Below are 115343 nucleotides of genomic sequence, written 5' to 3'. Positions count from 1 at the left end.
CCGCCCCGCGTGTCTGCGCGGCGGCGCTCGGGTTGTTGGCGGCTGAGGGCCTTTCCGCCGGCTGCGTCGGCGCCAGAGAAGAAAAGCGGGTGGAAGAGAGATTGCTGGGAACGGTCATGATGAGCCTCGCGTGGCGCTAGGTTTCGATTTCACGCCGCCTGCCGTGGGCCCAAGGCGTTAGGCTGTTTTCAGCATGCGGCGCAACGTACTGCACGACGAATCATCTCGCCGTCCACGCAGCGCCGATGCATGAAGGAAAGCGCGCTTTCCGGCGGTTCTTACGAGCCGTTGCGCGCCGTTGCGGCCGCTTTCAAATACGCGCAAATTCTTTCCCGGAGGAGGGCTGGCGGCGCGAAACGAGTGGCGGCGCTGCGGCACAGGAGGACGGATCCGGCGCCGCTGAACTATGCCGTGAGCCTTGCGTGGCGGGCCAGACAAGGGAGCCGCCCAGTGCGGCGCGGCGTGACGTAAGCATTGGTAAGAAAAGAGTCGGACGCGCGCCGCACGCGCCAGTCTAAAATTTCGCCATGAATCCACAGGTCCTTATCGTCGACGACGATCCGGTCGTACGCGATCTGCTTTGCAAGTTTCTGCAATCGAACGGCTTCGACGCGTCCGTGCTGCACGACGGCACTCATCTCCAGCGCCGGCTCGAACGTGAACGGCCGTCGGTCGTCGTGCTCGACATCATGATGCCGAACACCGACGGCCTGCGCGCGCTCACCGCGCTGCGCGCCGCCGGCGACGATATTCCGGTGATCTTCGTGACGGCGCGCGGCACGGTGGCCGACCGCATCGTCGGGCTTTCGCTCGGCGCGGACGACTACCTGACCAAGCCGTTCGATCCACGCGAATTGCTCGCGCGCATCCACACGGTGCTGCGCCGGCGCGGGCCGTCCACCACGAGCGCGCCGGAAGCCCGCAAGCCGTATCGCTTCGGCCCGTTCGAACTCGACTTCGCGACCCGGTCGCTATGCCGGGACGATTCGAAGCTGCCGCTGCGCGACAGCGAATTCGCGCTCCTGAAGATCTTCGTCAACAATCCGTACAAGGTGCTTTCGCGCGTGCTGATTCACGATCTCGTGCATCGCGACAATCTCGCTTTCCGCGACCGCAGTCTCGACGTGCCGATCTGGCGCCTGCGCCGCGTGATCGAGGACGATCCGTCGAATCCCTGCTACGTGCAGACGGTGCGCGGCAAGGGGTATGTGTTCGTGCCCGACGCCGACGGCACGCCCTTCGCCGACGAGGCCGCTTCAAGCGCATGAAGAACCCGCTGAACACGCTGTTCGGCAGGATGGCATTACTCTCCGCAGCGGTATTGTTCGCGATTCAGGCCGGCTGGTTCGTGCTGGTCGTGATGCAGCCGCCGCGCCACGAAATGGACGGCTTCGCGCGCGGCATTCTGCTGGTGCTGCAGGCCGTCAACGGCGAACCGATGAAAGGCGCCGCGCTCGCACCCGCCATGCGCGTGCATCTGGTGCCCACCTGGAACATGCCGGCGAGCGTGCATCTGCGCGAGCCCACCAATCATCCGCTGGTCGAACTGAGCCGGCATCTGCGCGAGAACCTGCCGCCAGGCACGCGAATCGCCGTGGACGACCTGCACCCGCCGCAGTTATGGGTGCTCTTTCCCGGCAAGTCCAACTGGGTCGTCGTGCCGGTCGACGTGCCGCCGCGCCCGCGTTTTCTCGTCGAATCGATCTCGATGCTGCTCGCCGCGCTGATCCTCTCCGTGTTCGTCGCCTGGCAGATGCAACGGCCGCTCTCGCGCGTCGCCGACGCCGCGCGAGCGTTCGGCTCGGGCGGCCGTCCCCAACCCGTGACGGTGCAAGGCCCGCGCGAACTGCGCGATCTGATCGGCTCGTTCAACGACATGATGCGACGCCTGAACGAAGCCGGCGACGACCAGGCGGTGATGCTGGCCGGCGTCGCGCACGATCTGAAAGCGCCGCTCACACGGCTCAAGCTGCGCGCGAGCGTCCTGGTGGCGGAAAGCGAGCGCGCCGGCTTGATCCGCGATGTCGATTCGCTGACCAACATCGTCCAGCAGTTTCTCGAATTCGCGGGCCAGTCCGCCGAAGCCGGGCCGCCAGTCGAAGTCGACGACTTCCTGCGGGAACAATTCTCCGCCGGCGACAGCACCGACACGCCGCTCTTCACGCTCGATCTGCGCGCCGGTGCCTCGTTCACGCTACCACGCACGCTGCTCGACCGGCTGGTCACGAACCTGGTCGATAACGCGCTCGAACACGGCGCGCCACCCGTCGATATCGGCACCGGTCGCCATGACGGCCATTGGGTAATCAGCGTGCGCGACCACGGCCCCGGCATTCCCGACGACCGCATCGCCGCCGCCATGAAACCCTTCGTGCGGCTCGACGCCGCGCGCGGCGGCGAGGGCCATTGCGGCCTCGGCCTCGCGATTGTCGCGCGGCTCGCGCACGATCGCGGCGGGCGGTGTCATGTGCGCAATCACGCGCAGAGCGGTCTGGAAGTGCGGATCGAATTTCCCATGGCGGCGGCGCTGACCTGAGCGCGGTTGAACGGCATCGGGCACGCGCGCTTACGCGCCCTTACTGAATGGGCTTCTACAGGCGCGGCGGCTTTATAGTCGCTCCCGGCAACCTCGATGCCGCCCTTCTCTGTCCGCCCTGTCATTTGGGGCGGATTTTTTTTGCCCGTAGTGAACTGAGCACACGGCCCTTATGGTTCAGACCACGAGGCGGCTATGCAAGGTGTTGATCGTCGCCTGCGAGATACCGAGGCCTTGCGTCAGATAGCTCGCCATCGTTCCGTAGCTCGCCTTCACCTGATCGAACCCGGCCTGCAGATAATTTTCCTGAACACTCAACAACGGCGCGTGGACCGAAGCGGCCGCGTCGCCGCCCTGCTGGCGCAACGTATCGGTTTGCGCCTTGATCCACAGCGCCAGATAGACGTTGCTCAACAGGTAGTCCTGCATGATGACGTCGAGCGGCACGTTCGCAATGCTGAGCAGGAGCGCCGCGATCCAGCCCGCGCGATCCTTGCCCGCGCTGGAGTGAAACAGTTGCGCGCCGGGACCGTCGGCCAGACTCGTCAGTAACGCACCGTAAGCGGCGCGCTGGGCGGCGCCGGTCACGTACCCGCGCGCCTGCGTCTCCATGAACGCGACCGCGGCTGCCGCCGTGTCGACAGCCGGCACGACGAAGTCGGCCGTGCCCAGTACGTTGAGCGTCCGGGTCGTCGCGCCGCCCGGCAGGCTATCGGCGGTGCGCGCGCTTTCCTCCGGCGTGCGCAGATCGTAGACCGATGCAATCCCCAACCGGTCGATCGCGGCGTGGTCGGCGGTGTCGAGCGTCAACGCGTTCGCGCGATAAAACACGCCACGGCGCATCTGTCTGCCGTCGACGGTCGGATACGGCGCCGCTCCCGCGACGTCGCGGAAATTGTCGACCGACGCAAGGCGCGGCGTTGCTGGCGAATCATCACTGAGGTTGCCGCCGCCGCACGCGGACAGCAGCGAGCCGCCCATGCCGGAGATCAGCAGGACGCCGGCGGAGCGCTTCAGAAAGCTTCGGCGCGATGCCGCGGCCTTCCCGGCCGGTAGCTGGCTTGTCCGCGCAAACGTGCTCGCGGAGCGACGGGACGGCGAGCAGATTTTTGCGGTAGCGGGCATTAGGCGTGGCTGGCGCGGAGGTAAGGGGGGCGGAGAAGGCAAGTCGCAGGATGGACGTTGCGGACGCAGTTTAACCATGCTCGATATTTTTTTGGTTACACGGTAGTAGTTGGTAAGGAATGGGAGCCATTTTTGACCGCAGCTGGCCCCACGATGCCGCAGCCCCGTAGAATACGAGTACCCCACCCTCGACCCCACGGCTGGCCGACAAGTCCCGGAGACCACAACAAAAATGCCTTCTCTCCAATGGTTCACCGAACTGACCCAGCGCGAACGCCGCACCCTGTATGCCGGCTTCGGCGGCTACGCAGTCGATGCCTTCGACTTCATGATTTACTCCTTCCTCATTCCGACGCTGATCGCGACCTGGGGCATGACCAAGAGCGAAGCCGGCATGATCGCCACCAGTTCGCTGATCTCGTCGGCAGTGGGCGGCTGGCTCGCCGGCATTCTCGCCGATCGCTACGGCCGCATCCGCGTGCTGCAATGGACCATCGCCACCTTTGCGCTCTTCACCTTTCTGTCCGGCTTTACCCATTCGTTCTGGCAACTGCTCGCCACGCGCACGCTGCAGGGCATCGGCTTCGGTGGAGAATGGTCGGTCGTGACGATCATGATGGCCGAAACCATTCGCTCGCCTCAGCATCGCGCGAAAGCCGTGGGCACCGTGCAGAGCAGCTGGTCGGTCGGCTGGGCGGCCGCCGCAATCATTTACTGGGCGTTTTTCGCACTGCTGCCGGAGCAGTACGCATGGCGCGCCTGCTTCTGGATCGGCCTGCTGCCCGCGGCGTGGATCATCTACATTCGCCGCAACGTGAGCGATCCGGATATCTTTCTCGAAACACGCCGGGCCCGCGAGCGTGGTTTCGACAGCTCGCATTTCCTGCAGATCTTCTCGGCTGTTCACCTCAAAACCACCCTGCTCGGCAGCGCGCTGTGCACCGGCATGCTCGGCGGCTATTACGCGATCACCACCTGGCTGCCAACGTATTTGAAGACCGTGCGCCATCTGTCGGTGTTCAACACGAGCGGCTATCTGATCGTGCTGATCGTCGGTTCGTTCACCGGGTACATCGTCGGCGCGATTCTGTGCGACAGGATTGGCCGGCGCGCGTCGTTCGTGCTGTTCGCCATCGGCTCGTTCGTGCTCGGCATGGTCTATACCATGCTGCCGATCACCGACGGCATGATGCTCGCGCTCGGCTTTCCGCTCGGCATCGTGGTGCAAGGGATTTTCGCGGGTGTGGGCGCCTATCTGTCGGAGCTTTATCCGAACGCGATACGCGGTTCGGGACAAGGCTTCTGCTACAACCTCGGGCGCGGACTCGGCTCGTTCTTTCCGATTCTGGTCGGGACACTGTCGCAGACCATGACGCTGGTGAAGGCGATGGGCATCGTGGCGGGCTCGGGCTATCTGCTCGTGATCGTCGCCGCGCTGTGTCTGCCTGAGACCAAGGGCAAGGTGCTCGGGGCCGCCCGCCCTGCCGCCTGAACTCGCCGTCCACACACATGAAAACGATTGTTCTGGGCGGCGGCGTGATCGGCGTCGCCACCGCTTTTTACCTGCGCCAGCAGGGCTGCGAAGTGACCGTGATCGAGCGCGAGCCGGATGTCGCGCTGTCCACCAGTTTCGGTAACGCGGGCGTGATCGCGCCGGGCTACGTGACGCCCTGGGCCGCGCCCGGTATGCCCATGAAGATCCTCAAGTACCTGTTCAAGCCGGCCTCGCCGCTGATCTTCCGCCCGAGCTTCGATCCGGCCCAGTGGCGCTGGATCGCCCGCTGGCTGCATGAATGCGACCTCGAACGGTTTCGCGTCAACAAGCAGCGCATGCAGCGCATTGCTTACTACAGCCGTGAGTGTCTGCACGAATTCCGCAGCCGCCATCCGTTCGACTACGGCCGCAGCCAGGGCTATCTGCAGTTGTTCCGTAGCGAGTACGACGTCGAGCTCGCGCAGCCGGCGCTCGCCGTGCTGCGCGATGCCGGTATCGCGCATCGGGAAGTCAGTGCGGCGCAGTGCGTCGAGATCGAGCCGGGCTTGCGGTGGGCGCGTCAGGCGCCGCTCGCGGGCCTCTATCTGCCCGACGACGAAGCCGGCGATTGCGCCCGCTTCACCCGCGAACTGCGCGCGATCTGCGAACGCCACGACGTGCGCTTCCGTTTCGACACGCGCGTCACGTCGCTCGATGTACAAGGCGGTGCCGTGCGCGCGGTGCGTATCGAAAGCGAGCGCGGCGCGGAGATGTTGCATGCGGATGCCGTGGTGGTGGCGCTGGGCGTCGACAGCGCCGCGCTGCTCGCGCGGCTCGGCGTGACGGTGCCGCTCTATCCGGTGAAAGGCTATTCGGCGACGCTCCCCGTCACCGATGAAGAGAAAGCGCCGCGCGCCGCGTTGATGGACGAATCGCTGAAAACGGCGATCACGCGCTTCGGCAATAACCTGCGGGTGGCCGGCACCGCCGAACTCGGCAATCGCCGGACCACCTTGCGCGAACAGGCCCTGCAAACACTGATGAAAGTGCTCAGCGACTGGTTCCCGCACGCCGCCACTCCCACGTCCGCGCATTTCTGGGTAGGCCGCCGTCCGATGACGCCCGATGGCGCGCCGCTGCTCGGTCCGTCCGGCGTGGAGAAACTGTGGCTGAACCTCGGGCACGGTTCGACAGGCTGGGCGATGTCGATGGGTTCGGGGCGGGTGGTCGCGGATCTGATCACGCACCGCAGGCCGGAGATCGATCTGGATGGACTGACGTTGGCGCGATATGGCAAGTCACGCGCGTAGCGCCGCCGCACGCCGAAATGAAAAAGCCGGGTCACCCTCTCAGGTGCCCGGCTTTGTTTTTCACCGCTCGTTGCGCCGCTGACGCGGCACATTGTCGTCTCCACCTCTTCCTGCAAGCAGTGGTCGGCCTTCGCGCCAAAGCGCCAAAACCGACCGGAGACGTTTAGCGCGGCAGTTCCGAATGCCCCATCAGGAACGCGTCGACAGAACGCGCGCACTGGCGGCCTTCGCGAATCGCCCACACCACCAGCGACTGACCGCGACGCATGTCGCCCGCGGTGAACACCTTGTCCACCGACGTGTAATACGCCTTATCGCCCTCGGTCGACGAACGCACATTGCCACGCGCATCCTTGTCGACGCCGAACGCTTCGAGCACCGGCGACACCGGTTGCGTGAAGCCCATTGCGAGCAGCACCAGATCGGCCTTCATTTCGAATTCGGAACCCGGCACTTCCTGCATCTTGCCGTCCTTCCATTCGACGCGCGCGGCAATCAGCTTCTCGACCTTGCCGTTCTTTCCTTCGAGGCGCTTGGTCGCGACCGCCCAATCACGCGAGCAGCCTTCATCATGCGACGATGACGTGCGCAGCTTGATCGGCCAGTACGGCCACACGAGCGGCTTGTTCTCTTCTTCCGGCGGTTGCGGCAGCAGTTCGAATTGCGTGACGCTCTTCGCGCCATGACGATTCGACGTGCCCACGCAGTCCGAACCCGTATCGCCGCCGCCGATCACGACCACATGCTTGCCCTTCGCGAGCAACTGGTTCGCGACCTTGTCGCCGGCATTGACCTTGTTCTGTTGCGGCAGGAATTCCATCGCGTAGTGGATGCCTTCCAGCTCGCGGCCCGGCACCGGCAGATCGCGCGGCGTTTCCGAACCGCCCGCGATCACCACCGCGTCGAACTCTTCCTTCAACTGATCCGGCGTGATGGTTTCCTTCGCCGTGTTGCCGATATGCGCCGGCAGCGAATCCGGTTTGCCGATGAATACGTTGGCGCGGAACGTCACGCCTTCGGCTTCCATCTGGCGCATGCGGCGATCGATCAGCCACTTCTCCAACTTGAAGTCGGGAATGCCGTAACGCAGCAAGCCGCCGATGCGATCGTTCTTCTCGAACACAGTGACATCGTGCCCCGCGCGCGCGAGTTGCTGCGCGACAGCCAAACCGGCGGGGCCGGATCCGACCACGGCGACCTTCTTGCCGGTCTTGTGCTTCGGCGGCAGCGGCGCGACCCAGCCTTCGGTCCATGCCTTGTCGATGATCGCGTGTTCGATCGACTTGATGCCGACCGGGTCGTTGTTGATGCCGAGCGTGCACGCCGCTTCGCACGGTGCCGGGCAGATGCGGCCCGTGAACTCGGGGAAGTTGTTCGTGGAGTGCAGCACTTCAATCGCGTTCTTCCAGTCCTGATGGAACACCAGGTCGTTGAAGTCCGGGATGATGTTGTTCACCGGGCAGCCGTTGTTGCAGAACGGAATGCCGCAGTCCATGCAACGTGCGCCTTGAATCTTCGCTTCGTCGTCGGTCAGTGCGGCGACGAATTCCTTGTAGTGCTTCACACGCGTGAGCGGAGCTTCGTACGCCTCGTGGCGGCGTTCGAACTCGAGAAAACCGGTTGCCTTGCCCATGTGGTTCTCTTCTCTATCTGTATCTAGGGGTGATCTGGACCCGCCGCGCGGCACCGTGGATCGGTCGCACGCGGCGGGTACGGCTAAAGGTGACGTCCTGCTGATGAATGGCGTTGCGGATCAGGCGGCGAGCACTTCCTTGTTCGCCTTCTTCGCAGCCATTTCGCCCAGCGCGCGCTTGTATTCGGTCGGGAACACCTTCACGAACTGACGGCGCGACGCGTCCCAGTTTTCGAGCAGCGCCTTGGCCCGCGGCGAACCCGTGAACTGGAAGTGACGCTCGATGAGTCCCTTGAGCAGCGCTTCGTCGGTCGTGCCGGTGTGCCACAGGCCCTTGTCGACCGTGCGCTCCTGTTCGGCCTGTTGCAAGACCGGATCGAGCGCGACCATCGACTTATTGCACTTGCCTGCGAACGTGTTGTCCGGATCGAACACGTAAGCGACGCCGCCCGACATGCCGGCCGCGAAATTACGGCCCGTTTCACCGAGCACGACCACCGTGCCGCCCGTCATGTATTCGCAACCGTGATCGCCCGTGCCTTCGACAACCGCCGTCGCGCCGGAGTTACGCACGCAGAAACGCTCGCCTGCCACGCCGCGGAAGAACGACTCGCCTTCGATCGCGCCGTACATCACCGTATTGCCGCAGATGATGTTCTCTTCCGACTTGCCGCGGAAATCGTTGGTCGGACGGATGATGATGCGCCCGCCCGACAGACCCTTGCCGACGTAGTCGTTGCCGTCGCCGACCAGATCCAGCGTGATGCCCTTCGCGAGGAACGCGCCGAAGCTCTGACCCGCGGTGCCCTTCAACTGGATGTGAATCGTGTCGTCGGGCAGGCCGTCGTGGCCGTACTTCTTCGCGATCGTGCCGGACAGCATCGCGCCGACCGTACGGTTCACGTTACGCACCGGCTGGATGAACGAGACGTGCTCGCCCTTCTCGATCGCCGCCTTCGCCTTTTCGATCAGCGTGTGGTCGAGTGCCTTGTCCAGACCATGGTCCTGCACGTCGACATGCTTGCGCGCCACTTCCGCCGAGACTTGCGGCTGATAGAACACGCGCGAAAAGTCGAGACCCTTCGCCTTCCAGTGTTCGATGCCCTTCTTCGTATCGAGCAGTTCGGCGTGGCCGACCAGGTCTTCGAACTTGCGAATGCCCAGTTGCGCCATGATTTCGCGCGCTTCTTCTGCAACGAAGAAGAAGAAGTTCACGACGTGTTCCGGCTGGCCCTGGAACTTCGCACGCAGCACCGGATCTTGCGTCGCGACGCCGACCGGGCAGGTGTTCAGATGGCACTTGCGCATCATGATGCAGCCTTCGACGACGAGCGGCGCCGTCGCGAAACCGAACTCGTCCGCGCCGAGCAGCGCGCCGATCACGACGTCGCGGCCGGTCTTCATCTGACCGTCGGCCTGCACGCGGATACGGCCGCGCAACTGGTTCAGCACCAGCGTTTGCTGCGTTTCGGCCAGGCCCAGTTCCCACGGCGTGCCGGCGTGCTTCACCGACGACAGCGGCGACGCGCCCGTGCCGCCATCATGACCGGCGATCACGACGTGATCGGCCTTGGCCTTGGCCACACCTGCGGCAACCGTGCCGACGCCCGATTCGGACACCAGCTTCACCGAGACGCTGGCCGCCGAGTTGGCGTTCTTCAGATCGTGAATCAGCTGCGCCAGATCTTCGATCGAGTAGATGTCGTGGTGCGGGGGCGGCGAAATCAGGCCGACGCCCGGCACCGAGTAACGCAGCTTGCCGATGTATTCCGACACCTTGTGGCCCGGCAGCTGACCGCCTTCGCCCGGCTTCGCGCCCTGCGCCATCTTGATCTGGATCTGATCAGCGGACGCGAGGTATTCCGCCGTCACGCCGAAACGGCCCGACGCCACCTGCTTGATCTTCGAGCGCAGCGAATCGCCCGCCTTCAGCGGAATGTCCACGATCACTTCGTCGCCGATCACGGACTTCATCGTGTCGCCGTTCTTGATCGGAATGCCGCGCAATTCGTTGCGGTAGCGGTTCACGTCCTCGCCGCCTTCGCCCGTGTTCGACTTGCCGCCGATACGGTTCATGGCGATTGCCAGCGTGGCGTGAGCTTCCGTGCTGATCGAGCCCAGCGACATTGCACCGGTGGCGAAACGCTTGACGATTTCCTTCGCCGGTTCGACTTCGTCGAGCGGGATGGCCTTGGTCGGATCGAACTTGAATTCGAACAGGCCGCGGAACGTCATGTGGCGCTTGGTCTGATCGTTGATCAGATGCGCGTATTCCTTGTACGTCTGGTACGAGTTGCTGCGCGCCGAGTGTTGCAGCTTGGCGATCGCGTCCGGCGTCCACATGTGTTCTTCGCCGCGCACGCGGTATGCGTATTCGCCGCCTGCGTCGAGCATGTTGGCGAGAATCGGGTTGTCGCCGAACGCTTCGCGGTGCAGACGGATCGCTTCTTCCGCCACGTCGAACAGACCGATGCCGCCCACCTTCGACGAAGTGCCCTTGAAGTATTTCACCACCAGGTCTTCAGCCAGACCGACCGCTTCGAAAATCTGCGCGCCGGTGTACGACATGTAGGTCGAAATGCCCATCTTCGACATGACCTTCATCAGGCCCTTGCCCACAGCCTTGGTGAAGTTGTAGACCGCCTTTTCCGGCGACAGGTCGCCCTTCAGGCCGGCGGCGAGCTGGCCGAGCGTTTCCATTGCGAGGTACGGGTGCACGGCTTCCGCGCCGTAGCCCGCGAGCAGCGCGAAGTGGTGCGTTTCACGCGCCGAGCCGGTTTCGACGACCAGACCCGTGCTCGTGCGCAGACCTTGCTGCACGAGGTGCGTATGGATCGCAGCGGTGGCCAGCAGCGCCGGAATCGCCACGTTGTCGCGGTCGGTCTTGCGGTCCGACACGATCAGCATGTTGTAGCCGGACTTGACCGCATCGACGGCTTCCGCGCACAGCGAAGCGAGGCGCGCTTCGATACCTTCCTTGCCCCACGCCACCGGATAGCAGATGTTCAGTTCATAGGAGCTGAACTTGCCGCCCGTGTACTGATCGATTTCGCGGATCTTCGCGATGTCCTTGAAGTCGAGCACCGGCTGCGACACTTCGAGACGCATCGGCGGGTTGATGTTGTTCGTGTCCAGCAGGTTCGGCTTCGGACCGACGAACGACACCAGCGACATCACCATGTTTTCGCGGATCGGATCGATCGGCGGGTTCGTCACTTGCGCGAACAGCTGCTTGAAGTAGTGGTAGAGCGTCTTGTTCTTGTTGGACATGACGGCCAGCGGCGAGTCGTTGCCCATCGAGCCGACTGCTTCTTCGCCGGCTTGCGCCATCGGCGCCATCAGGAACTTGAGGTCTTCCTGCGTATAGCCGAACGCCTGCTGACGATCCAGCAGCGCGGCGGCCTCGCGGCGTTCCGTGGCGACGTCTTCGGCCTTCGCCTCGATTTCGTCGAGCTTGATGCGCACGGCGTCGATCCAGCTCTTGTACGGCTTGGCGTTCGCGAGGTTGTCCTTCAGTTCCTTGTCGTCGATGATGCGGCCGTGTTCCATGTCGATCAGGAACATCTTGCCCGGCTGCAGACGCCATTTCTTGACGATCTTCGACTCAGGGATAGGCAGCGTGCCGGCTTCCGACGCCATGATGACGAGGTCGTCGTCCGTGACGATGTAGCGCGCCGGACGCAGGCCGTTACGGTCGAGCGTCGCGCCGATCTGCCGGCCGTCGGTGAAGGCGATTGCAGCGGGGCCGTCCCACGGCTCCATCATCGCGGCGTGGTATTCGTAAAACGCGCGGCGGTTGTCGTCCATCAGCGTGTGCTGTTCCCAGGCTTCCGGGATCATCATCATCATTGCGTGGACGAGGGGGTAGCCGGCCATCACCAGCAGTTCGAGACAGTTGTCGAACGAGGCGGTGTCCGATTGGCCCGGATAGATCAGCGGCCAGAGCTTGGGCAGATCGTCGCCGAGCACGTGGCTCGCGATCGCGCCGGTACGGGCGTTGAGCCAGTTGACGTTGCCCTTGACCGTGTTGATTTCGCCGTTGTGGGCGATCATGCGGTACGGGTGAGCCAGTTCCCACGCCGGAAACGTGTTGGTCGAGAAGCGTTGATGCACCAGCGCGAGGGCCGATACCGTGCGCTCGTCCTGCAGGTCGCGGTAGTACACGCCGACCTGGCCGGCCAGCAGCAGGCCTTTGTAGACGATCGTGCGCGCCGACATGGACGGCACGAAGTATTCCTTGCCGTGCTTGAGCTTGAGCGCCTGGATGCGGTGGCTTGCGGTCTTGCGGATCACGTACAGCTTCCGCTCGAGCGCGTCGGTCACCATGATGTCCTTGCCGCGGCCGATGAAGATCTGGCGGATCAGCGGCTCGCTCGCCTTGACGGTGGGCGAAATCGGCATGGTGTGGTCGACCGGCACGTCGCGCCAGCCCAGCACGACCTGGCCTTCGGCCTTCACCGTGCGCTCCAGCTCCTGTTCACAGGCGAGACGCGATGCGTGTTCCTTCGGCAGGAAGACCATGCCGACGCCGTATTCGCCGTGCGGCGGCAGCACCACGCCCTGCTTCGCCATTTCCTCGCGATAGAAGCCGTCCGGGATCTGGATCAGGATGCCCGCGCCGTCGCCCATCAGCGGATCGGCGCCGACGGCGCCCCGGTGATCGAGGTTCTCGAGAATCTTCAGGCCCTGCTCGATGATCTCGTGGCTTTTCTTGCCCTTGATGTGAGCGACAAAGCCGACGCCGCAGGCGTCATGCTCGTTTTGCGGGTCGTACAGACCTTGCGCGGCGGGAACCGGGTGGAGCGGTTGCTGGTGGTCGTTCATGGGGACACCGTCTGTGAGGGGCCGGACAGGCCGTTAAACCGTTTTTCTATTGCCGCAGTGCGATTTACAACCGCGTTCGCGACCGCGACGGCGCGCTCAACGCTCGATGCTACGCGTGTCAAAAAGCGCCGGAATTCGGAATATACGCGACGAATCAATGGAATAGCAAATAAAACGTGATGATTGAACCCCAATTATCAAGTTGGTGCATTGCAGCCAGTTTTTATTGGTGCCATATCAAAACCGTGCAAAAGAAAACGGCATGCGAAGATGCCGTTTCGATGCAGCCCTTTGATGCGAAACGTTTTATTGCTGCTGCGGCGTTTCGCGCACCTTGCGCGGGCGCCCCCGCGGCAGCGGCGAGACACGCCGGTTGGCGGCCCGCGCCGCCCATTCGCGGTACGTGTCGCTGCCCAGAACCCAGCCTTTCAGGGTGGCTTGCTGAAGCTGGCTGGCTTCGCGTTCGTCGAGCGGCTGCTCGCATAGTTCCCGGTACGCGCGCTGCCGTTCGAACGGCGTATTGCCGAGCGACCAGTACAGCGGGTGATCGGTGATCAGGCTGTCGAGCGTGAGGCCGATGTGATGGCGGTAGCTCGACCAGCGGTAATCTTCCGGCGCGCCCACGAGGCCGGCGCGCACCGGACACATCTCGACGACGCGGCTCGCCAGCAGGAAGTAGCGCTCGCCTTCGATCACTGTCGCCCTGTAGCGCCCCTCCCACAACGTGCCTCGGCGCGCGTAGCGCCTGTTAAAGTGCGCCACGTAGCGGCGACCGACCGCCTGCATCGCCTTCGGCAGACTCGACTCCTCGGTCGGCGTGACGAGTAGTTGCACCGCGCCGGGCATCAACGCATACGCGTGGATGGACAGGTGATGGTCGCGTGAAGCCGCTTTCAGACAATCGATGAAAAGCTCGTAGTCCTGGTCGTCGACGAATGCGGGCTGCTGATCGAGCCCGCGGAGGATGACGTGCTGCGGCTGGTCAGGGACATAGAGACGTGCAAGCCGTGCCATGCTGGAGTATCCAATAGTCGCGTTGGTACATACCCGAAGGTCCGAAGAACCGCATCCGCGCAAGGTTCGGCGCGGCGCGGCAGAGCCAGAAACCGCGCGGAGCTTAGGGAGAAAGCTCTAACCGCCGCGTATGGTTTGTTTCAAACGTTCTCGTCATAATGAGCGGGCCTTTTTTGGAGGAGCACATATGAAATTAAAACAGGCCGTAACGGGGATCGCGGCGCTAGCCTGCATGACAACGGCAGCTCACGCGCAATCGGCCGGAAGCTTTTACGTCACAACGGGCTGGTTCCATCTTGCACCTCAATCGAATAGCGAACCGTTGAAGGTGACGAGCATTGGCGGCAGCCCGACCAATATCACAGAAGCCAACACGGGCGCATCGCTCAGTTCCGCCGACACCATCGGCATCACTGCCGGCTACTTCGTTACTGACCACATTGCGGCCGAACTCGTGGTCGGTTACCCGCCTTCATTCGACCTCGAGGGCTCGGGCAGCCTCGCACAATTCGGCAAGCTGGGCCAGGCGAAACAGTGGAGCCCGACTCTGCTGTTCAAGTACTACTTCAATGCGCCGACCGCCGCTTTCCGCCCGTATCTCGGCATCGGCGTGAGCCGCATCTGGTTCACCGACGAAAAGATCACCAACAGCGCCTTCCAGGCAAACGTTCTGCATGGTCCGACCAGCGTCACTACGGATAGTTCGTGGGAGCCGGTGTTTAATGCCGGCTTCACTTACGCCTTCGACCAGCACTGGTTCGCGGGCTTTTCAGTCTCGTACCTGCCGCTCAGCACCACCGCGAAGCTGAGCACTGCCGCGAACACGCCGGTCGGCACGCTGAACGTGCAATCAGAAACGAAGATCAAACTGAACCCGATCGTTACCTACGTCAACATCGGTTACCGTTTCTAACGCTTCGGAAAATTAGGGCCGTTGAGTTAGGGTAGTCGAATTTTCGTGGCTTGGACAACGCCGTCATGTATTCAATGGCGGCGTTTTTATTTTCAGGCACGCGTAACGGCGTTCGTCGGCACGTTTGCCGTGAAGCGACGACATGGATGCACGCGTTGTAAATTTGACCCGCAAATGCGCCAGCCGGTGCAATATCTGCTGACGAATGAGCGCCTGCGGCAAGGCCCCGCAGGGCCTGTCGGGTTTGGCACCAAAGTTGCGTTCTCGGGATGTTTCCCGCGTCTGATCGTGTATCTGCTCTTTGCGGCAACGCGCGGGGACCCTTTTACTTCATCGACGGAGCGACCATGACTGCACTTCCGAATACGCGAGACGCCCTCGGCGAATCCTGGACCAGTACTAGCCGCCGTGCGCGGCGTATCGCTCGCCATAGCCGCCACGCGGCCGAAGATATCGCAGGCGAACTGCGCACGCTAATGTCGGAACTTGAATCCACGCTGGCCGACGGCACCCAGGCCGATGCGGTGGCGCTGCGCGGCAAGCTTCGCAAGCAGCTCGAAGTCGCGCGCGCGCGTTTGAACGACACGCGCGATGCCGTGCGCGAACGCGCCGAAGTCGCGATCTCCGATGCCGACGACTACGTGCATGAAAATCCTTGGCAGACGATTGCGATTGTCGGCGGCGTGGCATTAATCGCGGGCGCGTTGTTCGCTTCGCGGTTGCGCTAGAGCTGCGCAAGAAGCGCTGACGGGGCTGTCTCGAGCGGGGCGTCCCGAAGGTGTGCCGGCGGCTGCAAGGCTGAGCGGGCCGGCGGGCGTGCATTCGTGAATTGCGGTTACGCGTTGGCGGCTCGCGCTTGCGCGGTCTGGGCTCGTGCTTGCGCATGGTTGCCCGCGGTTACGCGGCGGCAGCTCGTGCTTGCGCGTTGACTCCTTCCGGGTGCACGTTGGCTCCCGTTGGCTCCCGTTGGCTCCTCGTCGTCGGGCGTCAGCGCCTCGTGGTTATGCGTCAGCGATTCAGAGGTTACGCGCCAACTGCTCGTGGCAACGCGTAAGCCGTTCGCCGGCGTCCGCTAGCTTGTTGCGATCGCTTGTTGCGATCGCGCGTCAAGTCAAACGCAACGGCGGGACGCGATTCGCCCCGCCGTCGCGCTCCTCAGTTGTCGTCGATCACGAACAGCCGCTGATACTCCTTGACCGCATAGCGATCCGTCATGCCCGCGATGTAATGGGCAATCAGGCGCGGTTGCCGGGATGCGTCCGACGACTGGTAGCTCGGCGGCAACAGCCGCGGATCGTCCGTGAACGCGTCGAACAGACCCGCGACGACCCGACGCGCCTTGTTGGCCATGCGCATCACGCGGTAATGGCGATACAGGTTCTTGAACAGAAAGCGCTTGAGCGCGGCCGCCTGCGCGGCAATGGCTTCGCTGTGCGCGACGAGCGCCGGCGACGAACGCACTGCATCCAACGACGCCGGCGCATGCCGTTCCAGATTCAGCTGGGTCGTATCGATCAGATCGACGATCAGCGTATTGATGATGCGGCGCACCGTTTCATGAATGAGCCGACGCCCTTCGATCTGAGGAAAGTCGCTGCGCGCCGCCTCGAAGTGCGCCTGCCATAACTCCACCTCGGCGAGCTGTTCCACGGTGAGCAGGCCGGAGCGCAAGCCGTCGTCGACGTCGTGATTGTTGTACGCGATCTCGTCGGCAACATTGGCGATCTGCGCTTCGACGGACGGCTGCCGCCCTTCGAGAAAGCGCTCGCCCAGTTCACCGAGCCGCCGCGCGTTCTCGCGCGAACAATGCTTGAGAATCCCCTCACGCGTTTCAAAGCACAGGTTCAGGCCGTTGAATGCGCCGTAGTGCTCCTCCAGATCATCCACCACCGCGAGACTCTGCAGATTGTGCTCGAAGCCGCCGTGTTCGCGCATGCATTCGTTGAGCGCGTCCTGCCCCGCGTGGCCGAAAGGCGTGTGGCCCAGGTCATGGGCGAGTGAAATGGCCTCGACGAGATCCTCGTTCACACGCAGGTTGCGCGCTACCGAGCGTGCAATCTGCGCGACTTCCAGGCTGTGAGTCAGGCGCGTGCGAAACAGGTCGCCCTCGTGATTCACAAACACCTGAGTTTTGTACTCGAGCCGGCGGAATGCCGTCGAATGGACGATACGGTCGCGGTCCCGCTGGAACTCGGTGCGCGCACTGGGGGCGGCTTCCGGATAGCGGCGGCCGCGCGATTGCGCGGAGTGCGCCGCGTACGGTGCGAGGTGGGCTTCGAGTGCTTCCTGCGTCGGCACGCCGAACGTCGCCGTGCCTGCCGCGGGGTCCTGCTTTACAACGTCGCTGCGCCTGTCAGTCACCGGGTTCTCCGAAACATGGGCGGCGCCTCGCGACGCTGGTGCGTGATGCGTTGCTGGATGCCTCGCGGGATCAGACGGCGGCGGCCAGCGTGGCGTGCACCTCGGCATCGGGCGCCTGGGTGATCAGCGTCTCACCGAAACGCTTCAGCAGAATGAATTTGATCGCGCCGGCTTCCGCCTTCTTGTCGACCCGCATGAGTTCGACGTAGCGCGAGTCGCCGAGCGCGGGCGCCCGGATCGGCAAATGCGCGGCGACGATCACGTCGACCAGACGCTTGCGCGCGGCTTCGTCGAGATAGCCCATGCGCACGGACAGATCCGCCGCCATGACCATTCCGCAGCCGACCGCCTCGCCATGCAGCCACTCGCCGTAACCGAGCCCGGCTTCGATCGCATGGCCGAACGTATGGCCAAAATTGAGGATGGCGCGAAGCCCGCCTTCGCGCTCGTCCTGCGCGACCACCGACGCCTTGATTTCGCACGACCGCTTGACTGCCTCGGCCAGCGCCGCGGGTTCGCAGCGATTCAATGCTTCGATGTTGGCTTCGATCCAGCTGAAGAAACCCGCATCGGCGATCGCGCCGGTCTTGATGACTTCAGCGACGCCTGCCGCCAATTCGCGCGCGGGCAGGGTACGCAGCGCGCCGATGTCGGCGATCACGGCCTGCGGCTGGTAGAACGCGCCGATCATGTTTTTGCCGAGCGGATGATTGATGCCCGTCTTGCCGCCCACCGACGAATCCACCTGCGACAGCAACGTGGTCGGCACCTGAATGAAAGGCACGCCACGCATGTAGCAGGCGGCCGCGAAACCCGTCATGTCGCCGATCACGCCGCCGCCCAATGCGATCAACGTGGTCTTGCGATCGGCTCGGGCGCCGAGCAGCGCGTCGAAAATCAGGTTCAGGGTTTCGAGGTTCTTGTACGCCTCGCCGTCCGGCAGCACGACCGTGGAGACCTGCTTGCCGAGCGGCGCCAGCGCGGCGCGCAACGTGTCGCCGTACAGCGGATCGACAGTGGTATTGGTGACGATGGTGACCGAACTGCCGGCGATATGCGGCGCGAACAGTGCGGTCTGGCCGATCAGATCGGCACCGATATGGATGGGGTAGGCGCGCTCGCCCAGTTCGACGTTGACGGTAATCATACGGTCCATTATGACGCAGGAAGTTTGGCGACGCCGGCCAGTTCGAGCTGCATCAGAACCATGTTGACGAGTCCGTTGACCGAAGGCCGGCCGGTTTCGATCACGAAATGCGCGCATTCCCGGTATAACGGGTCGCGCACTTCGTAGAGGGCTTCGAGACGCGCTTTGGGGTCTTCGGTCTGCAAGAGCGGGCGATTCTTGTCGCGCCGGGTGCGCAGCCACAGGTCGTGCGGATTGGCGCGCAAATAGATCACCAGCCCGCGACTTCGCAGCGCCTCGCGGTTTTCAGGCCGCAGCACCGCGCCGCCGCCGGTCGCGAGCACGATATTGTCGCGGGCGGTGAGGTCGGAAATCACGCTCGCTTCGCGTTCACGAAAGCCCGCTTCGCCCTCCAGCTCGAAGATCACCGGGATGCGCGCCCCCGTGCGTGCCTCGATTTCATGGTCGGAATCGAAGAAGGGGCGATCGAGACGGCGCGCAATGGCCCGGCCCACGGTGGTTTTTCCTGCCCCCATGAGCCCTACAAAAAATACATTGGCGTGTGCGTCCCGCGCTTGCAACGGTGTCCTCTGGCTAATCCGGTATGGTTCGTGCCGCAGCTTACTGGCAAAGCGGCTGCCTTGTCGAGCCTGCGCGCCGCCCGGAAGCGCCCGCAGCCCTATCGCTTCGCGCCCGGCGCCCAAATGGGAATTCCCGCGTGGAGGCCTTGTAACGCAAAAAAATCAGGGCGGCCCCGCGCTTTCCCGGTATTGGCGCGAGCGCGCCCTAATTTATCTGGACGACCCGCGGCGTGATGAAAACAGCCAGCTCGCTGCGGCGGTCGCGGTGAGCCCGTTGGCGAAAAAGCGCACCTAAAACAGGTATTTTGCCCAGGACCGGCACCCGAGTCACATCGTCGCGGTCGTCGGTCGCGTAGATGCCGCCGATCGACACCGTACCACCATCCTCGACTTCGACGCGCGTTTGCACGTGTTTGGTGTTGATCGCGGGCCCGGCGTCGGTCTGTTCGCCGACGCTGTCTTTGGCGACGTCGAGGTCCAGCACCACGCGGCCGTCCGGCATGATTTGCGGCTCGACCTCCAGTTTGAGGGTTGCGCGGCGAAACTGCACGCCCGACACGCCCTGCCCCACTTTCGCCTGATACGGCAGTTCGGTGCCCTGCTCGACCACCGCCTTCATCCGGTCGGCCGTGACCACGCGGGGGCTCGAGACGATTTCGCCACGCCCCTGCGCTTCGAGCGCACTGAGTTCGATGTTCAGCAGCCGCGTCGCGCCGGCGGCAAACAACGTCAGACCGGCGGTCGCCGCGTCGAAGCCCGCGATCGGTCGAGCCGACAAATCGTAGCCGGCGTCGGTGAAACCTCTCGCGCTGCCGTCGGCGTTACTGGCCGCCATGGAAAGTTTCACGCCGAGATTGCGCGAAAAACCATGTTCGCCCTCGACGATACGCGCTTCGATCAGCACCTGACGCGTCGGCCTGTCGACCGAGGCGAGCAACGCCGCAATCTGCGCGAGGCGCGCTTCGAGATCGGTCACGAACAGCAGATTGGTGCGCGGATCGGCAGTCGCGGCACCGCGTTTGGACAATACGCGTTGCGCGCCGGACCCCGTCAGCAGACGCCTGACGTCCTCGGCGTGCGCGTAGTGGAGCTCGAACGTGCGGCTCGCGAGCGGCTCGAGATCGGCGGCCCGCGCGTGCGCTTCGAAACGCTGCCGCTCGCGCGCTGCGAGATCCGCGATCGGTGCGACCCAGATGACGTTGCCGTGGCGTTCCATCGCGAGGCCGTTGACGTCGAGCAAGGTATCGAACGCAGTGCGCCACGGCACCTTGTCGAGCCGTAGTGAGACGGCGCCGCGCACCTTGTCGCTCGCGACGATGTTCAGCCCGGTCAACCTTGCAAATGCATTGAGGACTGCGCCGAGTTCGGCACGCTGAAAATTCAGCGAGACCGGTTTGTCGTCGGGGGCGAGGCCGTCGTCGGCGGCACTGCGCGGCGCGCCGCTCAGACGCGCGAGCGGCGGCAGCGGCACCGGCGGACCTTCGAGCGCGGCGGCGCCGGCGGCACTGTCGCGAGCCGCAGCGGTGGATTGCTTTCGTGGCGGCACGGAGCCGTCTGCGTCGACGGCGTCGGTTGCAGGCTCGTTCGTACGGGCGTCGGTGGCCGTCGTACTCACGGTCGACGCGTCCGAATCATCCGCGGAATCCTGGCGAAACGGATTGGGCACTTCGGACGAAATGTCGGGTGGCAAAGACGCTTCGCCGTACGAAGCGCCGGGCGGCGTCGCCGCGCCGTCGAACGGCATCTCGGCAGGCAGCGGTGGCAACGGCGGCTGCGCCTGCGTCGACGCACGCGCAGCGCCGACAGCCAGCGCCGTGCTGACACACAGACCGAGACACAGTTTCAGGCCACGCGGCACACGCGTGTCGGTGCACGAACACATAACAGGAAAAGGCTTCGCCAGTCTCATCACGAAGTCTCCGTCAGTGCCAGCGTGCGTGTCGCGCCGCCTTTCGCGAGCGTGATGCCGAACGCGTCCACCCTCACGACCCGTTCAGTGCCGATCTGCTCGCCGGACTCGACGGCTGTCACGCCGTCCGGCGTATCGAGCAAGGCCAGTCCACGTGTGCGATCGCGCAGCAAGCCCACCAGCCGCAGCTGCGAAACATCGGGGAGCTCGCCGGCGGCCTGCATCTGCGGCTGCGAAAACGGATCGAAGAAGACGACGTTTTCTTCGTCATCCGAATCGAGGCTGTCTTCGGCGAACGTATCCGCGGAGGTGGCCAAAGGCGCCGGCCTCAGCGCATCGAACACCCGCAACGTGGCGCTAATCGACAGTGCGGAGACATCGCGCTTGACGGTCACATCGACAGGCACGATCAGCACCGGCAGATCCGACAGCCCGCGTAGAAACGCCATCAGATGGACGAAATCCGTGTGCGCTGTCAGCCGTAGCGGACGCATATGCTCTGCGCCCGCGCCGCCCGGTGCGCCGGGCTCGACCGTGAGTAACGCCACACTGTTCTGCGCGGCCAGTTCGGAGACGATCCGCACGTCGTCGGCGGAACTCCACGGCGCCGACGAACGCGCGACCGAAGCGGCAAGCGGACCGGCGGCGGCTTCACGACGCAACGCCGGCAATTGCGCGAGCGCGCGCCTCGCACTCGCGAGACGCATGCTGCCGGCTTCCAACGCCACCCGGCTCGCTTCGACACCGCCAAGGTCCGCGACGATCCAGCCGTGCGCGCCAAGGGCGAACACCAGCACGGCAATCAGCAAAGCGACCACCCAGCGGCGGCGCAGGCTCCACGCATCGAGAGGCAAACGCACGCGCTTGATCCAATGAGAGAGTGAAAACCGCGTGCTGAGCACGCCGCCAAATTCGACAAAGGTCGTACTCATTTCGCACCTCCTGATTGTTCAGACTTCACAGCGCGCTGCGCCACAGGCGCGGCCACGCGGGCCGCTTTCTGCGCCGGCTCGTTCCACCGCAGACGCGCGCCGAATTCGATCGGACCGGTCACGCTTGCCTGCACAGCCGCACCGCCGCGTGAAGCCGAGCTATGCAGTTCGCTCACCTCCGCTCCTTTCACGCCATGGATCGCGCTCAACCGTTTGAGCCATCCGGCTGAAGCAAGATGGCCGCGCGAACTCGCCAGCAACTCGGTCTCATCTTCACGGTGGCGCAACTGCTGCAACACCACGCCGTCGCCCGGCTCGAAACTCAGCGCGTCGAGCAGATCGCGTAAATGCGTGAGCGGGCCGGACAGGCTGCTGGCGCGCGCCGCGTTCTGGCGTTGTTCGTCGCGCGCCCGCAGCAATGCCGCGTGTTCCGCGAGCGGTGCTGACAATTGCGCAAGCGATCGCTCGATCGACACACGCTGCGCATCGAGCCGCCCCCTTTCGACTGTCTGCCAGCCGGCCAATACGAAGACAGCCGCGCAACCGGCGAGGACAGCTGCAATCCATTCGAGCAGGCGCCGCCGACGCGCGAGCCGCGCGTCGCGTTGCCGGTAAGGCAGCAGATTGAAACCGCCCAGCCGCCATCGTGTGAAACGCGCGCCGCGTAACGGCGTGCCTGAGCTCGAGACCCTCGCCTGCAACACGCCGCCCGTCATTCGAGCACCCCGCGCAACGCAAGCCCGAACGCGACAGCGCCGGACGGCTCGTGCAACAACGGATCGCTCAACGGACGCTCGAGCCCGCCCAGCACCGCGCATTCGAACGGCAACACCGTGCAGCCCAACACGTCCGCGATATCCGCGGACGTGAAACACACGCCGTCGAGCAGCTCGACCTCCCCGCTCAGCAACGCGCAATCGAGTTCCGGGCCGCGCGCGAGGTCGCGCAGCGCATCGGCGAGATCGGGGTGTTCCGGTGCCGGGTAGCGCATTTCGCCGGCAATGTTGTCGTCGACGATGCGCCAGCCATACACGCCGTCCGTGCCGATCCACAACGCGACATAGGGCTCGTGCGGATCGAGCTCGTAACCCGCCGCGTAGCGCATGGCGCGTAACGCCGCATGGGGCTCACCGTCGATGGCGGTGAGTGAGATACCGGCGATCGCCGCGCATTCGATTCGCGCTTCGAGATGTTGCCGCGCGGTGGCGGCAATGGTCACGGAGCGCACTGGCGAAGGCGCTTCGTCGACATACCAGTCGACCGCGAGCGCATGCCGTTCGAGGCCGGCAATGCGCTCGACTTCACTCATCACCGCCGGCTCCAGTTCGGCCAGTTGATGTCCGCCGTCTTCCGCGCAGCCGCTTTGCGCGGCAAGTTGCGCGAGCGGCACTGTGGCGGTCATGGTGGCCGATGCGGGCAACGCCATCGCGCATCGCAACGCGCGCGTCGCGCATGCGTGCGGCAGTCCGGCGAACGCATCGCGCAGCGCGCGCGCCACTGCATGCCGGTCGGCGATCTCGGTGCCGGCCATTGCACCGGCGACAAGCGGGACGGTGCTCACGTATTCGATATGCAGCGCGGCAGGCGGGCGCGCTCGCTGACTGAGCACGACCAGACGCACCTCCTGCGAACCGACATCGATCCCTGCGGCAAAACGCTGCGCACCGGGTTGCACTGCCTGAAGCCAAGATCTTTTCAACGCCATGACGCCCTCCCTCTGACTCACGCGACGAACCATTCGAACGCGAGTGATGAGGAAGAATTGTGCGTAGCCGCGCCGCCGCGCGACACTCGGCCAAATGGCTAACGTTGGGCAACGCGCGTCCTGTAGGCCATCAAAGCGACTACAGTGAAGGCATTCCCGCGCGGCGCGCAGACTTGTGAAGAAGTGTCAGTAAGCATGCCGAAAGCTGAAAAGCCTGGCGGCTATAATCGCGGGACTGTTTTTTGGTGCCCATATGCAATCCACGTCTCCTACGTCTCCGCCGCCCGCGCCGCAAAAGCGCAAACGCCCGCTGTGGCTGAAGCTCATCATCGGCTTCGTGGGTCTGATCGTCGCCGGCATTCTGTGCGTGCTGCTGGTGCTCGGCTATGCGCTCGTCGTCGCCACGCCCAATCTGCCGGCGCTCGATGCGCTGACCGATTACCGGCCCAAGGTGCCGTTGCGCATCTACACGGCCGACCACGTGCTGATCGGCGAGTTCGGCGAGGAACGGCGCGACATCGTCCATATCCAGGACGTGCCCGACAGTCTGAAGAAGGCGATCCTCGCCATTGAAGACGCGCGCTTCTACGACCACGGCGGCGTCGACCTGACCGGCATTGCGCGCGCGGGCATCGTCGCGCTGACCAATGGCCACGCCACGCAGGGCGCAAGCACGATCACCATGCAGGTGGCGCGCAACTTCTTCCTCTCCAGCGAAAAGACCTACACGCGCAAGATCTACGAGATGCTGCTCGCCTACAAGATCGAGTCGAAGCTGTCCAAAGATCAGATTCTCGAGGTGTACATGAATCAGATCTATCTCGGTCAGCGCGCCTACGGCTTCGCGAGCGCGGCGCGCGTGTACTTCGGCAAAGACCTGAAGGATCTGACGCTGGCCGAATCCGCCATGCTGGCCGGGCTGCCCAAGGCGCCGTCCGCCTATAACCCGGTGGTCAACCCGAAGCGCGCAAAGGTGCGGCAGGAGTACATCCTGCAGCGCATGTACGAGCTGCGCTACATCACCCAGGAACAATACGATGAAGCGAGCCGGCAGCCGCTCGTGGTCAAGGGCGCGGGCAAGGAATTCAGCGTGCACGCGGAATACGTCGCGGAAATGGTGCGTCAGATGATGTACGCGCAGTATCGCGAGGAAGCCTATACGCGCGGACTGAATGTCGTGACCACGATTGATTCGGCCGATCAGGACGTCGCTTACCGGGCGCTGCGCAAAGGTCTGATGGACTACGAACGACGCCACGGTTATCGCGGTCCGGAGGCGTTCATCGAGTTGCCGTCCGACGCCGACGACCGCGAACAGGCCATCGACGACGCGCTGCTCGAACACCCGGACAACGGCGAGATCATCGCCGCCGTGGTCACCGCCGCGAGCCCGAAGCAGGTGCAGGCCACGTTTATCGACGGTAATGTCGCGACAATTCAAGGTGACGGCCTGCGCTTTGCGCAGTTCGCGCTCGGTCCGCGCGCGCAGCCGAATCAACGTGTGCGCCCGGGCGCGATCATCCGGCTCATCAAGAACGACGACGGCGACTGGTCGATCACGCAACTGCCGCAGGTGGAAGGCGCGTTCGTTTCGGTGATCCCGCAGGATGGCGCGATCCGCGCGCTGGTCGGCGGGTTCGACTTCAACAAGAACAAGTTCAATCACGTCACGCAGGCGTGGCGTCAGCCGGGTTCGAGCTTCAAGCCGTTCATCTATTCGGCGTCGCTGGAAAAGGGACTGGGGCCGGCAACCGTGATCAACGACGCGCCGCTCTTCTTCAGCGCGGCTGAAACCGGCGGCCAGGCGTGGGAGCCGAAAAACTACGGCGGCGGCTTCGACGGCCCGATGACCATGCGCACCGCGTTGCAGCGGTCGAGAAACCTAGTGTCGATCCGCATTCTGAACCAGATCGGTACGAAGTACGCGCAGCAGTACATCACGCGCTTCGGCTTCGACGCGGATCGTCATCCGGCTTATCTGCCAATGGCGCTGGGCGCGGGTCTCGTCACGCCGCTGCAGATGGCGGGCGCGTACTCGGTGTTCGCCAACGGCGGCTATCGGATCAACCCGTATCTGATCGCCGAAGTCACCGATCAGCGAGGCATCGTGGTCGCGCATGCGCAACCGCTGGTGGCCGCTCAAAGCGCGCCGCACGCAATCGAACCGCGTAATGCGTACGTGATGAACAGCCTGCTGCAAAGCGTCGCGCAACGCGGCACGGGCGCCAAGACCAATGCGTTGAAGCGCACCGATCTCGCCGGCAAGACGGGTACGACCAACGATTCGCGCGACGCGTGGTTCGCCGGCTATCAGCACACGCTCACGGCCATCGCGTGGATGGGCTACGACAACCCGCGCAGCCTCGGAGACAAGGAAACCGGCGGCGGCCTCGCGTTGCCTGTGTGGGTCGAATACATGGGGCGCGCGCTCAAGGGCGTGCCGGAGTACAAGATGCCGATGCCCGACGGTCTGACTGAACTCGGCTCGGAGTTGTATTTCGACGACTTCACGCCGGGGCGTGGTTTCGTCGCCACTGTCGGCGTCAGTCAGGCGGCGCTGGATGCGCAGGCAAGCGGCGCGGCGGCGGCTCCCGAGCAGGTTGGCGAGCAGGAGAAGCAGGACATCATGAATCTGTTCCGCGGACACTGACGCATTCGTCCGACGTGTCTTGGAAAGCAGAACGGCCGCGCATGTAGCGCGGCCGTTCTGCTTGTGCGGACTGCGCGATCGGAGCCGCCGCGTCCCGGCGCTCCTCCGGACAGCGCGGCTTACGCTTCGAAGTGAACCGGCTCGCCGGCCTGCTGCGTCGCGTACTCCGACAGCGCGGCGAAGAACTCCGTGCCGCTGCGCGTATCGCGCCACTCGCCGTCGACGAAGCGGAAGTGGAAACCGCCCGCTTTCGCGGCGATCCAGATCTCGCTCATGGGCGGCTGAAGGTTGACGATAATCTTCGAGCGGTTCTCGAATTCGAGGGTCAGGACATTGCCGCTGCGCTCGAGTTCGATGTCCGCATCCGTGTCGTCGAGCGCGCGTTCGATGGCGGCTAGCGCGGCTTCCGCGCGGGTCAGGTATTCACTATCGGACATGCTAAACTCCATCGATTATTTATTCAGGGACAGTCATGCGAGTCGTATCTCGGATGCGCGCGGCGGCGCCCGGCCGCGCGATTGTAGCGGTTTTAGCCATTCTCGCAGGTTGTGCACTCGCAGGCTGCGGACAACGCGGTTCGCTCTATCTGCCCACCGTGCCGCCGCTGCCGGCCAAGCCGGTCGATCGCACGCAAACGCCGCCGGACGTCGCGCCATCGGCGCCGTCCACCCCCAGCATCGGCACCGTCCCGGACACCTCCGGCACACCGCTTTCGTTGGCGCCGGAAAACGAACTCGCCACGCCGCCCACCTCCGCCGCACCCGCTAAGGCGGCGCCGTTGCCCGCTTCCGCCGTCACACCCGTTCAATAAGACTTTCGCATGACTCGATCCGCATTTGACTACGTCGACGGCGTGCTGCACGCCGAAGGCGTATCCGCCGTCTCTCTCGCCGAGCAGTTCGGCACGCCGCTCTACGTGTACTCGCGTGCCGCGCTCACCGCCGCCTGGAACGCTTACGCGGGCGCGTGCGCCGGCCGCCGTGCGAGCGTGCACGTCGCCGTCAAGGCCAATAGCAACCTCGCGGTGCTGAACGTGTTCGCGCGCCTCGGCGCCGGCTTCGACATCGTGTCCGGCGGCGAACTGGCACGCGTGCTGGCCGCCGGCGGCAAAGCGGAAAACACCGTGTTTTCCGGCGTCGGCAAGAACGCGGAAGAAATGCGTGACGCGCTCGTGGCCGGCGTGAAATGCTTCAACGTCGAATCGATTCCCGAGCTCGACCGCCTGAATGCGGTCGCCGCGGAAATGGGCAAGAAGGCGCCTGTCTCGCTACGCGTGAATCCCGACGTCGACGCGAAGACGCATCCGTATATTTCCACCGGCCTGAAGTCAAACAAGTTCGGCGTCGCATTCGAAGACGCGCGCGCCACGTATCAGGCGGCCGCGGCCATGGCGAATCTCGAGGTGGTCGGCATCGACTGTCATATCGGCTCGCAGATCACCGAAGTCGCACCGTACCTGGACGCGGTCGACAAGGTTCTGGAACTGGTCGAACAGATCGAGCAGGACGGGCTGAAGATTCGCCACATCGACGTGGGTGGCGGTCTCGGCATCACGTACGACGACGAAACGCCGCCTGAAATCGGCGAGTTCGTGCGCACCGTGCTGGATCGTATCGAAGCGCGTGGCCACGGCCACCGTGAAGTGTATTTCGAGCCGGGCCGCTCGCTGGTCGGCAATGCGGGCGTGCTGCTCACGCGCGTCGAGTTTCTGAAGCCGGGCGCGGAAAAGAATTTCGCCATCGTCGACGCGGCCATGACCGATCTCGCGCGCCCCGCCATGTATGAGGCGTATCACGCAATCGACCCGGTCGTGAAGCGCGACGTGCCGGCCCACGTGTACGACGTAGTCGGTCCGGTTTGCGAAAGCGGCGACTGGCTCGGCCGCGAACGCCTGCTGGCGGTCGAACCGGGCGATCTGCTCGCGATCCGCTCGGCCGGCGCATACGGCTTCGTGATGAGCTCCAACTACAACACCCGACCGCGTGCGGCCGAGGTGATGGTTGATGGTACACAGGTGCATGTGGTTCGCGCGCGCGAAGAGGTGCAGCAGCTGTTTGCGGGCGAAATAATCCTGCCGGCGTAAACGTCATATTGCACGTCAAACCTTGCGCAGTGAAAAAAGAGGCGATGCCGTTGCGGCATCGCCTTTTTTTTTTGCATCACCGATCGCCGCGTCCTCTGCGCGTGCGCCGCTCAACGCACCTTTGACATCCTGTCACGCAACCAGACGATCAAACGCCAACCGAGCAACGCCAACATGATTGCACCGTAAATCTTCGGCAAGATCAGATCATGCTTGCCCGCCTTCATCCACCAGAAGTGCAGGATCGCGAGCGCGCCGATCGCATAGATGAAGCGATGCAGCATCTGCCAGCGGCGCCCGAGCTTGCGCACCATCGCGCGCGGCGACGTCATGGCCAATGCGATCAACAACACGAATGCCGCGAAGCCCACCGTAATGAACGGCCGCTTGCCGATGTCCTTGACGATCTCGGCGACGTCGAACCACTTGTCGAACCACAGGTAGGTGGTGAAATGCAGCGTCGCGTAAAAGAACGCGTAGAGCCCGAGCATGCGGCGAAAGCGCACCAACGCGGCGACGCCGGTGAGCCGGCGCAGCGGCGTCACGGCCAGCGTGATGCAGAGAAAGACGAGTGTCCACAGACCCGTCGAGCGTGTAATGAATTCGATCGGATTCGCGCCGAGCCGGTCGGTCAAGCCGAACAGCACGAGACGCGCGAGCGGATACCATGCCGCGATAAACACCGCGATTTTGGCCGGCACGATCCAGCGCGCGCCCGCTGCGGGCCGCTTCGCGTCCCCCGAGGACGCACGCGACTGCACGCGCGGTGATGTGCGCGCGGTCTGAGTCGCGGGCCGAGCGGCGGTCTGGGCAGCAGGTTGCGGATCGGAAGCCATGATTGCGCCGTTCAGAAATTCTTCTTCAGGTCCATGCCCTGATACAGCGACGCGACCTGATCGCCGTAACCGTTGAACATCAGCGTCTTGCGCTTGGGTGTGAAGAAACCGTCTTCACCGATCCGGCGCTCAGTCGCCTGACTCCAGCGCGGATGATCCACGTTCGGATTCACGTTGGAATAAAACCCGTACTCGTTCGACGCGTACGTGTTCCAACTGGTCGGCGGCTGCTTGTCGAGGAAGCGGATTTTCACCAGCGACTTCGCGCTCTTGAAGCCATATTTCCACGGCACCACGACGCGCACCGGCGCGCCGTTCTGATTGGGTAACACCTGTCCGTAGAGCCCCATGGTCAGCAAGGTCAGGGGATGCATCGCTTCATCCATGCGCAGACCTTCGGAGTACGGCCAATCGAGCACGGGCGTCGACAGCCCCGGCATTTGCGACGGATCGGCGACCGTGATGAATTGCACATACTTGGCGTTGCCCGTCGGCTGCACGCGCTTGATCAATTCCGAGAGCGGCACCCCGAGCCATGGAATCACCATCGACCAGCCTTCCACGCAGCGCAACCTGTACACGCGCTCCTCGAGCGGCGCGAGCTTGAGCAATTCGTCGATGTCGTAGACCTTGGGATTCTTGATCTCGCCCTCGACACTCACCTTCCACGGATGCGCCCGCAGCGTCCCGGCGTTGTGCGCGGGATCGGCCTTGTCGGTGCCGAATTCGTAGTAGTTGTTATACGTGGTGATGTCTTTGTACGGCGTGATCTTGTCGAGCGCAACGAAACGGGTATTGGTCTTCGCCGCCAGCTTTTGCGCCTTCGGATCCGGCGACGTGTAAGCCGCGAGCGCCTCGCCGTTCACACCGATCAGGCTGCCGAGCGCCGCGGCGCCCGCCGCCTGCAATATGCGCCGGCGGTTCTGAAACACACGCTGCGGCGTGATTTCGCTGCGCGCAATGTCGTCGCCGTTGAGTTGAATTCTGTCGCTACGCTTGATCCACATCGTGGTGCTCCTTGCCGGCCCGTCGGTTGACGCATCTTACGGGGCCATATTGATGATCGCCGGTCCGGGCGTCCATCCAGTCATCCATAGGTACTCTCAGGACGAACACCCTGGATGCAGCAAATATTCCATCAGCCAGAAAAAAACCGCCGGTGCTAAGCACACGGCGGTTTCGAGTCGGTTGGGAGCGGCAGATCTTACAGCTTGCCGTAGCTATGCAGGCCCGACAGGAACATGTTGACGCCGAGGAAGGCGAAGGTCGTCACCAGCAGGCCGGTCAACGCCCACCATGCCGCGACCGCGCCGCGCAGCCCCTTCATCAGACGCATGTGCAACCACGCCGCATAGTTCAGCCAGACGATCAGCGCCCACGTTTCCTTCGGATCCCAACTCCAGTAGCCGCCCCAGGCTTCAGCGGCCCACAGCGCGCCGAGAATCGTCGCGATCGTGAAGAACGCAAAACCGACGGCGATCGACTTGTACATCACGTCGTCGAGCACCTCGAGCGCCGGCAGGCGGTCGGCCAGCACGCCGCGCTCTTTCGCCAGATATGCGACGCCCACCATGGCCGACAGCGCGAAGCTGCCATACCCGATGAAGTTGGCCGGCACGTGAATCTTCATCCACCAGCTTTGCAGGGCCGGCACCAGCGGCTGAATCTGCTGCGCGTCACGTGCCACCGAGTACCACATCAGGAAGCCGACTGCGGCGCTGATCACCAGCAGCACGAACGCGCCGAGCGCCCGGGTGTTGTAGTGCTGTTCGTAGTACAGGTAGAAGAGCGCGGTGATCAGGCTGAACAGCACGAACACTTCGTACAGGTTCGAGATGGGAATATGGCCGACGTCCGCGCCGATCAGATACGACTCGTACCAGCGCACCATCAGGCCGACAAAGCCCATCAGCACGGCGGCCCATGTCATCTTCGAGCCGATCGCCGCGCCGGTCGGCGAACGCGACAGCAGGCCGATCCAGTAGAACACGGTGGCGAATACGAAGAGCGCGCTCATCCATAGAATCGCGGACTGGCTCGACAGGAAATACTTCAGGAAGAACGCGTTGTCCGCGCGGCTGAGATCGCCGTGGTAGATCTGGATGGCGAGCAGCGACAACGCCGCGATCCCGACCATCAGCGGACGCACCGGTTTCCAGCGCCAGCCGAGCACCATGAACACCGGCACGGCGCACACCAGCACCAGCTTGTCGTAGTAATTCATGAACGGGTGATAGCGCGACAGCGCAAACCCGGCGCCCGCGACCATCGCGAGGGCAAACAGCCAGTCGACAATGCCGAGCCGTTTCAAAAACGGCCGCTCGTCGTACTGGGCGAGGTTGGGCGCTTCACTCGCGGGGGCCTTCTTGGGCCGCGAGGGTGAAGAGGAGGAGGAAACCTGAGTCAAGTCCATGATCTTACCGGGTCGAATCGTGTGAGCTTGCGGACGGCGCGCCAGCGTTGCCCGATGCGGCGGAGGCGCCAGCGGCGTCGGATGCTTCAGAGAGTTTGGCGCCCAGCGCGGCGCCCACGGCGTCGCGCGTCTGGACGAACTCTTTCTCGAAGTCGAGCGTCTTGCGCGCGCTCGACATCGCCATGACCACGTTCGTGCCGTGGTCGGAGTCTTTGAGCCAGAACCAGAGGCGCCGTTCGCGGACGTAGAACATCGAGAAGATGCCCAAAACGAGGAGCAGGCTGCCAAGATACACGACTTTTTTGCCCGGCGCGCGCGTTAGCTGAAATACCGAAGCTTGCACCTGCTTGAAGGAGTCAAGCTGCAAGTAGACCGGCGATCCATACAGAAAACTGTCGGATATCGCGTTGATCGAGCTCTGGATGAAGCGGCTGGCGTCCGCATTGGCCGCCGCCTCGGGCTCGCCGAGCTGCTGGCGGGACAGTTGGTACAAATCCCATGTGGAACCTTCGAGCATGCGCAGCAGGAGCCCGGCCGCCTTTTCCTGCTCGCCCTTCGGCACAGAATGGTCGATGAAACCGGCAATCGCCTGGAAGCCGCCGATCATCTGGCCGTTCGGCATCTTGATGCTGTTATCCGCGCCCGCAAAAAGGGTCAGCACGCGCAGCGCGCTTTCTTCCAGATGCTGTTGCAGTTCGACATTCGAACCGGGCACCGAGCGCAGCGCGAAACGGTGAGCGGCCGAGGCGCGCATGGCCGGATCTTCGAGCGTGGCGCGCAAGTTCATCCATTCCTTGACCGTGCCGCCGCTGTCGGCGGGAATGCGCAGGTAGCGGAACGGATCGTCCGGATTCACGCGCATGCCGGCGAGGAACATCTTTTCGCCCGACACGTCGACCGGCAGCATGTAGTTGTTGTATTCGCGCGCCTGACCGTCCTTGTCGCGCACCTTGTATTGCACCGACGGGCCGACGTTGTGCAGATCGAGCGGCTTCGAGGTCTTCGCGCCGGAGCCGAGGCGTTCGTCGAACGCTTCTTTCAGCGTGCGGTGCGCCGCGACGCCGCGGGCGTCGGTCTGGCCGCTGCCGTTCTGGATATTTTCGACATTGATTGCGCGGAAATCGGTGAATTCGACTGTCTGGCCGTCGGCAAGCGGCGTAGCCGTACTCAACGGCGCATTGCCGCCGATCGTGCCGCCGAACGGCGCGCTCTTCGCGCTGGCGCCGCTCATCGGATAGGCCGTCATCTGCATTTGCGAGCCGCCGTCCTGAAAGCTCGATTGGTAGATGGACACGCCGTCGTAGGTGAACGGCTGGTTCACCTCGACCCGGGCCGGCACGCGCGCGCCGGTCTTGTGATCCACCACCACGATGTCGCTCGCGAACAGCTTCGGCATGCCCGTCGAGTAGTAATCGACGATGAACTTGTTCAGCTCGATCGAAAAGGGCAGGTCCTGGATCAGCGAGCCGTCCGGCTGGTTCAGGATTGCCGTGGAAACGTGCTGCCCTTCCGGCACCCACGCGTAGCCGCGGAACGTCGGGTTCGATTGCGACAGACGATGTTCCGGCGGAATCTCGTTGATCACCGTGTTGGCGCGAATCGGCGACTTGTCGAACAGCCACATTTGCAGCTTGATCGGCAGATTGCTGTCGAGCAGCCCGCCCAGACAGATCACCACGATCGCGAGGTGAGCCGAGATGTAGCCGAACTTGGTCAACGCGCCGCGTTTGGCGGCGATCAGGGTCGCGCCGTCGGATTCACGCGTGACGAACTTGTAGCCGAGCCTGGCCGAGAGTTTGGCGAGCACGGCCGCGGTCTGCGCGCGCGTGCCCTGCACCGCGAACTCGCCCTTGTGATGGAACGCGCGCAAGCTGCCTTCGCGGACCTTGTCCTTCCAGCTCTTCGCGTCCGCGACCATTTTCGGCGCGTTGCGGATCACGCAAAGCGACACCGAGACCATCAGGAAGCCGAGAATCAGCATGAACCACCACGAGCTGTACACGGTGTACAGGCTCAGTGAGCGGAAAATGTCCGCCCAGAACGGGCCGAACTGATTGACGTAGTTGGGATACGGATCGTCCTGGGTGAGGACGGTGCCGATAATGCTGGCGATCGACAGAATCACGAGCAACGAAATGGCAAAACGCATCGAACTCAAGACTTCGATGACGTTGCGCATGACGCGATTGCCCGACTTCGACTGCAAACCCGACGTGGTGACGCTCATTCATACTCCGACTGAACAGCAAAAAAGGGTGAAGGGCTGTCGTAGGCACGACGCCCCCACCCTTTTCTTGTTTTGTACCGGCCTCGTCGGGCCGGTTGCACTTGCGTGCGGGCTTCCTGTTCCTAGTGCAAGCCCGCGATGTAATCGGCTACAGCCTTGATCTCACTGTCCGACAGACGCGTTGCAATGGCGTGCATCGGCTCGTTATTGTTACGTGCGCCTGGACCTTGCGTGAACGCCAGCAACTGCGCCACCGTATATTCCGCCCACTGCCCCGACAGCCGCGGATACTGCGACGGAATCCCCTGACCGGTCGGCCCGTGGCAGCTCGCGCATGCCGGCACGCCCTTGTCGGCAATCCCGCCGCGATAAATCTTCTGACCGAGCGGAACCGTGTCTTTGTTGTGCGCGTAACCTGGCTTCGGTGTCTGCGTCGCAAAATAGGCCGCGACGTTGACCATGTCCTGATCGGACAGCGCCGCCGCCATGCCCGCCATGATCGCATTGTTGCGCGCCGGCTGCTTGGCGCCCGGCTGGGTTTTGAAATCCTTGAGTTGCTTGACGAGATACTCAGGGTGTTGACCCGCCAGCTTCGGATACGCGCCGCCGGCGCTGTTGCCGTCCGCGCCGTGACACGACGCGCACACCTGCACCGCGATTGCCTGCCCCCGATTGACGTCCGGTTTTGCCGGATCTGCTGCTCGTGCCTGAATTGCCAAACCTGAAAGACCTGCCGCTACATGAAGCACCATCAGAGTCTTGCTCAGTCGATTCATTCGCACACCCTGTCTCGTCTTGTGGGATTTTTAGAGAGCCCCTAAACCTGCCGCTGCGCGCCAGGTTCGGCGTTTTCTTGAAGGTTTTGCAAAATACGACGGCGACCGAGTGACCGCCGGGAGCCGCCAAGGCACGTGGGCTGGCCCCCTCAGGTTTTCAGTAAACCATCGTATTGTACAATAACTCGCTAATCGCTAAGACGCCAGTCGGGCTTGACCCGTCCCCACTCCGGGTTCCCCGGCGTCTCGAATCCTGGCCTGATCATGTCCTTCCTGCTCCACCAATCCCGCTTTTTCACGACCGTCAATCACTTGCGTGATCTGCCGGCCACTTCGCAACCCGAGATTGCCTTTGCGGGACGCTCGAACGCGGGCAAGTCGACAGCCATCAATATTCTGTGCAATCAGAAGCGGCTGGCCTTCGCCAGCAAGACGCCGGGACGCACGCAGCACATCAATTACTTTTCGGTGGGCAAGGCGGACGAGCCGACCGCTCATCTGGTCGATCTGCCGGGCTACGGTTACGCGGAAGTGCCGGGCGCGGCGAAGGCACACTGGGAAGCGTTGCTGTCCACCTATCTGCAGTCGCGTTCGCAATTGCGCGGCATGATCCTCATGATGGACTCGCGCCGCCCGTTGACGGATCTGGACCGCCGCATGATCGAGTGGTTCGCGCCGACCGGCAAGCCGATCCACACACTGCTCACCAAGTGCGACAAATTGACTCGTCAGGAAAGCGTGAACGCGTTGCGCGCGACGCAGAAGGGTCTGGCTGAATATCGCACCGCCGGTTATCGCGGAGAATTGACCGCGCAGCTGTTCTCGGCGCTCAAACGCGTCGGTATCGACGAAGCGCACGAGCTGATCGAAAGCTGGCTGATCCCCGAGGCGAAGGGCGAAACGGACACGCCTCAGTAAGCAACGAGGGCGCCGCGGGACGCGGGAAAACGCCGTTGCGGCCGCCCATAAAAAAACCCGCCGCTTTAACGGCGGGTCAAACAGCCTAATCGAAAAAACGACAGGCACCCGCTCAGGGAGGAGAAGCGGGGAGGTCAGCGCAAGGCGCCTTGCTCGATCGGTATGATATACCATTGTCTCGAAAAGTTTCCGGCAGCGCGGGCAGGCGTTACTTGCCCACTCCACACACCCACGTTTTTTCGATTGGTCTATGAGCTTCTATCCGCACCACCGTCCGCGCCGCATGCGCCGCGACGACTTCTCGCGCCGCCTGATGCGGGAAAACATCCTCACCACCAATGATCTGATCTACCCGGTCTTTATCGTCGAGGGCACGAACGTGCGGCAAGCCGTTCCGTCGATGCCGGGCGTCGAGCGCGTGTCGGTGGATCTCTTGATGGGCGTGGCCGAGCAATGCGTCGAACTGGGCGTGCCGGTGCTTTCGCTGTTTCCGGCCATCGAGCCTTCGCTGAAAACGCCGGACGGCCGCGAAGCGACCAACCCGGCCGGTTTGATTCCGCGCGCGGTTCGCGAACTGAAAAAGAACTTCCCCGAGCTGGGTGTGCTCACCGACGTCGCGCTCGATCCGTACACGAGCCACGGCCAGGACGGCGTGCTCGACGAATCCGGTTACGTGATCAACGACGAGACCGTCGAGATTCTGGTCGAACAGGCGCGTGCGCAGGCTGAAGCGGGCGTCGATATCGTCGCGCCGTCGGACATGATGGACGGCCGCATCGGCGCCATTCGCGAGATGCTCGAGAGCGAGGATCATGTCCACACTCGCATCATGGCTTACGCCGCCAAGTTCGCGTCGGCGTTTTACGGCCCGTTCCGCGACGCCGTAGGGTCCGCCACGAACCTCGGCAAGAGCAACAAGATGACCTACCAGATGGACCCGGCCAATTCGAATGAAGCGCTGCGCGAAGTGCAAGCGGACATCAATGAAGGCGCGGACATGGTGATGGTCAAGCCGGGCATGCCGTATCTGGATATCGTGCGACGCGTGAAGGACGAGTTCCAGTTCCCGACCTACGTGTACCAGGTGAGCGGCGAGTACGCCATGCTGAAGGCGGCGGCGCAGAACGGCTGGCTCGATCACGACAAGGCGATGATGGAATCGCTGCTGGCGTTCAAGCGGGCTGGCGCGGATGGTGTGCTGACCTATTTCGCTTTGGATGCCGCGCGGATTTTGCGCTCGCAGAAGTAACTCGACGCGCCGCCTGTCGCGGCGGCTCGGGCGTTGAGGTAAACGGGGGCCGGCTTGTTTGCCGTGCCTCCGTTTTTTGTTTGGTGCGTGGGGCCGCGTGCGCCGTTAGTCTCCAGGAAGGCGGGCCCCTCGCCCTTCGTCATGCCCCGGGGCTACGCGCCCGATCCAGACTCTGCAAGAATTTATCCGCCGACTCATATCCGACGACGCGCAGCACTTCCTTGCCGCTCTGATCGAAGAAGATGATCCCCGGCGGCCCGAACAGGCTGAAACGCTTAAGCAGCGCTTGATCGTCGGCGCTGTTGGCGGTGACGTCGGCGCGCAGCAGATTCATCTGTCTCAGTTTTGCCTGGACGCGCGGGTCGCTGAACGTGAACTTCTCCATCTCTTTGCAGCTGACGCACCAGTCAGCGTAAAAATCGAGCATGGCGGGCTGTGCAGCCGTTTTGACGGCCTCGTCGAGTTCACTCGATGAACGAACCGGGGCGAACGTCAAATCACTCAGGGGCGCGCGGTTCGGCTTAATCGACGCAGTCGCGTCACCCGCCTCCCCGCCGCGCGCCGCCAATACGGCAAGCGGGCGCAGAGGATCGGATGAGCCGGCCGCCAGCCCGACCAACAGCACTGCCGCCCAGACGGCCAGTGCGGCGCCGATCCCACGCCCAAGCCGGCGCCATACGGAAGCGTGCGCAACGGGCGCGGAGAACAACCCGAGGGACACGGCTGCGACCAACAACCAGAGCGCGCTCAACAGCATGGTCGCGGCCGCGCCCAGCACCGGCCAGACGATCCACAGCGCCGCCGCGAGCAGCACCACGCCGAAGAACACCTTCACGCCGTCCATCCAGGCACCGGCGCGCGGCAACAGCGTACCCGCGCCAAGACCGAGAATCAGCAGCGGCACGCCCAAGCCGAGCCCCATCGAGAATAGCGCCGCGCCGCCGAGCACCGCGTCACCCGTATGCGCAATAAACGCCAGCACCGCGAAGAGCGGCGCGGTCATGCAGGCGCCCACCACCAGCGCGGACAGCGCGCCCATCACGGCAACCGCTGCAAACTTGCCCCCAGGGCGACCGGCCGACGCGCGCGAGACGCCGTCCTGCCAGCGCTGCGGAAGCGCGATGTCGACACCGGCAATCAAGGTCAGTGCGAAAACGGTGAGCAGCACGCCAAAGGCACCGAGCACCCACGGATTCTGCAACCATGCGCCGAGGCTTTGCCCAATGAGCGCGGCGGCAATGCCGAGCGCCGTATAGACGAGCGCCATGCCGATCACATAGGCCACCGACAGCGAGAACCCGCGGGCACGCGTCACTCGCGCGCCCTCCCCGATGATGATTGCCGAAAGAATGGGAATCATCGGATACGAACAGGGGAGCAGACTCAGCACGGCGCCGGCGACGAAATAAAGTCCGACGATCGCGAAAAAGCCACCGCCTTGCAGCAGCGACTGCGCGTAATCAGCGCTGGTGGCGCGCTCGAACCATGAGGTGCTCGCCGCGGCCGATTGTTGCGGCCCCCCGGCGCCAGAGATTTGCGCGCTCCCGGCCGGCTGCAGGGCCGCCCCGCTCACGCGGTACACGCGCTCCATCGGCGGATAGCAGATGCCGGCATCGGCACAACCCTGCGACGTCACCGCCAGCTCGAATGGTCCACCCGCTTGTTTAACGGGAATCCGGATCGTCAATTCGTTCCGGTACGTCTCGACGTCCTTGTTGAAGGTCTGATCGAACTTGACGTGGCCAGCCGGCAATTGCGGTTCGCCAATCGTCGCCGTGCCGTTGCGCGTCGCGAAAGCGAAGCGCTCGCGGTACATGTAATAGCCATCCGCGATTTTGTAGGTCACATCGACCTCGCCGGGCCTCTCAGTCGCGCTGAATTTGAACGCGACGGCGGGATCAAGGAAGTCATCCGCGGCGCGAGCGAGCGTGCCGAACTGCGCGAAAACGAGGCAACCAAGCAGGATAAATAGCGAACGCAGCGCACTGCGCGCGCGTCGGTCGAGACCGTTAAACATGGAGAGGACGTTGGGTTTCCGCAGTGATCCACTGGCCGTACGCGACCGACGCCGTCGCTTGCCACGAGAGGATTTCCGGCGTGTCGTAGGGATGGTGAGCCTGAATGTATCGCTCGAGTTCAAGTGCGCGCGCCGCGCTGGTCTTGAAGAGCAACTGGACCTCCTCGGCGGTTTCGATCGCGCCTTGCCAGTGATAGCTGGATTGCACGTCACCCAGCCGGGTGACGCAGGCGCATAGCCGCGCGGCCAAGGCGTCCTCGGCAAGCTTCTGAGCTACGGCAACATCAGGCACCGTCGTCAGAATCAAGGTCACATTCACGCTCACAGATGGCTCCGGCGAGGCTCGATTCAGGTGTCGTTATCGTATCACCTAGCCCTCACGCTCACGCAGGCCGCGCCGCGCCGCGCATACGGCCGCTATGCGACGAATGGCCGCTGAGTTCCAGCGCCGCAAACAAAAAAGCCAGGCTTGGCGCCTGGCTTTTTTTGATGCTTGAAAGCTTACTCAGCTTCTTGCACTTCGACTTCTTCAACTTCCGGACGGTCGAGCAGTTCGACCAGTGCCATCGGCGCGTTGTCGCCGACGCGGAAGCCGAACTTCAGCACGCGCAGGTAGCCGCCCGGACGGGTAGCGTAACGCGGGCCCAAAACTTCGAACAGCTTCGTGACCGAGTCACGATCGCGCAGACGGTTAAACGCCAGACGACGATTTGCCAGTGACGGCTTCTTGCCGAGCGTGATCAGCGGCTCGACGACTTTACGGAGTTCTTTCGCCTTCGGCAGCGTGGTCTTGATGACTTCGTGCTCGATCAGCGAGTTGGACATATTACGGAGCATTGCCAGACGGTGGCTGCTCGTGCGGTTCAGTTTCCGCAGACCATGACGGTGACGCATGTTAATTCCTTCAGTTCAAAGTTTTGGTCCAGCTCTTCTATCGCGCTTGAACTCCCGCAGGTTTCCCAACGGTAACGAGCGCACGGGCCGGTAGTAAAAAAGACAAGACGCGGATTTTAAAGGAAAATCCGCGTCCTTGCCAGTGCAGCGACGGGGCCTGCCCCGGAATTACTTGTCCAGACCAGCCGGCGGCCAGTTCTCGAGTTTCATGCCGAGCGTCAAACCACGCGACGCCAGTACTTCCTTGATTTCGTTCAGCGACTTGCGGCCCAGATTCGGCGTCTTCAGCAACTCGTTTTCCGTGCGCTGGATCAGGTCGCCGATGTAGTAAATGTTCTCGGCCTTCAGGCAGTTCGCGGAACGAACCGTCAGTTCGAGATCATCGACCGGGCGCAGCAGGATCGGATCGATCTGCGGCGCACGCGACGGCGCTTCAGCCGTTGCTTCGGTGCCTTCCAGAGCAGCAAAGACCGACAGTTGATCGACCAGAATGCGCGCCGATTGACGGATCGCTTCTTCCGGCGAAATCACACCGTTGGTTTCGATGTTCATCACGAGCTTGTCGAGGTCGGTACGCTGTTCGACGCGAGCGCTTTCAACGGCGTAGCTCACGCGGCGAACCGGCGAGAACGACGCATCCAGCACGATACGGCCGATGATCTTGGCCGACTCTTCGCCGTAACGACGCACGTTGCCCGGCACATAGCCGCGGCCCTTCTCGACCTTGATCTGCACGTCGAGCTTGCCGCCCTTCGACAGATGCGCGATCACGTGATCCGGGTTGATCACTTCGCAATCGTGCGCGAGTTCGATGTCGCCAGCGGTGACAACGCCTTCGCCTTCCTTGCGCAGCGTAACCGTCACTTCGTCACGGTTATGCAGCTTGAACACCACGCCCTTCAGGTTCAACAACAGGTTGACCACATCCTCTTGCACACCGTCGAGCGTCGAATACTCATGCACGACGCCTGCGATCGTCACTTCGGTCGGCGCGTAGCCGATCATCGACGACAGCAGCACGCGCCGAAGCGCGTTACCCAAGGTGTGGCCGTAACCGCGTTCAAACGGTTCCATGACCACTTTCGCATGGCTCTCACCAAGCGATTCAACAGCGATGATCTTGGGTTTCAACAAACTGGTTTGCATAGGTTTTCCTTTTCAATACCCTCGGCTCGTTACACCGATAAGGCTGACCGGTAACAACCTGAAAATAAACAGCCGAGACGCCCCCTTGCTTAGCGCAATCGGGGTGCCCCGGCCGTTAATCCGATTACCGCGAATACAATTCGACGATCAGGCTTTCGTTGATGTCGCCAGCGATGTCGCTGCGTTCCGGCTTCTGCTTGAACGTGCCTTCGAACTTCTTCGAATCGACAGCGACCCAGCTCGGCAGACCGCCCTGCTCAGCCAGCGACAGCGCTTCGAGAATACGCGCTTGCTTCTTCTTCTGTTCGCGGACTGCAACGACGTCGCCAGCCTTCACTTGCATCGACGGAATGTTCGACACAACGCCGTTCACCATGATCGCCTTGTGGCTCACCAGCTGACGCGCTTCAGCGCGCGTCGAGCCGAAGCCCATGCGATACACGACGTTATCCAGACGCGATTCGAGCAATTGCAACAGGTTTTCACCCGTGTTGCCCTTCAGGCGGTCCGCTTCAGCGAAGTAACGGCGGAATTGACGCTCGAGGACACCGTAGATGCGCTTCACTTTTTGCTTCTCGCGCAACTGCGTGCCGTAGTCGGACGTACGTGCACCCGACGTGCGGCCGTGCTGGCCAGGCTTGCTGTCAAGCTTGCACTTGTCAGCGAGCGAACGACGGGCGCTCTTCAGGAAAAGGTCAGTGCCTTCACGGCGGGACAGCTTGGCCTTAGGGCCGATATAACGTGCCACGTTGATTCCTTCTATGATTAATCACGCGAATGCATGCACCCGCGCTAGTCCGAACCCTTTGGGTCGAACGGTGGGCTTAGTCAATTCAATAGCGCAAGCAGCCTGCCGCCGCGCAGGGCGGCAACAGGCGCTGGCAAAACAAGCGTCTTAGATACGACGACGCTTCGGCGGACGGCAGCCGTTGTGCGGAACCGGCGTCACGTCGGAGATCGCGGTGATCTTGATGCCAAGACCATGCAACGCGCGCACCGCCGACTCACGGCCAGGACCGGGGCCCTTGATCCGCACTTCGAGGTTCTTCACGCCGTATTCCATCGCCACGCGGCCTGCCGATTCGGCTGCCACCTGAGCTGCAAACGGAGTCGATTTACGCGAACCCTTGAAGCCCTGACCACCCGACGTTGCCCAGGCAAGTGCATTGCCTTGACGATCGGTGATCGTGATGATGGTGTTATTGAACGACGCGTGAACGTGAACCACGCCCTCGGCGACGTTCTTCTTGACCTTCTTGCGAACGCGTTGCGCCGCGGAGTTGTTCGAAGCCTTAGCCATTACGTTTTCCTGTAACTGTCAGTTCCGCTTACTTCTTCAGCGATTGCGCTGCACGACGCGGACCCTTGCGCGTACGGGCATTCGTACGCGTACGCTGGCCGCGCAGGGGCAAGCCCTTACGATGCCGAACGCCACGGTAGCAGCCGAGATCCATCAGGCGCTTAATGTTCATCGTCGTTTCACGGCGCAGATCGCCTTCAACGATGAACTTGCCGACTTCTTCACGCAGCTTTTCGAGGTCTGCGTCGTTCAGGTCTTTGACCTTCTTCGAAAATGCCACACCAGCAGCGACGCAAATGTCGCGCGAGCGCGTGCGGCCGATACCGTAAATAGCCGTCAGGCCGATTTCGGTATGCTGGTGATTCGGGATGTTAACCCCTGCGATACGAGCCATTGTTTTTCCTCAAACAAAAAGCGCAAGCAAAAGCGCGGCGTTCAGCCTTGACGCTGTTTGTGGCGCGGATCAGAGCTGCAAATCACGCGCACAACGCCTTTGCGCTTGATGATCTTGCAATTGCGGCAAATGCGCTTAACCGATGCCATCACTTTCATGATATTACCCTTTTTTCAAATCACTTCGCCCGGAACACGATCCGCGCACGCGACAGATCGTAAGGCGTCAATTCAACCGTCACCTTGTCGCCCGGCAAGATACGGATATAGTGCATCCGCATCTTCCCAGATATGTGTCCCAATACGACATGGCCGTTTTCCAGCTTCACCCTGAAGGTAGCATTAGGCAGGTTTTCGATGACTTCACCCTGCATCTGGATAACATCGTCTTTGGCCATAAGTCCTTTCAACGCATCGGGACGCCGCCGCCTTTGAAATTAGCTTTCTTCAGCAGCGATTCATACTGTTGCGACATAACGTACGACTGCACCTGCGCCATGAAATCCATTGTGACGACGACAATGATCAGCAGCGACGTTCCACCAAAATAAAACGGCACGTTCCAGCGCAGCACCAGAAACTCGGGCAGCAGACAAACAAACACGATGTAGATCGCACCGGCCAGCGTCAGACGCGTCAGGATGCGGTCGATGTATCGTGCGGTTTGATCGCCCGGGCGGATGCCTGGGACGAATGCGCCACTCTTCTTCAGGTTGTCGGCCGTCTCTCTGCTGTTGAACACCAGTGCGGTGTAGAAGAAACAGAAGAAAACGATCGCCAACGCGTACAGCAACACGTACACGGGTTGACCGGGCTTAAGGGCTTCGGCCACGTTGTGCAACGTGTCTGCGAACCAGCTGGTACGCGACCCCGAACTGAACCAGTTCAGGATGGTTGCCGGGAAGAGAATGATCGACGATGCAAAGATCGGCGGAATCACGCCCGACATGTTCAACTTCAGCGGCAAATGCGAAGACTGACCGCCGTAAATCTTGTTACCGACCTGCCGCTTCGCGTAGTTCACAAGAATCTTGCGCTGGCCGCGTTCGATGAACACCACCAGATACGTCACTGCAGCAATCAGTGCGACGACGATAATCGCGGATATCGGGCTCATCGAGCCGGTCTGCACCAGCGAAACAAGACCGCCGATCGCATTCGGGAAGCCCGCTGCGATCCCGCCGAAAATAATGATCGAGATACCGTTGCCAAGCCCGCGCTCCGTGATCTGCTCACCCAGCCACATCAGGAACATCGTGCCGGTCACCAGCGTCACGACCGTCGTCAACCGAAAAACCATCCCCGGATCAATCACCAGGCCTGGCTGATTTTCCAACGCCACGGCAATGCCGAACGCCTGGAACGTCGCCAGCAGAACCGTGAAGATACGCGTGTACTGCGTAATCTTCCGTTGCCCTGCCTGCCCTTCTTTCTTTAACGCTTCGAGCTGCGGCGAGACAATCGCCAGCAACTGCATGATGATCGACGCCGAAATATACGGCATGATCCCCAGCGCAAAAATCGTGAACCGCGAAAGCGCGCCACCCGAAAACATGTTGAACATGCCAAGGATGCCGCCCGACTGGCTTTGGAACAGCTTTGCCAGCTGGTCCGGGTCAATACCCGGCACCGGAATATGCGCGCCGATACGGTAGACGATCAACGCCAGCAGCAGGAACACTGCTCGCCGACGCAGATCGCCGAACTTCGCCGCGCTGCGACCGGGTTTTGCGAGACTCGGGCTGTTAGCCAAGTACCTTCTCCGATGCAAATGCTAGTGACGGCAAATAACTTGCGCGTTACTCGGCAAAAGAGCCGCCGGCTGCTTCGATAGCAGCGCGCGCACCCTTCGTCGCACCCAGACCCTTCACAACGACCTTGCGCTTGAGCTCGCCCGTCGCGATGATCTTGGCGCTCTTGATCAGCTCGCCGATCAAGCCGGCTTGCTTCAGAGCCAGCAGATCGATTTCGTCGACCGGCAGCTTTTCCAGATCCGAGAGTCGCACTTCACCAACGAATTCCTTCGTCAGCGAGGTGAAGCCACGCTTCGGCAGGCGACGTTGCAGCGGCATTTGACCGCCTTCGAAGCCAACCTTGTGAAAGCCGCCCGAACGCGACTTCTGACCCTTGTGACCACGGCCAGCGGTCTTGCCGAGGCCGGAGCCGATGCCGCGACCAACGCGACGCTTTGCGTGCTTCGCGCCTTCAGCCGGCTTCAGGTTATTCAATTCCATTATCAACTCCTTGAGTCCTGGTCAGCCGCTTAGCTGATGACCTTAACGAGGTACGAAACCTTGTTGATCATGCCGCGCACAGCCGGCGTGTCCTGCAACTCGCTAACCGAGTTGAGTCGGCGCAGGCCCAAGCCACGCACCGTTGCACGGTGCGTTTCACGGGTGCCGATCAGGCTCTTGACGAGCTGGACCTTGACAGTTTTATCAGACATGGTGTCCACCTTAGCCCAGAATATCTTCGACGGACTTGCCGCGCTTCGCCGCGATGTCGCCCGGCGTGGACTGCTTGCGCAGACCGTCGAGCGTTGCACGAACGAGGTTGTACGGGTTCGTCGAACCGTGGCTCTTGGCCACAACGTTCTGCACGCCCATCACGTCGAACACTGCGCGCATCGGACCGCCGGCGATCACACCGGTACCGTCCTTGGCCGGAGCCAGGAGGACCATCGATGCGCCGTGCTTACCGTGCACTTCGTGCTGCAGGGTACCGTTCTTCAGCGGCACCTTGAACATGTTGCGGCGAGCCTGTTCCATCGCCTTCTGAACAGCGACCGGCACTTCCTTCGCCTTGCCCTTGCCCATACCGACGCGGCCATCACCGTCGCCAACCACGGTCAGTGCGGCGAAGCCGAGAATCCGGCCACCCTTCACGACCTTGGTCACGCGGTTGACCGAAATCATTTTTTCACGAAGGCCGTCGTCGCGTTCGTCAGCCTGAACTTTCGCTTGCATCTTTGCCATGACGAATTCTTCCCTTAGAACTTGAGTCCGGCTTCGCGCGCCGCATCAGCCAGCGCTTTCACGCGGCCGTGGTAACGGAAACCCGAACGGTCGAAGGCGACGGATTCGATGCCGGCAGCCTTAGCCTTTTCTGCGATGCGCTTACCGATCAGGGTAGCAGCGGCGACGTTGCCGCCTTTGCCCGTCTGATCAGCCAGTTGCGCACGCACTTCGGCTTCGAGCGTCGACGCGCTGGCGAGCACCTTGGTGCCGCACGGCGAGAACACTTGCGCATAGATGTGCGTGTTCGTGCGATGCACGGCGAGACGCGCGACCTGCAGCTCAGCGATCTTGATACGCGTCTGACGAGCGCGGCGCAGGCGAGATTGAGTCTTATCCATGATTGCGCACCCTTACTTCTTCTTCGTTTCTTTGAGGATCACAACCTCATTGGCGTAACGCACACCCTTGCCTTTATAGGGCTCCGGCGGACGATAGCCGCGCACTTCTGCAGCGACCTGGCCAACTTGTTGCTTATTGATCCCCTTGATCACGATTTCGGTTTGCGTCGGGGTTTCAGCCTTGACGCCTTCCGGCATCTGGTGCACCACGGGGTGCGAGAAACCCAGCGACAGGTTCAGCTTGTCGCCTTGCGCTTGTGCGCGGTAACCGACGCCAACCAGCGTCAGCTTGCGCTCGAAACCCTTCGTCACGCCGTTCACCATGTTCGCAACCAGTGCGCGCATCGTGCCCGACATCGCATTCGCTTCGCGGCTTTCGTCAACAGGCTCGAACTTCAGCGTGCCGTTGTCGTTCACCACCTTCACAAGGCTGTTGGCAGCCTGCGAAATCGTACCCAGCGGGCCCTTGACGGTAATACGTTCGTCGCTCAGGGCCACTTCTGCGCCTTGCAGCGCGACAGGGCTTTTACCTACTCGAGACATGTTTCTCTCCTTTCGGCCTTAAGCGACGTAGCAGATGACTTCGCCGCCAACGCCCGTTGCACGCGCCTTGCGGTCCGTCATCACGCCCTTCGGCGTCGACACGATTGCCACGCCGAGGCCATTCATGACCACGGGGATGTCGTTACGGCCGCGGTACACACGCAGACCAGGCTTCGAAACGCGTTCAATGCGTTCGATGACCGGACGGCCAGCGTAGTACTTCAACACGATGTTCAATTCAGATTTCGCACCTTCGGACTTCACTGCGAAATCATCGATATAGCCTTCGTCCTTCAGGACCTGCGCAATCGCAACCTTGACTTTCGACGAGGGCATAGTCACCGAGACTTTCTCAACCATCTGCGCATTGCGGATGCGAGTCAGCATATCGGCGATAGGATCACTCATGCTCATTTACGTTTCTCCTATTACCAGCTCGCCTTGGTCAGGCCAGGGATCTCGCCGCGGAACGCGATTTCGCGAATCTTGTTACGCGCCAGCCCGAATTTACGGAACGTGCCACGCGGGCGACCGGTAATTGCGCAACGATTGCGCTTACGGGTCGGATTAGAGTTGCGCGGCAGTTGTTGCAGTTCCAGACGTGCTGCGTAATGCTCTTCGTCCGACTTGCTCATATCGCCGATGATCGCTTTCAGCTCAGCACGCTTGGGAGCGTACTTAGCGGCCAGGCGAGCACGCTTCTTTTCACGTTCGATCAGTGCCAGTTTAGCCACGGTAACCTCAGTTTCTGAACGGGAACTTGAAGCTGGCGAGCAGAGCCTTTGCTTCGTCGTCGGTCTTCGCAGTCGTCGTGATGCTGATGTTCAGCCCACGCAGTGCGTCGATCTTGTCGTAGTCGATTTCGGGGAAAATGATCTGCTCTTTCACACCGATGTTGTAGTTGCCGCGACCATCGAACGCACGACCCGACACGCCACGGAAGTCACGCACACGGGGGAGCGCGACCGTCACGAAACGGTCCAGAAATTCGTACATTGCCTGACCACGCAACGTGACCATTGCACCGATCGGATAGCCTTGACGGATCTTGAAGCCGGCGATTGCCTTGCGCGCCTTCGTGATCACTGGCTTCTGGCCTGCGATCTTCGTCAGGTCGCCAACGGCGTTCTCGATGATCTTCTTGTCAGCAACCGCTTCGCCAAGGCCCATGTTCAGGGTGATCTTGGTGATGCGCGGCACTTCCATCACGGACTTGTAACCGAACTTCTCGATGAGGCCGGGTACAACCTTTTCTTTGTAAAACTCTTGCAAACGAGCCATTTTTTTACTCCGCAGCGTCAGGCGCTCAGCTCGGCACCGGTCGTCTTAAGGAAACGGACTTTCTTGTCTCCTTCGACCTTGATGCCTACACGCGACGCCTTGCCATTCGCGTCGACCAATGCGACGTTCGAAATTTGCAGCGGCATCGTCTTGGCTTCCACACCGCCCGTCGTACCCTTCATCGGGTTCGGCTTGACGTGTTTCTTGACGAGGTTGATGCCCTCGACAATCACTTTGCCTTCGCCAACGGACAGCACGACGCCGCGCTTGCCTTTATCTTTGCCGGTGATGACGATAACTTCGTCACCTTTGCGAATCTTGTTCATCGCGACTCCTTACAGCACTTCAGGTGCCAACGAAACGATCTTCATGAATCGTTCGCTGCGCAACTCGCGCGTGACAGGCCCGAAAATACGGGTGCCAATAGGTTCGAGCTTCGCATTCAACAACACTGCGGCGTTGCCATCGAACTTGATCAGCGAGCCGTCCTGACGGCGCACGCCCTTGGCGGTGCGAACCACCACGGCGTTATAAATTTCGCCTTTCTTCACGCGCCCGCGCGGCGTTGCTTCTTTGACGGTCACCTTGATGATGTCGCCAATGCTGGCATAACGACGCTTCGAGCCGCCGAGCACCTTGATGCACATGACTTCACGCGCACCCGTGTTGTCGGCCACTTCAAGCCGAGTTTCGGTCTGGATCATGGTTTATCTTTCCCAACTTAATCCGGTCACACCACCATGGCGTACCCGGTCAGTCTTGGTCCCGTCAGCCAATCGGCTGCTTGGGTTAGAACAGCAGCGACGGCAAACGAAACCCGCCATCGCAATCCGGTGAATCCTTCGGAACAGACTGGCGCCTGAACCGCTTCCCCCACCAACTTCGCCCGCGACGGGGCTCCCATAAAAGAGGGAAGACCGAGATTATAACAAATAATCTCGGTCTTGCAAGCGAAACTTACTGCGATTTCAATTACTTCTACAACTTCGCGGCGTCAGATGACGCGAGCAGCCTCGACCAGGCGAGCCACAACCCAAGCTTTCGTCTTCGAAATCGGACGCGTTTCCTGGATTTCAACAAGGTCGCCCTCGTTGTACGTGTTGGCGTCGTCGTGCGCGTGATACTTCTTCGAACGCACAACGTACTTGCCGTAGATCGGGTGCTTCACTCGGTGCTCAACCAGCACGGTGACCGTCTTGTCCATCTTGTTGCTGACGACCTTGCCGACCAGCGTCCGCTTGAGCGAGGTTTTTACGCTATCGTTCATTTCTGGTTCGCCTTCTCAGTCAGGACGGTCCGCACACGTGCGATGTCGCGACGAACCTTCTTCAGCTGGCTCGTGTTGGTGAGCTGCTGGGTCGCGAGTTGCATGCGCAGGCCGAATTGCGCCTTCAACAGGTCCGACAGCTCCTTGTTGAGCGCGGCCTGATCTTTCTGGTGAAGTTCGGAAGCCTTCATCATTTGCTCCTTAGGCGCCGAGCTGACGCACGATAAACGTCGTCTTGAGCGGCAGCTTAGCTGCAGCCAGACGGAACGCTTCGCGTGCCAGCTCTTCGGTTACGCCGTCCATTTCGTACAGCATCTTGCCCGGTTGAATCTCTGCGACGTAGTACTCAGGGTTACCCTTACCGTTACCCATCCGTACTTCAGCCGGCTTGTGCGAGATCGGCTTGTCCGGGAAGATGCGGATCCAGATGCGGCCACCACGCTTGATGTGACGCGTCATTGCACGACGTGCCGCTTCAATCTGGCGCGCGGTCAAGCGACCACGACCGATAGCCTTCAGGCCGAATTCACCGAACGAAACCGCGTTGCCGCGAGTAGCGATACCGGTGTTACGACCCTTCTGCTCTTTGCGATACTTTCTGCGTTTCGGTTGCAGCATCGTTATTCTCCAGTCTTCCCGCCGTCGCCGGCACCGCCAGCACGACGAGGAGCGCCACGGCGTGCACCTGCCGGGCCACCACCTTCACCATCGCGACGCGGACGGCGATCGCCACCCGGACGTGCGTTGCGGCGCGGACGCTTTTCTTCGGCGGCTTCTTCAACCACCGGTGCGTCGTTGCGGCCGAGCGTATCGCCCTTGTAGACCCAAACCTTCACGCCGATGATGCCGTACGTCGTCTTCGCTTCCGAAGTTGCGTAGTCGATATCAGCGCGCAGCGTATGAAGCGGCACGCGACCTTCGCGATACCATTCCGTACGAGCGATTTCGATACCGTTCAGGCGGCCGGCGCTCATGATCTTGATGCCTTGTGCACCCAGACGCATTGCGTTTTGCATCGCACGCTTCATCGCGCGGCGGAACATAATCCGGCGCTCGAGTTGTTGCGTGATCGAATCAGCGATCAGTTGCGCATCGGTTTCCGGCTTGCGGATTTCTTCGATGTTGACGTGGACCGGAACGCCCATGCGGCGTTGCAGTTCCGACTTCAGCAGCTCGATATCCTCGCCCTTCTTCCCGATGACCACACCCGGACGCGAGCTATAAATCGTGATGCGCGCGTTCTTCGCCGGACGCTCGATAACGACGCGACCAACCGAAGCGTTCTTCAGCTTCTTCTTCAGGTATTCACGAACACCGATGTCTTCCTGCAACATCGCCGCGAAATTGTTGTTGTTCGCGTACCAACGCGACGCCCAATTGCGGCTGACGGCCAAACGGAAGCCAGTCGGATGAATTTTCTGTCCCATCGTATGACCCCTTAATTCCCGACCGTCACAGTGATGTGACAGGATTGCTTCTCGATGCGGTTACCGCGGCCTTTAGCGCGCGCGGTAAAACGCTTGAGCGACGCAGCCTTGTCGATGTAGATGCTCGTGATCTTGAGCTCATCGATATCGGCGCCTTCGTTATGCTCCGCATTCGCGATCGCCGACAGCACGACCTTTTTCACGATTCCCGCAGCCTTCTTCGGCGAAAACGTCAGAACGTTCAGCGCCTTGTCGACCGGCAAACCGCGGATCTGGTCAGCCACAAGGCGCGTTTTCTGCGCCGAGATGCGGGCACCGCGATGAATTGCTTTCACTTCCATCATGAGCCCCTTATTTCTTAGCCTTCTTGTCGGCTGCATGACCCTTGAACGTACGGGTCAGTGCGAACTCGCCAAGCTTGTGGCCGACCATGTTTTCCGAGATGTACACCGGAACGTGTTGACGGCCGTTGTGAACGGCGATCGTCAGACCGATGAAATCCGGGAGGATCGTCGAACGGCGCGACCAGGTTTTGATCGGCTTCTTATCCCGCGAAGCTGCTGCCGCCTCAACTTTCTTCAGCAAATGGGCGTCGCAGAACGGACCTTTTTTTACAGAACGTGCCATTGCCTACTCCTTAACGCTTGTGACGGCGCTGGACGATCATGCTCGTCGTGCGCTTGTTGCTGCGGGTGCGATAACCCTTAGCAGGCGTGCCCCACGGGCTCACCGGATCGCGACCTGCAGCCGTCTTGCCTTCACCACCACCGTGCGGGTGATCGACCGGGTTCATTGCAACGCCACGCACCGTCGGGCGGATACCGCGCCAGCGGTTCGCGCCAGCCTTACCGATTTGACGGAGGCTGTGCTCTTCGTTGCCAACTTCACCAATCGTCGCGCGGCACTCAACGTGGACGCGGCGGATTTCACCCGAGCGCAGGCGGACCTGTGCGTAGATGCCTTCACGAGCCAACAGCATCGCCGACGTACCAGCCGAACGCGCCATTTGCGCACCCTTGCCCGGCAGCATTTCGATGCAGTGAATCGTCGTACCGACCGGAATGTTGCGGATCGGCAGCGTGTTGCCAGCGCGGATCGGCGCTTCCGAACCCGACATCAGTTGCTGGCCGACGATGACACCCTTCGGAGCAATGATGTAGCGGCGTTCGCCGTCTGCGTACAGAACCAGCGCGATGTTCGCGCTACGGTTCGGATCGTACTCAAGACGTTCGACCTTCGCTGCGATACCGTCCTTATTGCGACGGAAATCGACGACACGATAGTGATGCTTGTGACCACCACCCTTATGACGGGTCGTGATGTGACCGTTGTTGTTACGGCCGGCGGTCGTGGATTGCGAGTCGAGCAGCGGTGCGAACGGCTTGCCCTTATGCAGATCCTTGTTGACCACCTTGACCATCGCACGGCGGCCCGGCGAAGTCGGCTTAACTTTAACGATTGCCATGATTACTTGGCCTCCGCTTCAAAGTTGATTTCCTGGCCGGGCCTCAGGCAGACATACGCCTTCTTCACGTCCTTGCGCTTGCCCATGAAGCGGCCAAAGCGCTTGGCTTTGCCCTTCGAGACCAGCACGTTGACGGAATTGACTTCCACCTTGAACAGCAGCTCGACTGCAGCTTTCACTTCCTGCTTCGTGGCATCGGGCGCGACTTCGAACACTACTTGCTCGTTCTTGTCGGCCACCAGCGTCGCCTTTTCGGAGATCACCGGCGCGAGCAGGACCTGCATCAAACGATGATCGTTCTTGCGAATCTCGCTCATGACAGCAACTCCTCGATCTGGGCGACCGCAGCCTTCGTGATCAGGATCTTCTTGAAGTAGATCAGCGACAGCGGGTCGGCGTAACGCGGCTCGACAACTGCCACATGGGCGAGGTTGCGCGACGCGAGGTACAGGTTTTCGTCAACCGTGTCGGTAATCACCAGCACGGAGTCGAGACCCATCGCCTTGAATTTTTCGGCCAGCAGCTTCGTCTTCGGCGCTTCGAGCGTCAGCTCGTCGACCACCGAGATGCGGCCTTCGCGGGCCAGCTGCGAGAAGATCGAGCAGAGACCTGCGCGATGCATCTTCTTGTTGACCTTGTGCGAAAAGTTTTCTTCCGGCGAATTCGGGAAGATCCGGCCACCGCCGCGCCACAGCGGGCTCGACGACATACCGGCACGGGCGCGGCCCGTACCCTTCTGGCGCCACGGCTTCTTGGTCGTGTGCTTGACTTGCTCACGGTCCTTCTGCGCGCGGTTGCCGCTACGGGCATTCGCTTGATACGCCACCACAACCTGGTGAATCAGGGCTTCGTTGTAATCGCGGCCGAACACGACGTCCGACGCGCTAACGCCTGCACCTTCCTGACCATTGGCATTCAGGAGCTTAAGTTCCATTATTTCGCTCCTTTCACGGCACGCGTCTTCACGGCCGGCGTAACGAATACCTTGCCACCCTTCGCACCCGGAACGGCGCCCTTGACCAGCAACAGCTTGCGGTCAGCGTCGATACGAGCGATTTCGAGGTTTTGCACGGTTACCGTATCGTCACCCATGTGACCGGTCATGCGCTTACCCGGGAAAACACGACCCGGATCCTGCGCCATACCGATCGAGCCCGGCACGTTGTGCGAGCGCGAGTTACCGTGCGATGCACGGCCGGATGCAAAGTTGTAACGTTTGATGGTACCGGCGTAGCCCTTACCGATCGACACGCCTTGCACGTCGACCTTCTGGCCTACTTCGAACAGGTCGGGACCTACCACGGTGCCGTTCGACAACTCGGCAGCCTTGGCAGCATCGATCTGGAATTCTTTGAGGATTTCACCGGCTTGAACACCGGCTTTGGCGAGATGACCGGCCAACGGCTTCGTCACGCGCGATGCACGGCGCGTACCGAATGCAACCTGCACGGCCGTGTAGCCGTCGGTTTCAACAGTCTTGATCTGCGTCACGCGGTTGTCGGACACGTCCAGCACGGTAACGGGAATCGAATCCCCTTCTGCCGTGAAGATACGGGTCATGCCAACCTTGCGACCTACGAGTCCAAGGCTCATCGTTTTCTCCATTCCCGACTGCGATTGGTCGGGGCTAATTTACAAAATGCCGGCGCCGTTTCGGGCATGAATTCATGCTGCAGCACGCCGACTTTTTTGCGCAAATGCGCGAAAAGCCCACTATTATAGCGAGGCTTTTCGTTTTCCGCAAGCAATCAATGACTTAGCGCTGCCCGGCACGCCAGGCAACACTTTGAAGCTTTATTGCAGCTTGATTTCCACGTCCACGCCGGCCGGCAAATCCAGCTTCATCAGTGCGTCAACGGTCTTGTCCGTCGGATCGACGATGTCCATCAGGCGTTGGTGCGTACGGATTTCGAGCTGATCGCGCGACGTCTTGTTGACGTGCGGCGAACGCAGGATGTCGAAGCGTTGAATGCGGGTCGGCAGGGGCACCGGACCACGAACGATTGCGCCAGTCCGCTTCGCCGTGTCGACGATTTCAGCAGCCGATTGATCGATCAGGCGATAGTCGAAAGCCTTCAGGCGAATGCGGATTTTCTGGTTCTGCATGACAATTCCTTGGAAAAGAGCGAGGCGGTATTGCACCGCCAGACAGTAAAAGAACGTAGAGCCGGATGCCCGCTGAGGGCGGGCGCCCGGCTCCGGGCACGACTTACAGCAAATACGTCAATCCGCGATTTTACTCGAGAATCTTGGCAACCACACCTGCGCCGACCGTACGGCCGCCTTCGCGGATTGCGAAGCGCAGACCTTCTTCCATTGCGATCGGGTTGATCAGCTTCACCGTGATCGACACGTTGTCGCCCGGCATGACCATTTCCTTGTCCTTCGGCAACTCGATCGAGCCCGTCACGTCCGTCGTACGGAAGTAGAACTGCGGACGATAGTTGTTGAAGAACGGCGTGTGACGGCCGCCTTCGTCCTTGCTCAGCACGTACACTTCAGCCGTGAAGTGCGTGTGCGGGTTGATCGAACCCGGCTTCGCCAGAACCTGGCCACGCTCCACGTCTTCACGCTTCGTGCCGCGCAGCAGGATACCGACGTTGTCGCCTGCCTGCCCCTGGTCGAGCAGCTTGCGGAACATTTCCACGCCCGTGCAGGTCGTCTTCACCGTCGGCTTGATACCGACGATTTCGATTTCCTCGCCAACCTTCACGACGCCGCGCTCAACGCGACCCGTCACCACCGTGCCGCGACCCGAGATCGAGAACACGTCTTCCACCGGCATCAGGAATGCGCCATCAACTGCGCGCTCCGGCGTCGGGATGTACGTGTCCAGCGCGTCGGCCAGATTCATGATCGCCACTTCGCCCAGCTCGCCCTTGTCGCCTTCCAGCGCCAGCTTGGCCGAACCCTTGATGATCGGCGTTTCGTCGCCCGGGAAGTCGTACTTCGACAGAAGTTCGCGAACTTCCATCTCGACCAGCTCCAGCAGCTCAGCGTCGTCCACCATGTCGCACTTGTTCAGGAACACGATGATGTACGGAACGCCAACCTGACGCGCCAGCAGGATGTGCTCACGCGTTTGCGGCATCGGGCCGTCAGCGGCCGAGCACACGAGGATCGCGCCGTCCATCTGCGCTGCGCCCGTGATCATGTTCTTCACATAGTCAGCGTGGCCCGGGCAGTCGACGTGTGCGTAGTGGCGGTTAGCCGTTTCGTACTCGACGTGTGCCGTGTTGATCGTGATACCACGCGCCTTTTCTTCCGGCGCCGCGTCGATCTGGTCGTATGCCTTCGCTTCGCCGCCAAACTTCTGCGTCAGAACCGTCGTGATCGCTGCCGTCAGCGTGGTCTTGCCGTGGTCAACGTGACCGATCGTGCCGACGTTCACGTGCGGCTTGGTCCGTTCGAATTTACCTTTAGCCATGTTTCTCTTCTTTCAAAAAGTTAATCGTTGAATGACTTGCCGCGCGATTACTTCGACTTCGCGTTGATGATCGCTTCGGACACGTTACGCGGTGCTTCGGAGTAGTGCTTGAACTCCATCGTGTACGTTGCACGACCTTGGGTCAGCGAACGCAGCGACGTCGAGTAGCCGAACATTTCCGACAGCGGCACTTCAGCGCGAACAATCTTCCCGCCGCCAACCATGTCGTCCATGCCCTGAACGATACCGCGACGGCCCGACAGGTCGCCCATCACGTTGCCCATGTAGTCTTCCGGCGTTTCGACTTCGACAGCCATCATCGGTTCGAGGATGACCGGTTGAGCCTTGCGCATTGCTTCCTTGAACGCCATCGAACCGGCCATGCGGAACGCATTTTCGTTCGAGTCAACGTCGTGGTACGAACCGAACGTCAGGTGAACCTTGACGTCGACGACCGGGAAGCCTGCCAGCACGCCTGCCTTCAGCGTTTCCTGGATACCCTTGTCCACCGCCGGGATGTATTCGCGCGGAATCACACCGCCCTTGATCTCGTCGAGGAACTCGTAACCCTTGCCTTGCTCATTCGGCTCGAGCGTGATGACCGCGTGACCGTACTGGCCGCGACCACCCGACTGCTTGACGAACTTGCCGTCAACGTCTTCCGCCTTGCCGCGAATCGTTTCGCGGTAAGCAACCTGCGGCTTGCCGACAGTCGCTTCCACGCCGAATTCGCGCTTCATACGGTCAACCAGAATTTCCAGGTGGAGCTCGCCCATGCCCGAAATAATGGTTTGGCCCGACTCTTCGTCCGTTTGAACGCGGAACGACGGATCTTCCTGTGCCAGACGGTTCAGCGCCAGACCCATCTTTTCCTGGTCAGGCTTCGTCTTCGGCTCAACAGCCTGCGAAATCACCGGCTCCGGGAAAATCATGCGTTCGAGCACGATCGGGCTTTGCGGATCGCACAGCGTGTCACCGGTCGTTGCGTCTTTCAGGCCGACTGCAGCAGCGATGTCGCCTGCGCGGACTTCCTTGATTTCTTCGCGCTGGTTCGCGTGCATCTGCAGAATACGACCCAGACGTTCCTTCTTGTCCTTGGTCGCGTTCAGCACGGTGTCGCCCGAATTCACGATGCCCGAATACACGCGGAAGAAGATCAACTGGCCGACGAACGGGTCGGTCATGATCTTGAATGCCAGTGCCGAGAACTTTTCGTCGTCAGCAGCGCGGCGCTCGCCTTGCTCGCCGTTTTCCAGTTCGCCGGTAACCGGCGGAATGTCGATCGGCGACGGCAGGAAGTCGAGAACCGCGTCCAGCATACGCTGCACGCCCTTGTTCTTGAACGCGGTGCCGCACAGCATCGGCTGGATTTCGCAAGCGATCGTACGGTCGCGCAGGCCCTTGACGATTTCCGCTTCCGTCAGTTCGCCTTCTTCGAGGTACTTGTTCATCAGGTCTTCGCTCGACTCTGCAGCCGCTTCGACCATCTTCTCGCGCCACTCGTTGCACGAGTCAACCAGTTCCGCCGGAATTTCTTCGTACGAGAACTTCGTGCCTTGGGACGCGTCGTCCCAAATGATCGCTTTCATCTTCAGCAGATCGACGACGCCCGTGAAGTTTTCTTCCGCGCCGATAGGCACCACGACCGGAACCGGGTTCGCCTTCAGGCGCAGCTTGAGCTGGTCGTAGACCTTGAAGAAGTTCGCGCCGGTACGGTCCATCTTGTTGATGAACGCGAGACGGGGAACCTTGTACTTGTTAGCCTGACGCCACACGGTTTCCGACTGGGGCTGAACGCCGCCCACAGCGCAGTAGACCATGCATGCGCCGTCGAGCACGCGCATCGAGCGCTCAACTTCGATCGTGAAGTCGACGTGGCCCGGGGTGTCGATGATGTTGATGCGGTGCTCAGCGCGGTCGCCGGCCATGCCTTTCCAGAACGCCGTGGTAGCAGCGGACGTGATCGTGATGCCGCGTTCCTGCTCCTGCTCCATCCAGTCCATGGTGGCAGCGCCGTCGTGAACTTCACCAATCTTGTGGTTCACGCCGGTGTAGAACAGGATGCGCTCGGTCGTCGTCGTTTTGCCGGCGTCGATGTGAGCGCTAATACCGATGTTACGGTAGCGCTCGATAGGTGTCTTGCGAGCCACTTTGATCCTCTATTGGGATGACGCGATGCGAGAAAATACCCATCGCGCTGTAACACAAACGGGCGAGGCGCTTTGTAAGCGCACCCGCCCGGAATTTCTTTCCGTTTTTTCTGCTAAACCCGGGTTCGGGAAGCTTAGAAACGGAAGTGCGAGAACGCCTTGTTGGCTTCTGCCATCCGGTGAACTTCGTCGCGCTTCTTCATTGCGCCGCCACGGCCTTCGGCCGCTTCGGAGAGTTCACCTGCCAGACGCAGGGCCATCGACTTCTCGCTGCGCTTCTTCGCGGCTTCACGCAGCCAACGCATCGCCAATGCCATACGACGCGACGGGCGCACTTCGACCGGAACCTGATAGTTCGCACCACCAACGCGGCGGCTCTTCACTTCCACCACCGGCTTGACGTTGTTGAGCGCTACCGTGAACACTTCCAGCGGGTCCTTGCCACCCTTGGTCTGGATCTGTTCGAAAGCGCCGTACACGATACGCTCGGCAACCGACTTCTTGCCGGAGAGCATCAGCACGTTCATGAACTTAGCTACATCAACGTTACCGAATTTCGGATCCGGCAACACTTCCCGCTTGGGGACTTCGCGACGACGCGGCATGTTTCTTCCTTTAACTTTTCAGTTGGAGCTATTTTTAGCCCCGCGGCCACCAACTAACCCGATTCATCTCTAACGACTTACCAGCCTGGTCGGGTGACCACTTACTCGACAGCACCGGCGATTCCGGCACCACCGCTATTACCGCCTTTTGCAGGCGACCTGAAACTGCTGACTGGCTAATTGCTTGCCAGCTTACTTACCAGCCTTTGCACGCTTCGCACCGTACTTCGAGCGAGCCTGCTTACGATCCTTGACGCCCTGGGTATCCAGCGAGCCGCGAACCATGTGGTAACGCACACCCGGCAAGTCCTTGACACGGCCGCCGCGAATCAGCACGACCGAGTGTTCCTGCAGGTTGTGGCCTTCACCACCGATGTACGAAATGACTTCGAAGCCGTTCGTCAGACGAACCTTGGCAACCTTACGCAGTGCCGAGTTAGGCTTCTTAGGCGTCGTGGTGTACACACGGGTGCACACGCCGCGACGCTGGGGGCAGTCCTGCAAAGCCGGGCTCTTGCTCTTCGTCGTTTCCGACGCGCGGCCTTTGCGAACCAGTTGATTGATGGTTGGCATTGTTTATTCCTGAAATTGAACAAAATCGACGCATCTGTTTCCGGGCAAAGCAGAAACGATTGCGCATCGAACTTCCGGACCCGACGTCAGCGCATGAATTGACTTCGCGCGCAGGCATTCCAAGAACCGGAACCTAGCATAATATTCCGAAAATACTAAGGGAGTCAACAGGTTGCGATGTTTCGCACCCCTGCGGAGCTGTCCGAGGCTCCGCTGAAGGCTCAATCGGCGGCGACGACTTCCAGCAGTTCGTCGCCGAACCTGTCGAGTTTCCTTGCGCCCATACCTGGGATGCCACGCAAATCCTCGATGGAATCCGGGCCGTTGCGGGCGATCTCCGCCAGCGTGGCGTCGTGAAAGATCACATACGCCGGGACGCCGTCGCTCTTCGCCGTTTCAGTGCGCCACGCGCGCAGGCGTTCCCAGCGGGCGCGCTCGCGCGGACCCATACCGATTGTCGGATCGGCCCGCTCGCTGGTGCGGCCGGACGATTGCCGCGTACGCGTCGGCTTCACATAGCGGCGCATTGTGACGTTTTGCTCGCCCTTGAGCACCGGCTTGCTTGCCTCGGTTAGAACGAGGGAGCCGAATCCCTCATGATCAACCGTCAGATAGCCGAACGCGACAAGCTGGCGAAAGACCGCACGCCACTCCGGTTCGCCTAAGGCCGCCCCGATGCCGAACGTGGTCAGCTTCTCGTGACCGCGTTGCAGAATCTTCTCGCTGCTATTGCCGCGCAAGATGTCGATCAGGTGGCCGGCGCCGAAATGAAAGCCGCTCGCCCGCTGCGCGCGGAACACGCACGACAGGGCCATCTGCGCCTCGCGCGTCGCATCCCATGTAGCCGGCGGCTCGAGGCAGTTGTCGCAGTTTCCGCATGGCTTGCTCGACTCGCCGAAATACGCAAGCAGCCGCACTCGGCGACAGGTCGCCGCCTCACAAAGACCGAGCAGCGCGTCCAGCTTGCCGGTCTGCACGCGCTTGTGGGCGTCGTCGGCGTCGGACTCATCGATCATCTTGCGCTGTTGCACGACGTCGCCGAGACCATAGGCCATCCATGCATTCGCCGGCATCCCGTCGCGGCCCGCACGGCCCGTTTCCTGGTAATAGCCTTCGACGCTCTTCGGCAAGTCGAGGTGAGCGACAAAACGCACGTCCGGCTTGTCGATGCCCATGCCGAATGCGATCGTCGCGCACATCACAATCCCTTCCTCACGCTGAAACATCTCTTGATGCTTCTGACGGATTTCGAACTCCATGCCGGCGTGATACGGCAGCGCGCGCATCCCTTTTTCCTTCAGCCATTCCGCGGTCTCTTCGACCTTGCGGCGCGACAGGCAGTAAACGACTCCAGCGTCGGTCGTGCCGTCCGGCTTTGAATGCTCCGCACGGATAAAGTCCAGCAACTGCGTACGCGCGTTGTCCTTTTCGACGATGCGATAGCGGATGTTCGGCCGGTCGAAACTCGACACGAAAATGCGCGCGTCGTCCAACGCGAGGCGGTGGATGATCTCATCTCGCGTGATGGCGTCCGCCGTGGCCGTGAGCGCGATTCGCGGCACATTCGGAAACCGCTCGTGTAGCACGGACAGTTGAATGTATTCCGGCCGGAAATCGTGCCCCCATTGCGACACGCAATGCGCTTCGTCAATCGCGAACAATCCGATGCGCGTACGCTCCAGCAGCTCCTGGAACCGAGGCGTCATCAAACGCTCCGGCGCCACGTAGAGCAGATCGATATCGCCGTCGCGCAACGCGCGCTCGGTCGCCATCGCTTCCGCACTCGTGAGCGTCGAATTCAGATACGCCGCGCGCACGCCCACTTCGGTAAGCGCGGCCACTTGATCCTGCATCAGCGCAATCAGCGGAGAGACGACGATGCCGGTGCCAAAGCCGCCTTCGCGGCGCACAAGCGACGGAATCTGATAGCACAGGGACTTGCCGCCGCCCGTCGGCATCAGCACGAGACAATCGCCGCCGCCGGCGACGTGCTCGACAATTTCGCCCTGCTGTCCTCTGAACGCGGGGTAACCGAAGACTTCGTTGAGGATTTCGAGCGGACGGGACATGAATTTGAGAGAAGCAGCGTGATGCCGGTGACACGAATTTTACCAACGCATTCGTGCTGCGCCCGCGCTTTACTGCAACGTTAGCCTTTCGGCCTAACAAAGCAGGAAATAAGCGCGCAAAAATGAAGCGCATAAAAAAAGCCGCTCAGTCGAAACTGAGCGGCTTCGCTGGCTGAAGTCCCAAGCGGCTTGCGCCGCCTGGACCTACTGACCTGAGCTTACTCGCCTGAGTGCTGCTGTTCGGCGGCCGGGGTTTCCGGCGTACCGAATTCGAACGACTCTTCCGCTGCGATCTGATCGAAACGCTCGCGGTCGGACAGTTCCTTGCTCTTGCGTGCCTTGTGGAACGCGAGACCCGTACCGGCCGGAATCAGACGGCCGACGATCACGTTTTCCTTCAGACCACGCAGGTCGTCGCGCTTGCCCATGATCGCCGCTTCGGTCAGCACGCGGGTCGTTTCCTGGAACGACGCCGCCGAGATGAACGAATCGGTCGACAACGAGGCCTTCGTGATACCGAGCAGCACGTTTTCGTACGTTGCCGGACGCTTGTCTTCCGCGATCATACGGTCGTTCTCGTCGAGCATATCCGACCGCTCGACCTGTTCGCCCGGGATGAAACGCGTATCGCCGTTGTCCGTAATCTGCACGCGGCGCAGCATCTGACGAACAATCACTTCAATGTGCTTGTCGTTGATCTTCACGCCTTGCAGACGGTACACGTCCTGCACTTCGTCCACGATGTAACGCGACAGCGCTTCGATACCTTGCAGACGCAAGATGTCGTGCGGATCGGCAGGACCGTCGACAATCATTTCGCCCTTGTTGACGACCTGACCATCGTGCACCAGAACCTGCTTTTCCTTCGCGATCAGGAACTCGTGCTGATTGCCGTCGAGGTCCGTGATAACGAGACGCTGCTTGCCCTTCGTGTCCTTACCGAACGACGTCGTGCCCGTGACTTCCGCCAGGATACCTGCGTCCTTAGGCGAACGTGCTTCGAACAGTTCAGCCACACGCGGCAGACCACCGGTAATGTCACGCGTCTTCTGCGATTCAACCGGGATACGTGCCAACACTTCACCGACCTGCACTTGCTGACCATCCTTCACGGTGATCAGAGCGCCGACCTGGAAGCCGATCTGCACCGAGTGCTCGGTGTTCGGGATCTTGACTTCTTCGCCGTTCGCGTCGAGCAGCTTGACCTGCGGACGCACCGTCTTCGAAGCTTGCGAACCACGACGCTTCACGTCGATCACGACCAGCGTGGACAGACCCGTCACATCGTCGATCTGCTTGGCAACCGTCACGCCTTCTTCGACGTTTTCGAACTTCACCGTACCGCCCCACTCGGTGATGATCGGACGCGTCATCGGATCCCACGTTGCCAGTTGCGTGCCGGCCTTGATCTGCGCGCCGTCCAGTTGCAACAGCGTCGCGCCGTACGGCACCTTGTGACGTTCGCGCTCGCGACCGTGGTCGTCGGTGATCATCGCTTCGCCCGAACGCGAGATGACGATCTGCTCGCCCTTCGCGTTGGTGACGTAACGCATCGTTGCCGTGAAACGCACCGTACCGTTCGACTTCGCTTCAACCGACGAAGCCACTGCCGCACGCGACGCCGCACCACCGATGTGGAACGTACGCATCGTGAGCTGCGTGCCCGGTTCGCCGATCGACTGCGCAGCGATCACGCCGACTGCTTCACCGACGTTGACCGACGAGCCGCGGCCCAGGTCGCGGCCGTAGCAGGCCGCGCACAAACCGTAGCGCGTTTCGCAAGTCAGCGGCGTACGCACGCGCACTTCGTCGATGCCGAGGCGTTCGATTTCTTCGACCGCGTCTTCGTCGAGCAACGTGCCCGTTTCGTACAGCGTTTCCTGCGATTCCGGATTGACGACGTCAGCCACCGTCACGCGACCCAGAATACGGTCACGCAGCGCTTCGACGACTTCACCGCCTTCGACCAACGCCTTCATGGCGACACCGTTGGACGTACCACAATCGTCCTCGACCACCACCAGATCCTGCGTCACGTCGACCAGACGACGCGTCAGGTAACCCGAGTTTGCCGTCTTCAGTGCCGTATCAGCCAGACCCTTACGTGCGCCGTGGGTCGAGATGAAGTACTGCAACACGTTCAGGCCTTCACGGAAGTTCGCCGTAATCGGCGTCTCGATGATCGAGCCGTCCGGCTTCGCCATCAGGCCACGCATACCGGCGAGCTGACGAATCTGAACCGCGGAACCACGAGCACCCGAGTCCGCCATCATGTAAATCGAGTTGAACGATTCCTGACGCGTTTCGTTGCCGTCGCGATCCGTAACCGGTTCCGTCGACAGCTGTTCCATCATCGCCTTGCCGACCGCTTCCGACGTTGCCGACCAGATGTCGACCACGTTGTTGTAGCGCTCTTGCGACGTGACGAGACCCGACATGTACTGACGGTCGTATTCCTTCACCTTCTTCGCGGCGTCGCCGACGATGGTTTCCTTCTGCGGCGGCACGAGCATGTCGTCGACGCAGATGGAAATACCCGCGCGCGTTGCCAGACGGAAACCCGACTGCATCAACTGGTCGGCGAAAATCACCGTTTCACGCAGACCGCACTTGCGGAATGCGGTGTTGATGAGGCGCGAGATTTCCTTCTTCTTCAGCGGCTTGTTGAGCACCGAGAACGGCAGGCCCGGCGGAAGGATTTCCGACAGGATTGCACGGCCGACGGTGGTCGGGTACAGCGTGATCTTCGGCACGAACGCCGGCGCACCTTCCGACTTGTCTTCGTTATGGACCATTTCGGTGATCCGCACGTTGACGCGCGAGGCGAGCTCGACTTCCTTGTTCTCGTACGCACGCAGCGCTTCCGAAACGCCGGTGAACGTCAGGCCTTCGCCCTTTGCGTTCACTGCTTCACGGGTCGCGTAGTACAGACCGAGCACGATATCCTGCGACGGCACGATCGACGGATCGCCGTTGGCCGGGAACAGGACGTTGTTCGACGCCAGCATCAGCGTGCGCGCTTCCATCTGCGCTTCCAGCGACAGCGGCACGTGAACAGCCATCTGGTCACCGTCGAAGTCGGCGTTGAACGCCGCGCAAACGAGCGGGTGCAGCTGGATTGCCTTACCTTCGATCAGCACCGGCTCGAAAGCCTGAATGCCAAGACGGTGCAACGTAGGCGCACGGTTCAGCATGACCGGATGTTCGCGGATCACCTCTTCCAGGATGTCCCACACCACCGGCGTCTGGTTCTCGACTTCCTTCTTCGCAGCCTTGATGGTGGTAGCGACACCCATCACTTCGAGCTTGTTGAAGATGAACGGCTTGAACAGTTCGAGCGCCATCAGCTTCGGCAGACCGCACTGATGCAGCTTGAGCGTCGGGCCGACCACGATCACCGAACGGCCCGAATAGTCAACGCGCTTACCGAGCAAGTTCTGACGGAAACGACCGCCCTTACCCTTGATCATGTCAGCCAGCGACTTCAACGGACGCTTGTTCGCGCCGGTCATGGCCTTACCGCGACGACCGTTGTCGAGCAGCGAGTCGACGGCTTCCTGCAGCATCCGCTTTTCGTTGCGGACGATGATTTCAGGCGCCTTCAGTTCGAGCAGACGCTTCAACCGGTTGTTACGGTTGATCACGCGGCGATACAGGTCGTTCAGGTCCGACGTCGCGAAACGGCCGCCATCCAGCGGCACCAGCGGACGCAGTTCCGGCGGCAACACCGGCAGCACTTCGAGCACCATCCAGTCGGGCTTGATGCCCGAACGCTGGAAAGCCTCGAGCACCTTCAGGCGCTTCGCGTACTTCTTGATCTTCGCTTCCGAACCCGTGTTCTTGAGTTCGGTGCGCAGCATCTCGACCTGTTCGTCGATGTTGATCGCGCGCAGCAGTTCGCGCACGCCTTCCGCGCCCATTTCAGCGCGGAATTCGTCACCGTATTCTTCGACCTTGTTGTAGTAATCCTCTTCGGTCATGATCTGCCGCGCTTTCAGCGGCGTCATGCCCGGATCGATCACCACGTATGCTTCGAAGTACAGCACGCGTTCGATGTCGCGCAGCGTCATGTCGAGCACCATGCCCAGACGCGACGGCAGCGACTTCAGGAACCAGATGTGCGCAACCGGCGAGGCCAGTTCGATGTGGCCCATGCGTTCGCGACGCACTTTCGCCAGCGTCACTTCGACGCCGCACTTCTCGCAGATCACGCCACGATGCTTCAGGCGCTTGTACTTGCCGCAAAGACATTCGTAGTCTTTGATCGGCCCGAAGATCTTCGCGCAGAACAAACCATCGCGTTCCGGTTTGAACGTCCGGTAGTTGATGGTTTCCGGCTTCTTCACTTCACCGAACGACCACGAACGGATCTTGTCCGGCGAAGCCAGACCGATCTTGATCGCGTCAAAAACTTCAGGCTGTTGGACTTGCTTGAATAGATCGAGCAGAGCTTTCATTGCTTTCTCTCCGTAGTCCGATTAGTTGCGGTCGAGGTCGATGTCGATACCGAGCGAGCGGATTTCCTTCACCAACACGTTGAAGGATTCCGGCATGCCGGCGTCGATCACGTGATCGCCCTTGACCAGGTTTTCATAAACCTTGGTCCGGCCTGTCACGTCGTCCGACTTCACCGTCAGCATTTCCTGCAGCACGTACGATGCGCCGTACGCTTCGAGCGCCCACACTTCCATTTCACCGAAACGCTGGCCACCGAATTGCGCCTTACCGCCCAACGGCTGCTGCGTCACGAGCGAGTACGGGCCCGTGGAACGCGCGTGCATCTTGTCGTCGACCAAGTGGTGCAGCTTCAGGTAGTGCATGTAGCCGACCGTCACCGTACGTTCGAACATTTCGCCCGTGCGGCCGTCGTACAGACGCACCTGATTCTTCGACGGCGTCATGCCGAGGTTCTTCGCGATGTCGTCCGGGAATGCCAGATCCAGCGCGCGCGACATTTCTTCTTCCGTCGCACCGTCGAACACCGGCGTTGCGAACGGCACGCCTTCGCGCAGGTTCTTCGCCAGTTCGACGATCTCGTCGTCCGTGAAGCTGTCCAGCTCTTCGGCGCGGCCCGACTCGTTGTAGATCTTGGTCAGGAATTCGCGCAGTTCAGCAATCTTTGCCTGACGCTGCAGCATTTCGCCGATACGCCAGCCGAGACCCTTCGCGGCCCAACCCAGATGCACTTCGAGAACCTGACCCACGTTCATCCGCGACGGCACGCCGAGCGGGTTCAGAACGACGTCAGCCGGACGGCCGTCGGCCATGTACGGCATGTCTTCGATCGGAACGATCTTCGACACGACACCCTTGTTACCGTGACGGCCGGCCATCTTGTCGCCAGGCTGCAGGCGGCGCTTGACTGCCAGATACACCTTGACCATCTTCAACACGCCCGGCGGCAGTTCGTCGCCTTGCGTGAGCTTCTTGCGCTTTTCTTCGAACGCCAGATCGAACTGGTGACGCTTCTGTTCGATCGAGTCCTTGATGGCTTCGAGCTGTGCCGCTGCTTCTTCGTCCGCGAGGCGGATGTCGAACCAGTGGTAGTGATCCAGATCTTGCAGGTAAGCCTGTTCGATCTTCGTGCCCTTCGCCAGCTTCTTCGGACCGCCGTTCGCGACCTTGCCGTCGAGCATACGTGCGAGACGCTGGAATGCGTCGCCTTCCACGATACGCAGCTGGTCGTTCAAATCGAGGCGATAACGCTTCAGTTCATCGTCGATGATCTGTTGCGCGCGCTTGTCGCGCTGAATGCCTTCACGCGTGAACACTTGAACGTCGATCACGGTGCCGCTCATGCCCGACGGCACGCGCAGCGACGTGTCCTTCACGTCCGAAGCCTTTTCACCGAAGATCGCGCGCAGCAGCTTTTCTTCCGGCGTCAGCTGGGTTTCGCCCTTCGGCGTCACCTTGCCGACCAGCACGTCGCCTGCTTCGACTTCAGCGCCGATGTAGACGATGCCCGACTCATCGAGACGGCCGAGTTGCACTTCAGCCAGGTTCGAAATGTCGCGCGTGATTTCTTCCGGTCCGAGTTTCGTATCACGAGCTACGACGTTCAGTTCTTCAATGTGGATCGACGTGTAACGGTCGTCTGCAACCACCTTCTCCGAGATCAAGATCGAATCTTCGAAGTTGTAGCCGTTCCACGGCATGAACGCGACCAGCATGTTCTGGCCGAGAGCCAGTTCGCCGAGGTCGGTCGATGCGCCGTCAGCCAGCACGTCGCCGCGCGACACGATGTCGCCGACCTTCACGATCGGGCGCTGGTTGATGTTCGTGTTCTGGTTCGAACGCGTGTACTTGATCAGGTTGTAGATGTCCACGCCGGTTTCGCCAGCAGCGGCTTCATCGTCGTTCACGCGAATCACCATACGGCCTGCGTCGACGTAATCGACCACACCGCCGCGGAATGCCTGAACCGTCGTACCCGAGTCGACTGCCACCGTGCGCTCGATACCCGTACCGACCACGGCCTTTTCAGGACGCAGACACGGCACAGCCTGACGCTGCATGTTCGAACCCATCAATGCGCGGTTCGCGTCATCGTGCTCGAGGAACGGAATCAGCGATGCTGCCACCGACACGATCTGCGACGGCGCCACGTCCATGTACTGGATGCGGTCCGGCGTGACCATCAGCGTTTCGCCTGCTTCACGCGACGACACCAGTTCGTCGGTCAGCGAGCCGTCTTCCGCCACGGCCGCGTTCGCCTGAGCGATCACGTAACGGCCTTCTTCGATCGCCGACAGGTAATCGATTTGATCCGTCACCTTGCTGTCCACGACCTTGCGATACGGCGTTTCGAGGAAGCCGTATTCGTTCAGGTGCGCATACAGCGCGAGCGAGTTGATCAGGCCGATGTTCGGACCTTCCGGCGTTTCAATCGGGCACACACGACCGTAGTGAGTCGGGTGCACGTCGCGGACTTCAAAGCCAGCGCGCTCACGCGTCAAACCGCCCGGGCCAAGAGCCGAGACACGGCGCTTGTGGGTGATTTCCGACAGCGGGTTCGTTTGGTCCATGAACTGCGACAGCTGCGACGAACCGAAGAACTCGCGAATCGCCGACGAAATCGGCTTCGAGTTGATCAGGTCGTGCGGCATCAGGTTTTCGCTTTCGGCCTGGCCGAGGCGTTCCTTCACAGCACGTTCGACACGCACGAGACCTGCGCGGAACTGGTTTTCCGCCAGTTCACCGACGCAACGCACACGACGATTGCCCAAGTGGTCGATGTCGTCCACTTCGCCCTTGCCGTTACGCAGTTCGACCAGGATCTTGATCGTGGCGAGGATGTCGTCGTCTTGCAGCGTCATCGGGCCGACGATTTCGTCGCGGCCGACACGGCGATTGAACTTCATACGACCCACCTTCGAGAGGTCGTATGCGTCTTCGCTATAGAACAGACGGTTGAACAGCGCCTCGACCGCTTCTTCGGTCGGCGGTTCGCCCGGACGCATCATGCGGTAGATCGCGATGCGTGCGGCCATCTTGTCCGCGGTTTCGTCGATACGCAGCGTCGACGAGATGTACGGACCTTGATCCAGATCGTTCGTGTAGAGCGTCTGGATGTCTTTGATCTTCGACTCGCGCAGCTTCTCGAGCGCGGTTTCCGTGATTTCGTCGTTCGCATTGGCGATGACTTCACCGGTGTCGCCGTCCACGACGTTCTTTGCCAGCACGCGGCCGAGCAAATAGTCTTCCGGGACCGAGATGAACTTGGTCTTGGCGTTATCGAGATCGCGAATGTGCTTCGCGTTGATCCGCTTGTCCTTCTGGACGATCACGTTGCCATCACGGTCCGTGATGTCGAAGCGCGCGACTTCACCACGCAGACGCTCCGGCACGAATTCCATCTGCGCGCCTTCCGGCATCAGCGTGAAATTGTCGAACACGAAGAAGTTTGCGAGGATCTGTTCCGGCGTGAGGCCGATTGCCTTCAGCAGGATCGTGACCGGCATCTTGCGGCGACGGTCGACGCGGAAGTACAGCACGTCCTTCGGGTCGAACTCGAAATCGAGCCACGAACCGCGGTAGGGAATGATACGTGCCGAGAACAGGAGCTTGCCCGAGCTGTGCGTCTTGCCCTTGTCGTGTTCGAAGAACACGCCCGGCGAACGGTGCAGCTGCGAAACGATCACACGCTCCGTGCCATTGATGACGAACGAACCCGTCGGCGTCATGAGCGGAATTTCGCCCATGTACACTTCCTGTTCCTTCACTTCCTTGACGACCGGCTTGCTCGGCGATTCCTTGTCGAGCAGCACCAGGCGCACTTTCGCGCGCAAGGCCGAGCAGTACGTCAAACCGCGCTGCTGACATTCCTTGATGTTGAATGCCGGCGGCGACAGCATGTAGCTGACGAACTCTAGACGAGCGAACCCGTTATGCGAAACAATTGGGAAAACGGAGGTGAACGCAGCTTGCAGGCCTTCCGGCTTGCGTTGCGTGGACGACGTGTCTGCTTGCAGAAACGTGCTGAATGATTCAAGCTGGGTAGCCAGCAGGAAAGGTACTTGGTGAACGATGGGGCGCTTCGCAAAACTCTTGCGAATACGCTTCTTCTCGGTGAAGGAATATTGCATACGATCTCCGAATCACGGCGGGCATTGTTGTCGAGGCAGGATACCTTGATGAGACAACCCGAGTGTTCACCGACTGAGACCCGATGGCCGTCCGATGGCTTGAACGAGCCTAGAAGCTTGGTGGTTGGCCGCTACCAACCGCTGGCTGACGGCAGCGGATGCCTATGTTGCCCGCTACCCGACCAAACTTGCCTTCTGCAGTCGCTTCAGAAGACAAAGAGAAGCGCCGGTCAATGTTGCCGAATGGCGATTTTCTTTGGCCTCTGGGGCGTCGGTTTTTGCCGAAACAAGCTGGCAAAAACGTAGTCCCCACAAAGCACAAAAAGGCCGGCGGTGGAAAACCGCCAGCCTTCGCACAGCGCGCTGAAACTTACTTGATTTCAGCCTTCGCGCCGGCTTCTTCCAGCTTCTTCTTGGCTTCTTCTGCAGCAGCCTTCGGTACCGATTCCTTAACAGGCTTCGGTGCGCCGTCGACCAGGTCCTTCGCTTCCTTCAGGCCGAGACCCGTCAGTTCACGAACAGCCTTAATGACCGAAACCTTGTTCGCGCCGACTTCCGTCAGGTTGACCGTGAACTCGGTTTGCTCTTCGGCAGCAGCAGCAGCGCCGCCACCCGCCGGGCCTGCCACTGCAACAGCAGCTGCCGACACGCCAAACTTTTCTTCGAACGCCTTGACCAGCTCGTTCAGTTCCAGAACCGACATCGAGCTTACTGCCTCGAGGATGTCTTCTTTTGCGATTGCCATTTGAAATACTCCTAAATTGAATTCGGATACAGCCAGCGATCAATCACGCTCGACTGAAGTGCATTACGCAGCGGTTTCTTCGCCTTGTTTCTTTTCTGCCAGCGCGGCCAGAGCGCGCGCAAAGCCGGAAACAGGTGCCTGCATAACGTACAACAGCTTGGAGAGCAGTTCTTCGCGGCTCGGGATGTTTGCCAGCGCTTGCACGCCCGCCTTGTCCATCACCTTGCCTTCGTAGGAACCAGCCTTGATGATCAACTTGTCATTGGTTTTGCCGAAGTCGTTGACGACCTTGGCAGCAGCAATTGCATCTTCCGAGATGCCGTAGATCAGGGGACCAGTCATCTGCTCTGCCAGCGGAGCAAACGGGGTACCTTCGACAGCGCGACGCGCCAGCGTGTTTTTCAACACGCGAAGGTAAACCTGTTGCTCACGCGCTTTCGCGCGCAGCTTGGTCAGATCGCCAACCGCGATTCCACGATACTCAGCCAGAACCACGGTCTGGGCTTTCGCGACTTGCGCGGCAACCTCAGCGACGACGGCCTGCTTGCTTTCTTTGTTAAGTGGCACGGTTAACCTCCAGATTCGATACACGCGGCGTGCGCCTTGTGTACCGCGTTCAATAACGGCGTCCGACCAGTCAGGAGTATTTCGACCACTCGACCCCCGCATTGCTGCGAGCATCGACCGGCTTCATCACTGCAAAACTTTTTCGGGTTCGCCATCTGCGTTGGCTTTGCATTAAGGACTCGCCTACCTGCTGCGTGTCCGCCAACGGTCTTTGACAACCGGTTGTTCGACGCAGACTGCCGCTTCACAACCGCCCAAAGCCCATAAAACCGCCCCGACTCACGCCGAGGCGATGAATTTTCTTACTGTGCTGCCAACGATGCCTGGTCGACGCGAACGCCAACACCCATCGTGCTCGACAGCGCAACCTTGCGCAGGTAGACACCCTTGCTCGTTGCCGGCTTCGCTTTTTGCAGCGCGTCGACGAGAGCGTTCAGGTTGCTACGCAGAGCGGTCGGCTCGAACGAAGCACGGCCGATAGTCGCATGAATAATCCCTGCCTTGTCGACACGGAATTGCACCTGACCAGCCTTGGCATTCTTCACTGCGGTCGCGACGTCCGGCGTGACCGTACCGACCTTCGGATTCGGCATCAGGCCACGCGGGCCGAGGATCTGACCAAGCGTACCGACTACGCGCATCGTGTCCGGCGAAGCGATCACGATATCGAAGTCCAGCTTGCCGGCCTTGACTTGTTCCGCGAGGTCTTCCATACCGACGACTTCTGCGCCAGCAGCACGAGCTTGCTCCGCCTTTTCGCCTTGTGCGAACACCGCGACACGAACCGACTTACCGGTACCAGCCGGCAGAACGACCGAGCCACGAACCACTTGGTCCGACTTCTTCGCGTCGATGCCGAGCTGCACTGCGACGTCGATCGACTCGTCAAACTTCGCGCTTGCGCACTCCTTCACGAGCGATAGAGCTTCGTCGATTGCGTACAGCTTCTGACGATCAACCTTGGCTGCAAATGCTTGCAGACGCTTTGAAAGCTTAGCCATTTACACGCCCTCCACGGTGATGCCCATCGAGCGGGCACTGCCAGCGATCGTACGGACCGCTGCGTCCAGATCGGCTGCCGTCAGATCAGGCATCTTGGTCTTGGCGATGTCTTCAGCTTGAGCACGCGTGATCTTGCCGACCTTGTCGGTGTGCGGCTTGCTCGAACCCTTGTCGATCTTCGCAGCTTTCTTGATCAGAACCGTTGCCGGCGGCGTCTTCAGGACGAACGTGAAGCTCTTGTCCGCAAACGCGGTGATCACAACCGGAATCGGCAGACCCGGTTCCAGTGCTTGAGTCTGCGCATTGAACGCCTTGCAGAACTCCATGATGTTCAGGCCGCGCTGGCCCAGTGCCGGACCGACCGGCGGCGACGGATTGGCTTTACCTGCAGGAATCTGCAGCTTGATAAAGCCGATGATTTTCTTTGCCATGTTGAAAACCTCTTTGGAACATCACATGGACGCACGCGATGTTCAGTGAGTAGTAGCGCGCGTTCGCCAAAAAATTGGGTACTTGCGCTCCTCAACGGTCATTACGCGGACCGTAAGCGCGAAATACGGAACGCACCGACCGGTGCGCTCCGTAGAATTCTGGATTACAGCTTTTCGACCTGGCCGAATTCCAGCTCGACCGGCGTTGCGCGGCCGAAGATTGTAACGGAAACACGGACGCGCGATTTTTCGTAATTCACTTCTTCGACGCTGCCATTGAAATCCGTGAACGGACCGTCTTTCACCCGCACCATCTCGCCAACTTCAAACAGGGTCTTAGGACGCGGCTTCTCCACGCCCTCCTGCATTTGCGACATGATCTTCTCGACTTCGCGCGGAGAAATCGGACTCGGACGATTACGCGCACCGCCTACGAAACCTGTCACCTTCGCGGTATTCTTCACGAGGTGCCACGTCTCGTCAGTCATTTCCATCTCGACCAAAACATAGCCAGGAAAGAAACGACGCTCGGTCACCGACTTGTGACCGCCCTTCACCTCAACCACCTCTTCGGTCGGAACGAGGATTTGACCAAACTGATCTTGCATGCCTGCACGTTCGATGCGCTCTTGAAGCGCACGTTGCACGCTCTTCTCCATACCGGAGTAGGCGTGCACCACGTACCAACGTTTGCCGCTCGGGGATGCCGGAGTATCGCTCATATCATTTCCAACCCAGAATCACCGAGAAAATCGCCCATTCAATGGATTTATCGCTAATCCAAAGAAAGATCGCCATGACGAACACGAAGCCGAACACCACGAGCGTTGTCTGCGTAGCCTCTTTGCGAGTCGGCCAAACAACCTTACGGACTTCCTTGTACGAGTCTTTGGCGAAAGCGATGAAACCCTTGCCAGGCGCGGAGAGAAGACCGACTGCAACACCCGCGATCGCACCTACAGCCAAGGCGGCTCCGCGGACGTACCATTCCTGGCCGCTAAGCCAGAAGAACCCCACGAACCCGGCCAAGACCAACAATACTCCCGCGACGAGCATCAGCTTGTCGCTGGATGTATTTACAGTTTCGACGGAAGGATTCGCCATAACACCTTAACGAGCGCCACATACGGCGCGAGAATTGGCAGGGGCAGAGGGAATCGAACCCCCAACCTTCGGTTTTGGAGACCGACGCTCTGCCAGTTGAGCTATACCCCTAAACCATTTGGGGTTGACGACACCGCCAACCCCGAAACTACCGATTAACGAGAACTATCTGGCGTTACTCGAGAATCTTGGCAACCACACCTGCGCCGACCGTACGGCCGCCTTCGCGGATTGCGAAGCGCAGACCTTCTTCCATTGCGATCGGGTTGATCAGCTTCACCGTGATCGACACGTTGTCGCCCGGCATGACCATTTCCTTGTCCTTCGGCAACTCGATCGAGCCCGTCACGTCCGTCGTACGGAAGTAGAACTGCGGACGATAGTTGTTGAAGAACGGCGTGTGACGGCCGCCTTCGTCCTTGCTCAGCACGTACACTTCAGCCGTGAAGTGCGTGTGCGGGTTGATCGAACCCGGCTTCGCCAGAACCTGGCCACGCTCCACGTCTTCACGCTTCGTGCCGCGCAGCAGGATACCGACGTTGTCGCCTGCCTGCCCCTGGTCGAGCAGCTTGCGGAACATTTCCACGCCCGTGCAGGTCGTCTTCACCGTCGGCTTGATACCGACGATTTCGATTTCCTCGCCAACCTTCACGACGCCGCGCTCAACGCGACCCGTCACCACCGTGCCGCGACCCGAGATCGAGAACACGTCTTCCACCGGCATCAGGAATGCGCCATCAACTGCGCGCTCCGGCGTCGGGATGTACGTGTCCAGCGCGTCGGCCAGATTCATGATCGCCACTTCGCCCAGCTCGCCCTTGTCGCCTTCCAGCGCCAGCTTGGCCGAACCCTTGATGATCGGCGTTTCGTCGCCCGGGAAGTCGTACTTCGACAGAAGTTCGCGAACTTCCATCTCGACCAGCTCCAGCAGCTCAGCGTCGTCCACCATGTCGCACTTGTTCAGGAACACGATGATGTACGGAACGCCAACCTGACGCGCCAGCAGGATGTGCTCACGCGTTTGCGGCATCGGGCCGTCAGCGGCCGAGCACACGAGGATCGCGCCGTCCATCTGCGCTGCGCCCGTGATCATGTTCTTCACATAGTCAGCGTGGCCCGGGCAGTCGACGTGTGCGTAGTGGCGGTTAGCCGTTTCGTACTCGACGTGTGCCGTGTTGATCGTGATACCACGTGCCTTTTCTTCCGGCGCCGCGTCGATCTGGTCGTATGCCTTCGCTTCGCCGCCAAACTTCTGCGTCAGAACCGTCGTGATCGCTGCCGTCAGCGTGGTCTTGCCGTGGTCAACGTGACCGATCGTGCCGACGTTCACGTGCGGCTTGGTCCGCTCAAACTTACCCTTGGCCATTTTCGACTCCTAAGAGGATTTTTCCGTACGTTGCGCCGCGCGCAAACAATCACCGAGTACTTCTGGTGCCCATGGGCAGGATCGAACTGCCGACCTCTCCCTTACCAAGGGAGTGCTCTACCACTGAGCCACATGGGCGCTACTACTGTGTTGCTGGAGCGGGTGAAGGGAATCGAACCCTCGTCGTAAGCTTGGAAGGCTTCTGCTCTACCATTGAGCTACACCCGCAAGGATTCATGGATTCCCAACAACTGCTGCAACTTGCATTCTGGTGGAGGAGGTTGGATTCGAACCAACGTAGGCGTAAGCCAACAGATTTACAGTCTGCCCCCTTTAGCCACTCGGGCACCCCTCCGTAGAGAACTGATGATTATGGGGGAACAACCGATGCTTGTCAAGACCTGCTCGACCGTTCCAAACCCAAGGCTCTCACTTATATAGTGATTTCAGCGGCCGTAAACGCAGAAACCCCACCTTTTTGGGGTGGGGTTTCTGATGCTGCTGGGGAGCCTGACGATTACCTACTTTCACACGGGAATCCGCACTATCATCGGCGTGGAGTCGTTTCACGGTCCTGTTCGGGATGGGAAGGGGTGGGACCGACTCGCTATGGTCATCAGGCATGACTTGTTGCTCGGCTGTCCCGGGGACAGCCCAGCCAATCTGGAAGAAGTAGTTTCTGGTGATGCTCACCAGGGTAGAGCGTGGGGTTGTGTTGTTTCTGTTGGCACAACACTGATCTCAACCGTGCGTTCTGCGTGCCCCATCTGGAGTTCACGCGTGCCCCCTTCGGGGGTGGGATGCTCGTAAGTGCTGAAGCACTAACGATCATCGCAAGACACACCTGTTATAGGATCAAGCCTTACGGGCAATTAGTATCAGTTAGCTTAACGCATTACTGCGCTTCCACACCTGACCTATCAACGTCCTGGTCTTGAACGACCCTTCAAGGGGCTCGAAGCCCCGGGGATATCTCATCTTAAGGCGAGTTTCCCGCTTAGATGCTTTCAGCGGTTATCTCTTCCGAACATAGCTACCCGGCGATGCCACTGGCGTGACAACCGGTACACCAGAGGTTCGTCCACTCCGGTCCTCTCGTACTAGGAGCAGCCCCCTTCAAATATCCAGCGCCCACGGCAGATAGGGACCAAACTGTCTCACGACGTTTTAAACCCAGCTCACGTACCTCTTTAAATGGCGAACAGCCATACCCTTGGGACCGGCTACAGCCCCAGGATGAGATGAGCCGACATCGAGGTGCCAAACACCGCCGTCGATATGAACTCTTGGGCGGTATCAGCCTGTTATCCCCAGAGTACCTTTTATCCGTTGAGCGATGGCCCTTCCATACAGAACCACCGGATCACTATGACCTGCTTTCGCACCTGCTCGACTTGTCGGTCTCGCAGTTAAGCACGCTTATGCCATTGCACTATCAGCACGATTTCCGACCGTACCTAGCGTACCTTCGTACTCCTCCGTTACACTTTGGGAGGAGACCGCCCCAGTCAAACTGCCTACCATGCACTGTCCCCAGTCCGGATAACGGACCAAGGTTAGAACCTCAAACAAACCAGGGTGGTATTTCAAGGACGGCTCCACGCAGACTGGCGTCCACGCTTCAAAGCCTCCCACCTATCCTACACAGACCGGTTCAAAGTCCAATGCAAAGCTACAGTAAAGGTTCATGGGGTCTTTCCGTCTAGCCGCGGGGAGATTGCATCATCACAAACACTTCAACTTCGCTGAGTCTCGGGAGGAGACAGTGTGGCCATCGTTACGCCATTCGTGCAGGTCGGAACTTACCCGACAAGGAATTTCGCTACCTTAGGACCGTTATAGTTACGGCCGCCGTTTACCGGGACTTCAATCAAGAGCTTGCACCCCATCATTTAATCTTCCGGCACCGGGCAGGCGTCACACCCTATACGTCCACTTTCGTGTTTGCAGAGTGCTGTGTTTTTATTAAACAGTCGCAGCCACCAGTTTATTGCAACCCCTTCACCCTTCTGGCGCAGGCCAGTCAAGCTACAGGGGCGTACCTTATCCCGAAGTTACGGTACCAATTTGCCGAGTTCCTTCTCCCGAGTTCTCTCAAGCGCCTTAGAATACTCATCTCGCCCACCTGTGTCGGTTTGCGGTACGGTCTTGTTAAACTGAAGCTTAGAGGCTTTTCTTGGAACCACTTCCAGTTGCTTCTTCACCGAAGTGAATGGCCTCGCACCCTTGAATTCCGCGCCCGGATTTGCCTAAGCGCCTTCTCCAATGCAAGGACCGGGACTTCCAACACCCGGACAACCTTCCGCGATCCGTCCCCCCATCGCATTTAACAATGGTGCAGGAATATTAACCTGCTTCCCATCAGCTACGCATTTCTGCCTCGCCTTAGGGGCCGACTCACCCTACGCCGATGAACGTTGCGTAGGAAACCTTGGGCTTACGGCGAGGGGGCCTTTCACCCCCTTTATCGCTACTCATGTCAGCATTCGCACTTCCGATACCTCCAGCACACTTTTCAATGCACCTTCGCAGGCTTACGGAACGCTCTCCTACCATGCACATAAATGTGCATCCGCAGCTTCGGTATATTGCTTAGCCCCGTTACATCTTCCGCGCAGGACGACTCGATCAGTGAGCTATTACGCTTTCTTTAAAGGATGGCTGCTTCTAAGCCAACCTCCTGACTGTTTTAGCCTTCCCACTTCGTTTCCCACTTAGCAATATTTGGGGACCTTAGCTGGCGGTCTGGGTTGTTTCCCTCTTGACACCGGACGTTAGCACCCGATGTCTGTCTCCCGTGATTGCACTCTTCGGTATTCGGAGTTTGCTATGGCGTAGTAATCCGCAATGGACCCCACAACCATGACAGTGCTCTACCCCCGAAGGTGATACACGAGGCACTACCTAAATAGTTTTCGGAGAGAACCAGCTATTTCCAGGTTTGTTTAGCCTTTCACCCCTATCCACAGCTCATCCCCTAACTTTTCAACGTTAGTGGGTTCGGACCTCCAGTACGTGTTACCGCACCTTCATCCTGGCCATGGATAGATCACCTGGTTTCGGGTCTACACCCAGCGACTGAACGCCCTGTTCGGACTCGCTTTCGCTACGCCTGCCCTAATCGGTTAAGCTTGCCACTGAATGTAAGTCGCTGACCCATTATACAAAAGGTACGCCGTCACCCCTTACGAGGCTCCGACTGTTTGTATGCATGCGGTTTCAGGATCTATTTCACTCCCCTCCCGGGGTTCTTTTCGCCTTTCCCTCACGGTACTGGTTCACTATCGGTCGATCACGAGTATTTAGCCTTGGAGGATGGTCCCCCCATCTTCAGACAGGATTTCACGTGTCCCGCCCTACTTGTCGTACACCTAGTTCTTCCTCGCTGTTTTCGTCTACAGGGCTATCACCTGCTATGGCGGCACTTTCCAGAGCCTTCGACTAACAATGAAGATAAAGAGTACAGGCTGGTCCCATTTCGCTCGCCACTACTCTGGGAATCTCGGTTGATTTCTTTTCCTGCGGTTACTTAGATGTTTCAGTTCACCGCGTTCGCTTCACGTAGCCTATGTATTCAGCTACGGATGACCCATACGGGCCGGGTTTCCCCATTCGGATATCGGTGGATCAAAGCTCGTTTGCCAGCTCCCCACCGCTTTTCGCAGGCTACCGCGTCCTTCATCGCCTGTGATCGCCAAGGCATCCACCACATGCACTTGTTCGCTTGACCCTATAACGGGTGTGTCTCATGTGTGATCCACTGGGAATCACACGCTCGCCACAATCGCTACAGGTTGAGTATTCGTGTTGCGCCGTATTCCAAGGCAATCTTTCGATCACCTTTTCATACATTGATACAATCACAACCCTGATTCACCTACTTGCGCACCCATCTCTAAGTACACTTTCGTGAATCTCTTTACTACTTCTTCCTGATTGTTAAAGAACGACAGCCGATATCGCAGTTGCTATAACCGCGTATCACTCTGACTGGCTCAATCGCCAATGCCAAACATTCAGTTCAACTGAACCCTTGGCATTGAGGATTGGTGGAGGATGACGGGATCGAACCGACGACCCCCTGCTTGCAAAGCAGGTGCTCTCCCAGCTGAGCTAATCCCCCAGTCATGCACAGATCAGATCTGCTTTCATCCCAGGGGTTTCACCGGTCAGCCACCGCAGAATCAGTGGTGGGTCTGGATGGATTCGAACCATCGACCCCCGCCTTATCAAGACGGTGCTCTAACCGACTGAGCTACAGACCCCTGAGTCTGTCTGCGTATCTGTCTTCAATTTCACAGCCGATAAGCGTGAGCGCTCAACACCTGACGCGTTAGCTCGAGAAAGGAGGTGATCCAGCCGCACCTTCCGATACGGCTACCTTGTTACGACTTCACCCCAGTCATGAATCCTACCGTGGTGACCGTCCTCCTTGCGGTTAGACTAGCCACTTCTGGTAAAACCCACTCCCATGGTGTGACGGGCGGTGTGTACAAGACCCGGGAACGTATTCACCGCGGCATGCTGATCCGCGATTACTAGCGATTCCAGCTTCACGCACTCGAGTTGCAGAGTGCGATCCGGACTACGATCGGTTTTCTGGGATTGGCTCCCCCTCGCGGGTTGGCGACCCTCTGTTCCGACCATTGTATGACGTGTGAAGCCCTACCCATAAGGGCCATGAGGACTTGACGTCATCCCCACCTTCCTCCGGTTTGTCACCGGCAGTCTCCCTAGAGTGCTCTTGCGTAGCAACTAGGGACAAGGGTTGCGCTCGTTGCGGGACTTAACCCAACATCTCACGACACGAGCTGACGACAGCCATGCAGCACCTGTGTTATGGCTCCCTTTCGGGCACTCCCACCTCTCAGCAGGATTCCATACATGTCAAGGGTAGGTAAGGTTTTTCGCGTTGCATCGAATTAATCCACATCATCCACCGCTTGTGCGGGTCCCCGTCAATTCCTTTGAGTTTTAATCTTGCGACCGTACTCCCCAGGCGGTCAACTTCACGCGTTAGCTACGTTACCAAGTCAATGAAGACCCGACAACTAGTTGACATCGTTTAGGGCGTGGACTACCAGGGTATCTAATCCTGTTTGCTCCCCACGCTTTCGTGCATGAGCGTCAGTATTGGCCCAGGGGGCTGCCTTCGCCATCGGTATTCCTCCACATCTCTACGCATTTCACTGCTACACGTGGAATTCTACCCCCCTCTGCCATACTCTAGCCCGCCAGTCACAAATGCAGTTCCCAGGTTAAGCCCGGGGATTTCACATCTGTCTTAGCGAACCGCCTGCGCACGCTTTACGCCCAGTAATTCCGATTAACGCTTGCACCCTACGTATTACCGCGGCTGCTGGCACGTAGTTAGCCGGTGCTTATTCTTCCGGTACCGTCATCCCCCTCGGGTATTAACCAAGAGGTTTTCTTTCCGGACAAAAGTGCTTTACAACCCGAAGGCCTTCTTCACACACGCGGCATTGCTGGATCAGGCTTTCGCCCATTGTCCAAAATTCCCCACTGCTGCCTCCCGTAGGAGTCTGGGCCGTGTCTCAGTCCCAGTGTGGCTGGTCGTCCTCTCAGACCAGCTACAGATCGTCGCCTTGGTAGGCCTTTACCCCACCAACTAGCTAATCTGCCATCGGCCGCCCCTGCAGCGCGAGGTCCCGAAGGATCCCCCGCTTTCATCCGCAGATCGTATGCGGTATTAATCCGGCTTTCGCCGGGCTATCCCCCACTACAGGACACGTTCCGATGTATTACTCACCCGTTCGCCACTCGCCACCAGGGTTGCCCCCGTGCTGCCGTTCGACTTGCATGTGTAAGGCATGCCGCCAGCGTTCAATCTGAGCCAGGATCAAACTCTTCAGTTCAAACCTGTTACTGTTTTTCGGGCTCTTCCGAACCCGGTCGCTCACTCAACGTACTGACGAATGATCCAACCATCTTGCGACAGTCAAACCTTCCTTTCATTACTGTGTGAGACTTGATACTTTTGCTTTGCGCCAGATTCCGGAGAATCCAGCCCGCATCGCGCATCAAGCGCCCACACTTATCGGCTGTTAATTTTTAAAGATCGAGTCCGCATTCACTACCGAACCAGTACCGCACTTCCAGTTACCCGGCACCGCTTCGTTCTGCGTCGCTGCATCAGCAGCAGAGAAACGAGATTATGGAGGCTCTTTTTCGTTTCGTCAACAACATTTTTTCGCTTTCGCTTAAAACCTTGTCGACGCTACGGCCGCTGGTTTCTGCCGCGGCCCTCGTTCGCAAACGAGGAGGCGAATCTTAGGCGAACTTCCGCCGTATGACAAGGGTTTGGCCGAATTCTTTTTGGCGGCTCAGTCGCGGGTCGATTTCACCACTGAGTCCATCGGAACGGCGTCGGCCATTGCCGCATAGCCGGCGTCGCTGGGATGGATGTGGTCCCCACTATCAAAGCGGCGCTGCAGACGATCCGGCTGCGCCGGATCGCGCAGCGCAGCATCGAAGTCCACGACGCCGTCGAAGGCATGGCTGGTCCGAATCCATTGGTTGACGGCGAGCCGGATGCTTTCTCGCTGCGGCGGCAGCGATGCCGGAGTCAACGTTGCGCCGAAGACCTTCACGCCCGCGTGGCGAGCCGTGGCGACCAGCCGTTGGTAGCCGGCGATCAGGTCCGCAGCCGTCACCGAAGTGTGTGGGAAGTCGCAGTCGAGACCGCCACGCGGCGGCATCGCCGCGAAGTTGATGTCATTGATGCCGATGAGCAGAATCGCCGTCTTGACGCCCGGGCGTCCGAGCATGTCATGCTCGAAGCGTTTCGCCAGCGCGTCGCCATAACAAGGAGAGTCGCTCAACAGGCGATTGCCGCTGATCCCCAGATTGACGATCGCCGTCGAACGGTCGCCAGTCGCCGCAAACCGGCGCGCCAACGCGTCGGGCCAGCGGCGATTCTGATTCAGGCTGGAGCGCATGCCGTCCGTGATCGAGTCGCCGATGGCGGCGACGGCGGCCGACGCAGGCGCGGCGTCGACCGACAGACCCGTCATCCACACATATTGCGTGAACCGGCCGCGAAACGCCTCCCCAGACGCGTCCGCCGCATGGTTGCCGGGCGCGGAAACGTAATTTACCTGGCTCGACACGCGGTGCCACGCCACGATCCGCTGTTCCGGCCCCAAGAATGCGCTCACCGCGTAGGGCGCGCCTTCCGCAATGTCGATCGCGGCCGGGTCGCTGTCCAGCTCGCCGCCCGGCGGAATCGAGACCGCGCTCTTGCCGCCAAACGTCACGCGCGTCTCGCCGTTACCCGCCGCCGCCGCGCCGCCCGCCGAGCGTGCGATGCGCAGATCTTCGATGACGAGCGCAGTCTTGCCGTACCGGTTGCTAAGGTGAATGCGCGCCGACCTTCCGGACAGCGTCGGATAGACAATCTGGCGAACCGTGCGCCCGGCGACTTCCGGTGCGCGATAGAGCGGCGGCAAATCCGCCCGCTGTGGAATGGGTTGAAGCGCCGTCGCCCACGCGGTGACCCAGTGAGCCGGGGCGTCGGCGGCGAAAACGGTTGGGGAAACGGCAAACTGGACAAACAGTGCCGCGCTGCATGCGGCAGCCAGGGTGCGAATGCTCATTCGGAAGTCGGTTCGAGGCGAAACGTGCATTGTGCCCGATCGCCACGGCCGTCGCGGGCGGCCGCGACGGCATTCCATGGCTGGACTCAGGCCGCTTGCGCTCCAGTCATCTTCAGCGCGAGCGCTTCGGCGACTTCGATCCCGTCGATAGCCGCCGAGTAGATCCCACCGGCGTAGCCCGCTCCTTCGCCAGCCGGATACAAACCTTCGACATTCATGCTCTGATAGTCGTCCCGGCGCCGTACGCGAATCGGCGACGACGTTCGCGTCTCGACACCCGTCAGCACCGCGTCGTGCATCGCAAAACCCGCGATCTTCTTGTCCATCTGCGGCAACGCTTCGCGAATGGCTTCGATCACGTAATCCGGCAGCGCGGTGCTCAGATCGGTGGGATGCACGCCGGGCTTGTACGACGGCACCACCGAACCCAGCGACGTGGACGGCCGGCCGGCGATGAAGTCGCCGACCAGTTGGCCCGGCGCCATATAGTTGCCGCCACCGAGCTCAAAAGCCCGCTCTTCCCATTTGCGCTGGAAAGCGATGCCGGCGAGCGGCCCACCGGGATAGTCGTCCGGCGTGATGCCGACGACGATCCCGGCATTGGCATTGCGCTCGGCCCGGGAGTACTGGCTCATTCCGTTGGTCACCACGCGGCCCGGCTCGGAGGTCGCCGCCACCACGGTCCCGCCCGGGCACATGCAGAAGCTGTAGACGGTGCGGCCATTGCTGCAGTGATGCACCACCTTATAGTCCGCGGCACCCAACTGCTTGTGACCGGCAAACTTGCCGAACCGGCTGCGGTCGATCAAACCCTGCGGATGTTCAATGCGGAAACCGAGTGAGAACGGCTTCGCTTCTATATACACACCGCGGTCGTTCAGCATCTGGAAGGTGTCGCGCGCGCTATGGCCGACCGCCAGCACCACATGATCGCAGCGCAGCGTTTCACCGGTCGACAGCTTCAGCCCGCGCACTTTGCCCTGATCGATCTCGATGTCGTCGACTCGCGTTTCGAAGCGCACCTCGCCGCCCAGCTCGTGAATGGTCGCGCGCATTTTTTCAACCATGCTCACCAGACGGAACGTGCCGATATGGGGCCGGCTCAGATACAGAATGTCTTCCGGTGCGCCGGCCCGCACGAATTCGTCGAGCACCTTGCGGCCGTAATGCTTCGGATCCTTGATCTGGCTGTACAGCTTTCCGTCCGAAAAAGTGCCCGCGCCGCCTTCGCCGAACTGGACATTCGACTCGGGATTAAGCACGGACTTGCGCCACAGCCCGAAAGTGTCTTTGGTGCGCTCGCGCACGGCCTTGCCGCGCTCGAGGATGATCGGCCGGAAGCCCATTTGCGCCAGGATCAGCCCGGCGAACAGGCCGCACGGCCCCATGCCGATCACGACCGGGCGCGGCGCGCTCATCTGCGCCGGCGCCCTGGCGACAAACTTGTAGGCCATATCGGGCGTCACGCCGCAGTGCGGCACGTCGGAGAGCCGCTTGAGCGCGGCCGCTTCATCGGTAACCTCGACATCGACGATGTAGGTCAGCTTGATGTCGGCGCGCTTGCGGGCGTCGTGCGCGCGGCGAAACACGGTGTATCGGATGAGCCCGTCCGCGGCCACGCCGAGTTCCGCGAGGCGCGCACGCACGGCGGCTTCGAGGGCGCTCTCGGGATGATCGAGCGGGAGTTTGATTTCGCTTAGACGTAACATGAGTACCGGGGGATGCAGGAAGGCCGCAAATTGCGGCCAATTCGCAATTTTATAGGCTAAGTGTCGGCGCGGGGCGTCGGCACTGCCGAAACGTTTCGGGGCGAAAGCGCGTTGCCCCTATCGGTCCGATCGACCCGTCTCAAAAAATTTATTAACCGACCGGTCGGTTGGCTTATACTGTGCGCACACAGACAACTTTCCGCAGAGAGCGTCCCCATGTACACGCAATCCCTGGATATTCCCGGCAATGTCGCTCCGCTGGACGCGGGCGCGAACTCGCCTGAGCAGGTGCAATTCGACGCGGTGATGGCCGCCGACGGCAAGATCGAAGCCCAGGACTGGATGCCGGAGGCTTATCGCAAAACGCTGGTGCGGCAAATCTCGCAGCACGCGCATTCGGAAATCGTCGGCATGCTGCCGGAAGGCAACTGGATCACGCGCGCGCCCAGTCTGAAGCGTAAGGCGATTCTGCTTGCCAAGGTGCAGGACGAGGCCGGTCACGGCCTCTATCTATATAGCGCGGCGGAAACGCTCGGCGTGTCGCGCGACCAGTTGATCGCGGCGCTGCACTCGGGCAAGGCCAAATATTCGAGCATCTTCAATTACCCGACGCCCACCTGGGCGGACGTCGGCGTGATCGGCTGGCTGGTGGACGGCGCAGCGATCATGAACCAGATTCCGCTGTGCCGTTGCACGTATGGCCCGTATGCGCGCGCCATGATCCGTATCTGCAAGGAAGAGTCGTTCCACCAGCGCCAAGGGTTCGACGCACTCATGGCGATGATGTCGGGCACCGAAGCACAGCGTGAGCTGGTTCAGCAGGCCGTGAATCGCTGGTGGTGGCCAGTGCTGATGATGTTCGGCCCGAGCGACAAGGATTCGGTCCACAGCAGCCAATCGTCGAAATGGGGCATCAAGCGCATCTCGAACGACGATCTGCGTCAGAAGTTCGTCGACGCCACGGTCGACCAGGCCAAGGTGCTCGGCGTCACGCTGCCCGACCCGGACCTGAAGTGGAACGAAGCGCGCGGCCATTACGACTACGGCGACATCGACTGGGAAGAATTCTGGCGTGTGGTGAATGGCGACGGCCCGTGCAACCGCGAGCGCCTTGCCACCCGCGTCAAAGCCCACGACGACGGCGCCTGGGTCCGCGAGGCCGCTCTCGCCCACGCCGAAAAGCAGCGCCAGCGCGCACAACAGCACGCCGCCTGATCCGCGCGGCATGTCAGACAAAGAATCAGGAGATCTGCAATGAACAAGGAATGGCCGATTTGGGAAGTCTTCGTGCGCAGCAAGCAGGGACTCGACCACAAGCACTGCGGCAGCCTGCACGCTGCCGACGCGCCAATGGCGCTGCGCATGGCGCGCGACGTCTACACGCGCCGCCAGGAAGGCGTGAGCATCTGGGTGGTGCCCTCGGCGGCGATCACGGCGTCCGCGCCGGAAGACAAGGCGGAGCTGTTCGAACCTGCCGGCGACAAGATTTACCGCCACCCGACGTTCTATACGCTCCCCGACGAAGTCAACCACATGTAAGCGCGGCCATGGACATCACGCCCCACCATCTCCAATACGTGCTGCGCCTCGCGGATAACGCGCTGATCCTCGGTCAGCGCAATACCGAGTGGAGCGGCCACGGCCCGATCCTCGAAGAGGACATCGCGCTGTCGAACATGAGCCTCGACCTGATCGGCCAGGCGCGTCTGCTCTACACGCACGCCGCCTCGCTCGAGCAGCAACTCACGGGCAAGAACCGCACGGAAGACGACTACGCGTATTTTCGCGCCGAGCGCGAATTCGCCAACTACACGCTCGCGGAGTTGCCCCATGTCGGCCCGCTGTCGGCCACGGCTAAAGCCGAGAAGGATTACGCGGTCACCATCGTGCGCAATTTCCTCTATTCGACGTTGATGGCTCACCTCTGGACGGCGCTCACCGCGTCCACCGACGAGCAGCTGGCGGCGATCGCGTCGAAGTCGATCAAGGAAACCAGCTATCACGTGCATCACGCACGCGAGTGGCTGATCCGCTTCGGCGACGGCACCGAGGAATCGCATCGCCGCGCGCAAGCCGCGCTCGACTATCTGATGCCGTACACCCGGGAATTCTTCAGTGCGGATGCGGTGGAGGAAACAGTCGCCGCGGCCGGCATCGGCCCGTTGACCTCGGAGCTCGAATCAGCGTGGCTCGACGACGTGCGCGCCACGCTCGACGAAGCCACCCTGAAGCTGCCCGAACCGGTCAGACACATCACCACTGGCAAGCACGGTGAGCATTCCGAGCATATGGGTTTCGTGCTTGCTGAAATGCAGAGCCTTGCGCGCCAGCATCCCGGCGCCACCTGGTAACCCGATCATGACGACTTCGACTGCCTCTTGCCCGACCGGGACGACCGGCATGCCCGGCACGACCGACGCCGCGCTCGAACGCGCATGGGCCGTGCTTGAAACGGTGCCCGATCCGGAGATTCCGGTGGTATCGATTCGCGAACTCGGCATTCTGCGCGATGTGCGACGCGCCGCCGACGGCACGCTCGAAGTCGTGATCACGCCGACCTATTCCGGCTGCCCGGCCATGTCGCAGATTGCCGAGGACGTCGCGCATGCGCTCGACGTGGCGGGACTCAAGCCGCATCGAATCGCCACGGTGCTCGCGCCGGCCTGGACAACGGACTGGATGACCGCCGGCGCGCGCGAAAAGCTGCGTGCCTACGGTATCGCGCCGCCCACGGGCAATTGCGGCTCGGCCGCGCCCGCGCAGGAAAAAGTGATGCGCTTCGTGCCACGGGCGCTGCCCGCACCGTCATGCCCACGTTGCGGCTCGGCGCATACCGAGCGTCTCGCGCAATTCGGCTCGACAGCCTGCAAAGCCTTGTACCGCTGCCTCGACTGCCGCGAACCCTTCGACTATTTCAAACCATACTGATATGGCCACCCCGCAATTTCACCCGCTGCGTATCCGCGAAGTGCGGCCCGAAACCGCCGACTCGGTCTCGGTCGCCTTCGAAGTCCCTGCTGAACTGCGTGAGCAGTATCGCTTTACGCAAGGCCAGTTCGTCACGCTGAAAACGCATATCGACGGCGAGGAAACGCGCCGTTCGTACTCGATCTGCGTCGGCGTCACCGACTACGACCGCGACGGCGAACTGCGTATCGGCATCAAGCGCGTGCGCGGCGGGCGTTTCTCGAACTTCGCCTTCGACACGCTGCAGCCCGGTCACACGATCGACGTGATGACGCCGGACGGCCGTTTCTTCACCCATCTGAACGCCGATCAGGGCCAGCAATACCTCGCGTTTTCGGGCGGCTCGGGCATTACGCCGGTGCTGGCCATCATCAAGACGACGCTCGAAGTCGAGCCGCGCAGCACCTTCACGCTCGTGTACGGCAACCGCAGCGTCGACCAGATCATGTTCGCGGAAGAGCTCGAAGACCTGAAGAATCGGTTCATGAACCGCTTCGTGCTCTATCACGTGCTGTCCGACGACCTGCAGGACGTCGAACTGTTCAATGGCGTGCTGGATCAGGAAAAGTGCGCCGCCTTCATCGAGAATCTGCTGCCGGCCGATGCGATCGACGAAGCCTTCATCTGCGGCCCCGCTCCGATGATGGACGCCGCCGAGGCCGCCCTGAAAGCCGCCGGCGTGCCGTCGGAAAAAGTGCACGTGGAGCGCTTCGGTTCGCCGCTGCCGCAAGCGGGTGTGCCGCCGGTCGAAATCACCGAAGACACACCGGCCGCCGACCTCGAAATCGTGCTCGACGGGAAACGCCGCAAGCTGCGCCTGCCGTACCAGGGTGTGAGCGTGCTCGACGTCGGCCTGCGCGCCGGCCTCGCGCTGCCCTACGCGTGCAAGGGCGGCGTCTGCTGCACCTGCCGCGCGAAGGTGCTGGAGGGCGAAGTCAAGATGGAAAAGAACTACACGCTCGAAGAACACGAAATCCGCGACGGTTTCGTGCTGACGTGTCAATGCCATCCGGTCAGCGACCGCGTGGTGGTGAGCTACGACGAACGTTGAACCGCGCTTTGAGCAGTTCCGCGATCCGCTTACACTAGGGGCCGCTCGCGATCGGACACCGGTTCCGGACGATGAGCGGCCCCTAATGCCGTTAACTGCCCCACGCCACTGCCGATGAGCACGATCCACCTCACCAACGGCGACGTCGCCGCCGAGTCACTGCGCACCGCGTTGCGGGATGCGGGCCGCGATGAACGCGTGCACGCACTGCGGGACGATCTCGCGGTCGGTCCGCTGCGCGGCGTCGACGACGGCCCCGACGTGCGCGCGCAATTCTGGGATCGGGTGAGCGCGGACACCCGGCGTGATTTCGTTCGCGAATTCCGTGAGCAGGCCCAGGCGCTGGAAAATATCGCGCGCGGTGAATCGAATGTGGTGGTCTGGCACGGTGACAGCGCCTCTGACCAATTGATGCTGCGCCGCGTCTGTTACCACCTGCGCAACAGCCCGCAACGTCTGAACGAAATGCGTCTGTCGATTCGCGATCTCACCGATCCGGGCGCGTGGGCGCACGGCCGCAAAGACCGCGCGACATCGGTCGGCATGTTCGCGCCAGCGGTGCTGCAAGCCCGGCTGCCGGACGCCGCGCCGATTTCCGTGCTGCGCATCAGCCGGCTCGCGCTCGAATGGCAGGAAGTCAAACACGCGAACGGCGAAACGCGGCGCTGGCGCGACAACACCTTCACCAGCGGCAGCTTCGCGGAACTGGACGCGCTGGTTCTCGAACTCGTCACTGAAAACTGGCAGCCCGCCGCGCGCGTTGCCGCCGAATTGATGACCGCCGAATTCGGATTTCTGATCAGCGACAACATGGCGCTGTGGCGCTTCCGTGAACTGGCCGCGACCCGGCGAATCAAGCTGCGCGGCGATGCAAACGCATGGCGCACACTGGAATTGTGCGCCGCGTTCGCCCCCTGTCCACACTAATAGAACAAACGATTATGGCCCGCACCCGAGCCCCCGACCACGAAACCCAACGCGAGCAGATTCTCGAACTCGCCGCGGCGAAATTCGCCCAGACCAGTTACCCCAGCACCTCGATGGCCGACCTCGCGGCCGCGAGCGGCACGTCGAAAGCGCGGCTCTACCATTACTACGCGAGCAAGGAAGCAATCCTGTTCGATTTGCTGGACCGTTACACCAAGCGGCTCATGCTGATCATCGCCGAGGTGGAAGGCGCGAGCCAGAGGCGCGGCTTGTCGGAGCGCGAGACCTTCGCCGAGCTGATCCGCGCGTTTTTGTCGGAATACGAGACATCGCACAGCCGGCACGTCGCGCTGTTGAACGACGTGAAGTATCTGGTCGACACCCAGCGCGAAGTGATCCTGAACCGCCAGCGCGACGTGGTCGCGGCGTTTGCGCGGCAGCTGGCGCGTGCCTATCCGGAGCGCGCCACGCGCGAAAACCAGACCGCGCTCACCATGATGGTGTTCGGCATGATCAACTGGACATTCACCTGGCTGAAGCCCGACGGGCGGATGGGTTACCGTGAATTCGCCGAGCAGGTAGTCGGCATGGTGGACCATGGGCTGGGTTCGAACCCGGCCTGATTGCGCATCGCAACAATATTCATACGAAATAACGGCCACGAGCGCCTGATACGCGAGATCGGGACTCGAACGCCTGTTCCATTTATTTTTCATTAAAAATCAATCATCTAAAAATAGGGTGCAAACTTTTTAGGCATTCCCTTCAAATTTAGATACGGGTTTTCCCTAGTGATGAATTTGGATTTCGGCTAAAATCGCTTTTGCAGTGCACCACGCCGTCGATCACAAGGAGAACCCGACCATGAACCTGATTACACCCCGCGCCGCTGAGCCGATCGTCGCGCACGATCGCTTGACGCAGCCAGCCGGTCGTGCGCCAGCTCTGGTCCGCGAACTCACCGCCGCCGACCGCGAACGGCTGCTGACCCATTTCCTCGCACTCGACGAAGACGACCGCCTGCTGCGCTTCGGCCAGATCGTGCCGGACCACGTCATCGAGAACTATGTCCGCGCGATCGACTTCACGCGCGACACCGTTTTCGGCGTCTTCAACAACCAGTTGCAATTGACCGGCGTCGGCCACCTCGCCTATCTGCCGGCTGAAGGCGACAAGCGTACGGCGGAGTTTGGCGTGTCCGTGCTGGAAAGCGTGCGCGGCCAGGGTATCGGCTCGAAGCTCTTCGAACGCGCCGCCATTCGCAGCCGCAATACGCATGTCACCACGCTGTACATGCACTGCCTGTCGCGCAATTCGACCATGATGCACATCGCGAAGAAGGCCGGCATGAAGATCGAATATTCGTACGGCGAAGCCGATGCCTACCTGACGCTGCCGCCGGCGGACCAGTCGAGCATCATCGCCGAAATGCTGCAGGAGCAGGCCGCGGTGTTCGACTACGCACTCAAGCGCCAGGCGCGTCAGGCGTCCAGGCTGTTTGAAACGTTCATGCCCACGGCGGTTGCAGCCGCGGCCTGAGCGGCTCGCCGCGTCGGAAAGAACAAAGGGCGTCCTCATGGACGCCCTTTTTGTTTGCGGAGCGCCGGAGCATGCGCTGCTGCGCCGCACTCACAAGATGGGCAGCGCCGTCGTCTCCTTGATGGTGTCGAGCGAGAAGCTCGTTTTCACGTCGATCACCGATGGATGGTGCAGCAGCTGGTCCTGCACGAAGCGTGAAAAGTGCGCCATATCCTCCACCTGGACACGCAGCAGATAGTCCATGTCGCCGGTCATTGCATGGCACGCCACCACTTCGGGCCACGCCTGAACCGCCACGCGAAACAGATCGGCGTGGGTAGCGTCACCGCGCGGACTGGGTGCCGAACCACCGCGCTTTTCCAGCCGCACATTCACATAGGCGAGCAAGTCGAGCCCGAGCCGCTGCGCATCGAGCAACGCGACATAGCCGCGGATCACGCCACTCTCTTCCAGCCGACGGATACGCCGCAGACACGGACTCGGCGACAGATTGATGCGCTCGGCGATCTCCTGATTCGACAGCCGGCCATTCTCCTGAAGGATCGCCAGGATTCGCCTGTCGATCGCGTCTATCTCCACACCGGCCATTTTCTGCCATCCTTTCACATATTTGAGCTATGAAATAGCGCCAGCTTATCGATGTGCGATTAAGTTCGCAAGTTTTCGCCGCAAGTCGGCCTTTACACTTGCGTCATTCACTCGCGATTCACCGCCCATCCCGCTCGCGCCGTGCCGCGGCGCACATCAGGAGACAGACAATGCAGGTTGCAACTTGGGAAAACCCGCTCGGCACCGACGGTTTCGAGTTCATCGAATACACCGCCCCGGATCCGAAGGCGCTCGGCAAGCTGTTCGAACAGATGGGCTTCACCGCGATCGCGCGGCATCGGCATAAAGACGTGACGCTGTATCGCCAGGGCGAAATCAACTTCATCGTCAACGGGGAGCAGGACTCGTTCGCGCAACGTTTCGCGCGTCTGCATGGCCCGTCGATCTGCGCAATCGCTTTCCGCGTTCAGGACGCCGCCAAGGCGTACCAGCAGGCGCTGGAGAAAGGCGCCTGGGGCTTCGACAACAAAACCGGCCCGATGGAGCTGAACATCCCGGCGATCAAAGGTATCGGCGACTCGCTGATCTATTTCGTCGACCGGTGGCGCGGCAAGAACGGCGCCGAGCCGAACAGCGTGGGCAACATCGACATTTACGATGTCGACTTCGAGCCGATTCCCGGTGCGAACCCGAACCCGGTCGGCCACGGCCTGACCTACATCGACCACCTGACGCACAACGTGCATCGCGGCCGCATGCAGGAATGGGCGGAGTTCTACGAGCGCCTGTTCAATTTCCGCGAGGTGCGCTATTTCGACATCGAAGGCAAAGTAACGGGCGTGAAGTCGAAGGCGATGACCTCGCCGTGCGGCAAGATCCGCATCCCGATCAATGAAGAGGGTTCGGACACGGCCGGCCAGATTCAGGAGTATCTCGACGCTTACCACGGCGAAGGCATTCAGCACATCGCCTTGGGTAGCAGCGATATCTACCGCACGGTGGACGGTCTGCGCGCTGCGAACATCTCGCTGCTCGATACGATCGACACTTACTATGAGCTGGTCGATCGTCGTGTGCCGAATCATGGCGAACCGCTCGATGAGCTGCGCAAACGCAAGATTCTGATCGACGGCGCGCCGGATGACTTGCTGTTGCAGATTTTCACGGAAAACCAGATCGGCCCGATCTTCTTCGAGATCATTCAGCGCAAGGGCAATCAGGGCTTTGGCGAGGGCAACTTCAAAGCGCTGTTCGAATCGATCGAACTGGATCAGATTCGCCGTGGCGTAGTGCAAGACAAAGCCTGACGCCACTGGCTGCGCAGGAATGGATTGATAGCAAATGAAAAGGGCGAGGATCTCACGATCCTCGCCCTTTTCATTGATGCCGTTGTCTCAAGCGGACCCTGCGTGGCTTGATGGAACAACGGCCGGTTATTTAACCGACACACCGCATGAGCGGCGTATCACGAATTCTGGTCTTGCCCGTCGGCCTTGGTGGATCGCGTGACGCTACCCATGGCGATGCGTGCGGGCGCGACCTGCGCCGTGCGCGTGACTGCGTTCGACAGCGCTCCTGCGCTGCTCGAGTTCGAGCGCACCGGTGCGCTCATGGCGAAAAATGCGGCCGAAACCATCAGGAAGGTCTGAATGTTTCTCGTGTTCATGCGTACTCCTTTTCTAACTGCCCTGCTGTCGTGAAGCTCCGCAGAATGCGGAGCGTTGCGCTGACATTGCTCGCAGGTGGGGTGTTAGACAGCAATTTCAACTACGGTTCCGCAAATTTGTAGTTTTTACAGCTTGTTACAGGCATTTGCGCAAGCACTAACGGCATCGCTCGCAAAACGTTGCAAGACCCAGTCAAGATCGCCGGGACGCAGCATGTGCGAAGGACCTGCGGCGGGTTTTCACCAGTGCTACCATCACTTAAAACACGTCAATATGGCGGCCCCGGCCCTCCGCATTCACAAGATGCCGGGGCTCAAAAAAAGTTTTGGTGATCCCAAACTGGTTGGAGGAGTACACATAATGAATGCCCCGCTAGACGCAGGTCAGCGAGCCTCGCTCGAAGCCGCGTTGTCTTCCGTCACGCTCGACGACAAATACACCCTCGAACGCGGCCGCGCATACATGAGCGGCATCCAGGCGCTGGTGCGTCTGCCGATGCTGCAGCAGGAACGCGACCGGGCCGCCGGGCTCAATACTGCCGGCTTCATCTCCGGTTACCGCGGATCGCCGCTGGGCGGGCTCGACCAATCCCTGTGGAAGGCGAAACAGCATCTCGCCGCGCATCAGGTAGTATTCCAGCCAGGCGTCAATGAAGACCTCGCGGCGACCTCCGTCTGGGGTTCGCAGCAGGTCAATCTGTACCCAAGCGCCAAATACGATGGCGTGTTCTCGATGTGGTACGGCAAAGGCCCGGGTGTCGACCGTTCCGGCGACGTCTTCAAGCACGGCAACTCGGCCGGCTCGGCGCAACACGGCGGCGTTCTGGTCCTCGCCGGCGACGATCATGCGGCCAAATCCTCCACGCTGGCACACCAGTCCGAACACATTTTCAAGGCGTGCGGCCTGCCGGTTCTGTTCCCCTCGAACGTGCAGGAATATCTCGACTTCGGCCTGCATGGCTGGGCAATGAGCCGCTATTCCGGTTTGTGGGTCGCGATGAAGTGCGTGACCGATGTGGTCGAATCGTCCGCTTCGGTGGATATCGATCCGCACCGCACGAAGATCGTGCTGCCGGAAGACTTTGCGATGCCCGAGGGCGGCCTGAATATCCGCTGGCCGGATCCGCCGCTGGTGCAGGAAGCACGTCTGCTCGACTACAAGTGGTACGCCGCGCTCGCCTATGTGCGCGCCAACAAGCTCGACCGCGTCGAAATCGATTCGCCGCATGCGCGCTTCGGCATCATGACCGGCGGCAAGGCGTATCTCGACGTGCGTCAGGCGCTGACCGACCTCGGTCTCGACGACGAAACGTGTTCGCGCATCGGCATCCGCCTGTATAAGGTCGGCTGCGTCTGGCCGCTCGAAGCGCAAGGCGCGCAGGCGATCGCGCGCGGCCTCGATGAAATTCTGGTGGTCGAGGAAAAGCGCCAGATTCTCGAATACGCGATCAAGGAAGAGCTATACAACTGGCCCGACGCGCAGCGCCCGCGCGTGTTCGGCAAGTTCGACGAAAAGGACGGCGCAGGCGGCGAATGGTCGGTGCCGATGGGCAACTGGCTGCTGCCGGCGCATTACGAACTCTCGCCGGCGATCATCGCGAAGGCCATCGCCACGCGGCTCGACAAATTCGACCTGCCGTCCGATGTGCGCGCTCGCATCGCCACGCGCATCGCGGTGATCGAAGCGAAGGAAAAGGCGCTGGCACGGCCGCGAGTCGAAGCCGAACGCAAGCCGTGGTTTTGCTCCGGCTGCCCGCACAATACGTCGACCAACGTGCCGGAAGGCTCGCGCGCGATGGCCGGCATTGGCTGCCACTACATGACGGTCTGGATGGACCGCAACACCAGCACCTTCAGCCAGATGGGCGGCGAAGGCGTCGCGTGGATCGGCCAGGCGCCATTCAGCAACGACAAGCACGTGTTCGCCAATCTCGGCGACGGCACCTACTTCCACTCGGGGCTGCTCGCGATTCGCGCGGCGATCGCGTCGAAGGCGAACATCACCTACAAGATTCTCTACAACGACGCGGTGGCCATGACGGGCGGCCAGCCGGTCGACGGCGTGCTGACCGTGCCGCAGATCACCCACCAGCTCGCCGCCGAAGGCGCGACGAAAATCGTGATCGTCACCGACGAGCCCGAGAAGTACTCGGCGAACGTGGGTCTCGCGCCGGGAATCGACGTCCACCATCGCGACAAGCTCGACGAGGTGCAGCGGCAACTGCGTGAAGTGTCCGGCACCACGATCCTGATCTACGACCAGACCTGCGCGACGGAGAAACGCCGTCGCAGGAAACGCGGCACCTATCCGGATCCGGCGCGCCGCGTGGTGATCAACGAGGCGGTGTGCGAGGGCTGCGGCGATTGCTCGGTGAAGTCCAACTGCCTGTCGGTCGAACCGCTGGATACCGAGTACGGTACGAAGCGCCAGATCAACCAGTCGACTTGCAACAAGGACTTTTCGTGCGTCAATGGCTTCTGCCCGAGCTTCGTCTCGGTGGAAGGCGGTCAGTTGCGCAAGCCGAAAGCCGCCTCCGGCATTGTCGGCGACGCGATGCCGCCAGTGCCGGAACCCGAGCTGCCGTCCATGGAACGACCTTACGGCGTGCTGGTGACGGGCGTCGGCGGCACGGGCGTCGTGACGATTGGCGCGTTGCTCGGCATGGCCGCGCATCTGGAGAACAAGGGCGTCACCGTGCTCGACGTCACGGGCCTCGCGCAGAAAGGCGGCGCCGTGATGAGCCACGTGCAGATCGCGAAAAATCCGGCCGACATCCACGCAACGCGTATCGCCATGGGTGAAGCCAGTCTGGTGATCGGCTGCGATGCGATCGTGACGGCCAGCGACGAATGCGTGTCGCGTATGCAGGCAGGCCGCACGCGCGTCGTGTTGAACACCGCCCATACGCCGACCGCCGAGCTCATCAAGAACCCGAACTGGCGCTTTCCTGGCAGCAGCACGGAAGCCGACGTCCGCGCCGGCGCGGGCGACGAAGGTGTCGATACGGTCGACGCGAATCACTTCGCGGTGGCGCTGCTCGGCGACGCGATCTATACGAATCCGTTCGTACTCGGCTACGCATGGCAGCGCGGCTGGGTGCCGCTCACCTATCAGTCGCTGATGCGCGCCATCGAACTGAACAACGTCCAGGTCGAAAAGAACCGGGCAGCGTTCGAATGGGGCCGCCGTGCAGCGCACGATCTCGCCGCGGTGCGCAAGCTCGCGCAATCGCAGGGACGCGGCGCCGCAGAGGAAGCGATGAGCAGCAAGATCATCTCGCTGCACACCCCGAAGGCGCTCGACACGCTGATCGACAAACGCGCCGAGTACCTGACGGCGTGGCAAAACAGCGCCTATGCCGACCGTTATCGCGCGCTGGTGTCGCAGGTGCGCGCGGCGGAGTCGGCGCTCGATTCGATCGACAGCCAGTTGCCGCTGACCGAGGCCGTCGCGAAGAATCTGCACAAGCTGATGGCCTATAAAGACGAGTACGAAGTTGCCCGTCTGTACAGCGATCCGGCATTCATCGACAAGTTGAAGGCGAATTTCGAAGGTGACTGGAAGCTCCACATTCACCTCGCGCCGCCGACGTTCTCGAAGAAGGATGCGAAGGGCCATCTGGTGAAGAAGAAGTACGGTCCGTGGGTCTTCAGCGCGATGCACGTGCTGGCGCGGTTCAAGTTCCTGCGCGGCACCGCGTTCGATGTCTTCGGCAAGACGGAAGAGCGTCGTACCGAGCGGGCGTTGATCGCCGAGTATGAGGCGCTGGTGCGTGAGCTGATCGGCGGCCTGACTGTGCAGAAGCGCGAACTGGCCGTCGAACTGGCGAATCTGCCTGACGGCATCCGCGGCTATGGTCATGTGAAGGAGAACAACCTGAAGGGCGTGCGCGTCAAATGGAACGAGTTGCTGGCGCGCTGGCGTGCGCCGGAGACTGGTAAGACGCAACACGCAGCGTGATCGTGTTCGCCTGACCGGCTCGTCGGGTTCAATCGGCGGGCGCAAATGAGAAAGGCGGCTGTCCTCGCGGACAGTCGCCTTTTTTGTTACCAGCTTCGCCACGTCATGCCTGTGCGCGAGACCGGGCGGTACTGCTACATCCTGCTACACAACGAACATTTACAAGACGAAGCCCAGCGCACGACGACAGCAAGGATCGACCCGCCGACTGTTCCGTTGCTGCCGTGATGTGCCGTGCTTCAGGAGCCACTTTACAAATGTGTGACTGCCAATCGAATAGGAACATTCCCAAACACACAAAATACGCTAGGAATATTTAGGACGAAGACCGCGCCGGACATGTGCACGCAAAAGAACATGCAAAAAAACGCCACGGAATCAACTCCCGTGGCGTTTTGCAGGTCCGTCGCGAGCGCCTCGACGAGGCGCCGCTTCAATTCTCAAGCCATGCGCATTACTTCGCGTTCACCGGCTTGCGCGCGTTGGCCGACGCCACCGCCGTCATGTTGATGATCCGGCGCACGGTCGCGGCCGGCGTCAGGATGTGCACCGGCTTTTCCGCGCCCAACAGGAACGGGCCAACCGTCACGCCTTCGCCGCCGATCATCTTCAGCAGGTTGTACGTGATGTTCGCCGCTTCCACGTTCGGCATGATCAGCAGGTTGGCTTCGCCGCTCAGCGTCGTGCCCGGGAACGCAGCCTTGCGCACCGCTTCCGACAATGCCGCATCGCCGTGCATCTCACCGTCGATCTCGAGCGAAGGTGCGCGTTCGACAATCAGCTTGCGAGCCGTAGCCATGCGTTGCGACGACGAAGACGGTGCACTGCCAAAGTTCGAGTTCGACAGCAACGCAACCTTGGGTGTGATACCGAACTTCTCGATCTCACCCGCGGCCAGCAGCGTCATGTCGGCGAGTTGCTCGGCGGTCGGGGTTTCGTTCACGTACGTATCGCAGATGAACAGATTGCGGCCCGGCAGCATCAGCAGGTTCATCGCCGCGAAGTTCTGAACATTCTCCGCCTTGCCCAGCACTTGCTCGATGAACTTCAGGTGCGTGTGGTACTGGCCGATCATGCCGCAGATCATGCCGTCGGCTTCGCCCAGGCGCACGAGGATCGCGCCGATCAGCGTGTTGAACTTGCGCATGGCGGCCTTTGCCACGTCCGGCGTCACGCCTTCGCGCGCGCCGAGTTCGTGATAGGCCTGCCAGGATTGCTGATAGCGCGGATCGTCTTCCGGATCGACGACTTCGAAGTCTTCGCCGCACTTGAGCTTCGAGCCCATCTTCTTCAGACGCATCTCGATCACCGACGGACGGCCGACCAGAATCGGCTTGGCGATCTTTTCCAGCAACACGAACTGCGCGGCACGCAGCACGCGCTCGTCTTCACCTTCGGCGAACACGATGCGCGCCGGTTCGGATTTCGCCGCGGCGAACACCGGACGCATCACCATGCCCGTGCGATACACCGTGGTGCCGAGTTCTTCGCGGTATGCGTCCATGTCCTTGATCGGACGGGTCGCGACGCCCGAATCCATTGCCGCCTGAGCGACAGCCGGCGCGATCTTGATGATCAGGCGCGGATCGAACGGCTTCGGAATCAGATACTCGGGACCGAATTCCAGCGAGTGGCCTTCGTATGCCTTCGCGACTTCATCGCCCTGATCGGTTTCTTCGGCCAGTTCGGCGATCGCGCGCACGCACGCGAGCTTCATTTCTTCCGTGATCGTGGTGGCGCCGACATCCAGCGCGCCGCGGAAGATGAACGGGAAGCACAGCACGTTATTGACCTGGTTCGGGTAGTCCGAACGGCCGGTCGCGATGATGCAGTCAGGACGAACCTTCTTTGCGTCTTCCGGGCGGATTTCCGGCTCCGGATTGGCCAGCGCGAGAATCAGCGGCTGGGTGCCCATTTCGGCAACCATCTCGGGCTTCAACACGCCCGCGCTCGAGCAGCCGAGGAACACATCGGCGCTGCGGATCGCGTCGGCAAGCGTGCGTGCTTCGGTGTTCGCCGCGTAACGTTCCTTCGACGGATCGAGGTTGCCGCGGCCTTCGTAGATCACGCCCTTGGAGTCGGTGACCAGAATGTTCTTCTTCGACAGGCCCAGGTTCACCAGCAGATCCAGACACGCGATCGCTGCCGCGCCCGCGCCGGAACACACCAGCTTCACTTCGTCGAGTTTCTTGCCGACTACCTTCAGCCCGTTCAGGATCGCCGCCGAGGCGATGATCGCGGTACCGTGCTGGTCGTCGTGGAAGACCGGAATCTTCATGCGCTCGCGCAGCTTCTTCTCGATGTAGAAGCACTCGGGCGCCTTGATGTCTTCGAGGTTGATGCCACCGAGCGTGGGCTCGAGCATGGCGATCGCTTCAACGAGCTTGTCCGGATCGGACTCGGAGAGTTCGATGTCGAACACGTCGATGCCGGCGAACTTCTTGAAAAGGCAGCCCTTGCCTTCCATGACCGGCTTCGCCGCCAGCGGTCCGATGTTGCCGAGGCCGAGCACGGCCGTGCCGTTCGTGATCACGCCGACCAGGTTGCCGCGCGAGGTGTACTTCTGCGCGTCGAGCGGCTCATCGTAGATCGCCATGCAGGCGGCAGCCACGCCCGGCGAGTAGGCCAGCGAGAGGTCCAGCTGGTTCGACAGCGGCTTGGTGGGGGTGACCGAAATCTTGCCGGGTTTCGGGTTCTGGTGATATGCGAGAGCGCTTTGCTTAAGTTGTTCGTCCATTTTTTGACCTGCGAGACGTAAATAATCGGGCCCGGCACACCGCACAGTTGGCGTCGCTGACATCTATCGAATGGATAATCGACCGAGCGGCTTTCGCATGCGCCGGTTGGGCGCGGCGTCGAACCTCAACGGAGGACGGACCGTGCGGAGTGCTTAGCGGGCCGGTTAGTGTACACCCCGAATGCGTCGATGCACCGAGTGGTTAACGCGGCTCACCATCGGCGAAACGCCGGCCTGTCATGCTGCAGCGCCGCATTGGACGACTACCCGGCCGCCTGTCGTTCGCTGGTCACACGCGGGCCGTTCACGCTCATTGGAGCTCGGCGCCGCGTCGTTCGGGAATCAGGAAGAGCGTCGCGAAGATGTCGAGCAAGTAAATCGACGCGAGCAAAGCGAGCGCCGCGCCGAACGAGTAGCGCGCGGCCAACGCGCCCACGGCCAGCGGCCCGAAGCCGCCCACCGCGCGACCGAGATTGAACAGCACGTTCTGGGCGGTGGCGCGCGCCTCGGTTGGATAGAGCTCGGAGATCAACGCACCGTAACCGCCGATCATTCCGTTGACGAACACGCCCATCGCGGCGCCGCCGATCAGGAGCGCCATCGGCGTGCTCAGGTGCGCGTAGACGAAGACCATCACCACCGCGCCCGCCTGGTAGAACAGGAAGGCCGGCTTGCGGCCGAAACGGTCGGCGGCGATGCCGAACAGCCAGATGCCGCACGCCATGCCCAGAATCGTCACGGCGGTCCATAGGCCCGATCTGGTCAGCGAATAGCCGAAGGTCTTCGACAGATAGCTCGGCAGCCAGATCATCAGACCGTAGTAGCCGAAGTTCTGCACCGAACAGAGAATCGCCACGCCGATACTGGCTCGCGTGGCGCGGCCATCGGCGACCAGCAATTTCAGCGGCAACTTGCGCACGCCGCGCGCCACGCGCCCGGTGAAGAGCGCCGGCTCCTCGACGCGGCGCCGGACGAAGAACGACACCGCCGCCGGCAGCAGCCCGAGCGCGAACATGCCGCGCCAGCCGATCAGCGGCAACAACAGCGGCGTCAGCAAGGCCGCCGCCAGCACGCCAAGCTGCCATCCCAACCCGACATAGGACGATGCGCGGGCCCGCTGTGCCGCCGGCCACGCCTCGGCCACCAGCGTCATGCCGATGCCGAACTCGCCGCCAAGCCCGATCCCGGCGATGGTCCGGTAGATCAGCAGGTCGGTATAGCCTTGCGCCAGCGCGCACAGGCCGGTGAAGACGGCGAAGATCAGGATCGTCCACGTCAGGATGCGCACGCGGCCGAAATAGTCGCTCAACACGCCGAAGATCAGACCGCCCGCCACCGCGCCGATCAGCGTCCACGTGACAAGCGAGCCGCCTTGCGCGGCGCTCAGATGCAGATCGGCGGTAATCACCGGCAGCATGAAGCCGAGGATCAGCAGATCGAAGCCGTCCATTGCGTAACCGAGTACCGAGGCGATGAGCGCACGGCCGGCGTAGCCATCTCTCGCGGATGCGCGGGTATCGGCGGCGGAAGGAGCGGCGTTCATTGAAAGCATTCCGTAGGTCAGATGGGCGGCGGCGGCCAGCGCCCGAGAAATTCGCGTGAGTGTAAAGGCGCCCCTGGCTGCTCACAAGCAAACCAAAAAGCACGAGCGAAAGCGCCCGGCCGGAGGATCCGTTCGATGCCCGCTAAGCCTGCGCGGCACGGCCGCTACGCGCGTCATTCGCCACCCGCAGGCGCGACGGCCTCCTCGAAAGGCTCATTTCGGGTAAAATGTCGGCCTGCGCGCGTAGCAAAATCCGGCCCGCACTCTGCTGACCGGCTGCGTATTTGCCTATCAAGGCGCCGCCCAACATGGTGCGGCATACCCCGCTTGCTGCGCCACCGGGCCTCGCGCCCGCTTCTCCCCGCTGACACCCAAGGATCCGCCCATGACAGGCTTCGATCGCCAGACGATCTCCGACACGACCGCCAAGATGCTGCTGGAAGTACAGGCAGTGCACTTCAACGCGGAGAAACCGTACATTTTCACGTCCGGCTGGGCGAGCCCGGTTTATATCGATTGCCGCAAGCTGATCTCGTATCCGCGCGTGCGCCGCGGTCTGATGGAAATGGCCGAAACCACGATCCTGCGCGACGTCGGCTATGAGCAGATCGACGCCGTCGCCGGTGGCGAAACCGCGGGCATTCCGTTCGCGGCATGGCTCTCCGATCGCCTGATGGTGCCGATGCAATACGTGCGCAAGAAGCCGAAGGGTTTCGGCCGTAACGCGCAGATCGAAGGCCTGCTGACCGAAGGTCAGCGCGTGCTGCTGGTCGAAGACCTGACCACGGACAGCCGCAGCAAGATCAACTTCATCAACGCACTGCGCACCGCCGGCGCCACGGTGAATCATTGCTTCGTGCTGTTCCACTACAACATCTTCAAGGAAAGCGTGTCGGTGCTGAAAGACATCGACGTCGATCTGCATGCGCTTGCCACGTGGTGGGACGTGTTGCGCGTCGCCAAGGAAAACAAGTACTTCGACACCAAGACGCTCGACGAAGTGGAAAAATTCCTGCACGCACCGGCTGAATGGTCGGCCGCGCACGGTGGCGCAACGTCGACCCCGCAATAAGCCTGGCCGCCTCGCGCGGATCGGATAAAAAAGGGCGCCTGTCTTATCGACAGGCGCCCTTTTTCTATGTTTGCCCTAGAAAATGTATGCGACCTTAAGACACCCCACCTGATAAGTCCGCTGAATGCGACGATAAATTCAGTAAGCCATTGCTTTGCGCGTACTGGAACAACTCGGAATCCCGCTCAATGCCGAGTTTGCGCATGGCGGTATTCTTCTGTGTACTGATCGTCTTGATGCTGCGGTTCAGTTGCTCGGAGATTTCCTTGATCGTCATGCCGGACACGAAGAGACGCACCACTTCCAGCTCGCGCTTGGACAACATGACTTCGTCGTTCTTGCCGCTGGCATTCATGCGCAATGCATCTAACGACGCCTTCACCGACGGGCTCATGTACTCGAGGTTGCGGCTAACGTGCTGCACCGCGAGTCCAATGTGGCTCAGATCGTCCGACTTGTTGACGACCGATGTCACGCCGAGTTCGCTCAGCCGCTTCAGCAACGCGGCATTCTCCAGCATCGTCAGGACGACGATGGGAAGGTTGGGGAAATTACGGCGCAGATAGCCGATCAGCGGCAAGCCGTCGCCATACTGGCCGCCCGGCATTGCCAGATCCGTGACAAGCACGTCGCAGGCAATGGTTTGCAGCACCTTGATCAATTCAGTTGACTGGCGCGCACGCGCGACCACTTGCAGACCGGGAAACTTGAGCAAAGCCTGCTCGGCGCCGAACAGAATAACCGGATGGTCGTCAGCGACCACGACCCTGACTGGATCTTGCATTGCCCTCCCCTCAACAGATAAACCACTCTCCAGAACTTCTGACATGCCTTTGTTTTCTATTACGTAAACGGATGAGGACGCGGCCTGCGTTCGCGCGGACGATTCCTCCGACTATATCCGATTCCAGCCCGCAAATTCCACCGGACTGCGCAACAATGGTGCGTAGCAGAGCTAATGTTAGACTTGGACCGACCTTGAGGCACAAAATAGGGACAATAACTTTCGCGAGCGCCAACGCCTCGCGCCCTCTTAGGAGAATCGGCACATGCGCACGCGTTGCCAGGTCGTTTCGAATGCTTCAGCGTTGCGCCGTTTGCCGTTTTTTTCCTGCGCCATGCTGGGTCTCGCGCTATTGGCGGCGCATGGGCCTCACGCGGTCGCCGAGGGTGCGTTTGCGCTGACCAGTGCGAGCTTTCATACGGGCGGCACGGTTCAGGCCGCTCAGGTTTTCAATCAGGGCGACTGCAAAGGCGCCAACCGCTCGCCACAACTTTCCTGGCACGACGCGCCGCCCGGCACGCGCAGCTTTGCGATCACCATGTTCGATCAGGACGCGCCCGGGCGCGGATGGTGGCATTGGTCGGTTGCGGGCATTCCCGCTACGGTCGGCAGCTTGCCGGAGAATGCGAGTTCTTCCGGGTTCCTCAGCAAACTGGGCGCGGTCGAAGCGCGCAATGACTTCGATACCGACGGCTATGGCGGCCCGTGTCCACCGCCGGGCAAACCCCATCGCTACATCATCACTGTTTATGCGCTCAGCAGCGCCGACTTGCGTCTCGCGCAAGGCCGCCCCGCGCTGATGTTCGACCACGAGATCAGCACCGCCACACTCGGCAGTGCGCGGCTCGTGGTCAATTACGGGCGCTAGGCCCGCCCATTGCCGCGCGCGCAACCGCGGCGCCTGGGCGCCCTCCAGCGCTCACCTTGGCGCACCGCTTGCGTCATGTTGCGGCGCATTGCCACCCGCGCGGAAATTCTGTCATCCGTGCACGCTAATGTGCGGCGAAGCGCCGAGCGTCATGCTTGCCGACGCAGCGCCGATACAACTACGCACCATTGCCGTGCCTCACCCTTTCTCTTTCATTTTGCTGGAGAGTGCCATGTCGAAGATCGTCATCGTTTATCACAGCGGCTACGGCCACACGAAAAAAGTCGCTGAGGCCGTGCTGGCAGGCACCGTCGAAGCCGGCGCGAATGCAAAGCTGATACCGGTCGGCGAGATCGACGAGGCGGCCTGGGCCGAACTGGCCGCGGCCGACGCCATCATCTTCGGTGCGCCGACCTACATGGGCGGCCCGTCCGCCGACTTCAAGAAGTTCGCCGACGCGAGTTCGAAGCCATGGTTCGGCCAAACGTGGAAAGACAAGATCGCAGCCGGCTTCACCAACTCCGCGACCATGAACGGCGACAAATTCTCGACGATCCAGTACTTCGTCACGCTGGCCATGCAACACAGCATGATCTGGGCGGGCACCGGCATGATGCCGTCGAACACCAAGGCGGCGACCCGCAACGACCTGAACTACGTGGGCGGCTTTACCGGCCTGCTCACGCAGTCGCCGGCCGACGCGTCGCCCGAAGAGGCACCGCCTCTCGGCGATCTGGAAACGGCGCGGCTGTTCGGCGCCCGCGTAGCCGGCGTCACGGCGCGCTGGATCGCCGCAGCCCGCTAATGCACGGCTTGCCGCGATCTGGCCGGCATCGGCATGCATCTGTCGCATAACGGGTCACGTCGATGTCATGTTCGACGTGCATCGTCGTTTTTTCACCCCTTTTGCACGTCGGGCGCAATCAGGTCTTAAAATAGCGTTCCGGCGCGGCGTCGCGCCCCGTTTCCAGCAAGCCAGTGAGATCGAGATGAGCACGAAAGTTTTTGTCGACGGACAGGAAGGCACGACCGGCCTGAAGATTTTCGAATACCTGTCGCAACGCGCCGACGTTGAGATCCTGCGTATCGAAGAAGCGAAGCGCAAGGACCTCGAAGAGCGCCGTCGTCTCATCAACGCGTCGGACGTCACGTTCCTGTGCCTGCCCGATGTCGCCTCGCGCGAATCCGCTTCGCTGGTGGAAAACGACCGCACCGTGCTGATCGATGCCAGCACCGCGTTCCGCACTTCCGCCGATTGGGCTTACGGCCTGCCCGAACTGGCCCGCTCGCAACGCGAGCGTCTGCGCACGGCGAAGCGTATTGCCGTGCCGGGCTGCCATGCGTCGGCCTTCGTGCTCGCCATGCGTCCGCTGGTCGAAGCAGGCGTGGTGGCGCCCGAGTTCGCCGCGCACGCCTACTCGATTACCGGCTACAGCGGCGGCGGCAAGAAAATGATTGCCGACTACGAAGCCGGCGGCAACGACAGGCTCAAGAGCCCGCGTCCGTACGCGCTCGGTCTGACCCACAAGCATCTGCCGGAAATGGCCGCGCATACGGGCCTGAAGTCGGCGCCGGTCTTCACGCCGATCGTCGGCGACTTCTACAAGGGGCTCGCGGTCACCACCTTCTTTTCGCCGAATCAGCTGGCGAAGAAGGCCGCGCCGCAAGACGTGCAAGCGCTGTTCGCCGAATACTACGCGGGCGAGGCCTTCGTCCACGTTGCGCCGTTCGACGCCGAAGCGAACCTCGACAGCGGCTTCTTCGACGTGCAGGCGAACAACGACACCAACCGCGTCGACCTGTTCGTGTTCGGCAACGAAGAACGCTTCGTGACGGTCGCGCGCCTGGACAACCTGGGCAAAGGCGCATCGGGCGCGGCCATCCAGTGCATGAACCTCGCAATCGGCGCCAACGAAGAGAGCGGCTTGAAACGCTGATCAAGCGAGCGAAAGCACCGGTAATTCGCCGTCAATCAATTGAAAGGCCGATCCACCAGGATCGGCCTTTTTGTTTTAAAAGCCGCCAATCTTAATTCCAATTTCCCGATAGTTAATCGGTAGTAGCCCGCATTACTTAAAAAATAAAAATCGGACTTCTCAACGAAGGGCCGGTAATTCATTCCTGAGAACCATGTCCGCTGCATAGTTTTCCGCATAGGGAAACTCCGGATTTTTTTGCGAACGATCGTTCGAAGATGATAGAGCCATTTTGCTGTAAGGCTTGCCTGGCAAGGCAGTGCGGCCCAGCAACAGCGCCGGCGCCAACCCGAAAAATCATTTTTTGTTTAAAAGGACCGTCCGTGTCCCCGCAGTGCGCGTCCGGCCATAACCACGCTGTTTGAATCAGTCTTTTTAGACGGCTCATTCAATTGACAGCAATTATCCGGGCAGCGAAATTAGCTCGCACAATTACATGAAGGGAGACAGCAGCATGTCGCACGCCATTACTCGAGGCCTGGCGATGGCCATTGCCACCGCCCCATTTCTGATCGCCTGCGGCGGCGGCAAGGCCGACAATCCAGGCCCGGTCAACCCCACGCAATGCTCGGGCGCGAGTTGCGGCGTGCAAGGTCCGCCGGCTTCGGGCGCCGGCGCGGCGGCGTTGTGTCCCGCCACCGCGGACATCGTCAAGAGCACCTTCCTGGGCGGGGCGGGTAGCGGCGAAGTCGTGCAGCTGAACATCGACGCCACAGCGATGACCTACACGCTGAAGTGGCTCAAGTCGCCGATCCCGCTCACCAGCGCCGACGTCACGATCACCCGCGAAGGCACGCAGATCACCGGTGCGGTGATTCATCCGCCGACCGGCATGCTGCCGACCGCGGAGCAAACCCGTTGCGCGTTCATTCTCGGCAAAGGCACCGGCACCGCGCCCGCCAACGGCTCGACTTACACGACGCCCGACTTCGTCAACAACCCGAACCCGCCGATGATTCTGGTCGGCCAGGGCGTGGCCGGCGGCGGCATTCCGGGCGCGACCGTCGAATACGACGGCCTGACCATCATTCCCGGCATCATCGATCACGTCGGCGCGGTGCCGAACCGGCACTTCGATTTCTATCCGTTCCTCGGTTTCGCCAGCACGACGACCGACCTCACCAAGCTGGCCGGCACCTACAACGGTCTGCTGTATCACCTGGTGCCGTCCGGTTCGTACGCGGCGACCGCCACCAACACGGTCGAAACCTTCGACGCGGCCGGCAGCTGCACGGGTTCCAATCCGGCTAACGCGGCCTTTACGCCGAGCGCGAGCGGCTGTCTGACGACGGGTACGGCGTGGACCGTCAACGGCAGTGGTTACTTCGACAGCCAGAAAGCGCCGCAGATCGGCACCCAGCTCAAGCTGCCGCCGCTGAACCAGCCGAGCGGCCTGTCCGCGCAGGCGCACATGATTCTCGGCCAGATCAACGGTGCGACGGTGCCGCTCGTGATTCGCACGGGCTCCGTGAACCTGGGCACGCCGGCATTGCTGCACGCCGACGCCAAGGTCGACGACGAGTCCGGCATCGCGATGCTCGCCGCGGCGACGCCGCTGGCATCCGGCGGATTCGACGGCGGCTACGTGGGCGCCGACTCCAACTTCAAGTACACGGCGGCATTGATCCAGGGCGGCGTCGGCACGTTCATCAACCCTTCGACTTCCGCGGCGGAAGACGGTTTCGGTCTGGGCTACGGCCTGCCGAGCCCCGGCCTGGTCGGCGTGCGGCAGGCGAACGGCCAGACCGGTCTCGCGATCGCTTCCGGCGGGCTGTATGCGATCGAGATTCAAGGGACCGTCAATGGCGGCGTAGCGCCGACGTCGCAGCTCAGCAGCACGGCGTCGAGCGCCCCTTATTTCGGCATCGGCGCGCAAATCAGCAAGTGAGTCACAAGGGACCGGCAGTTCGCAGGGCGAGACATCAATAAAGCAGGTGGCTGGACCGGGAGCCGGCCACACACAACGAAAAAATTCTGGAGGCGGTATGAAATGGAGAGTCCTTTCGGTGCTCGCTCTTGCAGCACCGTTGCTGGGGGCGTGCGGTGGCGGCGGTGGCGGCGACGGGCCCGTGACGGAAGTGCGTCTGTGTCCGGCCTCGCTGGACTACGGCACGGTATTCACGGGCGGCGGCGGTGACGGTGAACTGGTCAAGCTGCAGCTCGATACGACCAAGATGACCTGGCAGGTCAACTATATCGAATCGCCGATTCCGGCCACCACTGGCACTGTCGCCCCGACGCGCGCCGGGCAATCGGCGAGCGGCACGCTGACCCAGGAAACCCTGCTGCCGACCAACAAACTCAACCAGTGCGCGTTCCGACTGAACGGCGCGAGTCTCGACCCGAATCGTCCGGCGCGGATTTTTGTCGGCGAAGGAGTGGCGGGCGGCACGATCCCGGGCGCGGAAATTTCGTTCGGCGGGATTCTCGGCGTAGGCGCAGTGCCGGACACCAAGTTCCCGTACTACCCGTTCATCGGCTTCTCGTCGATTGAAACGAATCTTGCGAATGTGGCCGGCACATACAACCAGCTCGGCTATCACCAGGTGCCGTCGCAGAACTTCGCGCCGGTCGCGGTCGACTCGAAGATCACGATCAACGCGGACGGCACGTGGACCGAGTGCGACAACTCCGGCATCAACGCGGGCAAGTGTCAGCAGCCCGGTGGCAACTTCGCGCAGTCGGCGGACGGCAGCGGCGCGTTCCAGACCAACAACTTCCTCGGCCAGGCGAAGCCCACGCTCTCGACGACCCCGCATGCGCGCGGCTACATGATCGTCGGCAAGCTGCGTAACCAGTTGGTGCCGATTCTGGTGCGAACCGGCGCGGCGAACTCGTCGGTGACCGTGCCGCAAAACGGCGCGCTCGGACCGTACGCCGACGACGAGTCGGGCATCTCGATTCTGGCGCCGCAAAGCGCGATCACCGTGAACTCGCAAAACGGCGAGTACATCGGCGTGGATAGCCAGTTCGACTACCGCACCACCGCGCTCGAAGGCACCGAGGCCACGCTGCTCGATCCGTTCAACGCCTCGCAGGCGTCGCTTGCAACGGCGCTGAATCTGGACTTCACGCAAGCCGTGCCGGGCGTGGCGACGACGACGCATGTGGGCGCATCGACGGGCACGACGCCGACCGGAAAGATGATCTTCACGGGCGGTGTGTTCGGCTACCTCGATCTGACCACCGCGGCCTCGCCGTACTTCACGATCGGCGCCTTCGTCCAGTAATGGGCGCCACACGCGCCGCCACTTTGCAACGTGGCGGTCGCGTTCCGGCTGCCGCGCCGCGCCAAGGCGCGGCAGCCGGCGCCCAACGAACATGCAGCGCACCGGCAAGGTCGCCGATCTGCCGCCGCTTGCCGCGCGCGATGAGCTTCTCGCGCGCCTCAGGAGGAACATCATGAAAAGAATCTGTTTCGCCTTACTGGCCGCCGGCCTGTGCGCCAGCGCGCACGCCCAGCATGCGGGCGACAACGTCGCGGTGCTCGGCTGGTTTCACGTGATGCCGCAGGATTCGAGCACGCCGCTCACCACCAATGTCGCGCCGACGCCGATCAACACACCGCTGCGTCTGCCGAGTTCGTTCACGTCGCCCGGCACGGGCTTGTCGACGGGTAGCGCCGATACGGTCGGTCTGGTGTTCAGCCATTACCTGACCGATCACATTGCCGTGACGACGGTGGCAGGCGTGCCGCCGGTGTTCAAAATCTACGGGCACGGCGTCATCAAACCGCCGGGACCGGCCGGCGCGCTCGGCCAGCAGGATCTCGGCGATCCGCAGGCCAATCCGATCGTCAAGAGCGTACGCCAGTGGAGTCCGGCGCTGCTGTTCCAGTACTACTTCAATGCGCCGACGGCACATTTCCGGCCGTTTGTCGGCATCGGCGTGTCGTACAACTGGTTCTCCGACATTCAGTTGAGCCAGAATTTCATCCAGTCGACGCAGAACAATCTCGGCGCGGTGCTGGCCGCCGGCGCGGGCAAGCCGGGGCAGACGCAGGTGTCGGCAAAGGCATCCTCGTCGTGGGCGCCGGTGTTCAACGCCGGGCTCGCGTACAACATCACCGATCACTGGGGCCTCGTGGCGTCGGTCACCTACATCCCGCTGAAGACGACCTCGTCGGTCATCATCAAGGCGGCAGACGGGACGGAGCTGGGTGTGTCGAAGGCCGACCTGAAGGCCGATCCGATCATTTCCTTCCTGGCCGTCTCGTACAAGTTCTGAGTGCTGGATCCCGGGCGCGGTCCAGACGCACCAAGCCGGCGCCCCTCTGCGAGGGTCAGCCGGCTTGGTTTTTTCTGATGCGGCAAATTCAGGGCAAAAAAAAGCCCGCCTAAGTGGGCGGGCTGAATCCATATCAGAGGAGACATGGAGGAGACAAGACGAACTATAGCAAATGCTTTGGTGCGGCGCAACATGCAAATTAGGGTTGACCCTCAACGTCGCAAAAACGCAACACCTTCGCGAATGTCCTGCCGCCTCCATTGACGAGGCGTTGCCGCTTGCGCTCAGTGGCGCACCAGCGCCATCATCGCGCCGAACCCGACGAACACGCCGCCGGTCAGGCGATTGAACATCCTCGCCACGCTGCGGCTCTTCAACCTCGCGCCGATGCGCGTACCGAAGCCCGCATACACCAGATACCAGCTCACTTCGATCACGGCGAAAGTCGCGACGAGCACACCGAATTGCGGCAGCTTGGGCTGCGCGGCGTCGATGAATTGCGGCAACAGCGCCGCGGCGAACAGAATGGCCTTGGGATTGCTGCCCGCAACGAGAAAGCCGTTGCGAAACAGTGCGAAGCGCGAACGCGAGGGCTTCGCGGCCAGTGCGTCGGCAGCGCCGGCTGCGGCTTCGTCGGCCGGCGCGCGCCACGCCTTGACGCCGAGATACACGAGGTAGGCGGCGCCGATCATCCGCAGCGCGTTGAACATGGCCGGCCAGGCTTCGAGAAAGACGCCGAGCCCCGCCGCCGACACCGCCAGCATCAGCACCAGCGCCGACAGGCAGCCCGCCATGGTCGCGCTGGAGCGGCGCAGGCCGTGCTGGGCGCCGTGCGTCATCACGAGCAGCATGTTCGGACCGGGAATGGCGGAAACGACAAAGACAGTGGCGACGAACAGCCACCAGGTATGCAGGCTCATGGAAATCGCGGCGCAGTAGGATCGGGCGGCTATTATGCCCGCCCGCGCCCGTCATTGCCGACTGTCAGTGACGGTTAGCGCCCGGCTCGCCGTGCGGCGACCTGGCCCAGCACGGCGAAATCCTTCTCGCCGTCACCGTGCGCCACGGCCTCGATCAGGCTGTCGCGCACGACGCTCGCGATCGGCAGCGGCGTCGTCACGGCTTCGGCCGCGGCCAGCGCAAGACGTATGTCCTTCAGGCCGAGACGCGCCTTGAACAGCGCCGGCTCGTAGCGTTGCTCCGCGATCAGCTTGCCGTAGCCCGAATAGACCGGGCCCGGAAACAGGCCGCTCGTGATCACATCGAGAAAGTCCTGCATGGCCAGACCATGCCCGGTCACCAGCGTGGCCGCCTCGCCGAGCGTCTCGACCGCCGCGCCCAGCATGAAGTTAGCGGCGAGCTTCATGACGTTCGCCTGCTGCGGCAGCGAGCCGATACGCCAGGTCTTCTGGCCGATGGCGTCGAAAATCGGCTGCAAACGGTCGATCGACTCGGCCGGTCCACCAGCCACGATGGTCAGCTTGCCTGCCGCCGCGACATCGGGCCGGCCCAACACCGGTGCCGCGACATAGTTGACGCCGCGCGATGCGTGCGCCGTCGCCAGTTCCTCGGCCAGCGCGACCGAGATCGTCGCCATGTTCACGTGAATCAGCCCGCGCGGCGCATGTTCCAGCAGGGCGGCGGTGATGACTTCGCGCAACGCGTTATCGTCGGCGAGCATCGAGAACACGGCGTCGCCGGCAAACGCTTCGGCCGGCGTCGCGACGACCCGCGCGCCTGCGTCGACGAGCGGCTGCGCGCGTTCCGGCGAGCGATTCCACACGCGCACCTGATGCCCAGCTTTCAATATGTTTGCAACCATCGCGGCACCCATCTCGCCGAGACCGATAAAACCGATGTCCATCTGTCGCTCCGTCTTCTAAAGAACTGGAAGTAAAGCATACCCATGCGACATGTGCAGGACAGCACGCAATGAAACACGGTGCGATACTGCGGTGATGGTGACCGCGACCTTCCGCTTCTACGAGGAGCTGAACGATTTTCTCGCCCGCCCGCTGCGCCGGCGCGCGTTCAGTTATGCCTGCGCGCCGGGTGCCACCGCCAAGCACATGATCGAAGCGCTCGGCGTGCCGCACACCGAGGTCGAACTGATTCTGGTCAACGGGGAATCGGTCAGTTTCAATCATCCCCTCTCGGACGGCGATCGCATAGCCGTCTATCCGAAGTTTGAAGCGCTCGACATCCAGCCGCTCCTGCGCGTGCGCGAGCGGCCGCTGCGGGTGGTGCGCTTCATCGCCGACGCGCATCTGGGCGGCCTTGCCCCGCTGCTGCGGCTTGCCGGCTTCGATACGCTGTACGACAACCACTTTCCCGACGCCGACATCGAAGCGCTCGCCGCCGCGCAACAGCGCATCGTCCTGACGCGCGACCGCGAGTTATTGAAACGCCGCAGCATCACGCATGGCTGCTACGTCCGCACGCTCAGGCCGCGCGAACAATTGCGCGAAGTGTTTGAACGGCTCGATCTGGCAGGCAGCGCGCAACCGTTTCGCTTGTGTCTGATGTGCAATGTGCCGCTACGGCGGATCCCCAAGGAAGAAGTCGGCACGCGTGCCCCCGACGGCGTGTTGGAACGGCATGCGCAGTTCGTCACCTGCGACGTGTGCCGTCGTGTGTTCTGGGAAGGCACGCATTGGCAAAGAATGCGCGCACTGATGGACAGCGTGGCTGCCGCACCTGGCCGGTCCGCATGAGCTTCGATTCAGGTTCATCTTCTGTCCGGTCCGGCGCGGTGCGTACAATGCGGGATTACTTATCTGGCAGAGGCCTTCCGTATGGCGATGAAAAAAACCGACCTTGAAAAGAACAAGGCACTCAAGTTGAACAATGCAATGAAGCTGTCGACCGCCGAACGCTTCGGCAAGGCCGCGGCCGCCGAGCCGAAGCTCGATCGCCGCGAACAGCGCAAGCTCGATCAGGCACAGGGCCTCGTCGCATTCGCTTGCAAGCTGAACGGCGATCTGGTGACCGAGTTGAAAGAGCGGGCCGCGACCCATCCCGACGGTATGACCGGGCTGCTGAACGAAGTCATCAAGCGCGGTCTTGCGGGCTAATCGCCGCGAACACCGCGCGCCGAATACAAAAAGGCCAGAGCACGAGCTCTGGCCTTTTTGCTTGCGACGTCTTTAGCCGGATCACCTTACGCCAGCCGACTAGCGGCGCGGCGTGGTCAACCGGTAAAGCTGGCCCGAAGACTCGGGCGGCAGCTTAGTTTTGCGTGCCCTTGTCGTTCGTGCCAGCTGCCGAAGCGGCTGCCGAAACCGGAGCGCGCTTGCCGTGCGTCTTCAGCTTCTTGACGTGGTGCTTCTTCGGCGCGCTTGCTGCAGCAGCGGGCGCTGCGTCCGACGCTTGTGCGAAAGCTTGAACGGAAACCAGCGCGATCGAAGCGGCTGCGAGCGAGACGATAACTTTTTTCATGTGTTGTTCCCCAAACCTGGACGACTGAGTCAATGTGAATGAATAAGCTGCACGGTAGAGCAGACAGGGCTTGCGGCGCCTTCCCGCTCCCCGCGGGAGAGTATTACGCAGTGTAGGCGGTTTGTCATGCGCAAAACTCGATATGTATTTTCCGGGAGACAGCTTGCTTTCGGCACGCTTTCACTCGATAAGCGAGCCTTACCAGGGGATTCACCTAGCGCGCATCAAACCAGGTTGCGCAGCAGGCTGGCGTTCTCCAGAAGGGTCGGCAACACCCGGTGCAAAGCGGCATTCGCCGACTCCTGGCCGATCGGCATGCTGACGCTGATCGCCGCGACGACCGAACCATGCCGGTCGCGCAACGGCACCGCGACGCCGCGCACGCCCAACTCCAGTTGCTGGTCGGTGACCACATAGCCATTGCGGCGAATTTCACCGAGCACGTCGCGCAACTGCTCGATGGTCGAATAGGTGTGGGGGGTGAACACCTTGATCGGGTAAGACGCGAGCCACTGCTCGATGCTCTCCGGCGCCTGAAACGCCAGCAACACCAGCCCCGCCGACGACAACGGCGCGGGCGCGCGCGAGCCGAGCACGAAGCCGACCGCCATCGCCCGATTGACTCCGTTGCGCGCCACGTACACCACGTCGTGTTCGTCGAGGATCGCGACCAGCGCGGTTTCCTGCACCGTCGCGGTAATGCGCTGCAGGAACGGCTGCACGGTGCGCGGCAAGCGCGCCGAATCCAGATACGACTGGCCGAGGCGCAAAACTCGCGGCGCGAGCCAGAACAGCTTGCCGTCGGTATCCACGTAGCCGAGTTCGCGCAGCGTCAGCAGATAGCGCCGCGCCGCCGTGCGCGACAGGCCTGCGCGGCCTGCCACCATGGTCGGTGTCATGCGGGCGTGCTCTTCGTCGAATGCTTCGATGATCGCCAGCGCTTTCGCGGCGCCGGCGATCCAGTCTTTCTCATCCATTGCGTTTGCCTGAAAATCAGCCGGATCGTGGAGTCGGTCGCGCATCGGTCGGATGGCCGACGCGCGATTATCGCGCGAGTCGGCCGGGCAGCGAGCGGCAGTGAGTCGATGGGTCGATGGCTCATTCGATCGGATCGAGTCGATTATTCGAGCTCGATCGCATCGGCATCGAGGGTGCGGACGTCCCGAGGCCCTGGCGCCCAGTATCATGTCTGCGGCCGGGCGGCGACGCGCCGCCCGAGTCGGCGCAGTCAGTTAAGCGCGAACACCGCCACCACCATCGAACTTGAAAGACCACCTTTGAAAGCCGAAACCCGCCAACACCTGCAGGCCAATCTGCTGATGCTGATCGCCGCAATGATCTGGGGCTCGGCGTTCGTCGCGCAACGCCTGAGTCTCGACGCGATCGGACCTTTTCTGTTCACCGGATTACGCTTCCTGCTCGGCGCGCTCGTCGTGCTGACGCTGATCGTCTGCATCCGGCGCTCCGCGCTTTCCGAACTGTCGAAGCGCGAGCCCGGTGGCGCACGCGAACTGCTAGGCGCCGGGGCGCTCCTCGGCGTGGTGCTGGCCGCCTCGATTTCGTTGCAACAGGTCGGCCTGCAATACACGAAGGTGGCCAATGCGGGCTTCATTAGTTCGTTGTACGTGGTGATCGTGCCGCTGCTGGGCGTGCTGTTCAAGCATCGCACGGGATTCGGCACGTGGCTCGGTGCGGCGCTCGCGGCCGTCGGCATGTACTTCCTAAGCGTGAACGAACAGTTTTCGATGCTGTACGGCGACTGGTATCAACTAGCCGGCGCACTCGTGATCTCCATGCAGATGATGTTGGTCGGACGCTTCGCGCAGCGTCACGACACGCTGATGCTCGCGCTCGTGCAGTTCGTGACGTGCGGGTTGGGGTGCCTCGCCGTCGGTCTTGCCATCGAGCCGTTCAGCCTCGCGGTGATCGCGCGCGCCGCGCCGACCATCGTGTACGGCGGGGCGCTGTCAGTCGGCGTCGCTTATACGATTCAGGTGGTCGCGCAGAAGCATGCGGCGCCGTCGCATGCCGCGGTGATCTTCAGCATGGAAGGCGTGTTCGCCGCGCTGGCGGCCTGGCTCGTGCTCGGTGAGACGCTATCGGCGCGCGCGCTGTTCGGCTGCGCGCTGATGCTGGCGGGGTTGATCGTGTGTCAGGTGATGCCGGCCTGGCCACGCGGACGTGACCGCTTGCCGCGCGCATCGTCTTGAGGATGCAGCTAGTGGCCCTTTCGCAGGGTGCAAGCGAGCCGGACAGTTGCGCGGGCGGTCGGCGTCGGTGGGCTTGCCGTTGGATTGTTTGCCGCCCTCAGGCAGCCCGCGAGTGCTCGAACAAGGCTGGCGAGTCGGCTGTAGGCGGAAACACACACCAGCAGCCGTCGTCGTGTCGAAAGAAGAACAACCCGCG

Annotated in this window: 107 protein-coding genes, 6 tRNA genes and 3 rRNA genes (2 of these 116 only partly in view); 32 read left to right on the top strand and 84 right to left on the bottom strand. The window is 61.4% G+C overall.

The annotated features are described in order from the left end of the window. On the bottom strand, positions 1-118 hold the 5' portion of the coding sequence (locus CJU94_RS07010; protein WP_095418075.1) for a hypothetical protein. The gene continues 65 nt to the left of window position 1, outside the view; 118 of the gene's 183 nt are visible here — the first part of the coding sequence; it begins with the start codon at positions 116-118; its stop codon lies off the left edge, out of view. A 409-nt stretch (positions 119-527) separates the two neighbouring features. On the opposite strand from CJU94_RS07010, the gene CJU94_RS07005 reads away from it, so the two are divergent. Continuing rightward, complete coding sequence (locus CJU94_RS07005; protein WP_095418074.1) at positions 528-1268, top strand: response regulator; 741 nt, start codon at positions 528-530, stop codon at positions 1266-1268. Continuing rightward, a complete protein-coding gene (locus tag CJU94_RS07000; protein ID WP_095418073.1) occupies positions 1265-2536 on the top strand; it encodes an ATP-binding protein in 1272 nt (423 codons plus the stop codon). Before CJU94_RS07005 ends, CJU94_RS07000 begins: the two co-directional genes overlap by 4 nt. Positions 2537-2713: 177 nt before the next feature. Here the strand turns inward: CJU94_RS07000 and CJU94_RS06995 are convergent, their stop codons facing one another. Then, positions 2714-3661 (bottom strand): tyrosine-protein phosphatase, encoded by a 948-nt coding sequence (locus CJU94_RS06995; RefSeq protein ID WP_095418072.1) that lies wholly within the window; start codon positions 3659-3661, stop codon positions 2714-2716. Positions 3662-3893: 232 nt separating this feature from the next. Between CJU94_RS06995 and CJU94_RS06990 the strand changes: the two genes are divergently transcribed. Together CJU94_RS06990 and CJU94_RS06985 are read left to right on the top strand one after the other, a co-directional pair. Further along, complete coding sequence (locus CJU94_RS06990; protein WP_095418071.1) at positions 3894-5153, top strand: MFS transporter; 1260 nt, start codon at positions 3894-3896, stop codon at positions 5151-5153. Between the two features lie 17 nt (positions 5154-5170). Then, entirely contained in the window at positions 5171-6445 is a 1275-nt protein-coding gene (locus tag CJU94_RS06985) for a D-amino acid dehydrogenase (RefSeq protein ID WP_095418070.1), read from the top strand. Between the two features lie 163 nt (positions 6446-6608). Here the strand turns inward: CJU94_RS06985 and CJU94_RS06980 are convergent, their stop codons facing one another. The 3 genes from CJU94_RS06980 to CJU94_RS06970 all read right to left on the bottom strand — a co-directional run bounded on the left by CJU94_RS06980 (position 6609) and on the right by CJU94_RS06970 (position 13916). After that, complete coding sequence (locus CJU94_RS06980) at positions 6609-8078, bottom strand: glutamate synthase subunit beta (protein WP_095418069.1); 1470 nt, start codon at positions 8076-8078, stop codon at positions 6609-6611. 120 nt (positions 8079-8198) lie between these two features. After that, positions 8199-12902: a glutamate synthase-related protein gene (locus tag CJU94_RS06975; RefSeq protein ID WP_095418068.1), complete on the bottom strand. Its 4704-nt coding sequence runs from the start codon at positions 12900-12902 to the stop codon at positions 8199-8201. 306 nt (positions 12903-13208) lie between these two features. Beyond that, positions 13209-13916, bottom strand: a complete 708-nt coding sequence (locus CJU94_RS06970; RefSeq protein ID WP_095418067.1) for a transposase — start codon at positions 13914-13916, stop codon at positions 13209-13211. 187 nt (positions 13917-14103) lie between these two features. On the opposite strand from CJU94_RS06970, the gene CJU94_RS06965 reads away from it, so the two are divergent. Next, a complete protein-coding gene (locus tag CJU94_RS06965) occupies positions 14104-14829 on the top strand; it encodes an OmpW/AlkL family protein (RefSeq protein ID WP_095418066.1) in 726 nt (241 codons plus the stop codon). 347 nt (positions 14830-15176) lie between these two features. Further along, complete coding sequence (locus CJU94_RS06960; protein ID WP_095418065.1) at positions 15177-15557, top strand: ElaB/YgaM/YqjD family protein; 381 nt, start codon at positions 15177-15179, stop codon at positions 15555-15557. A 427-nt stretch (positions 15558-15984) separates the two neighbouring features. Here the strand turns inward: CJU94_RS06960 and CJU94_RS06955 are convergent, their stop codons facing one another. The 7 genes from CJU94_RS06955 to pilM all read right to left on the bottom strand — a co-directional run bounded on the left by CJU94_RS06955 (position 15985) and on the right by pilM (position 23443). Next, on the bottom strand, positions 15985-17127 hold the full coding sequence (locus tag CJU94_RS06955; protein WP_244220946.1) for a deoxyguanosinetriphosphate triphosphohydrolase: 1143 nt from the start codon (positions 17125-17127) through the stop codon (positions 15985-15987). A 133-nt stretch (positions 17128-17260) separates the two neighbouring features. Beyond that, a complete protein-coding gene (aroB, locus tag CJU94_RS06950; RefSeq protein ID WP_208645350.1) occupies positions 17261-18346 on the bottom strand; it encodes a 3-dehydroquinate synthase in 1086 nt (361 codons plus the stop codon). Continuing rightward, positions 18346-18897, bottom strand: a complete 552-nt coding sequence (locus tag CJU94_RS06945) for a shikimate kinase (RefSeq protein WP_095418063.1) — start codon at positions 18895-18897, stop codon at positions 18346-18348. Before CJU94_RS06945 ends, aroB begins: the two co-directional genes overlap by 1 nt. A 205-nt stretch (positions 18898-19102) precedes the next feature. Next, complete coding sequence (locus CJU94_RS06940) at positions 19103-20806, bottom strand: type IV pilus secretin PilQ (protein ID WP_095418062.1); 1704 nt, start codon at positions 20804-20806, stop codon at positions 19103-19105. Then, positions 20806-21738: a hypothetical protein gene (locus CJU94_RS06935; RefSeq protein ID WP_095418061.1), complete on the bottom strand. Its 933-nt coding sequence runs from the start codon at positions 21736-21738 to the stop codon at positions 20806-20808. The genes CJU94_RS06940 and CJU94_RS06935 overlap by 1 nt, the downstream gene beginning before the upstream one ends. Then, the gene (locus CJU94_RS06930) at positions 21735-22454 is read right to left on the bottom strand and encodes a fimbrial assembly protein (protein ID WP_095418060.1); all 720 of its coding nucleotides are present in this window, start codon (positions 22452-22454) and stop codon (positions 21735-21737) included. The genes CJU94_RS06935 and CJU94_RS06930 overlap by 4 nt, the downstream gene beginning before the upstream one ends. Next, on the bottom strand, positions 22451-23443 hold the full coding sequence (gene pilM, locus CJU94_RS06925; RefSeq protein WP_095418059.1) for a type IV pilus biogenesis protein PilM: 993 nt from the start codon (positions 23441-23443) through the stop codon (positions 22451-22453). Before pilM ends, CJU94_RS06930 begins: the two co-directional genes overlap by 4 nt. Positions 23444-23696: 253 nt before the next feature. On the opposite strand from pilM, the gene CJU94_RS06920 reads away from it, so the two are divergent. Then, a complete protein-coding gene (locus CJU94_RS06920) occupies positions 23697-26093 on the top strand; it encodes a penicillin-binding protein 1A (RefSeq protein WP_095418058.1) in 2397 nt (798 codons plus the stop codon). Positions 26094-26212: 119 nt separating this feature from the next. Here CJU94_RS06920 and cyaY read toward each other — a convergent pair whose 3' ends face one another. Further along, entirely contained in the window at positions 26213-26530 is a 318-nt protein-coding gene (gene cyaY, locus CJU94_RS06915) for an iron donor protein CyaY (protein ID WP_011490036.1), read from the bottom strand. Positions 26531-26565: 35 nt separating this feature from the next. Here cyaY and lptM point away from each other — a divergent pair, with 35 nt between their 5' ends. Beyond that, positions 26566-26904, top strand: coding sequence for an LPS translocon maturation chaperone LptM (gene lptM / locus CJU94_RS06910; RefSeq protein WP_095418057.1), 339 nt, complete (start codon positions 26566-26568; stop codon positions 26902-26904). A 9-nt stretch (positions 26905-26913) separates the two neighbouring features. After that, positions 26914-28176, top strand: a complete 1263-nt coding sequence (lysA, locus tag CJU94_RS06905; protein WP_095418056.1) for a diaminopimelate decarboxylase — start codon at positions 26914-26916, stop codon at positions 28174-28176. Between the two features lie 110 nt (positions 28177-28286). Here the strand turns inward: lysA and msrQ are convergent, their stop codons facing one another. The 5 genes from msrQ to CJU94_RS06880 all read right to left on the bottom strand — a co-directional run bounded on the left by msrQ (position 28287) and on the right by CJU94_RS06880 (position 34428). Then, on the bottom strand, positions 28287-29012 hold the full coding sequence (gene msrQ / locus CJU94_RS06900) for a protein-methionine-sulfoxide reductase heme-binding subunit MsrQ (RefSeq protein ID WP_095418055.1): 726 nt from the start codon (positions 29010-29012) through the stop codon (positions 28287-28289). 11 nt (positions 29013-29023) lie between these two features. Next, positions 29024-30019 (bottom strand): protein-methionine-sulfoxide reductase catalytic subunit MsrP, encoded by a 996-nt coding sequence (msrP, locus tag CJU94_RS06895; protein ID WP_095418054.1) that lies wholly within the window; start codon positions 30017-30019, stop codon positions 29024-29026. 197 nt (positions 30020-30216) lie between these two features. After that, positions 30217-31425, bottom strand: a complete 1209-nt coding sequence (gene ccsB, locus CJU94_RS06890; protein WP_095418053.1) for a c-type cytochrome biogenesis protein CcsB — start codon at positions 31423-31425, stop codon at positions 30217-30219. 4 nt (positions 31426-31429) lie between these two features. Beyond that, positions 31430-33652 carry a cytochrome c biogenesis protein ResB gene (locus CJU94_RS06885; RefSeq protein ID WP_095418052.1) on the bottom strand — a complete coding sequence of 741 codons (2223 nt, stop codon included), beginning with the start codon at positions 33650-33652 and terminating at the stop codon, positions 31430-31432. Positions 33653-33774: 122 nt separating this feature from the next. Next, complete coding sequence (locus CJU94_RS06880; protein ID WP_095418051.1) at positions 33775-34428, bottom strand: c-type cytochrome; 654 nt, start codon at positions 34426-34428, stop codon at positions 33775-33777. Between the two features lie 264 nt (positions 34429-34692). Between CJU94_RS06880 and yihA the strand changes: the two genes are divergently transcribed. Both yihA and hemB read left to right on the top strand, forming a co-directional pair. Then, positions 34693-35346 carry a ribosome biogenesis GTP-binding protein YihA/YsxC gene (gene yihA, locus CJU94_RS06875; protein ID WP_095418050.1) on the top strand — a complete coding sequence of 218 codons (654 nt, stop codon included), beginning with the start codon at positions 34693-34695 and terminating at the stop codon, positions 35344-35346. A gap of 250 nt (positions 35347-35596) precedes the next feature. Continuing rightward, positions 35597-36595 carry a porphobilinogen synthase gene (hemB, locus tag CJU94_RS06870; RefSeq protein ID WP_095418049.1) on the top strand — a complete coding sequence of 333 codons (999 nt, stop codon included), beginning with the start codon at positions 35597-35599 and terminating at the stop codon, positions 36593-36595. Positions 36596-36734: 139 nt separating this feature from the next. Here the strand turns inward: hemB and dsbD are convergent, their stop codons facing one another. From dsbD to rpoB, 38 genes are all read right to left on the bottom strand, one after another. Continuing rightward, a complete protein-coding gene (gene dsbD, locus CJU94_RS06865) occupies positions 36735-38612 on the bottom strand; it encodes a protein-disulfide reductase DsbD (protein ID WP_095418048.1) in 1878 nt (625 codons plus the stop codon). Further along, positions 38605-38937 (bottom strand): divalent-cation tolerance protein CutA, encoded by a 333-nt coding sequence (gene cutA, locus CJU94_RS06860; protein WP_095418047.1) that lies wholly within the window; start codon positions 38935-38937, stop codon positions 38605-38607. Before cutA ends, dsbD begins: the two co-directional genes overlap by 8 nt. A gap of 176 nt (positions 38938-39113) precedes the next feature. Then, positions 39114-39506, bottom strand: a complete 393-nt coding sequence (rplQ, locus tag CJU94_RS06855) for a 50S ribosomal protein L17 (RefSeq protein WP_006052227.1) — start codon at positions 39504-39506, stop codon at positions 39114-39116. Positions 39507-39674: 168 nt separating this feature from the next. Then, positions 39675-40652 (bottom strand): DNA-directed RNA polymerase subunit alpha, encoded by a 978-nt coding sequence (locus CJU94_RS06850; protein WP_006052226.1) that lies wholly within the window; start codon positions 40650-40652, stop codon positions 39675-39677. 124 nt (positions 40653-40776) lie between these two features. Further along, positions 40777-41400: a 30S ribosomal protein S4 gene (gene rpsD, locus CJU94_RS06845; protein WP_011490048.1), complete on the bottom strand. Its 624-nt coding sequence runs from the start codon at positions 41398-41400 to the stop codon at positions 40777-40779. Positions 41401-41547: 147 nt separating this feature from the next. Continuing rightward, positions 41548-41952 carry a 30S ribosomal protein S11 gene (rpsK, locus tag CJU94_RS06840; protein WP_006052224.1) on the bottom strand — a complete coding sequence of 135 codons (405 nt, stop codon included), beginning with the start codon at positions 41950-41952 and terminating at the stop codon, positions 41548-41550. A gap of 28 nt (positions 41953-41980) precedes the next feature. After that, positions 41981-42346 (bottom strand): 30S ribosomal protein S13, encoded by a 366-nt coding sequence (gene rpsM, locus CJU94_RS06835; RefSeq protein ID WP_006052223.1) that lies wholly within the window; start codon positions 42344-42346, stop codon positions 41981-41983. A gap of 41 nt (positions 42347-42387) precedes the next feature. Then, entirely contained in the window at positions 42388-42504 is a 117-nt protein-coding gene (rpmJ, locus tag CJU94_RS06830) for a 50S ribosomal protein L36 (RefSeq protein ID WP_004199844.1), read from the bottom strand. A gap of 20 nt (positions 42505-42524) precedes the next feature. Further along, entirely contained in the window at positions 42525-42743 is a 219-nt protein-coding gene (gene infA / locus CJU94_RS06825; protein WP_004521905.1) for a translation initiation factor IF-1, read from the bottom strand. 8 nt (positions 42744-42751) lie between these two features. Continuing rightward, positions 42752-44098, bottom strand: a complete 1347-nt coding sequence (gene secY, locus CJU94_RS06820) for a preprotein translocase subunit SecY (RefSeq protein WP_007180124.1) — start codon at positions 44096-44098, stop codon at positions 42752-42754. 46 nt (positions 44099-44144) lie between these two features. Then, positions 44145-44579 carry a 50S ribosomal protein L15 gene (gene rplO / locus CJU94_RS06815; RefSeq protein ID WP_095418046.1) on the bottom strand — a complete coding sequence of 145 codons (435 nt, stop codon included), beginning with the start codon at positions 44577-44579 and terminating at the stop codon, positions 44145-44147. 29 nt (positions 44580-44608) lie between these two features. Continuing rightward, positions 44609-44791 carry a 50S ribosomal protein L30 gene (gene rpmD / locus CJU94_RS06810; RefSeq protein ID WP_007180126.1) on the bottom strand — a complete coding sequence of 61 codons (183 nt, stop codon included), beginning with the start codon at positions 44789-44791 and terminating at the stop codon, positions 44609-44611. Positions 44792-44801: 10 nt separating this feature from the next. Next, entirely contained in the window at positions 44802-45320 is a 519-nt protein-coding gene (rpsE, locus tag CJU94_RS06805) for a 30S ribosomal protein S5 (protein ID WP_006052219.1), read from the bottom strand. A 14-nt stretch (positions 45321-45334) separates the two neighbouring features. Next, on the bottom strand, positions 45335-45700 hold the full coding sequence (rplR, locus tag CJU94_RS06800; protein WP_006052218.1) for a 50S ribosomal protein L18: 366 nt from the start codon (positions 45698-45700) through the stop codon (positions 45335-45337). A gap of 12 nt (positions 45701-45712) precedes the next feature. Then, complete coding sequence (gene rplF, locus CJU94_RS06795) at positions 45713-46243, bottom strand: 50S ribosomal protein L6 (protein WP_007180128.1); 531 nt, start codon at positions 46241-46243, stop codon at positions 45713-45715. 18 nt (positions 46244-46261) lie between these two features. Further along, positions 46262-46657, bottom strand: coding sequence for a 30S ribosomal protein S8 (rpsH, locus tag CJU94_RS06790; RefSeq protein ID WP_006052216.1), 396 nt, complete (start codon positions 46655-46657; stop codon positions 46262-46264). Positions 46658-46671: 14 nt separating this feature from the next. Further along, entirely contained in the window at positions 46672-46977 is a 306-nt protein-coding gene (rpsN, locus tag CJU94_RS06785; RefSeq protein ID WP_006052215.1) for a 30S ribosomal protein S14, read from the bottom strand. Between the two features lie 7 nt (positions 46978-46984). Then, positions 46985-47524, bottom strand: coding sequence for a 50S ribosomal protein L5 (gene rplE / locus CJU94_RS06780; protein WP_006052214.1), 540 nt, complete (start codon positions 47522-47524; stop codon positions 46985-46987). 17 nt (positions 47525-47541) lie between these two features. Next, positions 47542-47850, bottom strand: a complete 309-nt coding sequence (gene rplX / locus CJU94_RS06775; RefSeq protein ID WP_006052213.1) for a 50S ribosomal protein L24 — start codon at positions 47848-47850, stop codon at positions 47542-47544. Positions 47851-47859: 9 nt separating this feature from the next. Next, a complete protein-coding gene (gene rplN / locus CJU94_RS06770; RefSeq protein WP_006052212.1) occupies positions 47860-48228 on the bottom strand; it encodes a 50S ribosomal protein L14 in 369 nt (122 codons plus the stop codon). 290 nt (positions 48229-48518) lie between these two features. Further along, complete coding sequence (gene rpsQ, locus CJU94_RS06765; RefSeq protein ID WP_007180129.1) at positions 48519-48791, bottom strand: 30S ribosomal protein S17; 273 nt, start codon at positions 48789-48791, stop codon at positions 48519-48521. Continuing rightward, positions 48788-48982 carry a 50S ribosomal protein L29 gene (rpmC, locus tag CJU94_RS06760; RefSeq protein ID WP_007180130.1) on the bottom strand — a complete coding sequence of 65 codons (195 nt, stop codon included), beginning with the start codon at positions 48980-48982 and terminating at the stop codon, positions 48788-48790. The genes rpsQ and rpmC overlap by 4 nt, the downstream gene beginning before the upstream one ends. 10 nt (positions 48983-48992) lie before the next feature. Further along, positions 48993-49409, bottom strand: a complete 417-nt coding sequence (rplP, locus tag CJU94_RS06755; RefSeq protein WP_007180131.1) for a 50S ribosomal protein L16 — start codon at positions 49407-49409, stop codon at positions 48993-48995. A 2-nt stretch (positions 49410-49411) separates the two neighbouring features. Further along, positions 49412-50218 carry a 30S ribosomal protein S3 gene (gene rpsC / locus CJU94_RS06750; protein ID WP_095418045.1) on the bottom strand — a complete coding sequence of 269 codons (807 nt, stop codon included), beginning with the start codon at positions 50216-50218 and terminating at the stop codon, positions 49412-49414. 11 nt (positions 50219-50229) lie between these two features. Further along, positions 50230-50562, bottom strand: coding sequence for a 50S ribosomal protein L22 (gene rplV / locus CJU94_RS06745; protein ID WP_007180133.1), 333 nt, complete (start codon positions 50560-50562; stop codon positions 50230-50232). A 7-nt stretch (positions 50563-50569) separates the two neighbouring features. Beyond that, complete coding sequence (gene rpsS / locus CJU94_RS06740) at positions 50570-50845, bottom strand: 30S ribosomal protein S19 (RefSeq protein WP_004199273.1); 276 nt, start codon at positions 50843-50845, stop codon at positions 50570-50572. A gap of 10 nt (positions 50846-50855) precedes the next feature. Then, positions 50856-51683 (bottom strand): 50S ribosomal protein L2, encoded by an 828-nt coding sequence (gene rplB, locus CJU94_RS06735; protein ID WP_095418044.1) that lies wholly within the window; start codon positions 51681-51683, stop codon positions 50856-50858. A gap of 2 nt (positions 51684-51685) precedes the next feature. After that, positions 51686-52000, bottom strand: a complete 315-nt coding sequence (rplW, locus tag CJU94_RS06730) for a 50S ribosomal protein L23 (RefSeq protein WP_095418043.1) — start codon at positions 51998-52000, stop codon at positions 51686-51688. Continuing rightward, positions 51997-52617 (bottom strand): 50S ribosomal protein L4, encoded by a 621-nt coding sequence (gene rplD, locus CJU94_RS06725; protein WP_007180136.1) that lies wholly within the window; start codon positions 52615-52617, stop codon positions 51997-51999. The genes rplW and rplD overlap by 4 nt, the downstream gene beginning before the upstream one ends. Beyond that, positions 52617-53276: a 50S ribosomal protein L3 gene (gene rplC / locus CJU94_RS06720; protein ID WP_007180137.1), complete on the bottom strand. Its 660-nt coding sequence runs from the start codon at positions 53274-53276 to the stop codon at positions 52617-52619. Before rplC ends, rplD begins: the two co-directional genes overlap by 1 nt. Positions 53277-53477: 201 nt before the next feature. Continuing rightward, positions 53478-53789, bottom strand: coding sequence for a 30S ribosomal protein S10 (rpsJ, locus tag CJU94_RS06715; protein WP_006998489.1), 312 nt, complete (start codon positions 53787-53789; stop codon positions 53478-53480). 130 nt (positions 53790-53919) lie between these two features. After that, a complete protein-coding gene (tuf, locus tag CJU94_RS06710) occupies positions 53920-55110 on the bottom strand; it encodes an elongation factor Tu (RefSeq protein ID WP_007180138.1) in 1191 nt (396 codons plus the stop codon). A 47-nt stretch (positions 55111-55157) separates the two neighbouring features. Further along, positions 55158-57260, bottom strand: coding sequence for an elongation factor G (gene fusA, locus CJU94_RS06705; RefSeq protein ID WP_095418042.1), 2103 nt, complete (start codon positions 57258-57260; stop codon positions 55158-55160). A gap of 134 nt (positions 57261-57394) precedes the next feature. Next, positions 57395-57865 (bottom strand): 30S ribosomal protein S7, encoded by a 471-nt coding sequence (rpsG, locus tag CJU94_RS06700; RefSeq protein WP_006053291.1) that lies wholly within the window; start codon positions 57863-57865, stop codon positions 57395-57397. A 192-nt stretch (positions 57866-58057) separates the two neighbouring features. Further along, complete coding sequence (gene rpsL, locus CJU94_RS06695; RefSeq protein ID WP_006998493.1) at positions 58058-58438, bottom strand: 30S ribosomal protein S12; 381 nt, start codon at positions 58436-58438, stop codon at positions 58058-58060. A gap of 221 nt (positions 58439-58659) precedes the next feature. Next, complete coding sequence (gene recQ / locus CJU94_RS06690; RefSeq protein ID WP_095418041.1) at positions 58660-60507, bottom strand: DNA helicase RecQ; 1848 nt, start codon at positions 60505-60507, stop codon at positions 58660-58662. Between the two features lie 218 nt (positions 60508-60725). Further along, positions 60726-64964: a DNA-directed RNA polymerase subunit beta' gene (rpoC, locus tag CJU94_RS06685; RefSeq protein WP_012434576.1), complete on the bottom strand. Its 4239-nt coding sequence runs from the start codon at positions 64962-64964 to the stop codon at positions 60726-60728. 21 nt (positions 64965-64985) lie between these two features. Then, positions 64986-69092: a DNA-directed RNA polymerase subunit beta gene (rpoB, locus tag CJU94_RS06680; protein WP_095418040.1), complete on the bottom strand. Its 4107-nt coding sequence runs from the start codon at positions 69090-69092 to the stop codon at positions 64986-64988. A gap of 124 nt (positions 69093-69216) precedes the next feature. On the opposite strand from rpoB, the gene CJU94_RS40775 reads away from it, so the two are divergent. Continuing rightward, a complete protein-coding gene (locus CJU94_RS40775) occupies positions 69217-69459 on the top strand; it encodes a hypothetical protein (RefSeq protein ID WP_157763724.1) in 243 nt (80 codons plus the stop codon). 3 nt (positions 69460-69462) lie between these two features. Here CJU94_RS40775 and rplL read toward each other — a convergent pair whose 3' ends face one another. The 18 genes from rplL to CJU94_RS06590 form a co-directional block, all read right to left on the bottom strand. Continuing rightward, entirely contained in the window at positions 69463-69837 is a 375-nt protein-coding gene (rplL, locus tag CJU94_RS06675; protein WP_011490060.1) for a 50S ribosomal protein L7/L12, read from the bottom strand. A gap of 63 nt (positions 69838-69900) precedes the next feature. Next, complete coding sequence (gene rplJ, locus CJU94_RS06670; RefSeq protein WP_007180144.1) at positions 69901-70404, bottom strand: 50S ribosomal protein L10; 504 nt, start codon at positions 70402-70404, stop codon at positions 69901-69903. A gap of 302 nt (positions 70405-70706) precedes the next feature. Then, the gene (gene rplA, locus CJU94_RS06665; protein ID WP_011490061.1) at positions 70707-71405 is read right to left on the bottom strand and encodes a 50S ribosomal protein L1; all 699 of its coding nucleotides are present in this window, start codon (positions 71403-71405) and stop codon (positions 70707-70709) included. Next, positions 71406-71837 (bottom strand): 50S ribosomal protein L11, encoded by a 432-nt coding sequence (rplK, locus tag CJU94_RS06660; RefSeq protein WP_007180146.1) that lies wholly within the window; start codon positions 71835-71837, stop codon positions 71406-71408. 164 nt (positions 71838-72001) lie between these two features. Further along, positions 72002-72559, bottom strand: coding sequence for a transcription termination/antitermination protein NusG (nusG, locus tag CJU94_RS06655; RefSeq protein ID WP_007180147.1), 558 nt, complete (start codon positions 72557-72559; stop codon positions 72002-72004). A gap of 1 nt (position 72560) precedes the next feature. Beyond that, positions 72561-72941, bottom strand: coding sequence for a preprotein translocase subunit SecE (gene secE, locus CJU94_RS06650; RefSeq protein WP_095418039.1), 381 nt, complete (start codon positions 72939-72941; stop codon positions 72561-72563). Positions 72942-72976: 35 nt separating this feature from the next. Further along, positions 72977-73052, bottom strand: a tRNA-Trp gene (locus CJU94_RS06645). Between the two features lie 64 nt (positions 73053-73116). After that, positions 73117-74307, bottom strand: a complete 1191-nt coding sequence (gene tuf, locus CJU94_RS06640; RefSeq protein ID WP_007180138.1) for an elongation factor Tu — start codon at positions 74305-74307, stop codon at positions 73117-73119. 63 nt (positions 74308-74370) lie between these two features. Then, a tRNA-Thr gene (locus tag CJU94_RS06635) sits at positions 74371-74445 on the bottom strand. A gap of 16 nt (positions 74446-74461) precedes the next feature. Continuing rightward, a tRNA-Gly gene (locus CJU94_RS06630) sits at positions 74462-74535 on the bottom strand. 41 nt (positions 74536-74576) lie between these two features. Continuing rightward, positions 74577-74662, bottom strand: a tRNA-Tyr gene (locus CJU94_RS06625). Between the two features lie 153 nt (positions 74663-74815). After that, positions 74816-74928: ribosomal RNA gene (gene rrf / locus CJU94_RS06620) — 5S ribosomal RNA — on the bottom strand. 230 nt (positions 74929-75158) lie between these two features. Then, positions 75159-78037, bottom strand: a 23S ribosomal RNA gene (locus tag CJU94_RS06615). 317 nt (positions 78038-78354) lie between these two features. Continuing rightward, a tRNA-Ala gene (locus tag CJU94_RS06610) sits at positions 78355-78430 on the bottom strand. 65 nt (positions 78431-78495) lie between these two features. Continuing rightward, positions 78496-78572, bottom strand: a tRNA-Ile gene (locus CJU94_RS06605). Positions 78573-78650: 78 nt separating this feature from the next. Beyond that, a 16S ribosomal RNA gene (locus CJU94_RS06600) occupies positions 78651-80183 on the bottom strand. The 16S, 23S and 5S rRNA genes sit together here with 5 tRNA genes alongside, the layout of an rRNA operon. A gap of 468 nt (positions 80184-80651) precedes the next feature. After that, positions 80652-81923, bottom strand: coding sequence for an SGNH/GDSL hydrolase family protein (locus tag CJU94_RS06595; RefSeq protein WP_095418038.1), 1272 nt, complete (start codon positions 81921-81923; stop codon positions 80652-80654). Positions 81924-82009: 86 nt separating this feature from the next. Continuing rightward, on the bottom strand, positions 82010-83632 hold the full coding sequence (locus tag CJU94_RS06590) for an NAD(P)/FAD-dependent oxidoreductase (protein WP_095418037.1): 1623 nt from the start codon (positions 83630-83632) through the stop codon (positions 82010-82012). A 216-nt stretch (positions 83633-83848) separates the two neighbouring features. Here CJU94_RS06590 and paaA point away from each other — a divergent pair, with 216 nt between their 5' ends. From paaA to CJU94_RS06550, 8 genes are all read left to right on the top strand, one after another. Next, positions 83849-84847, top strand: coding sequence for a 1,2-phenylacetyl-CoA epoxidase subunit PaaA (paaA, locus tag CJU94_RS06585; protein WP_095418036.1), 999 nt, complete (start codon positions 83849-83851; stop codon positions 84845-84847). 39 nt (positions 84848-84886) lie between these two features. Beyond that, positions 84887-85171 carry a 1,2-phenylacetyl-CoA epoxidase subunit PaaB gene (paaB, locus tag CJU94_RS06580; protein WP_095418035.1) on the top strand — a complete coding sequence of 95 codons (285 nt, stop codon included), beginning with the start codon at positions 84887-84889 and terminating at the stop codon, positions 85169-85171. Between the two features lie 8 nt (positions 85172-85179). Continuing rightward, positions 85180-85983, top strand: coding sequence for a 1,2-phenylacetyl-CoA epoxidase subunit PaaC (gene paaC / locus CJU94_RS06575; protein WP_095418034.1), 804 nt, complete (start codon positions 85180-85182; stop codon positions 85981-85983). Positions 85984-85990: 7 nt separating this feature from the next. Continuing rightward, on the top strand, positions 85991-86560 hold the full coding sequence (paaD, locus tag CJU94_RS06570; RefSeq protein WP_095418033.1) for a 1,2-phenylacetyl-CoA epoxidase subunit PaaD: 570 nt from the start codon (positions 85991-85993) through the stop codon (positions 86558-86560). Position 86561: 1 nt separating this feature from the next. Next, complete coding sequence (gene paaE / locus CJU94_RS06565; protein WP_095418032.1) at positions 86562-87650, top strand: 1,2-phenylacetyl-CoA epoxidase subunit PaaE; 1089 nt, start codon at positions 86562-86564, stop codon at positions 87648-87650. 114 nt (positions 87651-87764) lie between these two features. Beyond that, positions 87765-88577, top strand: a complete 813-nt coding sequence (locus CJU94_RS06560) for a DUF1835 domain-containing protein (protein ID WP_095418031.1) — start codon at positions 87765-87767, stop codon at positions 88575-88577. Between the two features lie 14 nt (positions 88578-88591). After that, a complete protein-coding gene (locus tag CJU94_RS06555; protein WP_095418030.1) occupies positions 88592-89200 on the top strand; it encodes a TetR/AcrR family transcriptional regulator in 609 nt (202 codons plus the stop codon). Positions 89201-89441: 241 nt separating this feature from the next. Further along, complete coding sequence (locus CJU94_RS06550) at positions 89442-90116, top strand: GNAT family N-acetyltransferase (protein WP_095418029.1); 675 nt, start codon at positions 89442-89444, stop codon at positions 90114-90116. Between the two features lie 90 nt (positions 90117-90206). Here the strand turns inward: CJU94_RS06550 and CJU94_RS06545 are convergent, their stop codons facing one another. Further along, complete coding sequence (locus tag CJU94_RS06545; RefSeq protein WP_095418028.1) at positions 90207-90704, bottom strand: Lrp/AsnC family transcriptional regulator; 498 nt, start codon at positions 90702-90704, stop codon at positions 90207-90209. 170 nt (positions 90705-90874) lie between these two features. Between CJU94_RS06545 and hppD the strand changes: the two genes are divergently transcribed. Continuing rightward, the gene (hppD, locus tag CJU94_RS06540; RefSeq protein WP_095418027.1) at positions 90875-91972 is read left to right on the top strand and encodes a 4-hydroxyphenylpyruvate dioxygenase; all 1098 of its coding nucleotides are present in this window, start codon (positions 90875-90877) and stop codon (positions 91970-91972) included. 158 nt (positions 91973-92130) lie between these two features. Here hppD and CJU94_RS06535 read toward each other — a convergent pair whose 3' ends face one another. After that, the gene (locus tag CJU94_RS06535) at positions 92131-92331 is read right to left on the bottom strand and encodes a hypothetical protein (protein WP_095418026.1); all 201 of its coding nucleotides are present in this window, start codon (positions 92329-92331) and stop codon (positions 92131-92133) included. A 361-nt stretch (positions 92332-92692) separates the two neighbouring features. Here CJU94_RS06535 and CJU94_RS06530 point away from each other — a divergent pair, with 361 nt between their 5' ends. Next, positions 92693-96292: an indolepyruvate ferredoxin oxidoreductase family protein gene (locus CJU94_RS06530; protein WP_095418025.1), complete on the top strand. Its 3600-nt coding sequence runs from the start codon at positions 92693-92695 to the stop codon at positions 96290-96292. 454 nt (positions 96293-96746) lie between these two features. Here CJU94_RS06530 and CJU94_RS06525 read toward each other — a convergent pair whose 3' ends face one another. Then, positions 96747-99029 carry an NADP-dependent malic enzyme gene (locus tag CJU94_RS06525; RefSeq protein ID WP_095418024.1) on the bottom strand — a complete coding sequence of 761 codons (2283 nt, stop codon included), beginning with the start codon at positions 99027-99029 and terminating at the stop codon, positions 96747-96749. Between the two features lie 310 nt (positions 99030-99339). After that, positions 99340-100572 carry an MFS transporter gene (locus CJU94_RS06520; RefSeq protein WP_095418023.1) on the bottom strand — a complete coding sequence of 411 codons (1233 nt, stop codon included), beginning with the start codon at positions 100570-100572 and terminating at the stop codon, positions 99340-99342. Between the two features lie 385 nt (positions 100573-100957). Between CJU94_RS06520 and CJU94_RS06515 the strand changes: the two genes are divergently transcribed. Continuing rightward, positions 100958-101644, top strand: a complete 687-nt coding sequence (locus CJU94_RS06515) for an orotate phosphoribosyltransferase (protein WP_007179868.1) — start codon at positions 100958-100960, stop codon at positions 101642-101644. 94 nt (positions 101645-101738) lie between these two features. Here CJU94_RS06515 and CJU94_RS06510 read toward each other — a convergent pair whose 3' ends face one another. Continuing rightward, entirely contained in the window at positions 101739-102428 is a 690-nt protein-coding gene (locus tag CJU94_RS06510) for a response regulator (RefSeq protein WP_095418022.1), read from the bottom strand. A gap of 265 nt (positions 102429-102693) precedes the next feature. On the opposite strand from CJU94_RS06510, the gene CJU94_RS06505 reads away from it, so the two are divergent. The 6 genes from CJU94_RS06505 (at position 102694) to CJU94_RS06480 (ending at position 109499) form a co-directional block, all read left to right on the top strand. Next, a complete protein-coding gene (locus CJU94_RS06505) occupies positions 102694-103296 on the top strand; it encodes a YbhB/YbcL family Raf kinase inhibitor-like protein (RefSeq protein ID WP_095418021.1) in 603 nt (200 codons plus the stop codon). Between the two features lie 232 nt (positions 103297-103528). Continuing rightward, complete coding sequence (locus tag CJU94_RS06500; RefSeq protein WP_095418020.1) at positions 103529-104101, top strand: flavodoxin family protein; 573 nt, start codon at positions 103529-103531, stop codon at positions 104099-104101. Positions 104102-104285: 184 nt separating this feature from the next. Then, positions 104286-105233 carry an N-acetyl-gamma-glutamyl-phosphate reductase gene (argC, locus tag CJU94_RS06495; RefSeq protein WP_095418019.1) on the top strand — a complete coding sequence of 316 codons (948 nt, stop codon included), beginning with the start codon at positions 104286-104288 and terminating at the stop codon, positions 105231-105233. A gap of 493 nt (positions 105234-105726) precedes the next feature. Continuing rightward, positions 105727-107160 (top strand): DUF2957 domain-containing protein, encoded by a 1434-nt coding sequence (locus CJU94_RS06490; RefSeq protein ID WP_095418018.1) that lies wholly within the window; start codon positions 105727-105729, stop codon positions 107158-107160. Between the two features lie 97 nt (positions 107161-107257). Beyond that, the gene (locus CJU94_RS06485) at positions 107258-108502 is read left to right on the top strand and encodes a DUF2957 domain-containing protein (protein ID WP_095418017.1); all 1245 of its coding nucleotides are present in this window, start codon (positions 107258-107260) and stop codon (positions 108500-108502) included. 172 nt (positions 108503-108674) lie between these two features. Then, positions 108675-109499 carry an OmpW/AlkL family protein gene (locus CJU94_RS06480; RefSeq protein ID WP_095420242.1) on the top strand — a complete coding sequence of 275 codons (825 nt, stop codon included), beginning with the start codon at positions 108675-108677 and terminating at the stop codon, positions 109497-109499. A gap of 284 nt (positions 109500-109783) precedes the next feature. Here CJU94_RS06480 and CJU94_RS06475 read toward each other — a convergent pair whose 3' ends face one another. Continuing rightward, positions 109784-110419 (bottom strand): LysE family translocator, encoded by a 636-nt coding sequence (locus CJU94_RS06475; RefSeq protein ID WP_095418016.1) that lies wholly within the window; start codon positions 110417-110419, stop codon positions 109784-109786. Positions 110420-110493: 74 nt separating this feature from the next. Continuing rightward, entirely contained in the window at positions 110494-111363 is an 870-nt protein-coding gene (locus CJU94_RS06470) for an NAD(P)-dependent oxidoreductase (RefSeq protein WP_095418015.1), read from the bottom strand. Between the two features lie 94 nt (positions 111364-111457). Here CJU94_RS06470 and CJU94_RS06465 point away from each other — a divergent pair, with 94 nt between their 5' ends. Further along, positions 111458-112213 carry a Mut7-C RNAse domain-containing protein gene (locus CJU94_RS06465; protein WP_095418014.1) on the top strand — a complete coding sequence of 252 codons (756 nt, stop codon included), beginning with the start codon at positions 111458-111460 and terminating at the stop codon, positions 112211-112213. An 81-nt stretch (positions 112214-112294) separates the two neighbouring features. Next, positions 112295-112573, top strand: coding sequence for a hypothetical protein (locus CJU94_RS06460; RefSeq protein WP_095418013.1), 279 nt, complete (start codon positions 112295-112297; stop codon positions 112571-112573). Between the two features lie 154 nt (positions 112574-112727). Here the strand turns inward: CJU94_RS06460 and CJU94_RS06455 are convergent, their stop codons facing one another. Beyond that, positions 112728-112937, bottom strand: a complete 210-nt coding sequence (locus CJU94_RS06455; RefSeq protein ID WP_095418012.1) for a hypothetical protein — start codon at positions 112935-112937, stop codon at positions 112728-112730. Positions 112938-113161: 224 nt separating this feature from the next. Next, complete coding sequence (locus CJU94_RS06450) at positions 113162-113914, bottom strand: IclR family transcriptional regulator domain-containing protein (protein ID WP_091798262.1); 753 nt, start codon at positions 113912-113914, stop codon at positions 113162-113164. Positions 113915-114214: 300 nt separating this feature from the next. Between CJU94_RS06450 and CJU94_RS06445 the strand changes: the two genes are divergently transcribed. Further along, positions 114215-115147 (top strand): DMT family transporter, encoded by a 933-nt coding sequence (locus CJU94_RS06445; RefSeq protein WP_095418011.1) that lies wholly within the window; start codon positions 114215-114217, stop codon positions 115145-115147. 97 nt (positions 115148-115244) lie between these two features. On the opposite strand, the gene CJU94_RS06440 is transcribed toward CJU94_RS06445, so the two are convergent. Further along, positions 115245-115343 carry the 3' end of a hypothetical protein gene (locus CJU94_RS06440; RefSeq protein WP_095418010.1) on the bottom strand. It continues 153 nt past the right edge of the window, so 99 of the gene's 252 nt are visible here — the last part of the coding sequence; the start codon falls outside the window, past its right edge; the stop codon is at positions 115245-115247.

Source organism: Paraburkholderia aromaticivorans (assembly GCF_002278075.1).
GTDB lineage: Bacteria > Pseudomonadota > Gammaproteobacteria > Burkholderiales > Burkholderiaceae > Paraburkholderia > Paraburkholderia aromaticivorans.
Note: the sequence above shows the minus strand (reverse complement) of the source record. Positions and strands in the feature narration are given on the sequence as shown.

Coding starts and splice junctions, on each gene's coding strand:
- rpmJ (WP_004199844.1), bottom strand. CDS start 42,504: ATGAAAGTGATGGCATCGGTTAAGCGCATTTGCCGCAATTGCAAGATC.
- recQ (WP_095418041.1), bottom strand. CDS start 60,507: ATGTCCCGTCCGCTCGAAATCCTCAACGAAGTCTTCGGTTACCCCGCG.
- CJU94_RS06505 (WP_095418021.1), top strand. CDS start 102,694: ATGCGCACGCGTTGCCAGGTCGTTTCGAATGCTTCAGCGTTGCGCCGT.
- CJU94_RS07000 (WP_095418073.1), top strand. CDS start 1,265: ATGAAGAACCCGCTGAACACGCTGTTCGGCAGGATGGCATTACTCTCC.
- rplQ (WP_006052227.1), bottom strand. CDS start 39,506: ATGCGTCACCGTCATGGTCTGCGGAAACTGAACCGCACGAGCAGCCAC.
- secE (WP_095418039.1), bottom strand. CDS start 72,941: ATGGCGAATCCTTCCGTCGAAACTGTAAATACATCCAGCGACAAGCTG.
- rpsH (WP_006052216.1), bottom strand. CDS start 46,657: ATGAGCATGAGTGATCCTATCGCCGATATGCTGACTCGCATCCGCAAT.
- dsbD (WP_095418048.1), bottom strand. CDS start 38,612: ATGTTTAACGGTCTCGACCGACGCGCGCGCAGTGCGCTGCGTTCGCTA.
- CJU94_RS06485 (WP_095418017.1), top strand. CDS start 107,258: ATGAAATGGAGAGTCCTTTCGGTGCTCGCTCTTGCAGCACCGTTGCTG.
- rpsG (WP_006053291.1), bottom strand. CDS start 57,865: ATGCCGCGTCGTCGCGAAGTCCCCAAGCGGGAAGTGTTGCCGGATCCG.
- lysA (WP_095418056.1), top strand. CDS start 26,914: ATGACTCGATCCGCATTTGACTACGTCGACGGCGTGCTGCACGCCGAA.
- rplR (WP_006052218.1), bottom strand. CDS start 45,700: ATGGATAAGACTCAATCTCGCCTGCGCCGCGCTCGTCAGACGCGTATC.
- rplA (WP_011490061.1), bottom strand. CDS start 71,405: ATGGCTAAGCTTTCAAAGCGTCTGCAAGCATTTGCAGCCAAGGTTGAT.
- rpsE (WP_006052219.1), bottom strand. CDS start 45,320: ATGGCAAAGATGCAAGCGAAAGTTCAGGCTGACGAACGCGACGACGGC.
- tuf (WP_007180138.1), bottom strand. CDS start 74,307: ATGGCCAAGGGTAAGTTTGAGCGGACCAAGCCGCACGTGAACGTCGGC.
- rpsK (WP_006052224.1), bottom strand. CDS start 41,952: ATGGCTAAGGCTTCGAACAACTCCGCGGCGCAACGCGTTCGCAAGAAG.
- paaE (WP_095418032.1), top strand. CDS start 86,562: ATGGCCACCCCGCAATTTCACCCGCTGCGTATCCGCGAAGTGCGGCCC.
- rpmC (WP_007180130.1), bottom strand. CDS start 48,982: ATGAAGGCTTCCGAACTTCACCAGAAAGATCAGGCCGCGCTCAACAAG.
- CJU94_RS06480 (WP_095420242.1), top strand. CDS start 108,675: ATGAAAAGAATCTGTTTCGCCTTACTGGCCGCCGGCCTGTGCGCCAGC.
- CJU94_RS06535 (WP_095418026.1), bottom strand. CDS start 92,331: ATGAACACGAGAAACATTCAGACCTTCCTGATGGTTTCGGCCGCATTT.
- paaD (WP_095418033.1), top strand. CDS start 85,991: ATGACGACTTCGACTGCCTCTTGCCCGACCGGGACGACCGGCATGCCC.
- CJU94_RS06590 (WP_095418037.1), bottom strand. CDS start 83,632: ATGTTACGTCTAAGCGAAATCAAACTCCCGCTCGATCATCCCGAGAGC.
- CJU94_RS06880 (WP_095418051.1), bottom strand. CDS start 34,428: ATGAATCGACTGAGCAAGACTCTGATGGTGCTTCATGTAGCGGCAGGT.
- rplD (WP_007180136.1), bottom strand. CDS start 52,617: ATGGAACTTAAGCTCCTGAATGCCAATGGTCAGGAAGGTGCAGGCGTT.
- rplK (WP_007180146.1), bottom strand. CDS start 71,837: ATGGCAAAGAAAATCATCGGCTTTATCAAGCTGCAGATTCCTGCAGGT.
- CJU94_RS06475 (WP_095418016.1), bottom strand. CDS start 110,419: ATGAGCCTGCATACCTGGTGGCTGTTCGTCGCCACTGTCTTTGTCGTT.
- CJU94_RS06970 (WP_095418067.1), bottom strand. CDS start 13,916: ATGGCACGGCTTGCACGTCTCTATGTCCCTGACCAGCCGCAGCACGTC.
- CJU94_RS06965 (WP_095418066.1), top strand. CDS start 14,104: ATGAAATTAAAACAGGCCGTAACGGGGATCGCGGCGCTAGCCTGCATG.
- rplL (WP_011490060.1), bottom strand. CDS start 69,837: ATGGCAATCGCAAAAGAAGACATCCTCGAGGCAGTAAGCTCGATGTCG.
- cyaY (WP_011490036.1), bottom strand. CDS start 26,530: ATGTCCGATAGTGAATACCTGACCCGCGCGGAAGCCGCGCTAGCCGCC.
- paaB (WP_095418035.1), top strand. CDS start 84,887: ATGAACAAGGAATGGCCGATTTGGGAAGTCTTCGTGCGCAGCAAGCAG.
- yihA (WP_095418050.1), top strand. CDS start 34,693: ATGTCCTTCCTGCTCCACCAATCCCGCTTTTTCACGACCGTCAATCAC.
- CJU94_RS06455 (WP_095418012.1), bottom strand. CDS start 112,937: ATGAAAAAAGTTATCGTCTCGCTCGCAGCCGCTTCGATCGCGCTGGTT.
- rplB (WP_095418044.1), bottom strand. CDS start 51,683: ATGGCAATCGTTAAAGTTAAGCCGACTTCGCCGGGCCGCCGTGCGATG.
- msrQ (WP_095418055.1), bottom strand. CDS start 29,012: ATGGCTTCCGATCCGCAACCTGCTGCCCAGACCGCCGCTCGGCCCGCG.
- hemB (WP_095418049.1), top strand. CDS start 35,597: ATGAGCTTCTATCCGCACCACCGTCCGCGCCGCATGCGCCGCGACGAC.
- rpsL (WP_006998493.1), bottom strand. CDS start 58,438: ATGCCAACCATCAATCAACTGGTTCGCAAAGGCCGCGCGTCGGAAACG.
- rpsQ (WP_007180129.1), bottom strand. CDS start 48,791: ATGAACGATAGCGTAAAAACCTCGCTCAAGCGGACGCTGGTCGGCAAG.
- CJU94_RS06470 (WP_095418015.1), bottom strand. CDS start 111,363: ATGGACATCGGTTTTATCGGTCTCGGCGAGATGGGTGCCGCGATGGTT.
- CJU94_RS06520 (WP_095418023.1), bottom strand. CDS start 100,572: ATGAACGCCGCTCCTTCCGCCGCCGATACCCGCGCATCCGCGAGAGAT.
- CJU94_RS06560 (WP_095418031.1), top strand. CDS start 87,765: ATGAGCACGATCCACCTCACCAACGGCGACGTCGCCGCCGAGTCACTG.
- CJU94_RS06975 (WP_095418068.1), bottom strand. CDS start 12,902: ATGAACGACCACCAGCAACCGCTCCACCCGGTTCCCGCCGCGCAAGGT.
- ccsB (WP_095418053.1), bottom strand. CDS start 31,425: ATGGACTTGACTCAGGTTTCCTCCTCCTCTTCACCCTCGCGGCCCAAG.
- hppD (WP_095418027.1), top strand. CDS start 90,875: ATGCAGGTTGCAACTTGGGAAAACCCGCTCGGCACCGACGGTTTCGAG.
- aroB (WP_208645350.1), bottom strand. CDS start 18,346: ATGGACCGTATGATTACCGTCAACGTCGAACTGGGCGAGCGCGCCTAC.
- argC (WP_095418019.1), top strand. CDS start 104,286: ATGAGCACGAAAGTTTTTGTCGACGGACAGGAAGGCACGACCGGCCTG.
- CJU94_RS06595 (WP_095418038.1), bottom strand. CDS start 81,923: ATGAGCATTCGCACCCTGGCTGCCGCATGCAGCGCGGCACTGTTTGTC.
- nusG (WP_007180147.1), bottom strand. CDS start 72,559: ATGAGCGATACTCCGGCATCCCCGAGCGGCAAACGTTGGTACGTGGTG.
- CJU94_RS06515 (WP_007179868.1), top strand. CDS start 100,958: ATGACAGGCTTCGATCGCCAGACGATCTCCGACACGACCGCCAAGATG.
- rpoB (WP_095418040.1), bottom strand. CDS start 69,092: ATGCAATATTCCTTCACCGAGAAGAAGCGTATTCGCAAGAGTTTTGCG.
- CJU94_RS06530 (WP_095418025.1), top strand. CDS start 92,693: ATGAATGCCCCGCTAGACGCAGGTCAGCGAGCCTCGCTCGAAGCCGCG.
- CJU94_RS06995 (WP_095418072.1), bottom strand. CDS start 3,661: ATGCCCGCTACCGCAAAAATCTGCTCGCCGTCCCGTCGCTCCGCGAGC.
- paaC (WP_095418034.1), top strand. CDS start 85,180: ATGGACATCACGCCCCACCATCTCCAATACGTGCTGCGCCTCGCGGAT.
- rplN (WP_006052212.1), bottom strand. CDS start 48,228: ATGATCCAGACCGAAACTCGGCTTGAAGTGGCCGACAACACGGGTGCG.
- rplF (WP_007180128.1), bottom strand. CDS start 46,243: ATGTCTCGAGTAGGTAAAAGCCCTGTCGCGCTGCAAGGCGCAGAAGTG.
- CJU94_RS06545 (WP_095418028.1), bottom strand. CDS start 90,704: ATGGCCGGTGTGGAGATAGACGCGATCGACAGGCGAATCCTGGCGATC.
- CJU94_RS06940 (WP_095418062.1), bottom strand. CDS start 20,806: ATGAGACTGGCGAAGCCTTTTCCTGTTATGTGTTCGTGCACCGACACG.
- CJU94_RS06460 (WP_095418013.1), top strand. CDS start 112,295: ATGGCGATGAAAAAAACCGACCTTGAAAAGAACAAGGCACTCAAGTTG.
- rpsC (WP_095418045.1), bottom strand. CDS start 50,218: ATGGGACAGAAAATTCATCCGACTGGCTTCCGTTTGGCCGTCAGCCGC.
- CJU94_RS06500 (WP_095418020.1), top strand. CDS start 103,529: ATGTCGAAGATCGTCATCGTTTATCACAGCGGCTACGGCCACACGAAA.
- rplO (WP_095418046.1), bottom strand. CDS start 44,579: ATGGAATTGAATAACCTGAAGCCGGCTGAAGGCGCGAAGCACGCAAAG.
- CJU94_RS06960 (WP_095418065.1), top strand. CDS start 15,177: ATGACTGCACTTCCGAATACGCGAGACGCCCTCGGCGAATCCTGGACC.
- CJU94_RS06450 (WP_091798262.1), bottom strand. CDS start 113,914: ATGGATGAGAAAGACTGGATCGCCGGCGCCGCGAAAGCGCTGGCGATC.
- rpsJ (WP_006998489.1), bottom strand. CDS start 53,789: ATGCAGAACCAGAAAATCCGCATTCGCCTGAAGGCTTTCGACTATCGC.
- pilM (WP_095418059.1), bottom strand. CDS start 23,443: ATGGCGTTGAAAAGATCTTGGCTTCAGGCAGTGCAACCCGGTGCGCAG.
- paaA (WP_095418036.1), top strand. CDS start 83,849: ATGTACACGCAATCCCTGGATATTCCCGGCAATGTCGCTCCGCTGGAC.
- CJU94_RS06550 (WP_095418029.1), top strand. CDS start 89,442: ATGAACCTGATTACACCCCGCGCCGCTGAGCCGATCGTCGCGCACGAT.
- CJU94_RS06930 (WP_095418060.1), bottom strand. CDS start 22,454: ATGACGGGCGGCGTGTTGCAGGCGAGGGTCTCGAGCTCAGGCACGCCG.
- CJU94_RS06980 (WP_095418069.1), bottom strand. CDS start 8,078: ATGGGCAAGGCAACCGGTTTTCTCGAGTTCGAACGCCGCCACGAGGCG.
- lptM (WP_095418057.1), top strand. CDS start 26,566: ATGCGAGTCGTATCTCGGATGCGCGCGGCGGCGCCCGGCCGCGCGATT.
- CJU94_RS07005 (WP_095418074.1), top strand. CDS start 528: ATGAATCCACAGGTCCTTATCGTCGACGACGATCCGGTCGTACGCGAT.
- CJU94_RS06510 (WP_095418022.1), bottom strand. CDS start 102,428: ATGCAAGATCCAGTCAGGGTCGTGGTCGCTGACGACCATCCGGTTATT.
- rplV (WP_007180133.1), bottom strand. CDS start 50,562: ATGATGGAAGTGAAAGCAATTCATCGCGGTGCCCGCATCTCGGCGCAG.
- CJU94_RS06920 (WP_095418058.1), top strand. CDS start 23,697: ATGCAATCCACGTCTCCTACGTCTCCGCCGCCCGCGCCGCAAAAGCGC.
- CJU94_RS06935 (WP_095418061.1), bottom strand. CDS start 21,738: ATGAGTACGACCTTTGTCGAATTTGGCGGCGTGCTCAGCACGCGGTTT.
- rplX (WP_006052213.1), bottom strand. CDS start 47,850: ATGAACAAGATTCGCAAAGGTGACGAAGTTATCGTCATCACCGGCAAA.
- CJU94_RS06525 (WP_095418024.1), bottom strand. CDS start 99,029: ATGGACGAACAACTTAAGCAAAGCGCTCTCGCATATCACCAGAACCCG.
- CJU94_RS06555 (WP_095418030.1), top strand. CDS start 88,592: ATGGCCCGCACCCGAGCCCCCGACCACGAAACCCAACGCGAGCAGATT.
- CJU94_RS06850 (WP_006052226.1), bottom strand. CDS start 40,652: ATGCAAACCAGTTTGTTGAAACCCAAGATCATCGCTGTTGAATCGCTT.
- rplW (WP_095418043.1), bottom strand. CDS start 52,000: ATGAGCGAGATTCGCAAGAACGATCATCGTTTGATGCAGGTCCTGCTC.
- infA (WP_004521905.1), bottom strand. CDS start 42,743: ATGGCCAAAGACGATGTTATCCAGATGCAGGGTGAAGTCATCGAAAAC.
- rplP (WP_007180131.1), bottom strand. CDS start 49,409: ATGCTGCAACCGAAACGCAGAAAGTATCGCAAAGAGCAGAAGGGTCGT.
- rplE (WP_006052214.1), bottom strand. CDS start 47,524: ATGGCTCGTTTGCAAGAGTTTTACAAAGAAAAGGTTGTACCCGGCCTC.
- rpoC (WP_012434576.1), bottom strand. CDS start 64,964: ATGAAAGCTCTGCTCGATCTATTCAAGCAAGTCCAACAGCCTGAAGTT.
- CJU94_RS06885 (WP_095418052.1), bottom strand. CDS start 33,652: ATGAGCGTCACCACGTCGGGTTTGCAGTCGAAGTCGGGCAATCGCGTC.
- rpsS (WP_004199273.1), bottom strand. CDS start 50,845: ATGGCACGTTCTGTAAAAAAAGGTCCGTTCTGCGACGCCCATTTGCTG.
- msrP (WP_095418054.1), bottom strand. CDS start 30,019: ATGTGGATCAAGCGTAGCGACAGAATTCAACTCAACGGCGACGACATT.
- rplC (WP_007180137.1), bottom strand. CDS start 53,276: ATGAGCCTTGGACTCGTAGGTCGCAAGGTTGGCATGACCCGTATCTTC.
- rpmD (WP_007180126.1), bottom strand. CDS start 44,791: ATGTCTGATAAAACTGTCAAGGTCCAGCTCGTCAAGAGCCTGATCGGC.
- rpsM (WP_006052223.1), bottom strand. CDS start 42,346: ATGGCTCGTATCGCAGGGGTTAACATCCCGAATCACCAGCATACCGAA.
- CJU94_RS06465 (WP_095418014.1), top strand. CDS start 111,458: ATGGTGACCGCGACCTTCCGCTTCTACGAGGAGCTGAACGATTTTCTC.
- CJU94_RS06490 (WP_095418018.1), top strand. CDS start 105,727: ATGTCGCACGCCATTACTCGAGGCCTGGCGATGGCCATTGCCACCGCC.
- CJU94_RS06990 (WP_095418071.1), top strand. CDS start 3,894: ATGCCTTCTCTCCAATGGTTCACCGAACTGACCCAGCGCGAACGCCGC.
- tuf (WP_007180138.1), bottom strand. CDS start 55,110: ATGGCTAAAGGTAAATTCGAACGGACCAAGCCGCACGTGAACGTCGGC.
- CJU94_RS06985 (WP_095418070.1), top strand. CDS start 5,171: ATGAAAACGATTGTTCTGGGCGGCGGCGTGATCGGCGTCGCCACCGCT.